This is a genomic window from Jiangella muralis (assembly GCF_001270745.1).
In the GTDB taxonomy this organism is placed as follows: Bacteria; Actinomycetota; Actinomycetes; order Jiangellales; family Jiangellaceae; genus Jiangella; species Jiangella muralis.
Genome location: NZ_LFXL01000025.1, coordinates 1 through 112788, shown reverse-complemented (window position 1 = coordinate 112788; position 112788 = coordinate 1). Strand labels below are relative to the sequence as shown.

109 protein-coding genes and 2 pseudogenes (1 of these 111 only partly in view) are annotated in these 112788 nt (G+C 72.9%); 59 read left to right on the top strand and 52 right to left on the bottom strand.

Features of this window, described 5'->3' with window-relative positions; genetic code table 11:
- On the top strand, nt 1–491 hold the 3' portion of the coding sequence (gene htpX / locus ACW62_RS20750; protein WP_053206027.1) for a zinc metalloprotease HtpX. Its footprint begins 409 nt before the window's first position; 491 of the gene's 900 nt are visible here — the last part of the coding sequence; its start codon lies off the left edge, out of view; its stop codon occupies nt 489–491.
- 7 nt (nt 492–498) lie between these two features.
- Entirely contained in the window at nt 499–1065 is a 567-nt protein-coding gene (gene pspAB / locus ACW62_RS20745) for a PspA-associated protein PspAB (protein WP_053206026.1), read from the top strand.
- Nucleotides 1066–1076: 11 nt separating this feature from the next.
- On the opposite strand, the gene ACW62_RS20740 is transcribed toward pspAB, so the two are convergent.
- The 4 genes from ACW62_RS20740 to nagA all read right to left on the bottom strand — a co-directional run bounded on the left by ACW62_RS20740 (nt 1077) and on the right by nagA (nt 5497).
- Nucleotides 1077–1856: a DUF899 family protein gene (locus ACW62_RS20740; protein WP_053206025.1), complete on the bottom strand. Its 780-nt coding sequence runs from the start codon at nt 1854–1856 to the stop codon at nt 1077–1079.
- A gap of 85 nt (nt 1857–1941) precedes the next feature.
- On the bottom strand, nt 1942–3126 hold the full coding sequence (gene nadA, locus ACW62_RS20735) for a quinolinate synthase NadA (RefSeq protein WP_053206024.1): 1185 nt from the start codon (nt 3124–3126) through the stop codon (nt 1942–1944).
- Nucleotides 3127–3251: 125 nt separating this feature from the next.
- On the bottom strand, nt 3252–4181 hold the full coding sequence (locus tag ACW62_RS20730; protein WP_053206023.1) for a GNAT family N-acetyltransferase: 930 nt from the start codon (nt 4179–4181) through the stop codon (nt 3252–3254).
- 32 nt (nt 4182–4213) lie between these two features.
- The gene (gene nagA, locus ACW62_RS20725; protein ID WP_053206022.1) at nt 4214–5497 is read right to left on the bottom strand and encodes an N-acetylglucosamine-6-phosphate deacetylase; all 1284 of its coding nucleotides are present in this window, start codon (nt 5495–5497) and stop codon (nt 4214–4216) included.
- Nucleotides 5498–5697: 200 nt separating this feature from the next.
- On the opposite strand from nagA, the gene ACW62_RS20720 reads away from it, so the two are divergent.
- Nucleotides 5698–6819, top strand: coding sequence for a glycerate kinase family protein (locus tag ACW62_RS20720; RefSeq protein WP_053206021.1), 1122 nt, complete (start codon nt 5698–5700; stop codon nt 6817–6819).
- 68 nt (nt 6820–6887) lie between these two features.
- Entirely contained in the window at nt 6888–7235 is a 348-nt protein-coding gene (locus ACW62_RS20715; RefSeq protein ID WP_053206020.1) for a HesB/IscA family protein, read from the top strand.
- 50 nt (nt 7236–7285) lie between these two features.
- Here the strand turns inward: ACW62_RS20715 and ACW62_RS20705 are convergent.
- Nucleotides 7286–8697 (bottom strand): annotated as a pseudogene (locus ACW62_RS20705) (aminotransferase class V-fold PLP-dependent enzyme).
- A gap of 173 nt (nt 8698–8870) precedes the next feature.
- Here ACW62_RS20705 and ctaC point away from each other — a divergent pair.
- The 4 genes from ctaC to ACW62_RS20685 all read left to right on the top strand — a co-directional run bounded on the left by ctaC (nt 8871) and on the right by ACW62_RS20685 (nt 12148).
- Nucleotides 8871–9692 carry an aa3-type cytochrome oxidase subunit II gene (ctaC, locus tag ACW62_RS20700; protein WP_157574882.1) on the top strand — a complete coding sequence of 274 codons (822 nt, stop codon included), beginning with the start codon at nt 8871–8873 and terminating at the stop codon, nt 9690–9692.
- On the top strand, nt 9689–11410 hold the full coding sequence (gene ctaD / locus ACW62_RS20695) for an aa3-type cytochrome oxidase subunit I (RefSeq protein WP_053206018.1): 1722 nt from the start codon (nt 9689–9691) through the stop codon (nt 11408–11410). The genes ctaC and ctaD overlap by 4 nt, the downstream gene beginning before the upstream one ends.
- A complete protein-coding gene (locus tag ACW62_RS20690) occupies nt 11407–11799 on the top strand; it encodes a cytochrome c oxidase subunit 4 (RefSeq protein ID WP_053206017.1) in 393 nt (130 codons plus the stop codon). Before ctaD ends, ACW62_RS20690 begins: the two co-directional genes overlap by 4 nt.
- 145 nt (nt 11800–11944) lie before the next feature.
- Nucleotides 11945–12148: a hypothetical protein gene (locus ACW62_RS20685; RefSeq protein WP_157574881.1), complete on the top strand. Its 204-nt coding sequence runs from the start codon at nt 11945–11947 to the stop codon at nt 12146–12148.
- 535 nt (nt 12149–12683) lie between these two features.
- On the opposite strand, the gene ACW62_RS20680 is transcribed toward ACW62_RS20685, so the two are convergent.
- Complete coding sequence (locus tag ACW62_RS20680) at nt 12684–13658, bottom strand: DMT family transporter (protein ID WP_169792101.1); 975 nt, start codon at nt 13656–13658, stop codon at nt 12684–12686.
- Between the two features lie 129 nt (nt 13659–13787).
- Between ACW62_RS20680 and ACW62_RS20675 the strand changes: the two genes are divergently transcribed.
- Both ACW62_RS20675 and ACW62_RS20670 read left to right on the top strand, forming a co-directional pair.
- A complete protein-coding gene (locus ACW62_RS20675) occupies nt 13788–14903 on the top strand; it encodes a DUF4192 domain-containing protein (protein ID WP_053206015.1) in 1116 nt (371 codons plus the stop codon).
- Between the two features lie 113 nt (nt 14904–15016).
- Complete coding sequence (locus ACW62_RS20670) at nt 15017–15511, top strand: SRPBCC family protein (protein ID WP_053206014.1); 495 nt, start codon at nt 15017–15019, stop codon at nt 15509–15511.
- A 291-nt stretch (nt 15512–15802) separates the two neighbouring features.
- Here ACW62_RS20670 and qcrB read toward each other — a convergent pair whose 3' ends face one another.
- From qcrB to ctaE, 4 genes are read right to left on the bottom strand one after another with little or no spacing between them, the layout of a single operon-like run.
- Nucleotides 15803–17446 carry a cytochrome bc1 complex cytochrome b subunit gene (gene qcrB, locus ACW62_RS20665; protein ID WP_053206013.1) on the bottom strand — a complete coding sequence of 548 codons (1644 nt, stop codon included), beginning with the start codon at nt 17444–17446 and terminating at the stop codon, nt 15803–15805.
- Nucleotides 17443–18528, bottom strand: coding sequence for a cytochrome bc1 complex Rieske iron-sulfur subunit (gene qcrA, locus ACW62_RS20660; protein ID WP_083459987.1), 1086 nt, complete (start codon nt 18526–18528; stop codon nt 17443–17445). Before qcrA ends, qcrB begins: the two co-directional genes overlap by 4 nt.
- On the bottom strand, nt 18525–19376 hold the full coding sequence (gene qcrC / locus ACW62_RS20655) for a cytochrome bc1 complex diheme cytochrome c subunit (protein ID WP_240477359.1): 852 nt from the start codon (nt 19374–19376) through the stop codon (nt 18525–18527). The genes qcrA and qcrC overlap by 4 nt, the downstream gene beginning before the upstream one ends.
- Nucleotides 19377–19387: 11 nt before the next feature.
- Nucleotides 19388–20035, bottom strand: a complete 648-nt coding sequence (gene ctaE, locus ACW62_RS20650) for an aa3-type cytochrome oxidase subunit III (RefSeq protein WP_083459986.1) — start codon at nt 20033–20035, stop codon at nt 19388–19390.
- A 208-nt stretch (nt 20036–20243) separates the two neighbouring features.
- Between ctaE and ACW62_RS20645 the strand changes: the two genes are divergently transcribed.
- Both ACW62_RS20645 and trpD read left to right on the top strand, forming a co-directional pair.
- Nucleotides 20244–20663: a hypothetical protein gene (locus ACW62_RS20645; RefSeq protein WP_053206011.1), complete on the top strand. Its 420-nt coding sequence runs from the start codon at nt 20244–20246 to the stop codon at nt 20661–20663.
- Complete coding sequence (trpD, locus tag ACW62_RS20640; RefSeq protein WP_053206010.1) at nt 20660–21697, top strand: anthranilate phosphoribosyltransferase; 1038 nt, start codon at nt 20660–20662, stop codon at nt 21695–21697. The genes ACW62_RS20645 and trpD overlap by 4 nt, the downstream gene beginning before the upstream one ends.
- A gap of 687 nt (nt 21698–22384) precedes the next feature.
- Here trpD and ACW62_RS20635 read toward each other — a convergent pair.
- Complete coding sequence (locus tag ACW62_RS20635) at nt 22385–22666, bottom strand: Lrp/AsnC family transcriptional regulator (RefSeq protein ID WP_053206009.1); 282 nt, start codon at nt 22664–22666, stop codon at nt 22385–22387.
- 45 nt (nt 22667–22711) lie between these two features.
- Nucleotides 22712–24454 (bottom strand): DEDD exonuclease domain-containing protein, encoded by a 1743-nt coding sequence (locus ACW62_RS20630; protein WP_053206008.1) that lies wholly within the window; start codon nt 24452–24454, stop codon nt 22712–22714.
- A 195-nt stretch (nt 24455–24649) separates the two neighbouring features.
- On the opposite strand from ACW62_RS20630, the gene ACW62_RS20625 reads away from it, so the two are divergent.
- The 4 genes from ACW62_RS20625 to ACW62_RS20610 all read left to right on the top strand — a co-directional run bounded on the left by ACW62_RS20625 (nt 24650) and on the right by ACW62_RS20610 (nt 27982).
- Nucleotides 24650–24886: a hypothetical protein gene (locus ACW62_RS20625; RefSeq protein ID WP_053206007.1), complete on the top strand. Its 237-nt coding sequence runs from the start codon at nt 24650–24652 to the stop codon at nt 24884–24886.
- On the top strand, nt 24883–26175 hold the full coding sequence (locus tag ACW62_RS20620; RefSeq protein WP_053206006.1) for an NYN domain-containing protein: 1293 nt from the start codon (nt 24883–24885) through the stop codon (nt 26173–26175). The genes ACW62_RS20625 and ACW62_RS20620 overlap by 4 nt, the downstream gene beginning before the upstream one ends.
- 453 nt (nt 26176–26628) lie before the next feature.
- Entirely contained in the window at nt 26629–26871 is a 243-nt protein-coding gene (locus ACW62_RS20615) for a hypothetical protein (RefSeq protein WP_053206005.1), read from the top strand.
- Between the two features lie 130 nt (nt 26872–27001).
- Entirely contained in the window at nt 27002–27982 is a 981-nt protein-coding gene (locus tag ACW62_RS20610; RefSeq protein ID WP_053206004.1) for a C40 family peptidase, read from the top strand.
- A gap of 180 nt (nt 27983–28162) precedes the next feature.
- On the opposite strand, the gene ACW62_RS36250 is transcribed toward ACW62_RS20610, so the two are convergent.
- The 6 genes from ACW62_RS36250 to ACW62_RS20585 all read right to left on the bottom strand — a co-directional run bounded on the left by ACW62_RS36250 (nt 28163) and on the right by ACW62_RS20585 (nt 35071).
- Entirely contained in the window at nt 28163–28297 is a 135-nt protein-coding gene (locus tag ACW62_RS36250) for a hypothetical protein (protein ID WP_276202960.1), read from the bottom strand.
- A gap of 209 nt (nt 28298–28506) precedes the next feature.
- Nucleotides 28507–29148 (bottom strand): response regulator transcription factor, encoded by a 642-nt coding sequence (locus ACW62_RS20605; protein WP_053206003.1) that lies wholly within the window; start codon nt 29146–29148, stop codon nt 28507–28509.
- An 11-nt stretch (nt 29149–29159) separates the two neighbouring features.
- Complete coding sequence (locus ACW62_RS20600; RefSeq protein ID WP_157574880.1) at nt 29160–30665, bottom strand: GAF domain-containing sensor histidine kinase; 1506 nt, start codon at nt 30663–30665, stop codon at nt 29160–29162.
- 305 nt (nt 30666–30970) lie between these two features.
- A complete protein-coding gene (locus ACW62_RS20595; protein ID WP_053206001.1) occupies nt 30971–32206 on the bottom strand; it encodes a serpin family protein in 1236 nt (411 codons plus the stop codon).
- A 9-nt stretch (nt 32207–32215) separates the two neighbouring features.
- Nucleotides 32216–33493 carry a serpin family protein gene (locus ACW62_RS20590; protein ID WP_053206000.1) on the bottom strand — a complete coding sequence of 426 codons (1278 nt, stop codon included), beginning with the start codon at nt 33491–33493 and terminating at the stop codon, nt 32216–32218.
- Nucleotides 33494–33514: 21 nt separating this feature from the next.
- Nucleotides 33515–35071 carry a cytochrome b gene (locus tag ACW62_RS20585; protein WP_053205999.1) on the bottom strand — a complete coding sequence of 519 codons (1557 nt, stop codon included), beginning with the start codon at nt 35069–35071 and terminating at the stop codon, nt 33515–33517.
- Nucleotides 35072–35219: 148 nt separating this feature from the next.
- On the opposite strand from ACW62_RS20585, the gene ACW62_RS20580 reads away from it, so the two are divergent.
- From ACW62_RS20580 to ACW62_RS20565, 4 genes are read left to right on the top strand one after another with little or no spacing between them, the layout of a single operon-like run.
- Nucleotides 35220–35603: a hypothetical protein gene (locus ACW62_RS20580; protein WP_053205998.1), complete on the top strand. Its 384-nt coding sequence runs from the start codon at nt 35220–35222 to the stop codon at nt 35601–35603.
- A gap of 41 nt (nt 35604–35644) precedes the next feature.
- Entirely contained in the window at nt 35645–36091 is a 447-nt protein-coding gene (locus ACW62_RS20575; protein WP_053205997.1) for an SRPBCC family protein, read from the top strand.
- Nucleotides 36088–37023: an ROK family glucokinase gene (locus tag ACW62_RS20570; protein ID WP_053205996.1), complete on the top strand. Its 936-nt coding sequence runs from the start codon at nt 36088–36090 to the stop codon at nt 37021–37023. Before ACW62_RS20575 ends, ACW62_RS20570 begins: the two co-directional genes overlap by 4 nt.
- Entirely contained in the window at nt 37020–37700 is a 681-nt protein-coding gene (locus tag ACW62_RS20565) for an endonuclease/exonuclease/phosphatase family protein (protein WP_053205995.1), read from the top strand. Before ACW62_RS20570 ends, ACW62_RS20565 begins: the two co-directional genes overlap by 4 nt.
- Here ACW62_RS20565 and ACW62_RS20560 read toward each other — a convergent pair.
- Nucleotides 37697–38188 carry a hypothetical protein gene (locus ACW62_RS20560; protein WP_053205994.1) on the bottom strand — a complete coding sequence of 164 codons (492 nt, stop codon included), beginning with the start codon at nt 38186–38188 and terminating at the stop codon, nt 37697–37699. The two genes, ACW62_RS20565 and ACW62_RS20560, sit on opposite strands and share 4 nt — an antisense overlap.
- Nucleotides 38185–38967: an alpha/beta hydrolase gene (locus ACW62_RS20555; protein WP_053205993.1), complete on the bottom strand. Its 783-nt coding sequence runs from the start codon at nt 38965–38967 to the stop codon at nt 38185–38187. The genes ACW62_RS20560 and ACW62_RS20555 overlap by 4 nt, the downstream gene beginning before the upstream one ends.
- Nucleotides 38968–39164: 197 nt before the next feature.
- Here ACW62_RS20555 and ACW62_RS20550 point away from each other — a divergent pair, with 197 nt between their 5' ends.
- Entirely contained in the window at nt 39165–39773 is a 609-nt protein-coding gene (locus ACW62_RS20550; protein ID WP_240477358.1) for a lysophospholipid acyltransferase family protein, read from the top strand.
- 11 nt (nt 39774–39784) lie between these two features.
- Here ACW62_RS20550 and ACW62_RS20545 read toward each other — a convergent pair whose 3' ends face one another.
- Nucleotides 39785–40951 (bottom strand): osmoprotectant NAGGN system M42 family peptidase, encoded by a 1167-nt coding sequence (locus ACW62_RS20545; RefSeq protein WP_053205992.1) that lies wholly within the window; start codon nt 40949–40951, stop codon nt 39785–39787.
- 38 nt (nt 40952–40989) lie between these two features.
- Here ACW62_RS20545 and ACW62_RS20540 point away from each other — a divergent pair, with 38 nt between their 5' ends.
- On the top strand, nt 40990–41313 hold the full coding sequence (locus tag ACW62_RS20540) for a hypothetical protein (RefSeq protein WP_053205991.1): 324 nt from the start codon (nt 40990–40992) through the stop codon (nt 41311–41313).
- Between the two features lie 113 nt (nt 41314–41426).
- On the opposite strand, the gene ngg is transcribed toward ACW62_RS20540, so the two are convergent.
- From ngg to ACW62_RS20525, 3 genes are all read right to left on the bottom strand, one after another.
- On the bottom strand, nt 41427–43184 hold the full coding sequence (gene ngg, locus ACW62_RS20535) for an N-acetylglutaminylglutamine synthetase (RefSeq protein ID WP_240477357.1): 1758 nt from the start codon (nt 43182–43184) through the stop codon (nt 41427–41429).
- A complete protein-coding gene (locus ACW62_RS20530) occupies nt 43181–44977 on the bottom strand; it encodes an N-acetylglutaminylglutamine amidotransferase (RefSeq protein WP_053205990.1) in 1797 nt (598 codons plus the stop codon). The genes ngg and ACW62_RS20530 overlap by 4 nt, the downstream gene beginning before the upstream one ends.
- A gap of 178 nt (nt 44978–45155) precedes the next feature.
- A complete protein-coding gene (locus ACW62_RS20525) occupies nt 45156–46514 on the bottom strand; it encodes a trypsin-like serine protease (protein ID WP_053205989.1) in 1359 nt (452 codons plus the stop codon).
- Nucleotides 46515–46894: 380 nt separating this feature from the next.
- Between ACW62_RS20525 and valS the strand changes: the two genes are divergently transcribed.
- Both valS and ACW62_RS20515 read left to right on the top strand, forming a co-directional pair.
- Nucleotides 46895–49456 carry a valine--tRNA ligase gene (gene valS / locus ACW62_RS20520; protein ID WP_205629497.1) on the top strand — a complete coding sequence of 854 codons (2562 nt, stop codon included), beginning with the start codon at nt 46895–46897 and terminating at the stop codon, nt 49454–49456.
- Between the two features lie 62 nt (nt 49457–49518).
- Nucleotides 49519–51597 carry a heavy metal translocating P-type ATPase gene (locus ACW62_RS20515; protein ID WP_053205988.1) on the top strand — a complete coding sequence of 693 codons (2079 nt, stop codon included), beginning with the start codon at nt 49519–49521 and terminating at the stop codon, nt 51595–51597.
- A 24-nt stretch (nt 51598–51621) separates the two neighbouring features.
- Here ACW62_RS20515 and ACW62_RS20510 read toward each other — a convergent pair whose 3' ends face one another.
- Nucleotides 51622–52140, bottom strand: a complete 519-nt coding sequence (locus ACW62_RS20510; RefSeq protein ID WP_205629496.1) for a CGNR zinc finger domain-containing protein — start codon at nt 52138–52140, stop codon at nt 51622–51624.
- Nucleotides 52141–52165: 25 nt separating this feature from the next.
- On the opposite strand from ACW62_RS20510, the gene ACW62_RS34220 reads away from it, so the two are divergent.
- Both ACW62_RS34220 and ACW62_RS20505 read left to right on the top strand, forming a co-directional pair.
- Entirely contained in the window at nt 52166–52360 is a 195-nt protein-coding gene (locus tag ACW62_RS34220) for a hypothetical protein (RefSeq protein WP_157574879.1), read from the top strand.
- Nucleotides 52351–52758 (top strand): VOC family protein, encoded by a 408-nt coding sequence (locus ACW62_RS20505; RefSeq protein WP_053205987.1) that lies wholly within the window; start codon nt 52351–52353, stop codon nt 52756–52758. The genes ACW62_RS34220 and ACW62_RS20505 overlap by 10 nt, the downstream gene beginning before the upstream one ends.
- On the opposite strand, the gene ACW62_RS20500 is transcribed toward ACW62_RS20505, so the two are convergent.
- Together ACW62_RS20500 and ACW62_RS20495 are read right to left on the bottom strand one after the other, a co-directional pair.
- The gene (locus ACW62_RS20500; protein WP_053205986.1) at nt 52755–53675 is read right to left on the bottom strand and encodes a serine hydrolase; all 921 of its coding nucleotides are present in this window, start codon (nt 53673–53675) and stop codon (nt 52755–52757) included. The two genes, ACW62_RS20505 and ACW62_RS20500, sit on opposite strands and share 4 nt — an antisense overlap.
- Nucleotides 53672–54562, bottom strand: a complete 891-nt coding sequence (locus ACW62_RS20495) for a LysR family transcriptional regulator (RefSeq protein ID WP_053205985.1) — start codon at nt 54560–54562, stop codon at nt 53672–53674. Before ACW62_RS20495 ends, ACW62_RS20500 begins: the two co-directional genes overlap by 4 nt.
- Nucleotides 54563–54673: 111 nt before the next feature.
- On the opposite strand from ACW62_RS20495, the gene bla reads away from it, so the two are divergent.
- Both bla and ACW62_RS20485 read left to right on the top strand, forming a co-directional pair.
- The gene (gene bla, locus ACW62_RS20490) at nt 54674–55561 is read left to right on the top strand and encodes a class A beta-lactamase (protein ID WP_053205984.1); all 888 of its coding nucleotides are present in this window, start codon (nt 54674–54676) and stop codon (nt 55559–55561) included.
- A gap of 207 nt (nt 55562–55768) precedes the next feature.
- Complete coding sequence (locus ACW62_RS20485; RefSeq protein ID WP_083459980.1) at nt 55769–57802, top strand: penicillin-binding transpeptidase domain-containing protein; 2034 nt, start codon at nt 55769–55771, stop codon at nt 57800–57802.
- Here the strand turns inward: ACW62_RS20485 and ACW62_RS20480 are convergent.
- Complete coding sequence (locus ACW62_RS20480) at nt 57791–59815, bottom strand: acyltransferase family protein (protein ID WP_338033140.1); 2025 nt, start codon at nt 59813–59815, stop codon at nt 57791–57793. The genes ACW62_RS20485 and ACW62_RS20480 overlap by 12 nt on opposite strands.
- A gap of 65 nt (nt 59816–59880) precedes the next feature.
- Nucleotides 59881–61095, bottom strand: coding sequence for a pyrophosphate--fructose-6-phosphate 1-phosphotransferase (locus tag ACW62_RS20475; protein WP_053205982.1), 1215 nt, complete (start codon nt 61093–61095; stop codon nt 59881–59883).
- Between the two features lie 132 nt (nt 61096–61227).
- Between ACW62_RS20475 and ACW62_RS20470 the strand changes: the two genes are divergently transcribed.
- Nucleotides 61228–62589, top strand: coding sequence for a class II 3-deoxy-7-phosphoheptulonate synthase (locus tag ACW62_RS20470; RefSeq protein ID WP_240477356.1), 1362 nt, complete (start codon nt 61228–61230; stop codon nt 62587–62589).
- Here the strand turns inward: ACW62_RS20470 and ACW62_RS20465 are convergent.
- Together ACW62_RS20465 and ACW62_RS20460 are read right to left on the bottom strand one after the other, a co-directional pair.
- Nucleotides 62586–63188, bottom strand: a complete 603-nt coding sequence (locus ACW62_RS20465) for a VOC family protein (protein WP_053205981.1) — start codon at nt 63186–63188, stop codon at nt 62586–62588. The two genes, ACW62_RS20470 and ACW62_RS20465, sit on opposite strands and share 4 nt — an antisense overlap.
- 34 nt (nt 63189–63222) lie before the next feature.
- A complete protein-coding gene (locus ACW62_RS20460; protein WP_053205980.1) occupies nt 63223–63564 on the bottom strand; it encodes a VOC family protein in 342 nt (113 codons plus the stop codon).
- A 136-nt stretch (nt 63565–63700) separates the two neighbouring features.
- Between ACW62_RS20460 and ACW62_RS20455 the strand changes: the two genes are divergently transcribed.
- A complete protein-coding gene (locus ACW62_RS20455) occupies nt 63701–66532 on the top strand; it encodes an ATP-binding protein (RefSeq protein ID WP_053206133.1) in 2832 nt (943 codons plus the stop codon).
- On the opposite strand, the gene ACW62_RS20450 is transcribed toward ACW62_RS20455, so the two are convergent.
- From ACW62_RS20450 to ACW62_RS20425, 6 genes are all read right to left on the bottom strand, one after another.
- Complete coding sequence (locus tag ACW62_RS20450; protein ID WP_053205979.1) at nt 66489–67013, bottom strand: NAD(P)H-dependent oxidoreductase; 525 nt, start codon at nt 67011–67013, stop codon at nt 66489–66491. The two genes, ACW62_RS20455 and ACW62_RS20450, sit on opposite strands and share 44 nt — an antisense overlap.
- Nucleotides 67010–68011, bottom strand: coding sequence for a sulfate/molybdate ABC transporter ATP-binding protein (locus ACW62_RS20445; protein ID WP_053205978.1), 1002 nt, complete (start codon nt 68009–68011; stop codon nt 67010–67012). Before ACW62_RS20445 ends, ACW62_RS20450 begins: the two co-directional genes overlap by 4 nt.
- Nucleotides 68008–68820, bottom strand: a complete 813-nt coding sequence (locus ACW62_RS20440; RefSeq protein WP_053205977.1) for a sulfate ABC transporter permease — start codon at nt 68818–68820, stop codon at nt 68008–68010. Before ACW62_RS20440 ends, ACW62_RS20445 begins: the two co-directional genes overlap by 4 nt.
- On the bottom strand, nt 68813–69598 hold the full coding sequence (gene cysT, locus ACW62_RS20435; protein WP_205629495.1) for a sulfate ABC transporter permease subunit CysT: 786 nt from the start codon (nt 69596–69598) through the stop codon (nt 68813–68815). Before cysT ends, ACW62_RS20440 begins: the two co-directional genes overlap by 8 nt.
- Nucleotides 69599–69603: 5 nt before the next feature.
- Complete coding sequence (locus ACW62_RS20430) at nt 69604–70617, bottom strand: sulfate ABC transporter substrate-binding protein (protein ID WP_205629494.1); 1014 nt, start codon at nt 70615–70617, stop codon at nt 69604–69606.
- A gap of 127 nt (nt 70618–70744) precedes the next feature.
- Nucleotides 70745–71071, bottom strand: a complete 327-nt coding sequence (locus tag ACW62_RS20425; RefSeq protein WP_053205974.1) for a winged helix-turn-helix domain-containing protein — start codon at nt 71069–71071, stop codon at nt 70745–70747.
- A 335-nt stretch (nt 71072–71406) separates the two neighbouring features.
- On the opposite strand from ACW62_RS20425, the gene ACW62_RS20420 reads away from it, so the two are divergent.
- Entirely contained in the window at nt 71407–72429 is a 1023-nt protein-coding gene (locus tag ACW62_RS20420) for a threonine aldolase family protein (protein WP_053206132.1), read from the top strand.
- Nucleotides 72430–72560: 131 nt separating this feature from the next.
- Complete coding sequence (locus ACW62_RS20415) at nt 72561–73463, top strand: sulfite exporter TauE/SafE family protein (protein ID WP_053205973.1); 903 nt, start codon at nt 72561–72563, stop codon at nt 73461–73463.
- 1 nt (nt 73464) lies between these two features.
- On the opposite strand, the gene aroF is transcribed toward ACW62_RS20415, so the two are convergent.
- The 3 genes from aroF to ACW62_RS20400 form a co-directional block, all read right to left on the bottom strand.
- Nucleotides 73465–74520 (bottom strand): 3-deoxy-7-phosphoheptulonate synthase, encoded by a 1056-nt coding sequence (gene aroF, locus ACW62_RS20410; RefSeq protein WP_053205972.1) that lies wholly within the window; start codon nt 74518–74520, stop codon nt 73465–73467.
- Between the two features lie 119 nt (nt 74521–74639).
- Nucleotides 74640–75512: a deoxyribonuclease IV gene (locus tag ACW62_RS20405; RefSeq protein ID WP_053205971.1), complete on the bottom strand. Its 873-nt coding sequence runs from the start codon at nt 75510–75512 to the stop codon at nt 74640–74642.
- A gap of 1 nt (nt 75513) precedes the next feature.
- Nucleotides 75514–77640, bottom strand: a complete 2127-nt coding sequence (locus tag ACW62_RS20400; protein ID WP_053205970.1) for a PASTA domain-containing protein — start codon at nt 77638–77640, stop codon at nt 75514–75516.
- Nucleotides 77641–77820: 180 nt separating this feature from the next.
- Here ACW62_RS20400 and ACW62_RS20395 point away from each other — a divergent pair, with 180 nt between their 5' ends.
- A complete protein-coding gene (locus ACW62_RS20395; protein ID WP_169792099.1) occupies nt 77821–78393 on the top strand; it encodes an SseB family protein in 573 nt (190 codons plus the stop codon).
- Nucleotides 78394–78465: 72 nt separating this feature from the next.
- Here the strand turns inward: ACW62_RS20395 and ACW62_RS20390 are convergent, their stop codons facing one another.
- Entirely contained in the window at nt 78466–78813 is a 348-nt protein-coding gene (locus tag ACW62_RS20390) for a DUF1844 domain-containing protein (protein ID WP_053205968.1), read from the bottom strand.
- 139 nt (nt 78814–78952) lie between these two features.
- On the opposite strand from ACW62_RS20390, the gene infC reads away from it, so the two are divergent.
- From infC to ACW62_RS20365, 5 genes are all read left to right on the top strand, one after another.
- Nucleotides 78953–79759, top strand: coding sequence for a translation initiation factor IF-3 (gene infC, locus ACW62_RS36380; protein WP_338033137.1), 807 nt, complete (start codon nt 78953–78955; stop codon nt 79757–79759).
- 18 nt (nt 79760–79777) lie between these two features.
- On the top strand, nt 79778–79972 hold the full coding sequence (gene rpmI / locus ACW62_RS20380; protein WP_053205967.1) for a 50S ribosomal protein L35: 195 nt from the start codon (nt 79778–79780) through the stop codon (nt 79970–79972).
- A 59-nt stretch (nt 79973–80031) separates the two neighbouring features.
- On the top strand, nt 80032–80412 hold the full coding sequence (gene rplT, locus ACW62_RS20375; RefSeq protein ID WP_053205966.1) for a 50S ribosomal protein L20: 381 nt from the start codon (nt 80032–80034) through the stop codon (nt 80410–80412).
- Between the two features lie 130 nt (nt 80413–80542).
- Nucleotides 80543–81352 (top strand): TrmH family RNA methyltransferase, encoded by an 810-nt coding sequence (locus ACW62_RS20370; protein ID WP_053205965.1) that lies wholly within the window; start codon nt 80543–80545, stop codon nt 81350–81352.
- 15 nt (nt 81353–81367) lie between these two features.
- Nucleotides 81368–81583 (top strand): type II toxin-antitoxin system VapB family antitoxin, encoded by a 216-nt coding sequence (locus tag ACW62_RS20365; protein ID WP_157574878.1) that lies wholly within the window; start codon nt 81368–81370, stop codon nt 81581–81583.
- A gap of 356 nt (nt 81584–81939) precedes the next feature.
- On the opposite strand, the gene ACW62_RS20360 is transcribed toward ACW62_RS20365, so the two are convergent.
- Nucleotides 81940–82773, bottom strand: a complete 834-nt coding sequence (locus ACW62_RS20360; protein ID WP_053205963.1) for a TIGR03619 family F420-dependent LLM class oxidoreductase — start codon at nt 82771–82773, stop codon at nt 81940–81942.
- Nucleotides 82774–82808: 35 nt separating this feature from the next.
- Here ACW62_RS20360 and ACW62_RS20355 point away from each other — a divergent pair, with 35 nt between their 5' ends.
- From ACW62_RS20355 to ACW62_RS20335, 5 genes are read left to right on the top strand one after another with little or no spacing between them, the layout of a single operon-like run.
- Complete coding sequence (locus ACW62_RS20355) at nt 82809–83309, top strand: PPOX class F420-dependent oxidoreductase (RefSeq protein WP_053205962.1); 501 nt, start codon at nt 82809–82811, stop codon at nt 83307–83309.
- On the top strand, nt 83309–83848 hold the full coding sequence (locus tag ACW62_RS20350) for an MOSC domain-containing protein (protein ID WP_053205961.1): 540 nt from the start codon (nt 83309–83311) through the stop codon (nt 83846–83848). The genes ACW62_RS20355 and ACW62_RS20350 overlap by 1 nt, the downstream gene beginning before the upstream one ends.
- A 55-nt stretch (nt 83849–83903) precedes the next feature.
- Nucleotides 83904–85013: a phenylalanine--tRNA ligase subunit alpha gene (pheS, locus tag ACW62_RS20345; protein ID WP_053205960.1), complete on the top strand. Its 1110-nt coding sequence runs from the start codon at nt 83904–83906 to the stop codon at nt 85011–85013.
- Nucleotides 85013–87505 (top strand): phenylalanine--tRNA ligase subunit beta, encoded by a 2493-nt coding sequence (gene pheT, locus ACW62_RS20340; RefSeq protein ID WP_053205959.1) that lies wholly within the window; start codon nt 85013–85015, stop codon nt 87503–87505. Before pheS ends, pheT begins: the two co-directional genes overlap by 1 nt.
- Entirely contained in the window at nt 87502–88320 is an 819-nt protein-coding gene (locus tag ACW62_RS20335; RefSeq protein ID WP_053205958.1) for an SDR family NAD(P)-dependent oxidoreductase, read from the top strand. Before pheT ends, ACW62_RS20335 begins: the two co-directional genes overlap by 4 nt.
- A gap of 54 nt (nt 88321–88374) precedes the next feature.
- Here the strand turns inward: ACW62_RS20335 and ACW62_RS20330 are convergent, their stop codons facing one another.
- Nucleotides 88375–89337, bottom strand: coding sequence for a phosphotransferase (locus ACW62_RS20330; protein ID WP_053205957.1), 963 nt, complete (start codon nt 89335–89337; stop codon nt 88375–88377).
- A gap of 99 nt (nt 89338–89436) precedes the next feature.
- Between ACW62_RS20330 and argC the strand changes: the two genes are divergently transcribed.
- The 8 genes and pseudogenes from argC to ACW62_RS20290 all read left to right on the top strand — a co-directional run bounded on the left by argC (nt 89437) and on the right by ACW62_RS20290 (nt 97124).
- A complete protein-coding gene (gene argC / locus ACW62_RS20325) occupies nt 89437–90477 on the top strand; it encodes an N-acetyl-gamma-glutamyl-phosphate reductase (protein WP_053205956.1) in 1041 nt (346 codons plus the stop codon).
- Complete coding sequence (argJ, locus tag ACW62_RS20320) at nt 90474–91631, top strand: bifunctional glutamate N-acetyltransferase/amino-acid acetyltransferase ArgJ (RefSeq protein ID WP_053205955.1); 1158 nt, start codon at nt 90474–90476, stop codon at nt 91629–91631. The genes argC and argJ overlap by 4 nt, the downstream gene beginning before the upstream one ends.
- The gene (gene argB, locus ACW62_RS20315) at nt 91628–92509 is read left to right on the top strand and encodes an acetylglutamate kinase (RefSeq protein ID WP_053205954.1); all 882 of its coding nucleotides are present in this window, start codon (nt 91628–91630) and stop codon (nt 92507–92509) included. The genes argJ and argB overlap by 4 nt, the downstream gene beginning before the upstream one ends.
- Complete coding sequence (locus tag ACW62_RS20310; protein WP_053205953.1) at nt 92506–93738, top strand: acetylornithine transaminase; 1233 nt, start codon at nt 92506–92508, stop codon at nt 93736–93738. Before argB ends, ACW62_RS20310 begins: the two co-directional genes overlap by 4 nt.
- Nucleotides 93735–94667, top strand: coding sequence for an ornithine carbamoyltransferase (gene argF, locus ACW62_RS20305; RefSeq protein WP_053205952.1), 933 nt, complete (start codon nt 93735–93737; stop codon nt 94665–94667). Before ACW62_RS20310 ends, argF begins: the two co-directional genes overlap by 4 nt.
- Complete coding sequence (locus ACW62_RS20300; RefSeq protein WP_053205951.1) at nt 94664–95185, top strand: arginine repressor; 522 nt, start codon at nt 94664–94666, stop codon at nt 95183–95185. The genes argF and ACW62_RS20300 overlap by 4 nt, the downstream gene beginning before the upstream one ends.
- Nucleotides 95182–96582 (top strand): argininosuccinate lyase, encoded by a 1401-nt coding sequence (argH, locus tag ACW62_RS20295; RefSeq protein WP_053205950.1) that lies wholly within the window; start codon nt 95182–95184, stop codon nt 96580–96582. Before ACW62_RS20300 ends, argH begins: the two co-directional genes overlap by 4 nt.
- A gap of 10 nt (nt 96583–96592) precedes the next feature.
- Nucleotides 96593–97124, top strand: a pseudogene (locus tag ACW62_RS20290) (O-acetyl-ADP-ribose deacetylase).
- 208 nt (nt 97125–97332) lie between these two features.
- Here the strand turns inward: ACW62_RS20290 and ACW62_RS20285 are convergent.
- Nucleotides 97333–97896 (bottom strand): class I SAM-dependent methyltransferase, encoded by a 564-nt coding sequence (locus ACW62_RS20285; protein WP_205629493.1) that lies wholly within the window; start codon nt 97894–97896, stop codon nt 97333–97335.
- Nucleotides 97886–98308: an MmcQ/YjbR family DNA-binding protein gene (locus tag ACW62_RS20280; protein ID WP_053205949.1), complete on the bottom strand. Its 423-nt coding sequence runs from the start codon at nt 98306–98308 to the stop codon at nt 97886–97888. Before ACW62_RS20280 ends, ACW62_RS20285 begins: the two co-directional genes overlap by 11 nt.
- A 282-nt stretch (nt 98309–98590) precedes the next feature.
- Here ACW62_RS20280 and ACW62_RS20275 point away from each other — a divergent pair, with 282 nt between their 5' ends.
- The gene (locus tag ACW62_RS20275) at nt 98591–98821 is read left to right on the top strand and encodes a hypothetical protein (protein ID WP_053205948.1); all 231 of its coding nucleotides are present in this window, start codon (nt 98591–98593) and stop codon (nt 98819–98821) included.
- Nucleotides 98822–98828: 7 nt separating this feature from the next.
- On the opposite strand, the gene ACW62_RS20270 is transcribed toward ACW62_RS20275, so the two are convergent.
- From ACW62_RS20270 to ACW62_RS20240, 7 genes are all read right to left on the bottom strand, one after another.
- On the bottom strand, nt 98829–100814 hold the full coding sequence (locus ACW62_RS20270; protein WP_053205947.1) for a hypothetical protein: 1986 nt from the start codon (nt 100812–100814) through the stop codon (nt 98829–98831).
- An 18-nt stretch (nt 100815–100832) separates the two neighbouring features.
- On the bottom strand, nt 100833–101918 hold the full coding sequence (locus tag ACW62_RS20265; protein WP_053205946.1) for a glycoside hydrolase family 130 protein: 1086 nt from the start codon (nt 101916–101918) through the stop codon (nt 100833–100835).
- 2 nt (nt 101919–101920) lie between these two features.
- Nucleotides 101921–102754 (bottom strand): carbohydrate ABC transporter permease, encoded by an 834-nt coding sequence (locus ACW62_RS20260; RefSeq protein ID WP_053205945.1) that lies wholly within the window; start codon nt 102752–102754, stop codon nt 101921–101923.
- Nucleotides 102751–103710, bottom strand: a complete 960-nt coding sequence (locus tag ACW62_RS20255; protein ID WP_053205944.1) for a carbohydrate ABC transporter permease — start codon at nt 103708–103710, stop codon at nt 102751–102753. The genes ACW62_RS20260 and ACW62_RS20255 overlap by 4 nt, the downstream gene beginning before the upstream one ends.
- A 13-nt stretch (nt 103711–103723) precedes the next feature.
- The gene (locus ACW62_RS20250; protein ID WP_053205943.1) at nt 103724–105025 is read right to left on the bottom strand and encodes an extracellular solute-binding protein; all 1302 of its coding nucleotides are present in this window, start codon (nt 105023–105025) and stop codon (nt 103724–103726) included.
- A 29-nt stretch (nt 105026–105054) separates the two neighbouring features.
- Complete coding sequence (locus ACW62_RS20245; RefSeq protein WP_053205942.1) at nt 105055–106098, bottom strand: LacI family DNA-binding transcriptional regulator; 1044 nt, start codon at nt 106096–106098, stop codon at nt 105055–105057.
- Nucleotides 106099–106212: 114 nt separating this feature from the next.
- Nucleotides 106213–106596 carry a VOC family protein gene (locus tag ACW62_RS20240; protein ID WP_053205941.1) on the bottom strand — a complete coding sequence of 128 codons (384 nt, stop codon included), beginning with the start codon at nt 106594–106596 and terminating at the stop codon, nt 106213–106215.
- 107 nt (nt 106597–106703) lie between these two features.
- Here ACW62_RS20240 and ACW62_RS20235 point away from each other — a divergent pair, with 107 nt between their 5' ends.
- The 7 genes from ACW62_RS20235 (at nt 106704) to tyrS (ending at nt 112341) form a co-directional block, all read left to right on the top strand.
- On the top strand, nt 106704–107564 hold the full coding sequence (locus tag ACW62_RS20235; RefSeq protein WP_157574877.1) for a hypothetical protein: 861 nt from the start codon (nt 106704–106706) through the stop codon (nt 107562–107564).
- A gap of 36 nt (nt 107565–107600) precedes the next feature.
- Nucleotides 107601–108629 carry a DNA polymerase IV gene (locus tag ACW62_RS20230; protein WP_053205939.1) on the top strand — a complete coding sequence of 343 codons (1029 nt, stop codon included), beginning with the start codon at nt 107601–107603 and terminating at the stop codon, nt 108627–108629.
- A gap of 104 nt (nt 108630–108733) precedes the next feature.
- Nucleotides 108734–109333: a sulfite oxidase-like oxidoreductase gene (locus ACW62_RS20225; RefSeq protein ID WP_053205938.1), complete on the top strand. Its 600-nt coding sequence runs from the start codon at nt 108734–108736 to the stop codon at nt 109331–109333.
- Entirely contained in the window at nt 109303–110067 is a 765-nt protein-coding gene (locus ACW62_RS20220) for a ferredoxin reductase (protein ID WP_053205937.1), read from the top strand. Before ACW62_RS20225 ends, ACW62_RS20220 begins: the two co-directional genes overlap by 31 nt.
- Before the next feature lies 1 nt (nt 110068).
- Nucleotides 110069–110338, top strand: coding sequence for a DUF6510 family protein (locus ACW62_RS20215; protein ID WP_053205936.1), 270 nt, complete (start codon nt 110069–110071; stop codon nt 110336–110338).
- Between the two features lie 22 nt (nt 110339–110360).
- Nucleotides 110361–110993, top strand: a complete 633-nt coding sequence (locus ACW62_RS20210) for a DNA-3-methyladenine glycosylase (RefSeq protein WP_053205935.1) — start codon at nt 110361–110363, stop codon at nt 110991–110993.
- 70 nt (nt 110994–111063) lie between these two features.
- The gene (tyrS, locus tag ACW62_RS20205; protein ID WP_053205934.1) at nt 111064–112341 is read left to right on the top strand and encodes a tyrosine--tRNA ligase; all 1278 of its coding nucleotides are present in this window, start codon (nt 111064–111066) and stop codon (nt 112339–112341) included.
- Nucleotides 112342–112788 lie beyond the last annotated feature (447 nt).

Genomic DNA, 112788 nt, shown 5'->3' with positions numbered 1-112788 from the left:
CCGTCCTCTCGCACGAGCTGTCGCACGTGGCGCACCGCGACGTCCTGGTCATGACCATCGCGTCGGTGGTGGGCGTGCTGGCCGGCTTCCTGACCCGCATGCTGCTGTGGTCCGGGTTGAGCCGGAACAATAACAACAACAACGCGGCCGTCATGGTGCTGGTCGTCACGGTCGTCGCGGCCGTGGTCTACGGCGTCAGCTTCCTGCTCACCCGGCTGCTCTCCCGCTACCGCGAGTTGGCCGCCGACCGCGCCGGCGCCATCCTCACCGGCCAGCCGTCGGCCCTGGCCAGTGCGCTGACCAAGATCTCCGGCGACATGGCCCGCATCCCGAAGAAGGACCTTCGCGCGGCCGAGCCGTACAACGCGTTCTTCTTCGTCCCGGCGCTCACCGGCAAGCTCGACATCGCCTCGCTCTTCGCCTCGCACCCGCCGCTGGACAAGCGGCTCGATCAGCTCAGCCGCATCTCCGTCGAGCTGGGCCGGGAGTGACACTTACGTGGGTTTCCTCGACGCCATCTTCGGGCGTTCCAAGCAGGTCCAGCCGAATCTCGACGCGCTGTTCGCGCTGCCCACGGCGGCGCTGACGCTGGAGGCGTCGGCCCAGCAGCATCCCACCGGGGTGGGCGCGGTGTGCTTCCGGCAGGCCGAGGGCGGCCCGTTCGCCCGGCTGAAGGCCGACATCACCACGCTGCTCGGCGGCGCCGAGCCGGAAGAGGTGCACGACGACTACGGCTACACCTGGCTGGTGGTGCGGCGCGAGCCGGCACAGATGCCGGAGCTGTGCACCGACCTCCACGCGGTGAACTCCACCCTCGAGGAGGCCGGGTTCGGCCCGTCGCTGCTGTGCACCACCATCGGCCTGCGCGACGACGACGGCCGCCGGGTCGCGCTGGTGTACCTCTACAAGCGCGGCACGTTCTACCCGTTCGCGCCGCTCGACGTGCAGCGGCAGGACCGCGACAACGCGCTGGAGCTGCAGGTGCGCGCGCTGGTCGGCGGCGACCTCCCGATCGAGCCCGACGTCAGCCGCTGGTTCCCGGTCTGGGGCGCCCCCGGCGTCTGACCCCGTCCCGCTCAGTGGTGGTGGCCGCGTCGCCCGAGTGTCTGCTCTGGAGTCGCGCCGGGACGGGTCCACTGCGGCACGGGCCGGCTGTCCGGACCCCAGCCTGCGGTGCCGTCGGCGTCGGAGCGCCAGTACCAGCACGCGTCGCGCCCTTCCGGCCGGCCCGAAGGGTGGTCCTCCCATGCCTCGCCGCGGCCGTAGGGCGTGAGGTCGAGGAGGCCGAACGTCGCGTTCGCCGTCTCGTTGCCGCGACCGGTCGTGGAATAGGTGAGGAACGTGCGGTCGCCGTCGCGCAGGAAGCACGTGACGTATCCCATCGGGCCGCCGACCGGCGCGGCGACGTCGCGCACGGAGTACCAGGGCTGCGAGTAGCCCATGAACTCGACGTAGGCGGCCACCTCGTCCCACCGGCCCGTGGTCAGGATGGCGAACGAGACACCGCGGGCGTTGAGGTATACCGCGTCCCTCAGGTTCCATGCCGCGTAGGTGCAGCCCTCGCACTGTCCCTGGTGCGGCGCGCCGTCCCACCACATGTGCTTGTAGACGACGAGTTCGTCGCGGCCCTGGAACAGCTCCAGGAACGGCACCGGGCCGTCGGGCCCGACGACCTCGGTCCTGCCGTCGAACTCCACCATCGGCAGCCGGCGGCGAGCAGCGGCGATGGCGTCACCCTCGCGGGTGTGCGCCTTCTCCCGCACCAGCAGCTCGTCGCGGGCGGCCTGCCAGGTGGCGTGGTCGGCCACGGGCGGGCGGCCGGGTCGGGTGGTCGCGGGGTCGGCGGGCGTGCTCATGGTGTCCTCCGTGAGTCGCGGACGGGTCACCGGTACCGACCCGCGACCCGGCCGGAACTCATCGCCGCGGCATCCGGGCCGGCCGTCAGTCCTTGACGGCGCCGCTGCCGGGTAGCGCGAGCATGCGGTCCAGCGCCACCCGCGCCCAGTGGGCGGTGTCGGCGTCGACCTCGATGCGGTTGACGACGCGGCCCTCGACCAGGTTCTCCAGCGCCCACACCAGGTGCGGGAGGTCGATGCGGTTCATGGTGGCGCAGAAGCAGACCGTCTTCTCCAGGAACACCACCGTCTTGTCGGGGTGCTCGTCGGCCAGCCGCTTGACCAGGTTCAGCTCGGTGCCGACGGCCCAGGCAGAGCCGGCCGGCGCGGCCGCGATGGTCTTGATGATGTACTCCGTCGACCCGACGTGGTCGGCGCCCACGACGACCTCGTACTGGCATTCGGGGTGCACGAGCACGTTGACGCCGGGGATGCGGGCGCGGACGTCGGCCACGGACTCGGCGGTGAACCGGCCGTGCACCGAGCAGTGCCCCTTCCAGAGCAGCATCTTCGCCGCGCGCAGCTCCTCGTCGGTGACGCCGAAGCCCGGCTTGTGCGGGTCGATGACCACGCAGTCGTCCAGCGACAGCCCCAGCTGCAGGACGGCGGTGTTGCGGCCGAGGTGCTGGTCGGGCAGGAACAGCACCTTCTCGCCCTGTTCGAACGCCCAGTCCAGTGCCTGCTTGGCGTTGCTGGACGTGCAGACGGCGCCGCCGTTGCGGCCGCAGAACGACTTGATGTCGGCGGAGGAGTTCATGTACGTGACCGGGACTGTCATGTCGGCCACGCCGGCCTCGGCCAGCCGCGCCCACGCGTCCTCGACCTGCAGGATGCGGGCCATGTCGGCCATGGAGCAGCCGGCCGCGAGGTCGGGCAGGACCACTTGCTGGTCGCCGCCGGTCAGGATATCGGCCGACTCGGCCATGAAATGCACGCCGCAGAAGACGATGAACTCGGCCTCGGGGCGGGCAGCGGCGTCGCGGGCCAGCTTGAAGGAGTCGCCGGTGACGTCGGCGAACTGGATGACCTCGTCGCGCTGGTAGTGGTGCCCGAGCACGAAGACGCGGTCGCCCAACGCGGCCTTCGCCGCCCGGGCCCGCTCGACGAGGCCGGGGTCGCTGGCCGCGGGGAGGTCGCCGGGACACTCCACGCCGCGTTCGCTCTGCGGGTCGGCGCCGCGGCCCAAGAGGAGCAGCGGGACGGGTGTCGACGGAGTCTGAGTGACGGTCACAGCTGGTCAGCCCCTTATCCAGCGGTCATTACGACCGCGCGTCGCCTCGGCACTGATACAACGCGCGCCGTACCGACAATCGTCCCACTTTCTCCCGTCGCGCTGCCCGCGAAGCGCGGGCCCGCTCAGCCGAACGCGGTGGACGGGACGTACGGCGCGGGCGGTCGCAGGTGCCGTAACGCCAGGTAGGCGTCGTGGTCGAGGCGCAGACCAGCGGCGAGTCCGACGTCGACGGCCCACTCCTGGTCGGATGTGAGATTCCGCACGTCGACGGCTGAGCCGGGCGCCGTCGCGGCCAGCGCTGCCCACAACAGCCGCTGCGCCACCGCGCGGTTCGTCGCCGCCAGCCGCTCGACGCCCCGGTCCGTGAGGAACACGTAGCCGCTGCCGGTCAGCAGGTCGCACACCAGCAACCGGCTGCTGGCCAGCACGAACGCGTGGTCCGGACGGTGGGTGGCGCCGCGCACCCGGCGGTCGACGGAGTCGACGAGGTCGAGGTCGGCCGCGGTGCCGCCGCGGACGCCGTCGACGGCGGGCAGCGTGGACCGGTCGACGACGCCGGAGAGCCGCATGGTCGGGTGCAGCGTGAACCCGGCCCGGCGGTAGCGCCGCAGCGCCTGCGGGTCGGGGCGCGACGTCAGCAGGCCGCGCAGGCAGCCGGCCCCGTAGCCGACGGCGGCGTCGAGCAGCGCGGCGCCGATGCCGCGGCGCTGGTGATCGGGGTGGACCGCGTACGCCGACAGCACCCACAGCAGGTCGCGGCGCAGCGCGACGGCCACGCCGACTACCGAGCCGGCTGCGCCGGGGGTGCCTTGGCCGGCGGCATCGGCCGTGCCGGAGCCGGCTCCGCCGGGGGTGCCCTGGCCGGCGGCATCGGCCGGGCCCGTGCCGTCCGTGTCCGCCACCCAGCAGCCGCCCGGGTCGGTCGTCAGCAGGTGCCGGATCCGGTCGCACCAGCGCCGCCGCCCCGGGTCGGTGCGTTCCGCGCCGTACGCGAGCGCCGTCAGTCGCTCCGCCGCGTCGACGTCCTCGGGGCGCATCGGCCGGATCCGCATGGCCCCACACCACCAGGTCCGCCGCGGCCGCGCTACCCCTGGCCCATCTCCTCGCGGTCGAAGATGATCTCACCGCGGACGTAGGTCGTGCGGACCCGCAGGTCGGCGTCCAGGACGACGATGTCGGCCACGCGGCCGGGGGTCAGCCGGCCACGGTCGGCCAGCCCGAGCGACTCCGCGGGCACGGCCGAGGCCATCCGCAGCGCGTCGGAGAGGGAGATGCCGCCGTCGCGGACGACGGTGCGGACGGAGTCGCTCAGCCGGGTGACGCTGCCCGCGACCGCGCCGTCCGGCGTCCGCACCGCCGTCTCGGCCACCTCGACCTCGGTGCGGTCCCAGCGCCGGTGCCGCCCCAGCGGCAGGCCGGCGACCTCGCACCCGTCGCTGACCAGCATGAGCCGCTCCCAGCCGGCGACGTCGAGGGCGAAGTGGAGCATCTCCGGCGCTACGTGGACGCCGTCGCCGATCAGCTCGCACCGCACCCGCGGGTCGGTGAGCAGCGCCGGCACCGGGCCGGGGTCGCGGTGGTGGATCGGCGGCAGCGCGTTGTACAGGTGCGCGGCGCGGTCCAGCCCGCGCCCGATGGCGGCCTTGGCCTGCTGAAAGGAGGCGGCGGAATGGCCCAGCGACGGGTGCACGCCGGCGTCGGCCAGCCGGGCGACGGTGTCCATGCCGTCGGGCAGCTCCGGCGCCAGCGTCACCACCTGGACGGCGCCGTCGCCGGCCTCCAGCAGCGCGTCGACCGCCTCCGGCGACGGCAGCCGCAGGTGCTCGCGCTGGTGCGCGCCGCGGTGTGCGCCGGCGAGGAACGGCCCCTCGACGTGGATGCCGAGCAGCTCGACGCCCAGCCCGCCGGCCAGCCGGCCGCGCAGCGTGGCCAGCCCGGCCAGCGTCTGATGCAGCTGGGAGGTCTCGACGCTGGTCGTGGTGGCCAGGCAGGCGGTGACGCCGCCGGCGGCGAGCCAGCGCGAGATGCGGGTCCCGGACTCGGCGTCCGCCGTCATGAAGCTCTTGCCCAGGCCGCCGTGGACATGGGTGTCGACGAAGCCCGGCGCGACGATGTGCCCGGTGACGTCGTGGACGATGTCGACCCGGACCGCGTCGGTGGGCTCGGTGCCGGCGGGCACCTCGCCGGCGGCGATGGTCTGGACGACGCCGTTGCCGAACACCACGGTGCCCGGCGCCAGCCGGCCGTCGGACCACAGGAGGGTGCCGCCGGTCAGCGCGGTGCGCACCGGCTTCTTCGGCCGCGCGGACCGCTGCTCGCGTTCGGGCAGGTCGCCCGGCCAGGACCCGCCGCCAGCCGAGGCCGTCACGGCGCACCTCTGGGCCGCCCGGCAACGCCGGCGGCGACCTCGTTGTCTGCCTCAGACTCCACCAGCGCGAACCCGCTTCCCATAGCCGCTGGTCATGTCACTTGCCCGGACGATACCCGACATAGTCGCCCGCCTAACCAACGGGACCCCGCGGATCCGGCCGACCGGGCCGGAGGCCTGGTACGGCATGCTTCTGGGTCATGCGGATCCTGGTTGCACCGGACAAGTTCGCCGGAACACTCACCGCCGTCGAGGCCGCCGACGCCATCGCCGAGGGCTGGCGGCGCTACGCACCCGGCGACGAGGTCGTCACGGTCCCGATGGCCGACGGCGGGCCCGGCTTCGTCGACGTCCTGCACTCCAGCCTGGGCGGCGAACTGCTCGCCGCCACCGTCAGCGGGCCGCTCGGCGAGCCCGTCCCGGCGACGTTCCTGCTGGCCGGCGACGTCGCGTACATCGAGTCGGCGCAGGCCTGCGGGCTGGCGCTGCTGCCGCTGGGCGACGACGGGCGCACACCGGTCCCGGGCGTCGCGGCGCGGGCGTCCACGTACGGCGTCGGCGAGCTGATCGCGCACGCCGTCGATGCCGGGGCGCGCCGCGTGGTCGTCGGCCTGGGCGGCTCGGGGACGAACGACGGCGGCGCCGGCCTGCTCGCGGCGCTGGGCGCGGAGTCGACGCCGTCCGGCGCGCTGCGCGGCGGGCCCGACGCGCTGGCCGGGCTGACGGCGCTGGACCTCGCCCCGGCGACGGCCCGGCTGGCCGGCGTCGAGCTGGTGGCGGCGTCAGACGTCGACAACCCGCTGCTGGGGCTGCGCGGCGCCACCAACGTGTTCGGCCCGCAGAAGGGCCTCGTCTCAGATGCCGACCGGCTGGCCGCCGACGCCGCGCTGACGACGTTCGCCGACCTCGCCGACCGGCGGGTCGCGGACCACCGGGGCGCGGGCGCGGCGGGCGGGCTGGGGTACGGGCTGCTGCTGCTCGGCGGGGTCCGCGAGCCGGGCTTCGACACCGTCGCACACGCCGTCGGGCTGCCCGAGCTGATCGCCGGCGTCGATCTCGTCATCACGGGGGAGGGGAAGCTGGACTGGCAGTCGATGAGCGGCAAGGTCGTGTCCGGGCTGGCCGCGCTGGCCGGGCCGGCGCTGCGTCCGTGCCTCGCCGTCGCCGGCGCCGTGCAGGTCGGCAACCGCGAGTTGCGGGTCAACGGCATCGAGGCCGCGTACGCGATGGTCGACATCGTCGGCGCCGACGAGTCGTTCGGCCGGCCGCGGGAGAGCCTGGCCGCCGTCGCCGAGCGGGTCGCGAGGACCTGGAGCCGGTGAAGGAATGTCCTTCCGCCGGGTCGCGTTGTAGCGTGGAGACGTAGTCGACCTCCGAGCGGGAGAACGAGATGACGGTTCAGGATCAGGTCACCGACGGTGTCGTGCTGACGGACGGCGCGGCCTCCAAGGTGAAGGCGCTGCTCGACCAGGAGGGCCGCGACGACCTGGCGCTGCGCATCGCGGTTCAGCCCGGTGGCTGTTCGGGCCTGCGCTACCAGCTGTTCTTCGACGAGCGGTCGCTCGATGGCGACGTCGTCAAGGGCTTCAGCGGCGTCAACGTCGTGGTCGACCGCATGAGCGCCCCCTACCTCGGCGGCGCCACCATCGACTTCGTCGACAGCATCGAGAAGCAGGGGTTCACCATCGACAACCCCAACGCCGGCGGCTCCTGCGCCTGCGGCGACTCCTTCCACTGATCGACGCCTGAGCCCCCGCCGTCACGTCACAGCGGGGGCTTTCGCGTGCGTCAGCGCAGGCGGCGGACGGTGTAGGCGGCGCCGTCGGCGCCGTCGGCGCCCACGTACTCGTGCGCCCGCATGCGGCACCACGCCGGCACGTCCGAGGCCGCCGCGGGGTCGTCGGCCAGCACCGTCACCGTCTGCCCCACCTCCACGTCGCCGATGCGCCGGGCCAGCTCGATGATCGGCAGCGGGCAGCGCATCCCGCGGCAGTCGAGCACCAGTGTCGCGTCCGTCACAGTGCCTCCAGGCCGGATCGGAGCCGGGTGACGACGTCCACCACCGCGGCGAGAAAGCGGTCGACGTCGGCGCGGGTGGCGTCGCGGGTCAGCGAGACCCGCACGTTGCCGTGCGTCAGCGCGCCCATCGCCGCCAGCACATGGCTCGGCCGCAGCGTGCTGGACGTGCACGACGACCCGCTGGAGATCGCGAACCCGGCCCGGTCCAGCTCGCTGACCAGCGCCTCGCCGTCGAGGTAGAGGCAGGAGAAGGTCACCAGGTGCGGCAGCCGTAGCGTCGGGTGGCCGACCACCTCGACGTCGGCCAGGAGTTCCGGGATGCGCGCCCGCAGGTGCTCGACCAGCGCGTTCTGCCGGGCCGCGACGGCCTCGGCCTCCTCCCAGCGGGCCCGCAGCGCCGCCGCGGCCGCCAGCGCGCCGGGCACGTTCTCGAACCCCGGCGCCCGGCCGCCGCCGCGCTCGTCGTCGGGCAGTGGCGAGCGCCACCGCACGTTCCGGCGCACCGCGAGGACGCCGACGCCGGCCGGCCCGCCCCACTTGTGCGCGCTGGCCGTCAGCACCGACCAGTTCCGCGGGAGTGCGACCCGGCCCACCGCCTGCGCGGCGTCGACCAGCAGCGGGACGCCCCGCTCGGCGCAGTGCCCGCCCACCTCGTCGACCGGCTGGACGGTGCCGACCTCGTGGTTGGCGGCCTGCAGGCAGGCCAGTGCGGTGTCGTCGCCGACGGCGCCGGCGAACGCGTCGGCGTCGACCAGGCCGTCGTGGTCGACGCCCACCTCCGTCGTCGTGGTGCCCTCGTGTTTCGCCAGGTGAGCGGCCGACTGCAGCACGGCGGAGTGCTCGACGGCGGACACCGCGACCACCCGCGGGCCGCCACCCTGACGCCGTCGGGCCAGCACCGTCCCCAGCACGCCCAGCTGCACCGCCTGCGTCCCGCTGGCCGTGAACGTCACCTCGTCCGGCCGCGCGCCGACCACCGCGGCGACGATCTCGCGGGCGTTGTCCAGCAGCAGCCGGGACCGCCGGGCCGCGCCGTACAAGCGGGCCGGATCGGCCCAGCCCTCCTCCGCGGCGGCCAGCAGGACCTCGCGGGCCGCGGGGTGCAAGGGCTCGGTCGAGGCCGCGTCGAAGTACCCCGCCGGGGCGGCGCCGGAGCGCTCCGACACGCCGCGCGTGCTCATCGTGTACCTCCCGGAATGATGGCGAAGGGCTACCGCTAGGGTTGGGCGCGACAGGTGAAGTTTGCTCTCGCCACGGTGCCGGTTGCCAATCCGCCCGCCCTGGCGAGCGGGTCGAAAGAGAAGGGCGCCTCGTGAGTCAGTCTGGCAGGGTCCGACCGGCGCGTCGCCGGGCCGTGACCGCCGCCGTTCTCCTCCTCGGCACGATCCTCGTGCTGGGTGGTTGCTCGGCACAGCAGCGCGACGAATGGTCGCGGCTGGCGCTCCCCGAGGGTGCCACCAAGGAGACGCCGCTGATCGGCAACCTGTGGATCGGTGCCTGGATCGCGGCGTTCGCGGTCGGCGCCCTGGTCTGGGGCCTGATCATCTGGGCGGTCATCGCCTACCGCCGCCGCGGCGACGAACTGCCGAAGCAGACACGGTTCAACATCCCGATCGAGTTCCTCTACACGGTCGCGCCGCTGTTCGTGCTGGTCCCGCTCTTCTACTTCACGGCCGACCACCAGGAACAGCTCACCGACACGTCGCAGGAGCCCGACCTCGTCGTCAACGTCATCGGCCAGCAGTGGTCGTGGACGTTCAACTACATGGACGACGACGTCCACGACGTCGGCACCATCAACGACCGGCCCACGCTGTACCTGCCGGTCAACCAGACCGTCCGCTTCGACCTCGAGTCGCCGGACGTCATCCACTCGTTCTGGATCCCGGCGTTCTACATGAAGATGGACGTCATCCCGGGCCACCCGAACGCGTTCCAGGTGACGCCCGACCGCGAGGGCTCCTACGCGGGCCGCTGCGCCGAGCTCTGCGGCGCATACCACCAGTCCATGCTGTTCAACGTCGAGGTCGTCTCCGAGCAGGAGTACCAGGACCACATCGAGCAGCTGCGCGAGACCGGCCAGGAGGGCATCATCGAGCCGCCGATCCGCGGGGCCTACGACGACAAGGTGCTGGACGACAAGAACGCGGGCACCCCGGGAGGTGGCCACGAGTGACGACGTATCTGGAGCGCACCGCCGCCGCCGGCGCCGTGGCCCGGCCGAAGCGCAAGGGCAACGTGGTCGTGCGGTGGATCACGTCCACCGACCACAAGATCATCGGGTACATGTACCTGATCGCGTCGTTCGGGTTCTTCCTGTTCGGCGGCGTGCTGGCGTTGCTCATCCGGGCCGAGCTGTACTCGCCCGGGCGTCAGGTGGTCAGCGACCAGCTGTACAACCAGCTGTTCACCATGCACGGCACGATCATGCTGCTGCTGTTCGCGACACCGCTGTTCATCGGCTTCGGCAACATCATCGTGCCGTTGCAGATCGGCGCGCCGGACGTCGCGTTCCCGCGGCTGAACATGTTCAGCTTCTACCTGTTCGTGTTCGGCGGGCTGATCGTCTGCGCCGGCTTCATCACCCCGGGCGGTGCGGCCGACTTCGGCTGGTTCGCCTACGCGCCGTTGCACAACACCATCTACAGTCCGAACGTCGGTGGTGACCTCTGGGTCGCCGGACTGGCGATGAGCGGTTTCGGCACCATCTTCGGCGCCGTCAACTTCATCACCACCATCGTGTGCATGCGCGCGCCGGGAATGACGATGTTCCGAATGCCGATCTTCACCTGGAACATCCTCATCACCAGCATCCTGGTGCTGATCGCGTTCCCGCTGCTCGCGGCCGCACTGTTCGCCATGCTCGCCGACCGCATCCTCGGCACCCACGTCTTCGATCCCACCGCGGGTGGCGCCGTCCTGTGGCAACACCTGTTCTGGTTCTTCGGCCATCCCGAGGTCTACATCATCGCGTTGCCGTTCTTCGGCATCATCACCGAAGTCATACCGGTGTTCAGCCGAAAACCCTTGTTCGGCTACAAGGGCCTGGTCTTCGCGACGCTGTCCATCGCCGGTCTGTCCATCGCGGTGTGGGCGCACCACATGTACGTCACGGGGGCGGTCAACCTCCCCTTCTTCGCGGCGATGACCATGCTCATCGCCATCCCGACCGGGTTGAAGTTCTTCGCCTGGATCGGGACCATGTGGCGCGGGTCCATCACGTTCGAGACACCCATGCTGTTCGCTCTCGGGTTCCTCGTGACGTTCCTGTTCGGCGGGCTGACCGGTGTCATCCTGGCGTCGCCGCCGCTCGACTTCCAGGTGTCCGACAGCTACTTCGTGGTGGCGCACTTCCATTACGTGGTGTTCGGCACGGTCGTGTTCGCGATGTTCTCCGGGTTCTATTTCTGGTGGCCCAAGTTCACCGGCCGCATGCTGAACGAACGCCTCGGCAAGATCCATTTCTGGCTGTTGTTCATCGGCTTCCACGGCACGTTCATGGTGCAGCACTGGCTGGGCGTCGAGGGCTTCCCGCGTCGCTACTCTAACTACGCGCCCGAGGACGGTTTCACGTTCCTCAACCAGTTCTCGTCGGTGTTCGCGTTCGTGCTGGCCGCGTCGACGCTGCCGTTCCTGTGGAACGTCTGGCAGACCCGGCTCGCGCCCAAGGTCGAGGTCGACGACCCGTGGGGCTTCGGCAACTCGCTGGAGTGGGCCACCTCCTGCCCGCCGCCGCGGCACAACTTCACGTCGCTGCCGCGGGTGCGCAGCGAGCGGCCCGCGTTCGACCTCAAGTACCCCGAGGTCGCCGGCCTGGCCGAGAAGAAGCCGGTGCATGCCGGACCGCTCACCCAGGTACTCGGCCCGCCTGATGTGCAGGAGGACAACAAGTGAAGATCGAAGGCCTGATCTTCGCCATCGTGACGGTCTTCTTCGCGATGGTCACCCCGATCTACTGGTTCATGTCCAAGGACCCGACCGGCACCACGGCGCTCGTCCTCACGTTCGGCCTCGGCGCCATGGTGGCGTTCTACTTCCTGCTGCTGTCGCGGCGCATCGACCCCCGTCCCGAGGACCGCGACGGCGAGGTCGAGGAGCTGGCCGGCGAGTACGGCTTCTACAGCCCGCACTCGTGGTGGCCGCTGGCCGCCGCCGGCGCCGTGTCGATGGTGTTCCTCGGGCTGGTGTTCGCCTGGTTCATCTTCATCATCGGTGTCGCGCTGTCCGCCATGGCCGCCATCGGCTGGGTGTTCGAGTACTACCGGGGCGAATTCGCCCACTGAGCTCCGCTCTTCGGCGCCGCCTGCGGGTCCCTGGTGGACTCGCGGGCGGCGCTGTGTCGTGCGGTGGCTTCGACGGGGCGCTTGTGTTGGTGTAGACCTGATGGTGGAGGTTCGCCCGCCCGACATCCTCTCGGAGGTGGTCGTGATGTCGACTCGCCCCCTCACCACCCAGCTTCGCCGCGTCGACGACGCCTTGCGCACCCTCGTCGACGAACGCGACCACAGCGACGACCCCGCGGACGCCCTACGCGCGGCCGAATCCATCGACCACTGGCTCGACGAACGCCTCGCCCTCATGAAGACCCGCGACGACGGGTCCGGCCTCGCCACCACCGACCACGGCCGCTGACCCCACACGTTCGAGTTGCCTGGCCGACTCCTGCGCCCGCGCCGCGCCTGCCCGCCGTCGCGCACTCCCTCGGCCCGGCCCTGACCCGTCCTGCGCGCACCCTCGCGCCGCGCCCGCCGCGAACCCCACCCCGCGCCGCCCGCCGCTATGCACCCGCGCCCCACAACCGTCGAGCCCCCGCCCGGCGCGCACCCCGGGCCGCACGCCGTCCCGCGCCACACCGTCCCTCGCGCCGCCCGCCGCTAGGCACCCGCGCCCCACAGTCGTCGAGCCCCTGCCCGGCGCGCGCCCTCGGGCCGCACGCCGTCCCGCGCCACACCGTCACGCACCCCGCCCAGCTCCGACCCGCTATCGCGCACCCTCGCGGCCAGCACGGGACGACCGGCGCCGACTCAGCCCATCGTCCACGGCTGCGAACGGCGGCTACCGGCCAGCTGTCCTAACACGGCCGATCGGCGCTGCCCACCCAGCGCTCGGCACGCAACCTCGGTCGGTCCAACGGCCGGCGCAGCGTGGTTCGCGACCCGAAGCCGGTTCAGGGCTCCGCGACCGGCCGCGCGATGTCGTCGCACGTCACGTCGAGCGCCTCCCGAGACCTCGCCCCGTCGCCCGCCGTCCGATCCGTGGCCACGGCCGCCGGCACCACCGCCGGCTCCGGCTCCTTGTCCCTCGACGTCGCCAACACCGAGCCGATCAGGATCAGCCCGAACCCGACCCCCGTGAACACCGTGATCCGCTCGTCCAGCACCGCCACGCCGAGCAGGAGCGCCACCGCCGGATTCACGTACGTGATGACCGTCGCCCGGCTCGGCCCTACCTCCGCGACCAGCGCGAAGAACACCAGGAACGCCGCCACCGTGCACACGGCGCCGAGGCCGGCGACGCTGAGCCAGACCTCGCCCGACAGCGGCTCGCCCGGCCACTGCGCCAGCCCGAGCGGCAGGTACAGCACCGCCGACGCCGTCAGCGAGGCCGCCATCACGCCGAGGCCGGGCAGCTGCGACAGCCAGCGCGACAGGATGATCGGCCCGACGGCGTAGCAGACCGCGGTACCGGCGACCGCGAGCACCGGCGCCGGGCTGCTCGCCTCGACATCGAAGCCGACGAGGGCGGCGACGCCGGCGAAGCCCACCAGCAGGCCGGCCTGCCGTCGCCGGCCCGGCCGCTCCGTCCCCATCGCCCACACCAGTACGGCGCCGACCAGCGGCACCGCGGCGACGAGCAGGCCGGTCAGCGAGCTGGACAACTCCTGCTCGGCGTACCCGAGCAGATACCACGGGATACAGATCTCGATCAGCGTGAACGCCAGCAGCATCCGCCAGTGGGGGAGCAGCGGGCGCAGGTACCCGCGCCGTGCCGCCAGTGGCAGCAGCAGCGCCGCGCCGATCGCCGTCCGCGCCAGCACGATCGAGGCCGGCGACAACTCGTCGACGGCGACCTTGATGAGCATGTAGGGGATGCCCCAGATGATCCCCAGCGCGACGAAGAGCATCCACCCTCGACGGGACACACCGGCCTCCTCGACCATTGCGCGCCCCACCGGAACGCGTTGTCCACAGTGAATCTTCGCGGCGGCAGTTATCCACATTCGAGCGATCGGCGGTTGAGCCGAAGAGCTTCGCGGAGGAATGTCGCCTCCATGAAGATACGCGAACCCCACAACAGCACTGTCACGGCGGGCAACGCTGGCGAGCTCCTGGCCGCGGTCCCGCACCTCATCGGCTTCCACCCGCAGTCCAGCCTCGTGGCGATCCATGTCGACCTGGAACAGCAGCGCACCGGCACACTGCTGCGCTTCGACCTGCCCGACGGCGACCACGAGGACTTCGCGGCGGAGGTGGCCAGGCGCATCGAACACGGGCAGCCCGACGCCGTCCTCCTCGTCTGCTACGGCGACGGCGGACCGCCGGGCACCAGGGCGGCACCGGGGCATCCGCCGGACGGCGTGTCGCAGGGCGCGCTGCCGCATCAGGTTGTGATGGAACGCGTGCTGGCCGTGCTGGCCGGCGGCCCGGTGGCGGTCCTGGGGACGGCGTACGTCGACGGCGGGAGGTGGTGGACGTATGACTGCGACCATCCGGGCTGCTGTCCTGCTGAAGGCGTGCCGTTGCCTGATCCCGGCGTCGGCGCGGCAGCGGGCGTCGAGGCTCTGATGGCGCTGGCCGGGCGGCGGACGCTGGCATCGCGGCGTGAGCTGGAAGACGCCGTGCGCGGGCCGTTCGGCGCGGACGAGAAGGCCATGGTCCGGGTCTTCGAACGGATCGACCGCGAGTTGGCGACAGAGGCGCTGACCGACGGCGTCGAGGCGGTGCGGGGCCGAACACTGGTGCTCGCGCGGCTGCTGCTGGCGCGGTCGGCCGAGGGCGGGCCAGCGCCATCCGACGACGACGTGGCGCGGCTGAGCCTCGGCGCGGCGGACCTCCTCGTGCGCGATCGGTTCCTTGCGTTCGAGGGCGCCGATCCGGCCGCCTGGCTGGGCCTCCTGACCGCACTGGCCCGGCGCGCCCCCGACTCCCGCGCGGCGCCCATCTGCAGTGTCGTCGCGTGGGTCGCCTACCAGCAGGGCGACGGCGCGCTGGCGAACGTCGCGCTCGACCGGGTGCAGCTCATCGATCCCCAGCACACCATGGCCCAACTGCTGCGCGACTGCCTCGAGGGTCAGGTGAGCCCCGGCCACATCGCTGCCCTGACCCGCGAGGCCGTCGAGGCCACGGATCGGGCGCGGAAGGAGGTGAGCGGAGCTGGGGCCGCCTAGAGTCGGAACGTGGGACCACGGCGCTACGTGTTCGTCACCAGGTGGTGGGTGGGCGCGGCGCTTGACGAGACGTGTACGTTCCTGACGTCGCCCGGGCAGCGCTGGGTGGACTGGTGGCCCTCCATCCAGACGGCCGACGTGCGGCGAACGGACGGGCTCGTGGGCAGCACCGCGCGTGCACCTGGCGCAGCCCGGCCGGGTATCGGCTGAGGTTCGCGCTGACGCTGACCGGGGACGAACCGGGCCGTCTGGTCGTCCTCGCCGCCGACGGTGACCTGGCCGACACCAGCACGGTGCGGTTCGCCGCCGTGCCCGGCGGCACCCGCCTGGACATCGAGCTGCGCGTCGCCACGACCCGTGCCTGGACGAACGTCGCCGGTCCGCTGCTCGGCCCGCTGTTCCGCTACGGCCACAGTGCCATCATGCGCCGCGGTGAACGCGGTCTGCGGCGGGTGCTCGACAGCTCCGTGGCGGACCCGGGGTTGCCGGGGGAGCGCGGCGGTCCGTCCGGCTCTGCGGCGGGCGCCAGGTTGTCGAGTCGGGCTGTCGATCGCTCAGCGACGGATGCCGAGCCGCCCGGGGAGCACAGCGGCGGTCCGTCCGGCTGACCATTGTGCCGCCGCCACGTCGGCAACGGGCCGCCGACAGGGCATGCCCGCGCGCCGCCGGGCACGCCCGCGCCGGAAACAGGCCGAGCCGGGCATGCGCAGTGCCCAGAAGGCGTGGCGCCAGGAACACGCGGCGGCGGAGGCACGCTGTGCCGGGACCACGTGGCCCTGGGCGTGTGCGGCGCGGCGTCGGGCTTGCGCCGTGCCGACAAGGACGTCCGGCGAACGCAGAACGCCCGGGCCGTCCGTCGTGGACGACCCGGGCGCTCCGTGGACCTTGAAATGGAACTACTACTGCTGACCGCTGGGCAGTTCGTCGCGGGCAGAGTCGGAGCCGCCGTGGCCATCGTGGTGGGCGGCCTCGAGTTCTTGCACCGTCGGCTTCTGCACGACGTCGCCGAAGTAGAAGCGGGAGAGGCGGGCCTGCGCACGCTTGGCGCGGTAGTTCGGGTTCGGGATGCCGTTGGCGTCCGTCGCCGGGCCGGGGTCGGACGGCAGTTGCCGCTCGTGCCACGTCAGCTGGTACGCCTGAGCCTGCGACAGCGGCGCGTGCAGCTCCGAGAACTCGCCGTCGGGGCTGACCATGACGATGCCGGTCTCGCGGCCGTGCATCACCTTGTCGCGGTCGCGGCGTTGCAAACCCATGCAGATCCGCTTCGTCATGATGAACGCCAGTGGTGGCAGCACGAAGATGCCGATGCGGATGAACCAGGTGATCCAGTTGACCGGGATCTCCAGGATCGTCGCGAAGAAGTCATTGCCACCGGCGATCCACAGCAGGACGTAGAAGACGATGAACGCGACACCGATACCCGTCCGCACCGGCACGTTGCGCGGCCGGTCCAGCAGGTGGTGCTCCCGGGTGTCGCCGGTCGCCTTCTGCTCGAGCCACGGGTACAGCGCGAGCGGCGTCAGGATGATGCCGGGCAGCAGGATCGCCGGGATGAGCACGCTCATGCTCACCGGGTGGTCGAAGATGTAGAACTCCCACGCAGGCATCACCCGCAGGGCGCCATCGAGGAACCCGACGTACCAGTCGGGCTGGGTGCCGGCCGACACGACTGATGGATCGTACGGGCCCCACAGCCAGACCGGGTTGATCTGGATCGTCGCCGCCAGCAGGACGATGACGCCCATGACGATGAACTGGAAGCCACCGGCCTTGGCCACGTAGATGGGGAAGAACGGTGCGCCGGCGACGTTGTTGTTCGTCTTGCCGGGGCCGCCCCAGTGGGTGTGCTTCTGGTACCAGAGGATCATCAGGTGCGCGGTGACCAGCGCGATGATCAGCCCTGGAACCAGCAGGATGTGTACCGGGTAGAGCCGCGCGATGATGTCGTCGCCCGGATACTCGCCACCGAACAGGAACGACGACATGTAGGTGCCGACGATCGGGATGGCGAGCATGCCGCCCTCGATGATCCGCAGGCCGGTGCCCGACAGCAGGTCGTCGGGGAGCGAGTAGCCGGTGAAGCCGGCCGCCACGGCCAGGACCAGCAGCACCACGCCGATCAGCCAGTTGATCTCGCGCGGCTTGCGGAACGCGCCGGTGAAGAACACCCGCAGCATGTGGGCCGACATGGCGGCCACGAAGATCAGCGCGCCCCAGTGGTGTACCTGGCGCATCAGCAGGCCGCCGCGCACCTCGAATGAGATCTCCAGCGTCGACGAGTACGCCTCGGACATGCCGACGCCGCGCATCGGGAGGTAGGCGCCCTCGTACACGACGTGCGCCATCGTCGGCTTGAACCAGAGCGTCAGGAACACGCCGGACAGCAGGATCATGATGAAGCTGAACAGCGCGATCTCCCCGAGCAGAAACGACCAGTGGTCGGGGAAGACCTTGCGGATGTTGCGCTTCAGCCAGTTGGACGCGGTGATCCGCTGGTCGACGAAGTCGACGACTTTTCCGGCACTGTTGACGATGGCGCTCATCGCGTGCGCTCCCAGTAGCTCGGCCCGACGGGCTCGGTGAAGTCGCTCTGTGCGATCAGGTAGCCCTCCGAGTCTACGGCGATCGGCAACTGCGGGAGGCTCCGCGCTGCCGGGCCGAAGATCACCTTGCCGTTGTCCGAGAGGTCGAACGTGGACTGGTGACACGGGCAGAGCATGTGGTGGGTCGTCTGCTCGTAGAGGCTGATCGGGCAGCCGACGTGCGTGCAGATCTTGGAGTACGCGAGGATGCCGTCGACGCCCCAGTTCTCGCGGCCGGGCTCGACGTGGATGTCCTCCGGCAGCATGCGCACCAGCATGACCGGCGACTTCGCCCGCTCGTTGATGCGCTCGGGCCCGTGCTCGGGCAGGGCCTCGAACGTCGCCGGCATGGCGTTGACCAGCTGGCCGATCTCGAGGTCCGCGGCCCGGATGGGCATGAACGTGACGTCGGTGAGGACGCGCACGCCCTCGGCCCAGATGGTGTGCTCCTTGCGCTGGGCCGGCGTCCCGCCGGTGTTGGGGCCGAGGTCGCGCAGCATGATCACCGCGGGCAGCGGCAGCAGCGCCAGCGCGCCCAGCAGCGAGTTGCGGATCAGCTTGCGCCGGCCGAAGCCGGTCTCCTCGGTGCCGGTGTCGAAGTCGGCGATGGTGGCGGCGCGAGTCTCGTCGTCGCTGCGCAGCTCGTGCCGCTGGTGCACGACCTCGGGGGACGTCATCAGCGACCGCGCCCACTGGACGGCCCCGGCGCCGAGGAGGAACAGCGCCAGGCCCAGCGTGAGCCCGAGCGTGAGGTTCGACACCTGCACGTCGCCGATGTTCACGCCGTTCTCGGGGTTGTCAGGGTGGATCCCGACGACCACGTAGAAGACGATGAACGCGACGGTCAGCAGCGAGGCCAGCGTGAACATGCCGGCGACCTGTCGCTCGGCGCGCCGCTCGGCCTTGTCGTCGACGTCGGTGAGCCGCAGCTCGTCGTGGTGGAGTCCGGGGTCGGCGATCGGGTCGGCCGGCACCACGGCGTGCTCGCCGTGGGGAACGACCGCGTGCTCGTCACCGTTGGGGTTCACGTTGTGCGTGCTCATGCCTTCGACGACCTCGTCACGATCCAGGTGGCCATGCCGATCAGCAGGCCGATACCGACCAGCCACGCCCAGAGACCCTCGGCGACCGGCCCGGCCCGGCCGATGGCGAGGCCACCGGGGTCTGGCTCGTTCTGCACGCTGTCGAGGAACGCGATGATGTCGCGCTTGTCCTCGGGGGTGACCGTCGCATCGTTGAACACCGGCATCGCCTGCGGGCCGGTGAGCATGGCTTCGTAGATGTGCCTCGGCTCGACGCCGGTGAGGTTCGGCGCGAACTGGCCCATCGTCAGCGCACCACCCTGACCCGTCGTGTTGTGGCACTGGGAGCAGTTGGTGCGGAACAGCTCGCCGCCGCGCGCGACGTCGCCCTGGGACGCGTCGAGGTACTCCTCGTCGGGCTCGGCGGGGCCGGGAGCCAGCGAGGCGACGAACGCGGAGAGCGCGTCGATCTGGTCCTGCGAGTACGAGACCGGCTTGCGGACGGCCTGTGCGGACGGCGCGGCCAGCGGCATGCGGCCGGTGCCGACCTGGAAGTCGACCGAGGCGGCGCCGACGCCGATCAGCGACGGGCCGAGGACGTCGCCGTTGGCGTTGATCTGGCCCTCGCCGTTCAGGCCGTGGCAGGACGAGCAGCCGATGGCGAACAGCTGCCGGCCTTCCTCGATCTGCGTGGACGAGGCGGCCTGGACGTTCTGCGACGTCGACGGTGCCAGCGCGGCGTACGCGCCGCCGGCGGTGAACAAGACGGCCACCAGCACGGCGATCGCGGCGAGCGGGTGCCGCCGCCGGGTGGACAGCAGCCGCCCGATCCGCGAGACGCGGGGCCGGCCGGACAACGATCTGGGCACGTCTCTCCTCGTCACTTGACCACGTAGATGGTGAGGAACAGGGCGATCCAGACGACGTCGACGAAGTGCCAGTAGTACGACACGACGATCGTGCTGGTGGCCTGCTCGTGGGTGAACCGGCGCGTCATGAAGGTGCGGCCCAGCAGGAACAGGAACGCGACGAGGCCGAGCGTGACGTGGATGCCGTGGAACCCGGTGGCGAGGTAGAAGATGGAGCCGTACGGGTCGCTGGACAACGTCAGGCCCTCGTGCAGCGCCAGCTCGGCGTACTCGAACACCTGGCCGCCGATGAAGAAGGCGCCCATGAGGAACGTCAGCACGAACCACTCGCGCATGCCCCACTTGCCGACCTGCCACAGGCCGCCCAGGCGGCCCACTTGGCCGCGCTCGGCCCGCAGCACGCCCAACTGGCAGGTGACCGAAGACAGCACCAGAACGGTGGTGTTCACCAGCGAGAAGGGGACGTTGAGCAGCTCGGACTGCTGTTCCCAGAGGGCAGGGGCGTTGGACCGGAGCGTGAAGTAGATCGCGAACAAGGCCGCGAAGAACATCAGCTCACTGGACAGCCACACGATGACCCCGACAGCGACGAGACTCGGTCGCTCGGGTTGCCTCGTGTGGGCAGCGTCGACGGCGGTTGCAGAAGCCACGCCCGTCATTATGTCGGTCGCACTTCGCGAGCACGACAGGACCCCGGGGTTGAGAGTTCCCGGCGTGTCCCATCCATCCTGCGCGGTCGCGGAAAGTTAAGCAAGCCTTACCTGAGTGACCGGACGGCGAGACGGTCCTCGCCGTCCGGCGGGCGCGCACCGGTACCATCGTCTCGACCAGCCAGCCAGCCGAGAGATCCCAGCGAGGACCCGCAGGATGAGCAGCACCGAGCCGACCACGACGATCCTCGTCTACAGCGACGATCGCACCACGCGCGAGCAGGTGCGGCTGGCCATCGGCCGGCGTCCGGCCGCGGACCTGCCGAAGGTGGAGTTCGTCGAGGTCGCCACGCCAGCCGTCGCCATCCGGACGCTCGACGCCGGCGGCATCGACATCGCCGTGCTCGACGGCGAGGCGGTCCCGGCCGGCGGCATGGGCCTGGCCCGCACCATCAAGGAGGAGATCTACAACGCTCCGCCCGTGCTGGTGCTGATCGGCCGCCCGCAGGACGCCTGGCTGGCGACGTGGTCGCGGGCCGAGGCGGTCGTGTCGCACCCGCTCGACCCCATTGCCGTCGCGTCCGCCGTGGCCGGCCTCATGCGGCGCCGCACGTCCGGCGTCACCGCCACCTCATGAGCGAGGCGCAGCAGACCTGGCCCGCCGTTCTCACGGCGCTGGTCGCGGGCGACGACCTCTCCACCGAGTCGGCCGCCTGGGCGATGGGCGAGATCATGCGCGGCGAGGCGACGCCGGTGCAGATCGCCGGGTTCGCGGTCGCGCTGCGTGCCAAGGGCGAGACGGTCACCGAGCTCGAGGGCCTGGTCCAGGCCATGTACGAGGTCGCGACGCCGTTCCCGGACCCCGGTCCCGCACTGGACATCGTCGGCACCGGCGGCGACCGCGCGCACACCGTCAACATCTCGACCATGGCGGCCATCGCCGCGGCGGGGGCCGGCGCGCGCGTCGTCAAGCACGGCAACCGCGCGGCGTCGTCGCTGTGCGGGGCGGCCGACCTGCTGGAAGGGCTCGGTATCCGGCTGGACCTCCCGGTCGCGCGGGTGGCCGAGATCGCCGTCGAAGCCGGCATCACGTTCTGCTTCGCTCCGGCGTTCCACCCGTCCCTGCGGTACGCGTCGACGGCTCGCGCGGAGTTGGGCATCCAGACGACGTTCAACATGCTCGGCCCGATGGCCAACCCGGCCCGGCCCAGCGCCCAGGCGGTCGGCGTGGCCGACGCGCGGGTCGCGGGGCTGATCGCCGGGGTGCTGGCCGGACGCGGCACGTCCGCCCTGGTCTTCCGCGGCGACGACGGCCTCGACGAGCTGACCACCACGACGACGTCGCGAGTGTGGGTCGTGCGCGACGGCGACGTGTCGGAAGAGCGGTTCGACCCCACGTCGCTGGGCATCGCGCCGGTGCCGGCCGAGGCGCTGCGCGGCGGCGACGTCGCCTACAACCTCGGCGTGGCCCGGCGGTTCGTCGGCGGCGAGAAGGGCCCGGTGCGCGACGCGGTGCTGCTCAACGCCGCGGCGGGGCTGGCAGCGTACGACGCTCTCGACGCGTCGCTGACCGACCGGCTGGCGGCAGGGCTGGAGAAGGCCACGGCAGCCATCGACTCCGGCGCGGCCGAGCGAGTGCTGGACCGCTGGGTGGCGGCCGCCTCCGCCTGACGCCGGCTGCTTCTGGCGCTGGTGCCGGCCCGCTTCTGCTTGGCGGCCGCCGCTGTCGCTTGACGGGGGCTGCTTCCGCCCGACCGGGCTGCTGCCGCTTGACCGGGGCCGCTGCCGTCTGACGGAGGCCGCTTCTGCTGTTGCGGGTGGTCGACGTCTTCTACTCGCTGCCGTCGCTGTTCGTGCTTGGCGGCCGGCGCTGTCGCTTGACCGGGCCGGTGCTGCCGCTTGGCGCGGACGCTGTCGCTTGACGAGGGCCGCTTCCGCTTGGCGATAGCCGTTGCCGCTTGACGCCGGCCCGGTCCTGGCGTTGTTGAGCCGGTAACCACTGGTCAGCCGGGTTTCGCCGAGTCTGTCGGTACCCGCCCATAGGGTGGGCCCACCCGGGCCGGGCGGGTCATGCCTACCACGGCGCGAAACGGCGCGGGGCGTGCGCACGTCGGCTTGACACGTGGCCGACGCGCACGCCGACTCGGACGGGATGGACGCGCGCAGGCCGACCCGAATGGGGCGGATGCGCGCACGCCGACCAGGACGGGACGAACGCCCGCACGCCGACCCGGCCGGCTCGGACGGGGCGGACGCGCGCGCTCGCAGCGGCCGCTGCGGGAACCCGACCCACAGCCCGGCGGCCCCGGGCGGGTGCCGGCGACCCGAGCGGTCGCAGGGCGTGACAGGCGCTCTTCGTCAGTCCTCGGCGCCGAGGGCGAACGCGGCCTCGAGGTCGTGCTTGGAGTAGGTGCGGAAGGCGATGTGCGTCTCGGTGTTGAGCACGCCGTCGACCTTGTTGAGACGGTCGGCGACGACCTCGGCGATGGCGTCGTGGGTGCGCACCCGGACGAGGGCGACGAGGTCGATGTCGCCGGTGACCGAGTAGACCTCGCTGACGCCGTCGAGGGCGGCGATCTCCGTCGCGACCTCCGGGATGCGCGCGACGTCGGCCTGAATGAACACGATGGCGGTGATCACGTGATGTCTCCTCGGGGTGTATCCGGTACGGCGCCGACACTACCGCTAGCGCAGCGGCCGCAAGGGACGCCGGTCGGCGAACGGGCGGGCGGCGCGCTGATCGTCGTCGCGGGCGTCGGCGACGGCGGAGTAACCGGCCGCGCTGGGCCACGGCAGCGTCCAGACGCCGTCGACGCGGACCAGCCGGGTGCCGGGGGTCTCCAGCCAGCGCAGCACGCACTCGGTCTCTTCGGCGGTGGCGGCGGGCAGCGGCTCGGGCGCCGGCTGCACCGTCTCGGCCGTCGCGACGAGGGCCTCGACGGCCGGGCGTGGGTCGACGCCGGGTGGGGTGACCTCGGCGCCGGCCAGCCGTCCGTACCGGACGACGTGCAGTTCCCACCCGCCCAGCTCACGTCGCCGAGCCGCCACCAGCTGCGGCACCGATGCCAGCGACGCCATGCGCTGTGACCGCACGAGCGACCGCACGAGCGTGGCCAGCCGGTCGCGCCGGACAGCGGCCTCCTCGTAGCGTTCCTGGCCGGCGAGCGCCGTGATGCGGTCGAGCAGTTTGCGCACCAGCGGCCCGGGATCGCCGGTGAACGCGTGCCGCACCTGGTCGACGTGTACCGCGTACTCCGCCGCCGACTCCGCGCCCGTGCATGGCGCGCCGCAGCGGCCCATGTCGGCCAGGATGCACGCGGACGACGACGGCGACGCGGACAGCCGCTGCGTGCACTGGCGGATCGGGACCGCCTCGTGGATGGCCGTCATGGCCGCCTCGGCGATGCGCCGCGACCCGAACGGCCCGAGGTAGGCGGAGCCGTCGTCGCGGACCTGCCGGACCAGCGACAGGCGCGGGAACGCCTCGATGGTGAGTTTGAGCCAGCTGCCGCGTTCGGGGAACCGTGACCGCCGGTTGTACCGGGGCTTGCGCTCGGCGATGAGTCGCAGCTCGCGGACCTCGGCCTCCAGCGGCGTGGCGCACTGGATGCCGGTGACGCCGGTGGCGATGGAGACCATCTCGGTCATCCGCGACCGCGTCTCGGACGCCGTGAAGTAGGTGCGCACGCGGGTGCGCATGTCCTTGCTCTTGCCGACGTACAGGGTCTCGCCGTCGGGGGCGGTGAACAGGTAGACGCCGGGCGCGTGCGGCAGCTGCTCGGACAGGTGCCGCTTCTGCCGCTGCGCCACGGTGACCTTGCTCTGCCAGAGCGCCAGCTCCTCGACGGTGTGCACACCGACGTTGCCGAGCCGTTCGAGCAGGCCGTGCAGCACGTCGACCGTCGCCCGGGCGTCGGCCAGCGCCCGGTGGTTGGGCGTGGTGGAGGCGTGGAACAGCCGGGCCAGTGTGGACAGCTTGCAGTCGCGGGCCTCGTCGCGCGACAGCACCCGGCGGGCCAGCCGCGCGGTGTCGAGCACCTGGAACGTGGGCCAATGGGTGCCGGTGACCTCGCATGCGGCCTTCAGGAACCCGACGTCGAACGGCGCGTTGTGGGCGACGAGGACGCTGCCGCGGGCGAACTCGAGGAAGGCCGGCAGCGTCGACTGGATGGGCGGCGCACTGGCCACCATGTAGTCGGTGATGCCGGTGAGCACGGCGATGAACGGCGGGATGGACGACGCCGGGCGGACCAGCGTGTCGAACTCGCCCACGACCTCGCCGCCGCGGACCTTCACCGCCCCGATCTCGGTGATCTCGTTGCCGTCGGGTCCGCCGCCCGTGGTCTCGAGGTCGACCACGACGAACGTGGTGGAGACCAGCGGCATGCCGATCTCGTCGAGCGTGCCCTGGATGGCCACGGCCGTCATGTCGCACCCCTCTCGGTCGATCGGCCACCTGATGCGCACAGTAGGCACCGGCACTGACAATCTCCGGGCACGACCCGCGGTTCGCCGTCCTTTGTGGGACTCCAGCCGCGCCGGACCTCGCGGGCGGCGTCCACGCCGCGCACGGCCTACGCTGGGCGGGAACACGTCCGACGAACCGACGCCGAGGAGCAGCCCATGCCCGTTCCCCAGCCGTCCGAGACCACTCGGTGGCGCTGCGCGCAGTGCGGCAACCTGACCCGGTTCGACGTCGTGCGGTCCAGCCGCGTGCGCGAGTTCGTGCACGTCGACCTCGCCGGTGACCCGAAGGTCGAGGAGACCGACGTCCTCGCCGAGTCCGTCGAGCGGGTGGTCTGCCGGTGGTGCGGTGGTGAGGGAACGGTGGAGCTCGTCGCGCGTCCAGACTCAGCGTGAGCACACTGCCCGACGCGGTGCGGTCGCGGCTGGTCGCACTGGGGTCGGACGTGCTGGGCGCCCTGCCCGCGGGCGACGTCCCGGGGGTGCTGCGGCCGGTCGCGAAGTTCGCGGCGGCCAAACGGGCCCGCCTCGGCGGCAGCGCCATCGCGTCGGCCCTCGACACCGAGCCGGGGTTCCGCCGCCGTGTCCTCGACGCCGCGTCGGCCGCCGACCCGGCCCTCGTCAAGGCGCTGGAGTCGGGCGCGGCGCCGGCCGCCGCCGACCCCGTCGACGTCGCCGTCCTCGCCTACCTGCTGCGGCCGGACGGCTGGGAGGCCATGGTCGAGGCCGCCGCCGCCTCCGTCCGTCACGGCGACGACGCCGCCCGGCTCACCCGCGAGGCGGCCGCCGCCGAGCGACTGCGCGAACAGCTCGACGCGGCCCGCGCGACCACGCGGGAGCTGCGCACGACCATGCGGGCCGAGCTCGACCGCGTCAAGGCCGAGAACACCATGCTGCGGCGGCGCGTCCAGGAGACCCGCGAGCGGCTGAGCGAGGTCCGTCAGCAGGAGCACGACGAGCAGGAGCAGGCCGGCCGCGAGCTCTCCGACGCCCGCGCCGCCCTCCGCACGGCGGAGACCGAGGTCCGGCGACTGCGCACCCGCCTGGCCGACGCCGAGGCGGCCCTCGAGGCGGCCCGCCGCAGCGGCCGGGCCGAACGCAGCCTCGGCACCGCCCGGCTGGCACTGTTGCTGGACACCCTCGGCGACGCCGCGGCGGGCCTGCGCCGGGAACTGGCGCTACCCGCCTCCACGCTGGCCCCCGCCGACACCGTCGAGGCGGCGATCCCCGGCAGCCCGCTGGACGGCGGCGCGGTCGGCCGCGCCCGGGGGGCCGACGAGCCCGGCTACCTCGACGAACTGTTGTCCCTGCCGCGCGTCCACCTCGTCGTCGACGGCTACAACGTCACCAAGGCCGCGTGGCCGACGATGCCGCTGGACGCCCAGCGGTCGCGGCTCGCGCAGGGACTGGCGGCGGTGGCGGCACGGACGGGCGCCGAGGTCACGCTGGTCTTCGACGGTGCGGACGTGACGGTGCCGCCGCCGGTCGCGGGGGCCGGGATCCGGGTCCGGTTCAGCCCGGCCGGGCAGACGGCGGACGAGCTGATCCGGCGCCTGGTCCGGGCCGAGCCCCAGGGCCGCCCGGTGATCGTGGTCTCGTCCGACCGCGAGGTGGCCGACGGCGTCCGGCGCCCCGGCGTGCGCAGCGTCGAAGCGGTGGCGCTGATCGGGTTGCTTCGGCAGTGAGCCCGGCCACGCCCTCATGATCATCGGCGATCGACCACGTCATACTGGGGTCGATCGCCGATGATCATGAGGGCGGGGAGCCGGTCGCCGAACCCCGCCAGCAAGGGTGAGCGGCCAGCGGACCCGGAGCACAGCGAGCAGTGAAGCCCGGGCCCATTGTTCGGCTGGCCCCCTGACGCTGCTTGAACGCTCCCGACAATGGAGAGCAGCAGGGGGCTGGCCAACGCGGCAACCCGGCCAACGCGAGCCGGCCAACCAAGAAGCGGCGAACCGCTGCCCCGGCGAACCGCGACAGCCACAAGACCACATCAATCACTCTGGTAACACGGGTCCCACCAGCGCGGACTCCGGTCGCACTCCGGTTGTACACCGACTTTGTCGGACCCTGCCCCTAACGTTCTTGATCAGCGGGGAGAACGGCTCACCGCTGAAGGCGCGAGAGGGAGGGAAGTCATGCACATCGACTGCGACCGCTGCGAGATGCGGGGCCTGGCGTGTTCTGACTGCGTGGTCTCGGTGCTCCTGGGGCCCATCGACAACGAGTTGGGTGGTGAGGAGCGGCAGGCGCTCGGCGTCCTCGCGGAGGCGGGGCTGGTGCCGCCGCTGCGTCTGGTGGTGGCTGAGGGTGACACCGGGGCGAGAAATTCCGCCGAAACCCCCGCGAGGGATTTGCGGGAGGCACGTGAGGCTGGCTAGGCTCCCGGCCCAGGTGCCTGAATCCCGCCCCGAAGGAAGGACCAGAGTGCCTGAGCCAGGTGGTCCCCCCCGCCGTCCGCGCCGCGCGCTTGTCGTGCTGTGCACCGCCGCAGTCAGCGTCGCGGGGGGAATGACCCTCATCACCCAGAGCAACGCCGATCCGAAGCCGACGATCTCCGAGGTCAGGGAGCAGGTCGACAGCCTGTACCACCAGGCCGAGCAGGCGACGGAGCGGTACAACGCCGCCACCGACGAGCTCACCGAGGTGAAGCGCCGCATCGAGCGGGCGCAGGCGTCGGTCGAGCGGCAGCAGGCAGCGGTCGACGCCGTGCGAGCGCAGATCGGCGCGTACGCCGCGGCCACCTACCGGTCCGGCGGCATCGTCGACCCCACACTGCAGACGCTGCTGGCCGAGAGCCCCGAAGACTTCCTCGCGCAGTCGTCGGTCATGAACGCGTTCGCCGGCCAGCAGGCCGAGAGCCTGGCCAGCGCCGCCGACGTGAGCCGCAGCTACGAGACGGCCCGCCTCATGGCCGACGAAGAGCTGACCCGTCAGCAGGCCGTCGAGGCCACGCTGGAGTCGGAGCAGGCCACCGTCGAGAAGCTGCTGGCCGACGCGCAGGAGATCCTCGACCAGCTGGAGGCCGAGGAGCTGCAGCAGCTGGAAGAGGACCGCGAAGAGAACGCCGAGATCCCCGACCGCGGCGAGGACGACGAGACCGACGAGGACGAGGACACCCCGACCGACCCGCCGCCGGTGTCCGGCCGTGCGGGCGTCGTGGTCGAGTTCGGGTTGGCGCAGGTCGGCGAGCCGTACGAGTGGGGCGGCAACGGGCCGGGCAGCTGGGACTGCTCCGGCCTGACGTCCGCCGCCTGGGCCGAGGCCGGGGTGAGCCTGCCGCGCTCGTCCGGCTCCCAGATCAACGTCGGTACTCGCGTCTCGAAGAGTCAGCTCGAGCCCGGCGACCTCGTCTTCTACTACAGCCCCATCAGCCACGTCGGCATCTACATCGGCGGCGGCGAGATCGTGCACGCCACCCACCCGGGTGATGTCGTGAGCGTCGACGACGTCGACCTCATGCCGTTCGCGGGGGCCACGCGGCCGGGCTGACCGAAGACCCCAGACGCGAAGATCCCAAGACGCAGCGAGAGCCGGGCGCCCCACGGGTGTCCGGCTCGATTTCTGTTCAGGACCGGCCCAGCGGACCGGACGAGGCACCCGTGACGCCGTTGTCACGGGGCGCTCGCTCCACCGGTTGCTCTCGCGGTGCAACCGCTGATCGGTGCGACGTCAGCCGACGCTGATGGCGTGTGCCAACTGCCAGCTGATGAACCACGTGCCGGCCAGGATCACAGCGAACACGGCCAGCCGCATCAGAGCGCTCTCGATGCGCAGAGAACCCTGTTGCCGTAGTGCGTCACGCATGGTCGATCACCCCCGGACCTCTCAACCTCATACCGGCGGGTTTACACCGGCTTACATCAAGGATGAGGTCAGATGACTTCGGGGTCGATGGAGCGAGCGTCTACTTACGTATCGACCGAACGGGGGACACCCGTCACAGCCGGTGACCGTGCGTCACGGAGTGTCACAAGAACCGCCCCGATGTCACGGAAGCGCGTCCTGGTGTCACATTACCCCGGTTGCGCCTCTTCTCCATTGCTCAACAGCCCGGCCCGTACCGCGGCCATGATCGCCTGCGCCCGGTTGGACGCGTTGAGCTTGTCGTAGAGCTTCGAGACGTGGGTCTTCGTGGTCGACTCGCTGATGTAGAGCTTGCGGGCGATGCTCGACACGCCGAGGCCGTCGGCGAGGAGGTCGAGCACCTCGCGCTCGCGCCGGGTCAGCTGCGGCCCGGTGGGGTGCAGGCGGCGCTGCATGGCCTCGGCCAGGCCGTCGGCGACGAAGGCGGACGGGGTGGCGGCGGCGTGGCGGGCGGCGGCGACGACGTCGTCGCTGGGGGAGCTCTTCGGCACGAATGCCGAGGCGCCCGCGTCGAGGGCGCCGAACAGGTGATCGTCACCGGCGTACATGGTGAGGATGACCAGGCCGATGTCGCCGCGCGTCTCCCGGAGCTTCTGCGCCAGCTCCAGTCCGCTGCCGTCGGGAAGACGGATGTCGATGACCGCCACCGTGGGTTGGGTGGCCTCGGCGAGCTTCGCCGCCTCTGCGACGGTGGCGGCCTCGCCGACCACGGTGAATCCGGCGTCTCGCTCGAAGGCGCGGCGCAGACCTTGGCGGATGAGCTCGTGGTCGTCCACGAGCATGACCGACATGGGCACGGTTGTTACCCCTCTCCATGAACGTTGCCGAGGGATACGTCGACGACCGTACCGCTCTCGGGCCTGTCTTCGATGACGAGTGTGGCGCCCACTCGCCGGGCTCGCTCGGCCATGATTTCCAGACCGTAGCGGCCACGCGGCTGCTCCCGCATGCCCATGCCGTCATCGACCACGCGAATCTGCGCGTTGGGCGGGCTGACCGACACGGTCACCCACAGGTTCTTCGCCTTGGCGTGCTTGCGTACGTTCGTGATGGCCTCCTGGCCGATGCGCAGCAGTTCGGCCTCGACCTCCGGCCGCAGCCGGTCGTGCTCCTCCTGGTGCACGAGGTGGACCTTCAGCCCGGCCTGGGCGCCCACCTGGCGGGCGTAGGCCGACAGCGACGTTCCGAGGCCGCCGTCGTGGTCGAGGTCGCTGCGCAGGTCGAAGATCGAGTGCCGCAGGTTCGACAGGATGCGGGTGAGCTCCTGCCGCAGGGTGGTCGACAGCGACTTCGCGTCGGCGTCGGTGGTGCGTGCGATGAGGTCGTCGACGAGGTAGCCCAGCGAGGTCAGCTCCTGGGCGATGCCGTCGTGGATCTCGCGGGCCAGCCGGCGCCGCTCCTCGCGGGTGGCCAGTTCGCGCACCTCGTCGAAGAGCAGCGCGGTCTCCAGCCGCAGCGCGCCCTCGTCGGTGGACCCGACGAGCACCTGCAACTCGTCGGAGGAGACCTGGTCGGGCACGTCGGCGACGATGACGCCCATGGTGCGCGACCCGACCCGCAGCGGCAGCACGACGCGGTAGCCGCGGCGGCCGTTGGGGGTCCAGGCGGGTGTCTCGCTGCTCCACGCCTCGAGGACGACGGGGTCGCGCTCGGCGCCGAGCAGCCAGCCGTCGTCCTCGCCGCGGTGGGCGAGCGGGAACAGGTTGCCGCCCTCGCGCCGCACCAGCAGCGCGGCCCGGCGGACGGCGAGCGGTCCGGCGACGTTGTCGAGCAGGCCCTCCGCCAGGGTGCCCGGGTCGAGGCCGACGGAGAGCCGGCGCGACACCACCCGCAGTTCGGACAGCAGCCGGTACGCGGCGGCGTAGCGTCCGCCGTCGGCGACCTGGATGCTGTCGAGCCGCAGGACCCACGCCCCGATGGCGCCGGTGGCGAAGATGATGACGACCCAGACGGAGACGCTGCCGAACGTGGGCAGCTCGATCAGGTTGCCGCCGGCCAGCACGTTGCCGATGGCCAGGCCGATCGCGCCGGTGAGCGTCGTGATGGCGGTGCCCATGATGCTGCCGGCCAGCCCGGCCGCGAACGCCGGCACCAGCAGGTAGGGGAGGGCGAGGTAGGCCTCGGGCAGCCCGAGCCCGACGATGATCGACGCCAGCGCCATCTCCGCGGCCACCCGGACGCGGGTGCGCGGGAGGATGCGCTCGGAGATGGCCGCCGCCAGCGCGACGAGGGCCAGCGCGCCCAGCCACCACCAGTCGGTGACGACGCTGCGGGCCGACCCGGTCAGGGCGATGACGAGTGCGAGCATGCCTGGCCGCGCGACGGCCACGCCATGCCAATGCCGCTGGACTGAATCGGGTGCCCACACACTCACAGGCGGCAGTTTGCCGTAAAACTTCGATCCGCGAGTTCCGAATCGCGGCATGTGCCCGTAGTTCGAGATCGCAAAAACGTGATCCGGGCCACAGGACCGTCCGTTACTGGCAGTGACCGGTCGGAAACGGACTGTGACGCTGTGACGCCGTCTTCGCTTCGAGTCGCGCACCCGCCGGAAGTACGTTATAGGCCCGATTCGGGCAGTGCCATTCCGCCGTCGAAACGGACATCACGGCGTCAGCCGCGGGGGTCGGCGACGGCGCCGAGGAACAGGATCGTCCCGGTCTGGCTGTCGGAGATGGTGAACGCGAACGGACGGTCGACGCGGAAGGTCTCGCCGGCCGATTCCCTCATCACCCCGCCGGTGACGGCGGCCGCCTCGGTGCCGGCCTCGTCGACCCGGAGGTACGTCTTCTGCACGACGACGTCGAGGAACGGGTTCTCCGGCGACATCGGGGTGAAGTCACCGCCGCCGAACGCGCTGTCCATGCCGAGCGCACGGAGCGGGTCGTTGAGATCGGCCTTCCATTCCAGCTCGAACCGCGGCAGCGCCAGCTCGCTCACCTCCCGCACCTGCAGCGCGCCGACGGCAGCGGCCCACTCGGCCGCGTCGAGCGACGAGAGCAGCCGCGGGAGGTCCACGCCGTCGTCGGGCAGCAGGATCTCCATGGCGTACCGCTCGTCCTCGCCGTAGGTCAGCCGGAGCATCTGGTAGCCGTCGCGCTGGGCCACGGGCAGGGGCTGGTGGGTGAGGTGCATGAACGGCACCGTGGCAGTGGTCCCGTCGGTGAGCCGGAACCCGCCGTCGCGAGTGTCCGCGGGGTCGAACTGGGTGGTCCACGTGCCGAGGAAGTAGACGGCGTTCAACAGCACCAGGACGGCGTCGCCGTTGGGCAGCCCGAGGTCGGCGGCGATGCCGTCGATGCGGTCCTCGGTCTGGTCGCGGACCCACGCGTCGATCTCGTCGGCCGTCTCCTGCGACGCGAGGTCGGCATCGTCGACGGTGGCGCCGAAGGCGTCGCGGGCGAAGGCGAGGTAGTTATCCTCGAACGGGTACCCCTCGCGCGCCCACAGGGCGTTGGCGACCGACAGGGTGACGTCGTCGGTGTCGGCCAGCTCGCGCAGCAGCGCGCCGACCCGGACGTCGCGGGAGTCGTCGAGGTGCAGGACGGCGGCCATCTCCTCCGCCGTCTGGCCGCCGGCCCCGGCCAGCACCATGGCCAGCAGTGCGGCCGCCGACACCGGCGACGTGACGGTGTTCTGGGTGCCGTCGCCGACCTGGGCCAGCAGGTCGAAGCCGAACTGGTTGACCGACGTGCCGACGGCGGTCGCGTCGGCCGGGTCGAGGTCGGCGACCAGTCGCAGCGACGCGGGGTCGCCGGTGGGCTCCGGGTCCGGCGCCGCGGCGGTGCCACAGGCCGTGGCCAGCAGCCCGCCCGCCAGTACGCCGGCGATCAACCGGGTGTACGACATGGTGCCCCCTCAACCGCGTGGGTCGGTCACCGTCCCGAGGAAGACGATGGTGCCGGTCTGGCTGTCGGAGATGGTGAACGCGAACGGCCGGTCGGCGCGGAAGCTCTCGCCGGCCGAGCTGCGGGTGACGCCGCCGGTGACGGCCGCGGCCTCGGTGCCGGCCTCGTCGACCCGGATGTAGGTCTTGTGCACGACGGAGTCGAGCGTCTGCGGGTCCGCCGACATCGGCCGGAAGTCGGCGTCCTGGAAGGCCGGGCCCATGCCGAGCGCCGTCAGCGCGTCGCCGAGGTCGGCGTCCCACTCGAGCTCGAACTTCGGCACCGCGACGGTCTGCAGCTCCTGCGGCGCCAGCGCGCCGACGGCGGCGGACCACTCGGCGGCGTCGAGGGACGAGAGCAGCTGTGGCAGGCCGGCGGGGTCGTCGGGGAGCAGGATCTCCATGCCGTACCGGCCGTCGGCGCCGTACGGCAGCCGCAGCATCGAGTAGCCGTCGCGCTGGACGAACGGCAGCGTCTGCCCGCGCAGGAGCATCAGCGGCACGTCGGTGGTGCTGCCGTCGGGCAGCGTGAACGCCTGCGCCTGGGTGTCGGCGGGGTCGAACTGGGTGGTCCAGGTGCCGAGGAAGTAGACCGCGTTGACGAGCACCAGCGCCGCCGCGGGGTCGGGCAGGCCGAGGTCGGCGGCGATGCCGTCGATGCGGTTCTCGGTGGCGTCGCGCACCCACGCGTCGATCTCGTCGGCGGTGGCCTGTGACCCGAGGTCGGCTTCGTCGATGGTCGCGCCGAAGGAGTCGCGGACGAACGACAGGTAGTCGGCCTCGAACGGGACGCCCTGCTGCGCCCACAGCGCGTTGGCCGGCGCCAGCGTGACGTCGGTGGTATCGGCCAGCTGTCGCAGCAGCGCACCGACCCGGACGTCGCGAGGGTCGTCGAGGTGCAGCGTCGCCGCCATGGCGGAGGCGGTCTCGCCGCCGGCCCCGGCCAGCACCATGGCCAGCAGCGACGCCACCGATACGGGGGAGGTGACGGTGTTCTCGGTGCCGTCGCTCAGCTGACCGAGCAGGTCGAAGCCGAACTGGTTGACCGACGCGCCGACGGCGCCGGCGTCGGCCGGCGCGAGGTCGGCGACGACGTCGATGCGCGGCGCCGGCCCCGGGTCGGCGGTCGGCGCCCCGGTGGCCGGGGCGCCGGTGGACGTGCCGTCAGTCCCGTCGTCGGCCGCGGAACCGCAGCCGGCCAGCAGCAACGCGCCGGCGAGCACCGCGCCGGCCACGCGGGGCAGGGACATGAGCGCACCTCCGGGGACGAGTCAACCATGCTCCTTCACTTGGACGTCACCGGAGACGGGTCGGTTGCCGGGAAGATCGGCGAAGTAGAACCGCGACGCGAGCGCCCGGGGCCGTTCGGTGCGGTAGTGCGGGTTGGGGACGCCGTGTTCGTCGGAGGCCGCGACGGCCCCGGCCGGCACCAGCGCCTCGCGCGGCGCCCGCCGCTCCGCCTCCCGCGACGTCAGCGGCCGGTGCAGCTCGCTGAACCCGCCACCGGGGCTGACGACGACGATGCCGGTCGCATGCCCGTGCCGCAGCTCGTCCAGGTCGCGCAGCCGCAGCCCCAGGAGGATCCGTTTCGTCGCCCAGAACGCCAGCGGCGGCGCGACGACCACGGCCACCTGCAGGAACCGGACCAGCGGGCCGAGCGGGACGTGCAGCAGCGTGGCGACGACGTCGGTGGCGCCGGCGATCCACAGCACCACGTAGAACGTGACGAACGCGGCCACCAGTGCGGTGCGCACCGGCAGGTCGCGGGGCCGGTCGAGGACGTCGGGGTCGCGGCGGTCGCCGGTGGCCCACTGCTCGAACCACGGGTACAGCGCGAGCGTCCCCATCAGCACCCCCGGCAGCACCATGACGGGGAGGAGCACGCTCAGCGACAGCGTGTAGCCGAACACGTCCAGCTCCCACGGCGGCATCAGCCGCACGGCGCCGTCGAGGAACCCGAGGTACCACGGCGGACGGCTGCCGGCCGGAGCCGCCGCGGCGTCGAACGGCCCCCACAGCCAGACCGGGTTGACCTGCACGACCGCCGACATCGCGACGATCGCGCCGGAGACCATCAGCGCCAGCCCGCCCATGCGGACGGCGTACCGGCGCGGCGGGTCGCCGTCGGGCGGCGGCGCCGCGGCGCGCCACCGCCGGTACGCCAGCAGCGCCCAGGCGGCGCCCAGGCCCACGATCAGCACCGGCAGCACCCACACATGCACCGTGTTCAGCCGGCCGATGATCTGGTCGCCGGGGAACTCGTTCCCGAACAGCAGCCACGACATCCAGGTCCCCACGACCGGCGTGGCCAGCAGGTACCCCTCGGTGACCCGCAGGCCGGTGCCGGACTGCAGGTCGTCCGGCAGCGAGTGGCCGAGGTACGCCTCGGCGATGCTCAGCACCAGCAGCGCCAGCAGGACCAGCCAGATGAGGCGCCGGTAGCCGCGGAACGCGCCGGCCAGGAACACCCGCAGCAGGTGCGCCGACAGCGCCGCGATGAACACCAGCGACGCCCAGTGGTGCACCTGGCGCACCAGCAGCCCGCCCGGCACCTCCATCGAGATGCGCACCGTCGACGCGTACGCCTCGGACATGGTCACGCCGCGCAGCGGCGCGTAGTCGCCGGCGTAGACGACCGGCCGCATGGACGGCTCGAACCAGAACGCCAGCAGCACACCGGACACCAGCACCAGCAGGAAGCTGATCACCGCCAGCGGGACGAACAGGTCCGTCCACCGCCGCGGTCCGCGGATCCGGGCCGGTCGGCCAGGCCGGTCGGCCAGGCCCACCACCGCGGTGACCAGCCGGTGTCTCGTCAGGTCGGGCATGTCGCACTCCTCGCGATCGCTCCTACTACTAGGACCGGTGCGGGGCGCGGATTGTGACATGACCTGCATCACGTCCGTAGGGTGAGGGGCGGCCGCCGACCGCGAGGTCCAAGGCTGCGGCGAGCCCCACAAGGGAAAGGGAGATCGCATGAGCCCGGCGATCGATCTCATGGACGACACGTTCGTCGTCGCCGAGCGGGCCGAGCTGGCCGCGTACGTCCGCGACCCCGCCGTCGCCAGGGCCTGGTGGCCGCGGCTGACGCTCGCCGTCCAGCAGGACCGCGGCCTCGAGGGGCTCCGCTGGACGATCGGCGGCGAGCTGACCGGCAGCACCGAGCTGTGGCTGGAACGGCACGGCGACGGCGTCCTCGTGCACTGGTTCCTGCGCGCCGACCCCACGTCGCCGCGGGCCCGGCCGGACCGGCTGGCCCGCCGGTACACCGTCGCCTTCAAGACCCGCATCCACGAGCTGAAGGACCGGCTGGAGAACGGACGACCGGCCGGCGTGCCGCGGCTGCCTCCGGCTCGATAGTCTGCGATCTCCGCCGTCCGGCTGATGGGACACTTTCACACATGGCTGCGCAGACCACGTCGAGCATCGTCGTCGCCGCGACCCCGGCCGCGATCATGGCCGTGATCGCCGACCTCGAGGCGTACCCGGAATGGACCGCGTCGGTCCGCGAGGTCGAGGTGCTGACGGTCTACGAGGACACCGGGCGGCCGGGTGAGGCGAAGTTCGTCCTCGACGCCGGCCCGGTCAAGGACCGCTACACGCTGTCCTACGAGTGGGACGGCGACGACGAGGTCCGGTGGACGCTGGTCGAGGGCGGGCTGATCCGGGAACTGGACGGCTCGTACGCGCTGGCGGCCGTCGACGACGCGAGCACCGAGGTGACGTACCAGCTGACGGTCGACGTCTCGATCCCGATGCTCGGGCTGATGAAGCGCAAGGCGGAGAAGGTCATCATCGACACGGCTCTGAAAGAGCTGAAGAAGCGGGTCGAGGGAGTGGACGAGTGAGCCTCACCATCGGGGTCGATGTCGGCGGCACCAAGATCGCGGCCGGCGTCGTGGACGAGAAGGGCGTCATCGGCGCACGGGCACGGCGCGAGACGCCGTCGCACGACCCCGCGGCGATCGTTGAGACGATCATCGAGGTGACCAAGGAGCTGGCCGCCCAGCACGACGTCGACGCCGTCGGGGTCGGGTCGGCCGGGTTCGTCGACTCCGCCCGCTCCCGGGTGCTGTTCGCGCCGAATCTCGCCTGGCGCGACATCCCGGTCCGTGACCAGGTCGCCGGGGCGACCGGCCTGCCCACCGTCGTCGAGAACGACGCCAACGCGGCCGCCTGGGGCGAGTTCCGCTTCGGCGCCGCCGAGGACGTCGACGACATGATCCTGCTGACCATCGGCACCGGCGTCGGCGGCGGCGTGGTGCTCGACGGCAAGATCTACCGGGGTGCGCACGGCATCGCGGCCGAGCTCGGGCACATGCGGCTGGTGCCCGACGGCCATCTGTGCGGCTGCGGGCTGCGTGGCTGCATCGAGTCGTACGCCAGCGGCACCGCGCTGGTCCGCGAGGCGCGCGAGGCGGCCAGCCTGCCGTCGGCCGAGCGGCTGCTGGAGCGGGCCGGCGGCGACGTGCAGCGCATCACCGGGCCCATGGTCACCGAGCTGGCCCAGGCCGGCGACGAGCTGGCGATCGTGCTGATCGCCGAGGTGGGGCGCTGGCTGGGCGAGGCCATGGGCTCGTTCACCGCGGTCTTCGACCCGGCGACGTTCGTCATCGGCGGCGGCGTGTCCGCGGCCGGCGACCTCCTGCTCCGCCCGGCCGTCGACGCGCTGCGCAAGAACACCACCGGCGCCGGTCACCGGCCGGAGCCGGAGGTGCGGGTGGCGACGCTCGGCAACGACGCCGGCGTCATCGGCGCGGCCGACCTCGCCCGGGTGTGAGCGGCGTCGAGCTGCGGGTCGTCAGCTACAACGTCCGCGGGCTGCGTGGTGACGGCGCCGCCGTCGCGCGGGTGCTGCGGGAGCTGGACCCGGACGTCGTCTTCGTCCAGGAGCTGCCCCGGGTCGTGCTGTGGCGCGGGCGGGCGGCGTCGTTCGCCCGCCGGGCCGACCTGCTGTACGCGGCCGGCGGCGGCACGACCGGCGGGACGGCGCTGTTCACGGCCGCCCGGGTGGACCTGCGCGACGTGCAGGAGCACCGGCTGCGGCGCACGCCCGGCCTGACCCGTCGTGGTCTCGTGCTGGCCCGCCTGGAGAAGGACGGCATCGTGTTCGGGGCCGGCTCGCTGCACCTCGGTCTGGACGCCGGTGAGCGGGCGCGGCACCTGACCGACGTCACCGGCCTGGTCAACCGCCTCGACCTGCCGGTGACGGTGCTCGGCGGCGACCTCAACGAGCCGCCGGCCGCTCCGACGTGGACCCGGCTGGCCTCGCAGTACGCCGACGCGGGCGGGTCCGACCCGACGCCGACGTACTCGGTGGGGCGGCCGCGGCGGCGCATCGACGGCATCTTCGTCCGCGGCGCCGAGGTGACCTCCTACCGCGTCGTCGACACCCCGGACGTGCGCGCGGCCAGCGACCACTTTCCGGTCGTGGCGGAGCTGACGCTGCCGCGCTAGATGACGGCGCCGTCGTCGGGGTCGTTGGGATGGTGGCCGCGCATGCGGGCGACCAGCGTGACGAAGCCGGCGATGAACGCGACCACGGCGAGGAAGACCATCTCGTCGGACGGGCGCCAGGACATGATCGCGACGATGATCAGCGCGATCGGCGGGAAGATGACCGCGGCCCAGGCCAGCCGCTGGACGCGGTCGCCGCGGGGGATCGGGGCCGGCGGCGGCGGGACGAAGTGGTTGGCCGCCTCCTCGGCGGCGGCGTCGTCGATGCCGGGCGCGGGCGTCGCCGGATCGGGACCGGGGCCGCCCCGCCCGCCGGCCAGCGGGCCGAGCGTGACGGAGGCGTCGCGGAAGTCGCCGGCGCGCGGCTCGTCGAGGGGATCGTCCGGGCTCAGCTCCTCCGCCGCGGGCCAGGGCTGGTCGCCGTCGCTGGGGGAGGTGTGGAACGAGTCGATCAGCTCGGCCCAGGTCTGGTCGTCGTCTCGGCTCATCGCGGCAGGCCCCGGTTCCTCTTCGTGGTCACTCGTTCCACGAACGCCGCGGCGCCCGAGAAGATTTCCGGAGCGTCGTAGTCGAGGGTGGCGACGTGGTAGCTGCGGCGCAGGACGACCTCGGCGACGTCGGTGGACGACACGCCGGAGAGGATGACGGGTGCGCTGGTGGCGTCCACGACGTGGTCGTCGGCGCTGCGGTAGAGCAGCAGCGGCTGGGTGATCATGGCGAGGTCGCGGCGGACCAGCTGCCACAGCTTCGTCTGCGACCACAGCGCCTGCAGCGGGGTGCGGTCGTAGGCCCGCTCGTCCTGCCCGGGCATCGCGATGTCGCCGGACAGCCCCGCCGCCGACTGGCGCAGCAGCCGCAGCATCGGCAGCGCCAGCAGCCGCTTGTCGGCGCTGGTGACGACCGGGTTGACCAGCACCAGGCCCTGCACCAGCGGGCCGTGCTCCTGCGCCAGCCGCAGCGCCAGGCAGCCGCCCATCGACAGGCCGGCGACGACGACCTGTTCGCACCGCTCGGCGAGGTCGAGCAGCGACCGCTCGACCCGGCGGTACCAGTCGGGCCAGCCGGTGACGTTGAGGTCCTGCCAGGTGGTGCCGTGGCCGGGCAGCCGCGGTAGCTCGACGCTGTACCCGTGGCCGGCCAGCTGTTCGGCCCAGGGGCGCAGGGAGGCCGGCGAGCCGGTGAAGCCGTGGCAGAGCAGCACGCCGACGGGGCCGCCGTCGTGCCGGTACGGCTCGATCGAGTCGACCGCCTCGCCCTCAGAGAGCATCGCGTCCCTCCCTTTCCCCACCGGCGCTCGCACCAGCATCGTCGCATGCGCCCGATCGGTCCGCGCGGGCGAGGCCCGTCGTCCGCCGCACGCATTGGCGGTAGTGTTCCGACGTGTTCTATTGGCTGATGAAGAGCGTCTTGCTCGGGCCGATCCTGCGGTTGATCTATCGGCCCTGGGCTGAAGGTGTGGAGCACGTGCCCGCCGAGGGCGGCGCGATTCTCGCGGGCAACCACCTCACCGTCATCGACTCCTTCTTCATGCCGCTCGTTCTCGACCGTAAGGTCAGTTTCCTCGCCAAGAGCGACTATTTCACCCAACGCGGTGTCAAAGGGTGGTTGAAGCGCGTGTTCTTCGGTGGGACGGGCAACGTGCCGGTCGACCGCTCCGGCGGGCGGGCCAGCGAGGCGGCGCTGCACACGGCCGTCCAGATCCTCGAGAGCGGCGAGCTGCTCGGCATCTACCCCGAGGGCACCCGCTCACCCGACGGCAGACTCTATCGCGGCAAGACCGGCGTCGCCCGCATGGCGCTGGAGGCCCGCGTCCCCGTCGTCCCGGTGGCGATGATCGGGACGGCGGAGATGCAGCCGGCCGGGCGGATCATCCCCAAGCGGATGCGCCCGGGCATCAAGTTCGGCCCGCCGCTGGACTTCAGCCGCTACTACGGCATGGAGACCGACCGCCACGTGCTGCGGTCGGTCACCGACGAGATCATGTACGCGCTGATGGAGCTGTCCGGCCAGGAGTACGTCGACGTCTACGCGGCGACGGTGAAGGCGCGGGCCGCCGACGCGAAGGACGCCTGACGCCCGCCGGCTCAGTGCCGGCCGGGGTAGCGGTCGGGCTCGGGCTCGGCCGGCTGCACACTGTGGCTGGGGAAGTCGGCCAGCGCGCCGGTGGGGCGGTCGTCCCACTCGCTGAACGTCAGCGGGCTGGTGAGGTACGCCGTCAGCAGCTCGGCCGTGCGCCTGACGCCGTCGAGGTGGGTGCGCTCGTGGCCGTGACTGGAGTCGACGCCGAAGCCGATTAGCGCGGTGCGGCATTCCAGGCCGGACTCGATGGCGGGCGCGGCGTCGGAGCGGTAGAAGCGGTACACGTCGCGGCGGTACGGCAGCTCGTTGCTCTCGCACAGCCCGATCAGCCGCCGGGTCAGGTGGTAGTCGAACGGGCCGGTCGAGTCGAGCATGCCGATGTTGACGGTGTCCTCGCGCGACTCCTGCCCCGCGCTGACCACGGCGTTGTCGACGGCGACCAGCTCGGCCACGTACTCGTCGAGGCCGTGCGTGGCGCCCATGCCGACCTCCTCGCCGATGGTCACCAGCAGGTGCGCCGTGACCGGGCGGGTGCGGCCGTCGTCGATCAGCGCCTTGACGGCGGCCAGGCAGGCGGCGACGCCGGCCTTGTCGTCCAGGTGCCGCGCCTTCACGTAGCCGTTCGGGGTGATCTGCGGCGCGGCGTCGAGCGCCACGAAGTCGCCCACCGAGAGGCCGAGGTCGCGCACGTCCTGGCGGGTCTCGACCGGCTCGTCCAGCCGCACCTCGACCTGGTGCCAGCCGACGCCCTGGGTGTCGACGGCGTCGCCGAAGTTGTGCCCGCTGGACATCAGCGGCAGCACCGTGCCGGTGTGCAGGTTGCTGAGGTCGTCGGTGAAGACGGTGACGTGGGCGCCCTCGGCGAAGCGGGCGCTGTGCGTGCCGATCGGGACCACCTCGAGCCGGCCGTTCTCCTTGAGCCGCTTCACCATGCAGCCGATGGTGTCGGCGTGCACGACGATCGCCCGGCTCGCCCCGCCGACCGCGCCCTCACCGGGCAGGGTGGCCCGCAGCACGCCGCGGCGGGTCAGCCGGATGCGCACGCCCAGCTCGGTCAGGCGGTCGCCCACGACCTGCATGACGGCGTCGGTGCGGCCGGACGGGCTCGGCGTGCGCAGCAGCTCCAGCAGGACGTCGCGCAGGTACTCGTCGTCGACGGGCAGCGTCTTCATGGCTCTACCCTGACATGCCGGGCCGGTAGCCTGCCGGGGTGCCCGCGAACGACGTGACCCAGGTGGCCGACGACCACCTTCGCGACCTCGCCGAGCTCGATCCGTACGCCGCGCAGGCGCTGGGCCGCACCCCGTCGTCGCTGCTCCCGGACCTCTCGCCGGACGTGTTCGCCGGGCGGCTGGCCAGCGACGTCGCCCTGTACGAGGTGGGCTTCATCGCCGTGAGCTCGTCGCGCAGCACACCGGGGGAGGGCGCCGGCCGGGTGCGGATCAGCTCGGCGATGGTGGCGTCGTCCGGGCGGAGCCGGACGTGGATGCGCTCGGCCGCCTGGCCGAGCAGCGCGGTTCGGCCGGCGAAGTAGTTCGACGCCCTGCCCGCCGACCCGCCCCATGATCATCAACCTTTTGCGTCGTCATAGCAGCACAAAAGGTTGATGATCATGAAAGGCAGCCAGCGAAGTGAGCCCGGCCGGCCTCACTGCGGGACGGGTGGCGGCTGCCAGGCTCTCGGTGTCGTCCGGGTCGCGGGGAACAGCAGGTCGACGAAGCGGGCGGCGGTGGGTTGCGGCTCGTGGTTGGCCAGGCCGGGCCGCTCGTTCGCCTCGATCAGCACGTACTCCTCGTCCTCCGGGCTGGGCACGATCAGGTCCAGCCCGGTCACCGGGATGTCGATCGCTTCGCTGGCCGCCACCGCGGCCGCCGCGAGGGCGGGGTGCAGCGACGCCGTCACGTCGTGGATCGTCCCGCCCGTGTGCAGGTTGGCGGTGCGCCGCACCTTCAGCGCGGCACCGTCGGGCAGGACGTCGTCCATGTCGTAGCCCGCCGCAGCCACCGTCGACAGGGTCGTGTCGTCGACCGGCACTCGCGACTCGCCGCCGGTCGCGGCGGACCGGCGCCGGCTGTGCGCGTCGATCAGTTCGGCGACGGTGTGCCGGCCGGTGCCGTACACGGTGGCGGGACGGCGGACGGCGGCGGCGACGACCTCGTGGCCGATGACGACGATGCGCAGGTCATCGCCGTCGACGTACTCCTCGATGAGGACGTCGGGGCAGAAGGTCGCCGCCAGCGACACCGCGTCGGCCAGGGCGGCCGGCGACGTCACCCCGACGGTGATGCCGCGGCCCTGCTCGCCCCGCACCGGCTTGACCACGGCCTCGCCGACCTCGGTCAGGAACGCGGCGTCGGCCGCGGCGGAGGAGGCCGCGACGCCGCGCGGCACCGACAGCCCGGCCCGCTGGAAGATCCGCCGGGTCAGCTGCTTGTCGTCGCAGCGGCTCATCGCGACCGCCGTCGTCAGCTCGGACAGCGACTCGCGGGTGACGATGCGCCGCCCGCCGTGCGACAGCCGCAGCTCACCGCTCTCGGCGTCGGTGATCTCGACCAGGATGCCGCGCCGCCGCGCTTCGTCGGCGATGATCTTCGCGTACGGGTTCAGCTCGGTCTCGGTGGGGCCGGCCACGTACAGCGGCTCGTTGATCGGGTTCTTCCGCTTCACCGCGAACACCGGCACCCGGTGGAACCCGAGTCTCGTGTACAGCCTGATCGCCGGGTCGTTGTCGTGCAGGACGGAGAGGTCGAGGTGGTCGCGGCCGCGGCCGATGTACCGCTCGGCCAGCATCCGCACCAGCGCCTCACCGACGCCGGGGATGGTGCTCTGCGGGTCGACGGCGAGACTCCACAGGCTGGCGCCGTTGTCGGGGTCGTCGAACGCGCGGACGTGGTCGACGCCGGTGACGGTGCCGACGACGGCGCCGGTGCGCTCGTCCTGCGCCACCAGGTAGGTGAACGTCGGCGTGCGCTGGTTGCCCCACATCAGCCCGGTGTCACCGGTGACCATGCCGCGGGCCGCGTACAGCCGGTTGATCTCGTCGGCGTCGGCCAGCTCGCTCATCTTGCGGACGAACACGCCGGCGACGGGGTTGCGCCGCGGCCGGTAGCGGTGCAGCTCCAGCCGGTACGTCAGCGACGGGTCGATGAACAACTCGCCGGGCGCGTGCGACACCAGCACGTGCGGGTCGGCGACGTACATGGCGATGTCGCGGCGGCCCTCCTCCTCGGCCCGGAGCAGGTCGATGACGTCGCGCGGCTCCTCGAAGGTCTGCGCGAACACCAGCCGGCCCCACGCGAGGTCGACCAGGACGTCCCGCTTCATGTCCCGGACGAGATGCTCCGGCGCCTCCTTCCACGGCGTGCTCCACAGCGAGTGCTGGCCCCTTCGCCGGGGATCGGTCACCGGGTCACGCCCTCGCCGGGCAGCTGCGTCTGCAGCCAGAGTTCGAGCAGGCCCAGCTGCCACAGCCGGTTCCCGCGCAGGGGAGTGAGGTCGGCGTTCGGATCCTGGCGCAGCCGGTCGACGTACTCGGGCCGGAACAGGCCGCGGTCGCGGGCGGCGGCGGAGTGCAGGGCGTCCTCGACGAGTTCGAGGTACGGCCCCTGCAGGTACTTCAGCGCCGGCACCGGGAAGTAGCCCTTCGGCCGGTCGATCACCTCGTGCGGGATGACCCGGCGGGCGGCCTCCTTCAGCACGCCCTTGCCGTCCTGCGCCAGCTTCAGCTCCGGCGGGCACTGCGCGGCCAGCTCGACCAGCTCGTGGTCGAGGAACGGCACCCGCGCCTCCAGCCCCCACGCCATCGTCATGTTGTCGACCCGCTTGACCGGGTCGTCGGTCAGCATGATCTGGGTGTCCAGCCGCAGCGCCGCGTCGACGGCGGTCTCGGCGCCGTCGCGGGTGAAGTGCTCGCGGACGAAGTCGAGGCTGACGGCGCCGTCGGTGAGGTAGGCGGGCGCGACGACCTCGGCCATCGCGGGGTGGTCGCGGTCGAAGAACGCCTTCGCGTAGGTGGCGACGGCGTCGGCGCGGCCGACGCCGGCCAGCGGCGGGTACCAGTGGTAGCCGGCGAACACCTCGTCGGCGCCCTGCCCGGACTGCACCACCTTGACGTGCCGGCTGACCTCCTTGCTGAGCAGGTAGAAGGCGACGGCGTCGTGGCTGACCATCGGCTCGCTCATGGCGGCGATGGCGTCGCTCAACGACGGCAGCAGGTCGGCGCCGATCCGGATGCGGTGGTGGTCGGTGGCGAACTCGCGGGCGATGACGTCGGAGTACTTGAACTCGTCGCCCTCCTCGCCGCCGACCGCGTCGAACCCGATGCTGAACGTGTTGAGGCCGGTCTGGCCCTCCTGCGCGAGCAGCCCGACCACCAGGCTGGAGTCGAGCCCGCCGGAGAGCAGCACGCCGACCGGGACGTCGGCGACCAGCCGACGACGGACAGCGACACGGAGGCTTTCCAAGACGGCCTCTTCCCAGTCGGTGTCCGACCAGCCGGCCTTCGCGGGGTCGCGGGTGAAGGACGGATCCCAATAGACGCGTTCGCGGCTGGCGCCGTCCGGCTCGACGACGCGGACGGTGGCCGGTGGCAGCTTGCGGACGCCGGCGAGGATCGTGTGCGGCGCCGGGACGACGGCGTGCCAGGACAGGTAGTGGTGCAGCGCGACCGGGTCGATGGAGGTGTCGACGCCACCGGCCCGGACCAGCGCGGGCAGCGTGCTGGCGAAGCGCAGCCGCTCGGGCGTCTCGGCGAGGTACAGCGGCTTGATGCCGAGGCGGTCGCGGGCCAGCACCAGCCGGCCGGTGTCGCGCTCGTGGATCGCCAACGCGAACATGCCGATGAGGTGGTCGACGAAGTCCTCGCCCCAGCGGTGGTACGCCTTGCCGATGACCTCGGTGTCGGACGTGGAGAAGAACCGGTAGCCGTACCCGCTCAGCTCGTCGCGCAGCTCACGGTAGTTGTAGACGCAGCCGTTGAAGACGACGGCCAGGCCCAGTTCGGCGTCGACCATCGGCTGATGGCCGTGTGGGGAGAGGTCGATGATGGACAGCCGGCGATGGCCCAGCGCCAGCGACCCGTGCGCGTAGGCGCCGGAGTCGTCGGGCCCTCGGGCCACCATCGCGTCGCACATGAGACCGACCGAGGCGAGGTCGGCGGGGCGGTTGTCGAACCTGAATTCTCCGGTGAGACCGCACATGTGTTTCGAGCCTACCCACCCTTCCGGCGACCGTCGCGGCGAACCGGCGCCGCCGGCCCGCCTTCTGAGGATGGGTACCCGCAGTTCATGCCCCGAAACGCAGTTCGGCGGTGGCGCTCTCCGTGAGATGCGCCACCGCCGAACCGGTGGATCCGTGCTACTTACCCAGGGGCTCGGCTCAGACGTTCGAGCCGGTCACCCGGCGGCGGGCCGCGAAGGCCGCACCGGCGCCACCAGCGGCCAGCAGCAGAGCCAGGCCGACCATGGTGGTGGTGTCCGAACCGGTGTCGGGCAGCTCCTCGCCGTCGCCGTCGTCGTCACCCGGGTCCTCGGTGGGCGTCGAGGTCGGGGTCTCGCTCGGCTGCTCGGTCGGGGTCTCGGTCGGCGTCGGGGTGGGCTCCTCGGCCTCCTTCACCGTGACGGTGACGGTGGCGGGGATGCCATCGGTGTTGCCGTCGTTGGCGAGGTACAGGAAGGTGTCCTCACCGGTGAAGCCCTCGGCCGGGGTGTAGACCAGGTTGGTGAGGGTCTCGTCGTCGGTGGTCAGCGAGCCGGACTCGGCCTCGCTCACCTTGAACGTGACGTCGTCGCCCTCGGCGTCGTCGGCCGTCAGCGTGATCTCGACCGGCTCGCCGGCGGTGGTCTCGATCTGGACGTCGGCGACCTCGGCCGGCGTGTTCTCGCCGGAGGCGACCGCCGCGATGCTGTCGGTGACGGCGCTCAGCTGGGTGTAGACGCCGGGGATGCCGGGCTGGGCGCAACCCTCGCCCCAGCTCACGACGCCGACCTGGGTGTACTGGCCGTTGTCCTCGACGAGCAGCGGGCCACCGGAGTCGCCCTGGCAGGAGTCGACGCCACCCTGCTCGAGGTCACCGGCGCACAGCTCGACGTCCGGGCTGGTCTCGATGCCGATCGCGTCGTAGGCGGCGACACACTCGTCGTCGCTGACGCCCGGCACGTCGACCTCGAGCAGCACGTCGCTGGCCTCGCCGCCCTCGGACGTGGCGCCCCAGCCGATGACGCGGAAGGTCTCCGACGCGTCGAACGAGTCGTCACCGACGATGTCGACGGTGGTGGCGACCTCCTCGGGAACCGACTCGCTCAGCCGGACCAGCGCCCAGTCGTTCGGGATGCCGGAGATGTTGCCGGAGTACACGTACTCGGACGTGAAGGTCTGGATGTCGGGGCTGTTCAGGTCGACGGACCCGAAGTGCGCGACGATGCCGTCGGTCGGGCCGGTGCCGTTGACGCAGTGGGCTGCGGTCAGGACCAGGTCCGGCTCGATCAGCGAGCCGCCACAGGCGAACTGCTCGTCGATGACGAGGTAGGTGACGAACGGGTATTCGCCTTCGGGGGCGGGAGCGCCGCCGACGATCTTCGTCTCGAAGTCGGCGGGGGAGCTCTGGACGATGAGGGACTCCTGCGGAATCTCCTCGGCCGCGGCTGCGGTGCCGGCGGCGCTCATGACGGTGGCACCTGTGATCAGGGCAGCCGTCAGCGCGCCCGCAGCGCGGACGCGCGCGCGGAAGGTCTTCACACTGTCTCCAATTCAAAAATGAATGTCAGTTCAGCATCGAGCCCCCCGCCACCGCGCGTGCCCGCGGACGACAGGAGGGCCCGAAATGCTGGGAATGCTACACGAGGCGGCGACCCTCGGGAACCAACGGGGGGTGCATCGCGTCTAACGCGTTTCCGGCCCCCCGAACGTCCCTGCCGATCAGTGCCACGCAGGGCCGGAGCGCGCACCGTCGCCGCACGATCCGTGCAGGTCAGAGGCGTGTTCCGGGCCGGGTGGCCACCACGACCGACACGACCGGCAGGAGCAGGATGGCATGAATTGCCGCGATTCCGGGCGTGTCGCGCCGAACCGGCGCGGAAATTCCCCGATGGCACCCGAGTGCCGCTACTAGTCTCGACATGGTGAACGACACCTCCCGCACCGATCCCGTCATCCCCGACCGGCCCACCGTCGACGGGCTGGACGAGGTATGGGCGGCGCGCTGGGAGCGCGACGGCGTCTACCGGTTCGACCGCACGCGCTCCCGCGACGAGGTGTACTCCATCGACGCCCCGCCACCCACGGTGAGCGGCTCGCTGCACGTCGGGCACGTCTTCTCCTACACGCACACCGACGTCGTCGCGCGGTACCAGCGCATGCGCGGCAAGGCGGTCTTCTACCCGATGGGGTGGGACGACAACGGCCTGCCGACCGAGCGCCGGGTGCAGAACCACTTCGGCGTGCGCTGCGACCCGTCGCTGCCGTACGTCCCGGACTTCGAGCCGCCGGCCGACGGCGCCGGCCGCGCGGCGAGGGACCAGCTGCCGGTGTCGCGGCGCAACTTCATCGAGTTGTGCGAGCGGCTGACGGCCGACGACGAGCGTGCGTTCGAGGAGCTGTGGCGACGGCTCGGGCTGTCGGTCGACTGGTCGTACGGCTACCAGACCATCGACGCCGCGGCCAGGCGGGCGTCGCAGCGGGCGTTCCTGCGCAACCTCGCCCGCGACGAGGCCTACCTGGCCGAGGCGCCCACACTCTGGGATGTCACGTTCCGCACGGCGGTCGCGCAGGCCGAGCTGGAGGACCGCGAGCGTCCCGGCGCCTACCACGACCTCGCCTTCGCCAGGGCCGGCGGCGAGCCGCTGCTGATCGCGACGACCCGCCCCGAACTGCTGCCGGCCTGCGTCGCCGTCGTCGTGCACCCCGACGACGAGCGGTACGCCGCGCTGGTCGGTACGACCGTCCGCACGCCGCTGTTCGGCGTCGACGTCCCCGTGGTGGCGCACCGGCTGGCCGACCCGGAGAAGGGCACCGGCGCGGCGATGATCTGCACGTTCGGCGATACCACCGACGTCACCTGGTGGCGCGAGCTGGCCCTGCCCACCCGGCCCGTCGTCGGCCGCGACGGCCGCCTGCTGCGCGACGTCCCGCCCTGGCTGGACGACTCGGCCGGGCGCGTGGCGTACGAGCAACTGGCCGGCGCGACGACGCACACCGCGCGGCAGCGGGTGGCCGAGCTGCTGCGCGCGGACGGCGGCCTCGTCGGCGAGCCGCGGCCGATCACGCACCCGGTGAAGTTCTACGAGAAGGGCGACCGGCCGCTCGAGATCGTCACCACCCGGCAGTGGTACCTGCGCAACGGCGGCCGCGACGACGATCTGCGTGCGACGCTGCTGGCGCGCGGGCGCGAGCTGCGGTGGCACCCCGAGCACATGCGGGTGCGGTACGAGAACTGGGTCGGCGGGCTCAACGGCGACTGGCTGGTCAGCCGGCAGCGGTTCTTCGGCGTGCCGTTCCCGCTCTGGTATCCGCTCGACGACAGCGGCGAGCCGGTGTACGACGCGCCGATCGTGCCGGACGAGGCCGACCTGCCGGTGGACCCGTCCTCCGACGCCCCGCCCGGGTACGCCGAGGAGCGGCGCGGCGTGCCCGGCGGCTTCGCCGGCGAGCCCGACGTCATGGACACCTGGGCGACGTCGTCGCTGACGCCGCAGATCGCCGGCGGCTGGGGGAGCGACGACGACCTGTTCGCGCGGGTGTTCCCGATGGATCTGCGGCCGCAGGCGCACGAGATCATCCGCACCTGGCTGTTCGCCAGCGTCGTCCGGGCCCAGCTGGAGAACGGCGTGCTGCCGTGGCGGCACGCGGCCATCTCCGGCTGGATCATCGACCCCGACCGCAAGAAGATGTCGAAGTCGGCCGGCAACGTCGTCACCCCGCTGGATCTGCTCGACCAGTACGGATCCGACGGCGTGCGCTACTGGGCCGCGAGCGGCCGGCCCGGCGCCGACACCGCGTTCGACCCCGGCCAGATGAAGATCGGCCGCCGGCTGGCGATGAAGCTCCTCAACGTCAGCCGGTTCGTGCTGGGTCTCGGCCCGGTGGCCGACGACGCCGAGGTCACCGCGCCGCTGGATCGCGCCGTCCTGGCCGCGCTCGACGACACCGTCGCGGCCGCGACCCGCGCCCTCGACGACTACGACCACACCCGCGCGCTCGAGGTCACCGAGCGGTTCTTCTGGGACTTCTGCGACGACTACGTCGAGCTGGTGAAGGCGCGCGCCTACGGCGACTCCGGCGACGACGCGGGCGCGGCGTCGGCCCGCGCGGCGCTGCGGCGGGCGCTGACGGCGCAGTTGCGGCTGTTCGCGCCGTTCCTGCCGTTCGTCACCGAGGAGGTCTGGTCGTGGTGGCGCGACGGCTCGGTGCACCTGGCGCCGTGGCCGTCGGTGGCCGGTGTGGACGGCGACGCGGAGCTGTTCGCGACGGCGTCGGCGCTGATCGGGGCGGTGCGCAAGGCGAAGTCCGAGGCGCGGCTGTCGTTGCGGACGGACGTGCCGCGAGCGGTCGCGCGGGTGCGCCCGGGTGACGTCGAGGCGGCCGGTGCGCTGCTCGGCGACGTGCGCGCGGCCGGCCGGATCGCCGTCCTCGAGGTCGAGCCCGACCCCGGCGCCGACGCGGTCATCGTCACGTTCACCTGAGTAGGAATACCCCTAGGGGGTATTGTGTTCCATGGTCCGAGGCAACGAGAGGTGACGTGACCATGGAACAGCACGAGCACGCCGTCGCGACGGAGCATCGCAGCGCTCACGATCACGCCGGCCACGCGAGTGCGCCCGCGGGGCACTCCGGACACGACAAGCACGCCGGGCACGGCGACGGCAGCATGTTCCGGGACAAGTTCTGGGTGAGCCTGGTCCTGGCCGTCCCCGTGGTCGGCTTCAGCACGATGTTCGCCGACCTGGTCGGGTACGAGGTGCCCGGCTGGGCGACGTGGATCCCGCCGGTCGTCGGCACGTTCCTGTTCTTCTACGGCGGCTGGCCGTTCCTCGCCGGCGCCAAGGCGGAACTGGCCGACCGGCTGCCCGGCATGATGACGCTGATCTCGCTGGCCATCACCGTCGCGTTCGTCGCGAGCGGGCTGACCACGCTGGAGATCGGCAGCCTCGACCTCGACTTCTGGTGGGAGCTGGCGCTGCTGATCGTCGTCATGCTGCTCGGCCACTGGCTGGAGATGCGCGCGCTCGGGCAGGCGTCGGGTGCGCTGCAGGCGCTGGCCGAGCTGCTGCCCGACACCGCCGAACGGGTGGCCGCGGACGGGACGGTGGCCGAGGTGCCGCTGGCCGAGCTGGCCGTCGGCGACGTCGTCCTGGTCCGCTCCGGCGGCCGGGTGCCCGCCGACGGCGTCGTCGCCGAGGGCACCGCGGAGGTCGACGAGTCCACCGTCACCGGCGAGTCCAAGACCGTCACCCGCGGGCCGGGCGACCGCGTCGTCGCTGGCACCGTCGCCACCGACACCGCCATCCGCATCGAGGTCAACGCCGTCGGCGACGACACCGCGCTGGCCGGCATCCAGCGCCTGGTGGCCGACGCGCAGGCGTCCAGCTCGCGGGCGCAGGCGCTGGCCGACCGCGCCGCCGCGTGGCTGTTCTGGTTCGCCCTCGGCGTCGGCGCCCTGACGTTCGTCGTGTGGGCGCTACTGGGCGAGGCGTCGGACGCGGTCGAACGGACCGTGACGGTGCTGGTCATCGCCTGCCCCCACGCCCTCGGGCTGGCCATCCCGCTGGTGATCGCGATCTCCACGGCGATGTCGGCCCGGGCCGGGATCCTGGTCAAGGACCGGCTGGCGCTGGAGCGCATGCGCCAGGTCGACGCCGTCCTGTTCGACAAGACCGGCACGCTGACGATGGGCCGCCCGGCGGTCTCCGGCGTCGCGGCCGCCGGTCCGGTGTCCGAGGACGAGTTGCTGGCGCTGGCCGCCGCGGCCGAGCGCGACTCCGAGCACCCGCTGGCCAGGGCCGTCGTGACGGCGGCGTCCGAGCGCGGCGACATTCCGGCGGCGACCGAGTTCCGCTCGCTGACCGGCAAGGGCGTCCGCGCGGTCGTCGACGGCGCGCAGGTCGCGGTCGGCGGGCCCGGCCTGCTGCGCGACCTGGAGCTGACGGTGCCCGAGGCCGTCGCCCCGTCCGTCGACGAGTGGGCCGCCGCCGGCTCGACCGTCCTCTACGTCGTCCGCGACGGCGAGGTGCTCGGCGCGCTGGCGCTGGCCGACGAGATCCGGCCGGAGTCGCGCGAGGCGGTCGCCCTGCTGCGCTCGGAGAACGTGCACACGGTGATGATCACCGGCGACGCCCGCAACGTGGCGGAGTCGGTGGCGGCGAAGGTCGGCATCGACGAGGTGTTCGCCGAGGTGCTGCCGGAGGACAAGGACGCCGCGGTGACGTCGCTGCAGCAGCGCGGCCTGTCGGTCGCCATGGTCGGCGACGGCGTCAACGACGCGCCCGCGCTGGCCCGCGCCGACGTGGGCGTGGCGATCGGCGCCGGGACGGACGTCGCGGTCGAGTCCGCCGGCGTGGTCCTGGCCTCCGACGACCCGCGCGGCGTCGTCTCGGCCCGCCGGCTGTCGACGGCCAGCTACCGGAAGATGGTGCAGAACCTGGTATGGGCGACGGGGTACAACCTGGTGTCCGTGCCGCTCGCGGCCGGCGTGCTCGCGCCGATCGGGTTCGTGCTCCCGCCGGCGGCCGCCGCGGTCGCCATGACCGCGTCGACGGTCATCGTCGCGGCCAACGCTCAGCTGCTGCGGCGGCTGAACCTGCGCCCGGACCAGCTGGCCCGCTGACCCCGTCCCGCCCGCCACCCGAGATCAACTCGGGTGGCGGGTGCGGTGGCGGCGGACGGCCTGGCGGTTGGCGCAGCGGGGCGAGCAGTAGCGCTGCTGCCCGTTGCGGGTGACGTCGGCGAAGGCGACGGTGCAGTCGGGGGCGGCGCAGCGGCCCAGCCGGTGCAGCCCGCGCTGGGTCAGGAACCACGCCAGCCCGAACGCCGTGATCGCCGCGAACTGCCGTTCCGGCGGCACGTCGTCGGGGCGGAAGTGCACGTGCGGCGGTCCGTTGTGCAGGCTGATCCGCGGGTGCGCGGTGCCGCGGGCGAGCAGCCGGTTCAGCGCCTCGATGCGCTCACCGGACGTCGGCGCGTCGACGACGCCGGCCAGCGCCGTCCGCCAGCGCCGCAGCCCGGTCACGTCGGACTCGTCCGGCGGGCATTCCAGCAGCAGGTCGTGATCGGCCGCCAGCCGGGCGACGTCGGCGGGGGAGTCGAGGCGGGCGTTCACCACGGCGGCGGCGAGCTGCGCGCCCTCGTCGCTGTAATGGTTGAAATGCACAATGTCATTACAGCACGGTGGAGTCATGAGCGAGCGACTCGTGGAAGTGATCCGCGGCTGCGGCCGGTGCGGCGCCGCCGTCCGGCCGGACCGCGTGACGTCCTGGCACCGGACCGGCGACGGCTTCGTCGGCTATGCCCGCTGCGGCTGCGGCGGCCTGGTCGTGGTGCGTCCGGGAGAATGGCCGGATCGCCTGGCAAAGGAGGATCCATGGGTTTGAGCAGTTACCGAATGAACGCGATGATCGCGGTGACCGACATGATCCGGGCGACGGAGTTCTACGAAGGAAAGCTGGGGCTCTCGGCGGCACGGACCGACGCCGACGGCAGCAAGGTCTATGGCTCGGGCGGCCACGAGTCGCTGGTCGTCTACCCGTCGCCCGACCACGCCGGCAGCTCGACCGCGACCCTGGCGACCTGGTACGTCGACGACGTCGAGCGGATGGTCGACCAGCTGACCGCGAACGGCGTGACCTTCGAGCAGTACGACGGCGTGCTCGAGAGCGGCTTCGACTACGGGACGGACGAGAAGGGGATCTCGCCCCGCGCCGGCGGCGGCAAGGTCGCCTGGTTCAAGGATCCCGACGGCAACCTCTTCGCGATCGAGGGCGACCGCTAGACCCTCAGCACGTCGACGGCGGCGCGGGCGGCCCGGCCGATCGCGCGGTCGGCCTCGGGCTGTGACCGGGCGGCGACGGTCGACGCGGTGAGGGCGGCGACGGCGACGCGGTCGCCGGTCGACGTGGTGACCATGCCGGCCTCGTGCCGCAGGTTGAGGAACGTGCCGGTCTTGCTGCTGACCGTGACGGCGTCCGCGGCCAGCTCGGCGCCGATCCGCTGGCGCACCTGGTGGCCCAGCAGCTCGCGCAGCCGCGCCGTCGCCGCCGGGACGCTGACGTCGTCGGTCCAGATCCGCTCGACCAGCGCCACCAGCCCGGCCGCCGTCCCGCTGGTCGCCGCCGCGACGTCCAGCGTCGGCAACACGTGCCCGCCGCCGTCGGTGGTCGCGCGCACCGCCAGCTCCAGCGCCAGCATGGGGTCGTCCGGTGCGACCGCCGCCGCGGCCTCGTACAGCCGCCGCATCGGGTGCCGCACGACGATGCCGTCGCACCCCCAGTCCTGCAGCGTCGCCGTGACCCGCTCCGGCGGCACCAGCGCGAAGACGGCGTCGGCGGCGGCGTTGTCGCTCACCGAGAGCATGAGCAGCAGCAGGTCCTCCAACGCGACGCGGCTCGGGTGCCGGAACAGCGCCGCGCCGGTCGGGCCGGGCGTCATGGCGCCGGGGACGAGGTCGACGGGGTGCGCGGGGTCCAGCTCGCCGGCGGCGATGAGGTCGAGCACCACCAGCGCCAGCGGCAGCTTGCTCACCGACGCCAGCGCGTACGGCGCGTGCACGTCGAACCCGAGGTCCTCGCCGGTGTCGACGTTGCGGGCGTAGAGGGCGCCGCGCAGTCCGGTGGCGGCCCAGTCGGCGCGGATGTCGTGCGCCGTGCGCACCGCCTCGCCGGAGAACCCGAACGCGTCGGATGTCGTCATCGCGGCTCCTCCGGGTCGGCGACCAGCCCGGCCGCCCGGGCCAGCGCCGGCAGGACGGCGCCGACCAGCTCGCGGGGCACCTGCGCCCGGCCGGCGACGGCGTACGTGCGGCGCACCGCGACGTCGCCGAGCGGGCGCCAGCGCAACCGGTGCGCCGCGGCCCAGGCGGGCGTGCACAGGATCGCGTCGCCGTACTCGAGCGCGCAGGTCAGCGCCTCGGTGCCGGACGTGCCGACGCGCAGCTGGCCGTCCAGCAACCCGGCCAGCCGGGCGGCGCGGCGCACCGGGTCGCGCACCCACGGCACGTCGTCCTCGGCGGACAGGTGCAGCGCCCGCGGCCGCCCGTCGTCGCCGCCGGAGCGGCGCAGCTGGTCCAGGTGCAGCCGCCGCCCGCGCAGGTCGTCGGTCGCGGTGGCGGCGCCGAGGTCGGCGCCGGTCTCCTCCTCGTCAGGAGGGCACGGCAGCAGCGCGACGTCGAGCCGGCCGCGGCGGACGAGCGCGGCCCGCTCGGCGGCCAGCTGCTCGGTGAAGGTCAGCGTGACGCCGGCCGCGGCGGCCAGGCGGCGGGCGGCCACCAGCGCTCGCGGGTCCGGCCCGGCCGGGATGCCCGCGCTCAGTCCCGCGGCGCGGGCCGTGGCGGCCAGCTCGCGGAAGTGCCCGGCCCGGGCGATGAGGTCGGCCGCGTGGGGGAGCAGGGTGCGGCCGGCGTCGGTCAGCTCGACCTGCCGGGACGTGCGGTGCAGCAGGGTCGTGCCGAGATCGCGTTCCAGCGCGGCGACTCGCCGGCTGACGACCGGCTGCGGGGCGCCGCAGACGTCGGCGCCGCGGGTGAAGCTGCGCGCCTCGGCCACTGCGACGAACGCCTCGAGGTGCCGCAACAGGTCCACGGGCAGCCACCATACCCATTCGGCATGGATCGGTGGCGGTTGCGTCTTGGACATCGCCGCGGCCGCCTTGCGACGGTGGCGGCGTTGGCCGTACCGCCCGAGGAGGAACCGATGACCCGTCCGCTCAGCCGCCGCACCGTTCTGCGGGCCGGCCTGGCCGTCCCGCTGGCCGCGTCGGCCGGCCTGCTCGGCACCGGCAGCGCCGGTGCGTCCGGCTCCGGTCTGGACCCGGCGGTCCGCGAGCTGGAGCGCGCCTACGACGTCACGCTCGGCGTCAGCGCCACGAACCTCGCGACCGGCGCCCGGCTCGCGCACCGGCCCGGCGACCGGTTCCCGATCCTGTCGGTGTTCAAGTCGATCGCCGCGGCCGCCGTCCTGCGCGACCTCGACGTGTCCCGGCTGGAGCACCGCGTCTGGTACCCGCCGGCCGACATCGTGCCGAACTCGCTGATCACGGCCGAGCACGTCGACACCGGCATGACCGTCGCGGAGCTGTGTGACGCCGCGATCCGCTACAGCGACAACGCCGCCGGGAACCTGCTGCTGCGCGAGCTCGGCGGGCCGCGCGGGCTGACCGCGTTCGCCCGGTCGATCGGCGACGACGCGACCCGGCTGGACCGCTGGGAGATCGAGCTGAACTCGGCCGAGCCGGGCGATGTCCGCGACACTTCGACGCCGGCGGCACTGGCCCGCACGTTCGCCGGCCTGCTCGTCGGCGACCTGCTGCGATCCGGCGACCGGCGGCGGCTGCGCGACTGGATGCTGGCGAACACGACGTCCGGTCCGCGCTTCCGCGACGTGCTGCCGGACGGCTGGCGGCTGGCCGACAAGACCGGCGCCGGCGACTACGGCAGCAACAACGACGCCGGGGTGGCGTGGAACCCGGCCGGCCAGCCGATCGTCATGGTTGCGATGAGCCGCCGCGCGGAACGTGACGCCCCGCGCGTCGACGCCGCCCTGGCCGACGTGGCCCGGCTGGTGGTGCGGCGGCTCGGCTGATGGTCGTTCGGCACGCTGGAGCTCTGCCGTCGGATGTGACTGCAGACCTCCATCGCGATGGGGGTCTGCAGTCGGATGTGACGGCAGACCTCCAGCGGCGGGAACGGCCTTCGGTGAGCGCGGGGCGAACGTGCATTGGCGCTATGGTGTGTCGCCCGGGAGACACACCCTCGGGTGTGTCGGACGACGGGGCAGGAACGGGGAGCGATGATCGGGACGAACAGGGCGTTCGCGCTGGTGGCCGGGGGCGTGTTGGTGGCGACGGCGGCGGGGTGCAGCGGCGACGACCCGCCCGACGCCACACCGGTCGCCGAGGCGTTGGCCGGCGCGCTCGTCAACGGTGACTTCACCGATGTCCCGCTCGGCAACACCACCCCCGAGGCCGCTGCGGCCGCCGTCGAGGCGATCAAAGCGGGCATGGGCGACCTGATGTACCGGATCGGGTTCGACGAGATCACCGAGGTCGACGAGAACACCCGTGAGGTGACGATCGACATCGCCTGGGACTTCGACCGGCTCAGCGCGCCAGGCAAGGCGCCGACGGGGTCCGCGCCTCCCACGGAAGCGGCCACCACCCCGGCCGAGACGCCCGCCGACGGCTCGCCGGATCAGTTCGACTGGACGTATCAGACCACCGCGACCCTGCGCGTCGCCGAGGACACCGAGGCAGGCTGGACCGTCGACTGGTCGCCGGCCATCCTGCACCCGCAGCTCACCGAGGGCGCCACCCTCGACCTGTCCCGGAGCCAGGCCCAGCGCGCGGACATCCTGGGCGCGGGCGGCGAGGTCGTCGTCACTGAGCGCCCGGTCTACCGGGTCGGCATCGACAAGACCCAGGTCGACGCCGCGCTGGCGCCCGCTTCCGCGGCGTCGCTGGCCGAGTTGGCGGGCGTCGACCCGGCCGGCTTCACCGAGCGTGTGCAGAACGCGGGGGAGCGTGCGTTCGTCGAGGCCATCACGCTGCGCGAGGGCGACGCCGCACCGCTGCTGGACCAGATCGCGGCCATCGAGGGCGCCGCCGCCATCGAGGACACCCGTGCGCTGGCCCCGACCCGCGACTTCGCCCGGCCGATCCTCGGCACCGTCGGTGAGGCGACGGCCGAGCAGGTCGAGGCCTCCGACCGCATCGAGGCCGGCGACATCGTGGGGCTGTCCGGGCTCCAGGAGCAGTACGACGCGCAGCTCGGCGGCACGCCCGGGATCGTCGTCGAGCTGGTGCCGCCGGAGCCGTCCGCCGATGCCACGACCGACCCCAGCGCGTCCCCGTCGGCCGAGGCCGAGGAGCCCGCGCCGGCCGAGCCGGAGGTGCTGTTCGAGCGCGAGCCGGTGGCCGGCACCCCGCTGGCGACGACGCTCGACATCGACCTGCAGACCCGCGCCGAGAGCATCCTCGCCGACGTCGGCCCGGCCAGCGCCATCGTCGCGATCCAGCCGTCCACCGGCGCCGTCGTGGCCGCCGCCAGCGGGCCGGGCGGCGAGGGCTACTCGACGGCGACGGTCGGGCAGTACGCGCCCGGCTCGACCTTCAAGGTGGTGACGTCGCTGGCGCTGCTGCGCGCCGGGCTGACCGCCGAGTCGACCGTGCCGTGCACCCCGACGGTCACCGTCGACGGCCGCGCGTTCGAGAACTACGACGACTACCCGTCCGGCGCCATCGGCGACATCACCCTGCGCCAGGCCGTCGCGAACTCCTGCAACACGGCCTTCATCAGCCAGAACGGCGTCGCCGACCAGGCCGCGCTGGCGCAGGCCGCGGCGTCGCTGGGGCTCGGCGCCGAGTACCAGGCCGGCGCGCCGGCCTTCCTCGGCGCCGTCCCGGCCGAGGCCGACGGCACCGCGCACGCCGCGTCGATGATCGGCCAGGGCGAGGTGCTGGCGTCGCCGCTGGCCATGGCGACGGTGGCCGCCTCGGTCGCCGCCGGGCACACCGTGGCGCCGACGCTGGTCGACCCGGCCGCCGCGGCGCCCGAGAGCACGCTGACTGCCGACGAGGCGGCCGTCCTGCAGGACCTCATGCGCGCCGTGGTCGAGGACGGCAGCGGCGCCTTCCTCGGCGACGTCCCCGGCGACCCCGTCGGCGCGAAGACCGGCACCGCGGAGTACGACGCCGACGGTGAGATCCGCCTGCATGCCTGGATGATCGCCACCCAGGGCGACCTCGCCGTCGCGGCGTTCGTCGAGGACGGCGAGTCCGGCTCGCGCACCGCCGGCCCGCTGCTGGAGGCATTCCTAGGCGGCTGACCGGCGGACCGGGGCGAGGTACGGGCGCAGCTGCGGGTCCAGGTGCGATGTGAGGCTGCGCGCGTACGTCGCGGTGAGGTGGTGGTCGTCGCGCCAGACCACCACGTTGCCGATGACCGCGGGGCACTCGTCGGTCGGGCAGATGGCCCGGTTGAGGTCGACGACGTCGACGTTGCCCAGCTGACCGGCGGCGACCCGCTGTTCGTCGCCGGCCTTCTCGACGGCGTCGGCGCGCGGCTGGGCGCACTCGGTGAGGCGGTCCGGCTTCGCGCTGACGCATTCGGCCGGGTCCTGCTCGAGCCACGGCGTGTTCTCCAGCACGACCAGCTCCACCCCGGCGTCGCGCACCGCCTGCCAGCTGTCGCGCAGCCCGTCGGCCAGCCGGTCGGCGCTGGCGTCGTCGTCCAGCTCGCGGCCGTCCTCCCACACCCGGTAGGAGTTGCTGCCCGACGTCACCACGAGGTCCGGCCGGTCCGGCCCGGTCAGGCGGTCCAGCAGCGCCTCGTTCCAGTCTCGGCAGGACGTGTACGGCGCGCCGGCCGCCGTCGTGACCTCGACGGAGAAGAACCCGCAGGACGACTTCGTGTAGGTCTCGATCCGCCAGCCGTACCGCTCGCCCAGCACGTCCAGCGCGGGCTGCCATTGCGCCGCGTGCGAGTCGCCGGCCAGCGCGATGACGCGGCCGGCGTCGAGGTCGCCATACGCGCAACTGGCGAGGTCGGCGTCCTCGGCGTTCTGCTGGCAGCCATCGGGATAGATGTCCGGGTTGTCCTCGGGGACGTCGATCGGGTCCGGCGTCATCGCGGGCACCTGGTCGACGGGGACGCCGTCGGGGTCGCCGGCCGGGTCGGGTGCGAGGACGGCGGCGCCGGGCGCGGCGTCGGCGGTCGCGTACTCCGGGACCGCCTTGACGGTGACCAGCGCGGCCAGCAGCGCCGTCGCCGTCGCCGCCACCCCGACGGCGAACGCCCGCCGCGGCCGGACGGCGAGCACACGGGCGTGATGGATCGGCGCCTCGACCAGCCGGTGCGTGAGCCAGGCCGGCACGAACGCGGCCAGCACCACCAGCGTGCCCTGCTGCGGCGACAGCGCGCCCCACACCGCGCCGGCGGTCAGCAGCAGCGGCCAGTGCCACAGGTACAGCGAGTACGACAGCCCGCCCACCCACCGCATCGGTGCGCTCCCGAGAACACGCCCCGGCACCGTACGCACGCTCGCCACGCCCGCCGCGATCACCGCTGCCGTCCCGAGCACCGGCACCAGCGCCGCCACGCCCGGGAACGCCGTCGCCGCGTCGTAGCTCAGCGCCGCCCAGCCGACGGCCGCGAGCCCGCCGCCGGCCAGCGCGCCGGACGCCCACGCCGGCAGCCGCTCCAGCCGCCGCGCGCCGATCGCCACCGCCGCACCTGCCGCCAGCTCCCACGCCCGCGTCGTCGACACGAAGTACGCCGCGCCGGGCGCCGCCGCCGTCAGGTGCACCGACCACGCGAACGACGGGACCGCGACCACCGCGAGCCCGGCCAGCAGCGTCCGCCGCACCGATCCGCCGCGGCGGCGCCGCCGCCACCACACCAGCGCGATGATCAGCAGTGGCCAGACGACGTAGAACTGCTCCTCGACGGCCAGCGACCAGAAGTGCTGCACGGGGCTGGGCGCGTCGCCCGCGGCCAGGTAGTCGACCGAGTTCGCGGCCAGGCCCCAGTTCACCACGTACGTCGCCGACGCCGCGATGTCGCCGGCCACCGACGGCCAGCGCAGCGGCGGCAGCAGCAGGATCGTCAGCCCGGCCGTCGCGGCCAGCACGACCGCCGTCGCGGGGAGCAGCCGGCGGATCCGGCGGGCGTAGAAGCGGCCCAGCCGCAGCCGCCCGGTCGATTCGACCTCGCGCAGGATCAGCCCGGTGATGAGGAACCCGGAGATGACGAAGAACACGTCCACGCCGACGAACCCGCCGCTGACCAGCGGCAGGCCCGCGTGGTAGGCGAGCACGAGCAGCACCGCGACGGCGCGCAGGCCCTCGACGTCCGGCCGGAACCGAGGACGTGCCTCGGCTCCGGCTGTCGCCGTCGCGGGGGAAGTCAGGCCGGCTGCCCGATCGCCCCGATCAGGTCGGCGAACCAGGGCGTGGACGGATCGAACTCCTTGCCGCCCTTGATGCGGTCGAACTCGATGGCGCGCAGCCGGCCGCCGCGCTCCTCGTCGTGCCCGATCAGCCCGCCCTCGTGCCGCAGCGCGCACTCGACGGCGAGGTCGGTGCAGCTCTTGATCAGCCGCAGGTCGTCGGAGTTGGCCGCGGCGGACCGGCTGAAGTAGCCGCTCTTCTGCACCATGACCTTCTCGGCGCCGACGCGGGCGGCGAACTGCTTCGCGAACCAGGCGCCGGGGTTGATCTTGTCGATCTTGACGTGGCCGAACGGGTCGCGCGGGACCTCCTCGCCGGCCGCCTCGAGCTCGCCGACGATGGCGTCGACACCGGCGCCCTCGGACAGGAAGATGTTGACGCAGCCCAGCTCGTCCATCAGCGAGCGCAGCCGGCCGGCCTCGGCGTCGAGGTCGAGCTTCTGCTCCGGCAGGTACACGGCGTGGACGTCCCAGCGGCGCGGGTCGACGCCCAGCTCGGGCGCCCACTCCTGCGCGGCCAGCCACTTGCGGTAGACGCGCGCCGTCGCCGCCGTCAGCCAGCCGCAGTGCCGGCCCATGACCTCGTGCACGATCAGCATGCGCGGGTTGGACGAATGCTCGGCGATGATGTTGCGGGCGTAGATCGAGCCCTGCTCGGCGGCCGTCCAGGCGCCCAGGCTCTGCCGCACCGGCACGATGTCGTTGTCGACGGTCTTCGGCAGCCCGACGACGGTCAGCTCGTAGTCGTTGGTCGCGAGGTAAGCGGCGAGGTCGGCGGCCGTGGTGTTGGTGTCGTCGCCGCCGATGGTGTGCAGCACGTCGACGCCGTCGCGGGTGAGCTGCTCGGCGGCCACGTGCAGCGGGTCCTGGCCCTCCTGGACCAGCCCGCGCTTGACGCAGTCGGCGACGTTGGTGAGCTTGACCCGGCTGTTGCCGATGGGGGAGCCGCCGAACCGGTGCAGCCGCGACGCCGTGGCCCGCATCTCGGGCGAGACGGTGATGGAGCGGCCGGTCAGCAGGCCCGCGTAGCCGTCGAGGTAGGCGATGACCTCGACCTCGGGCGCGATCTCGGTGTACCGCTCGATCAGGCCGCCGACGGCCGACGACAGGCACGGGGCCAGGCCGCCGGCCGTGAGCATCGCGACCTTGCGCACCGGTGTGCTCTCGGGCATGTGAGGTGACCTTCTGTCGGGAGGGACGGATCGCCTGACACCCTACATTCGGCGCGCGCGCCGTTACGGCGGGCTGTCCGGGGTGTGGGCGTCCGCGGCCGCCGGAACACGCCGCGGCCTACCCTGTAACACGTGAACTCTCCGGAGGACCTTGCGCTGTACACCGAGCTGACGGAGGCCGTCGGCGCGCTGCCGGCCGGCCAGCAGCCCGAGTGGCCCGACCCCGCCGCCGTCCAGGACGCCGTCGCGCAGCTGCGCGCCATGCCGCCGCTGGTGTTCGCCGGCGAGTGCGACGTGCTGCGCGAGCGGCTGGCCGCCGTCTCCCGCGGTGAAGCGTTCGTCCTGCAGGGCGGCGACTGCGCCGAGACGTTCGCCGGGGTCAGCGCCGACAACGTGCGCAACAAGCTGAAGACGCTGCTGCAGATGGCGGTCGTGCTCACCTACGCCGCCAGCGTCCCGGTCGTGAAGATCGCCCGGCTGGCCGGCCAGTACGCCAAGCCGCGGTCGAAGTCCACCGAGACCCGCAACGGCGTCACGCTGCCCGCCTTCCGCGGCGACATCGTCAACGACTTCGAGTTCACGCCCGACGCCCGCGAGCCCGACCCGCACCGCATGGTCCGGGCGTACCACGCGTCGGCGGCCACGCTGAACCTCACCCGCGGCTTCGTCGGCGGCGGGTTCGCCGACCTGCACCAGGTGCACGCCTGGAACACCGACTTCGTCCGCACGTCGCCGGCCGGGCAGCGCTACGAGCGGCTGGCCGGGCGGCTGGAGCAGGCGCTGTCGTTCATGCGGGCCATCGAGATCGACGCCGACCAGCTGCGCACCGTCGAGCTGTACTCCAGCCACGAGGCGCTGCTGCTCGACTACGAGCTGGCGCTGACCCGCGTCGACTCCCGCACCGGCGCGCCGTACGACGTGTCCGGGCACTACGTGTGGATCGGCGAGCGGACCCGCCAGCTCGACGGCGCTCACCTGGAGTTCGCGGCCCGCATCCGCAACCCCATCGGCGTCAAGGTCGGGCCGACGACGACGCCCGACGACCTGCTCGCGCTGGCCAACAAGCTGGACCCCGAACGCGAGCCCGGCCGTCTGACCTTCGTCACCCGCATGGGCGCCGGGAAGATCCGCGACGCGCTGCCGGCGCTGGTCCAGAAGGCGACCGCCGACGGCCTGGTCGCGTCCTGGATCTGCGACCCGATGCACGGCAACACCTACGAGGCGGCCAGCGGCCACAAGACCCGCCGCTTCGACGACGTCGTCGACGAGGTACGCGGCTTCTTCGAGGTGCACCGGGCGCTGGGCACCCACCCCGGCGGCATCCACGTCGAGCTGACCGGCGACGACGTCACCGAGTGCGTCGGCGGCGGCGACCCCATCGCCGAGGACGGCCTGGGCAGCCGCTACGAGACCGTCTGTGACCCGCGGCTGAACCGCACCCAGTCGCTGGAACTGGCCTTCCTCGTCGCCGAGCTGCTCGAGTCCCCGAACTAGCTCTGTTCCCAGACGAACCCGTCCGGGTCGGTGAACGCGCCGTCCGCGCCGGCGATGACGACGCCGTGCGCTCCGGAGCCGTCCGGGTCGACGCCGGCGACCTTGGCGAGGGACTTGCGCCGGTTGAGGGTCAGCGTGACGGCGCCGGTGTCGAACTCGACGTACTTCCGGCCGAAGCTCTTCGCGACGGTGAGGCCGCGGTCCGCGTAGAACTGCTTGCTCGCGGCCACGTCGTCGACGCCCAGTTGGAGGACGAGGTCGTCGACCTGCCTGGTGGCCGGGCCGGTGTCCTTCTTCGACGTCGACGCGAACGTCACGATCGTCCCGTCCGGGGGCGCGACGACTCCGCCGTAGCCCCACAGTGACTTCGAGGCCGGTTTCAGCACGGTGGCGCCGGCCTCGACGGCGGCGGCGACGAGCGCGTCGACGGTGCTCGGCTGGGACGCGACGAGCGACAGCGTAAAGCCGCTGAAGCCGGTCGCCGGCGCGCCCGCGGGCCGCACCCGGACCCGCTCGCCCAGGCCGAGAACGTCGGTGTAGAAGCCGGCGGCGGCCGCGGGGTCGGCCACCTCGAGGGTGAGGTGATCGATGGTGGTCATGATGGGGTTCCCTTCGGTTGCGGGGTTCGGGTGATCAGCGCTGGAGGAAGCCGAGCAGGTTGCCACTCGGGTCCTCGACGACGGCGGCCAGCTGCCCGGCGCCGACGTCCTTGACGTCCTGACGGGTGCGCCAGCCCGCCTCGACGGCTCGGCGCAGGGCCGCGGCGGCGTCGCCCACGTGGCAGTAGCCGACGGGGCCGGTCATGCCGTGGCCGTGACCGTTCGGGTCCAGCCCGATCTCCTGGTCGCCGACCCGGAACCCGACGTAGTAGGGCTCGTCGGCGTAGGGCCGCACGCCCAGGACGCTGCCGTAGAGCGCCCGCGCCCGGCCCAGGTCGCGGACCGGGACGATGATGGTCTTGATGCCGTGGCTCACGGCGGCCTCCTCGGTGGAACGTACCTGCTGAACCAGCCTCTCGCCGTGCCCGGCGCGCCCGCATCCGTGCCGAGCACGGGTCGTGTCACGTAGCTCGTACGGAATACTGGGCGAGGTGTCGAAGCGGGCGACCACCATGGCGATCTCGGCTCGCGAGGCCGAGGTCCTGGCCCTGGTCGGCGACCACCGCAGCAACGCCGAGATCGCCGCGCAGCTGGTCATCTCGGTGCGCACGGTCGAGACCCACGTGTCGTCGCTGCTGCGCAAGCTCGGGGCGCCCGATCGTCGCGCACTCGCGGGAATCGCGGCCGAGGCCGCCCACACCGAACGCACCAGCCAGGCGCTGGCCGGGCTCCCGGCGCCGCTGAACCCGTTCATCGGCCGGGCCGGGGAACGCCGTGAGCTGCGCGCGGCCGTCGGCGCGCATCGTCAGGTCAGCGCCGTCGGCCCGGGCGGTGTCGGCAAGACCCGGCTGGCGCTGGCCGTCGCCGCCGACCTGGCCGGCGACTTCGCCGACGGCGTGTGGTTCGTCGACCTCGTGCCGGTCACCGACCCCTCGATGGTCGGGTCCGCGGTGGCGGCCGCGCTCGGCGTCGGCGAGCAGCAGGGCCGCGGCATCGACGACTCGGTGACGGCCGCCCTGGCCGACCGGCGCGCCCTGCTGGTGCTGGACAACTGCGAGCACCTGCCCGGCGGCGTGGCCCCGTTCGTCGAGCGGCTACTGGCGCGCTGCCCGTCGGTGCACGTGCTGACCACCAGCCGGGCCCGGCTGTCGGTGCCGTTCGAACGGGTCTACTCGGTGCCGCCGCTGTCCCTGGACGGTGACTCCGACGCCGTCGCCCTGTTCGCCGACCGTGCCGCGGCCGTCGGCTGGACCGTCGAGGCGGCCGACCTGGACCAGGTCGCCGACGTGTGCCGCAAGCTGGACGGGGTGGCCCTGGCCATCGAGCTGGCCGCCGCCCGCCTGCCCGCGCTGGGCTTCGACGGGCTGGTCGCGGGGCTCTCCGACCACCTGCGGCTCCTGGTCGGCGGCTACCGGGCCGACGACCGCCACCGCTCGGTGCGGGCCGTCCTGGACTGGAGCCAGGCGCTGCTGGCCGAGCGCGACCTGGCGCTGCTGCGCCGGGTCTCGGTGTTCGTCTCGCCGTTCACCGCCGCGGACGCCGAGACGGTGGCCGGGTTCGCTCCGCCGGCGCCCGGCGAGGTCGTCGACGGGCTGGCCCGGCTCGCCGACCAGCACCTGCTGAGCGTCGCGGCGGCGGCCGGAGTCACCCGCTACCGGGCGGCCGAGACCATCCGGCAGTACGGCGCCGAACGGCTCGCCGCGGCCGGCGAGGACGACGCGACCCGGGCCCGGCAGCTGGGCTGGTGCCTGACGATGGCCGCCGAGTTGGGCGATCCGTCGCCCAGTAGCGGCGCCTGGCGGGCCGGGTTCGACGCGGTCGCCGACGACCTGCGCGCCGCGCTCGGCTGGGCGGCCGGCCGGCCCGGACACCGCGCCGACGCCCACCGGCTCGCGCTGGCGCTGGCGGGCCTGACGTTCACCCGCAACCTGGCCGGCGAGTCTCAGCAGCGCTACGAACAGGCGGCCGCCCTCGCCGACGACCCGGCGGCGGCGGCCACCGCGTTGCGGCGGGCCGCCAACGTCGCCGCGTGCCGCATGCGCGGCGCAGACGCCTACCGGCTCTGGCAGGCCGCCGCCGACGCCGCCCTGCGGGCCGGCGACCACGCCGGCGCCGCCCACGACCTCGCCACGGCGGTCACTACCTACGTCCGCAAGGCCGGGACGTTCGCCGAGCCGCCGCCGCGCGACGAGCCGGCCGGCCTGCTGGCCCGGGTGCGCGAACTGGCCGGCGCCGACCCGGCGGCCCGGGCGGCGGTGGCGCTGGCCGACTGCGTCGCCCTCGGCTACGCGTTCTTCGCCGGCCCCGACGGTCCCGCCGGGCCGGCCGGTCCGGCGACGTCGGCGGCGGAGCTGACCGCCCGCGCCGAGCAGGCCGTCGAACTGGCCGCCCGGCTCGACGACCCGCTGGCGGAGTGCGCCGCCCTCCAGGCGCTGACCGCGGCGCGGCGGCGGGCCGGCGACACCTTCGCCGCCGCTGCCACCGCGCGCCGCCGCGTCGACCTGCTCGACACCGTGCCGCTCACCCCGGACAGCGCCGACGAGCTGATCGACGCCCTGTTCATCGCCACGGCGGCCGGCATCGGCGTCGGTGACCTGCCGGCCGCGCGACGGTGGGGGCGGCGGCTGCGCGACCTGCCGCCGTTGGCCGAGGTCGGGCATCTCGCCACCTCACAGCTGATCGTGGCCGACGCGCTCGCGGGCCACGCCACCGACGTCATCGCCGCCAGCGGCCGGTTCGTCGACTCCTGGACCCAGGCGGGCCGCCCGCCGTCCCGCGGCTTCGGACCGGTCGCCGCGGCGGTCGCGATGGTCCATGGCCTGCGCGGTGACGACGCCGCCCGGGCCGACTGGCTCGCGATCCTCGACCAGCTGGGCGTCGGCCCTGCCGACCGGGCCGGCTACAGCCCCACCCTCGACGCCATCGCGCTGCTGCACCAGGGACGGGCGGCCGAGGCTCTGAACGGACTCGACGACGGCGACGACGGGCCGGCGCCGTGGCGCACCGGGATCCTGCTGCACTGGCACGTCGCGCTGGCAGCCGAGGCCGCCGTCCTGGCCGATCACCCCGGCGCGGCCGGACGGCTCGCGGCCGCCCGGCCGGTCGTCGACGGCAACCCCGTCGCCGGCGCCATCGTCGAGCGTGCGTTCGCGCTGCTCGACGACGACCGCGACCGCCTGCTCTCGACGGCCGCCGCGTTCGAGGACGCCGGCTGCCCCTACCAGCGAGCCAGGACGCTGCTGCTGGCCGGCGCCGACGCGTCCGGCGCCGACGCGCTCGCCGGCCTCGGACTCGCCGCCGTCAGGCCGCCGCGGCCGCGGCCAGCGCGCCCGCCGTCGCGGTGAGGACGGGGCCGTGGTCGGTGGCCCAGCGCCCGGCCAGCGCCAGCAGGTCGGGCAGTTCCCGCTCCTCCACCACGAACGACGGCACCGGCAGGCTGGCGCCCAGCTCGGCGAGGACGGGGCGCAGCTGCAGGTCGGCGACGAACCGGTGGGTGGGCGCCGCGGCCACCGTCACCGGCACGGCGACCGTTCCGCGCAGCGCGCCGCCGGGCAGCCGGTCGAGGAACGCTTTGAGCAGCCCGGTGTAGCTGGCCTTGTACGTCGGCGTGGCCACGACCAGCACCGACGCCTCCGCCGCGGCGGCCAGCGCCTGCTCGCCGTCGGGGGAGAGCGGGCCGAGCCACTGCCCGCCGAACCCGGCGAGGTCGTGCACCGGCCCCTCCGCGACGCCGGAGCGCGCGGCCACGGCCGCCGTCAGCGCCGTCGCCACGCCCAGCGTGCGCGACCCCGGCCGCGGATTGCCGACCACTGTCACGATGCTCATCTTGCGGGAACCTCCAGACCCGATCGAACGACAGAACCCGGCACCGCGACGACGGGAGCGCCGGGCACCACCCGCACGGACACCGTCGCCCCGACGCCGACGCCCAGACGCAGGAACTCCGTCCGGGTCAGCGTGGCCAGCACGACCTGCTCGCCGGTGCTGACCTCGACCCGCACCTCGAACCCGACCCGCACCACCCGCGCGACCCGCCCGGCCACGGCGTCCGGGTCGTCCGCGCCCGGCGACAGCGCGACGTCGTGCGGACGGACCAGCAGGTCGCCCAGCTGCGTCACCGGGCCGAGGAAGCGCATGACGAAATCGTTGGCCGGCTCGTCGTAGAGCTGGTCCGGAGTGCCGATCTGCTCCACCCGGCCCTCGTTGACCACGACGATCTCGTCCGCCACCTCCAGCGCCTCTTCCTGGTCGTGCGTGACGAAGACCGTGGTGACGTGCACCTCGTCGTGCAGCCGGCGCAGCCATTCGCGCAGCTCCTTGCGGACCTTCGCGTCCAGCGCGCCGAACGGCTCGTCCAGCAGCAGCACCTTCGGCTCGACGGCGAGCGCGCGGGCCAGCGCCATCCGCTGCCGCTGGCCGCCGGACAGCTGCGCCGGCAGCCGCTCGGCGAACTGCTCCAGGTGCACCAGCGCGAGCAGCTCGTCCACCCGGCGGCGGATCTCGTCCTTCGGACGCTTGCGGATCTCCAGCCCGAACGCGATGTTGCGCCGCACGGTGAGGTGCTTGAACGCGGCGTAGTGCTGGAAGACGAAGCCGACGCCGCGCTTGCGGGCGGGCAGCGCGGTGGCGTCCAGGCCCTCGATACCGACGGTGCCGGCGTCGGCGTACTCCAGCCCGGCGATGATCCGCAGCAGCGTCGACTTGCCGCCGCCCGACGGGCCGAGCAGCGCGGTGAGCTGCCCGGACGGGATGCTGACGGACACGTCCTGGAGCGCGACGAAGTCGCCGAAGCGCTTGGACACGCCGGTGACCTCGATGCTCATCGGGGTCCCTCCTTCGGCCGGATGATCGAGACGACGACGATGCAGGCGACGGCGACCAGCGCGAGCAGGAACGCGGTGGCGTAGGCGCCGCCCTGGTCGAAGTTCAGGTACTTCTCCTCGACGACGAGGGTCGCGGTGCGGGTCTCGCCGAGGACGTTGCCGGAGACGACCTTGACGGCGCCGAACTCGCCCAGCGACCGCGCCAGGCTGAGCACCACGCCGTAGGTGACGCCCCAGCGGATGGCCGGCAGCGTGATGCGGCGAAACGTCTGTGCCGCCGTCGCGCCGAGGCTCTGTGCCGCCTGCTCCTGCTCGGTGCCGATCTCCTCCAGGACGGGCACGACCTCGCGGATGACCAGCGGCAGCGCGACGAACGTCGTCGCCAGGATGATGCCGGGCGTCGAGAAGATCACCTGCAGGCCGGCGGACTCCAGCGCCGGGCCGAACCAGCCGGACCGCCCGCCGTAGACCAGCACCAGCGCCAGCCCGACCACGATCGGCGACACCGACAGCGGCACGTCCAGCAGCGCGTTCAGCAGCCGCTTCCCGGGGAACGCGTAGCGCACGACGAGCAGCGAGATGCCGACCCCGAACACCGTGTTCAGCACGACCGAGACGACCGCGACGACGACGGTGAGCCGCAGCGCGTGCACGACGTCCGGGTCGTCGACGATGCCGCGCAGGCCGTCGAGGCCGTCGGCGATGGTGTGCTGCGCGACCAGCCACAGCGGCCACGCGACCAGCAGCACCAGGTACGCCGTCACGATCGCGCGGGCCACCCACCGGCCGGGCCCGCGGCCCCTACCCACGGCGGCCCACCCGACGCTGGATGACGTCGAGCGCCACGATCACCGCGAACGAGATCGCCAGCAGCACCGTCGCCACCGCCGCCGCGTTGCCCAGGTTGTCGTTCTCGATGCTGCTGAGGATGCGCACCGACGTCACCTCCGTCCGCAGCGGCAGGTTGCCCGACAGCAGCACCAGCGAGCCGTACTCGCTGACGCCGCGGGCGAACGAGAGCGCCGCGCCGGCCGCGATCGCCGGGGCCAGCGCCGGCAGGATGATCCGGCGGAACGTCGCGAGCCGCGACGCGCCCAGCGACGCCGCCGCCTCCTCGACCTCCCGGTCCAGCTCGGCCAGCACCGGCTGCACCGTCCGGACGACGAACGGCAGCGTCACGAACAGGAAGGCCAGGAACACCGCGGCCCGGGTGTTGGCGACGTCGAGGCCGAGCGGGCTGTCCGGCCCGTACAGCGACAGCAGCACCAGCCCGGCGACGATCGTCGGCAGCGCGAACGGCACGTCGATCAGTACCTCGAGCGCCCGCTGCCCGGGGAACCGGTCGCGCACCAGGACCCACGCGATCAGCGTCCCCATCACCACGTTCACGACGGTGACCAGCAGCGCCGTCCCGACCGTGAGCCGGATCGCGGCCGCCGTCTGCTCGTTCGTCACCGCCTGCCAGAACCCGTCCCACCCGCCGGCTGCGGCCGTCGCGACGACCGCCGCCAGCGGGATCAGCACCAGCAGGCTGAACCAGAGCAGGGCGACGCCCAGCCCCAGCCCGGACCCGCGGGTGAGCCGCACTGAGCTCACTGCGCCTTTCCGGACTCGGCGATGATCCCGGTGATGATGCCGCCGTCCTCGGCGAAGAACTTGTCCGACAGCGCGCTCCAGCTCTCGAAGTCGTTCTCGACGGTGAGCAGGTGCGCTGGCGCCGGGAACGGGTCGTCCGGGTCCAGCGCGCCCTCGACGCCGCTGGTGTCGACGCCGTCGATGACCGGCCGGAAGCCCTTCAGCGCGAACTGGCGCTGGCCGTCCTCGCTGAGCACGAAGTCGAGCCACTCCTGCGCCTTCGGGTCGGCGTCGCTGAGCACCGCGCCCGGGTTCTCGATGAGGATCGTGGTCTCGGGCAGCACCCAGTCCAGCTCCTCGCCGTTCTGGGTGGCGAGGATCGCCTCGTTCTCGTAGGCCAGCAGCACGTCGCCGGTGCCGCCGAGGAAACTGGTGGTGGCGTCGCGGCCGCTGTTGGGCAGCGCGACGACGTTGGCGAACAGCTGGCGGACGAACTCCTCGGCCTCGGCGTCGGTGCCGCCGTTCGCCGCGACGTGGCCCCAGGCGGCCAGCGCGTTCCAGCGGGCCGCGCCGGACGACGCCGGGTTCGGCGTGACGATCTCGATGCCCGGCTTGACGATGTCGTCCCAGTCCTGGATGTTCTCCGGGTTGCCGGGCCGGACCGCCAGCACGACCACCGACGACGACACCACGCCCTTCGTCGGGCCGTCGTCCCAGGTCTCGTCCACCAGGCCGGCGTCCACCAGCCGGGTGACGTCGCTGCTGACGGAGAAGTGGACGTAGTCGGCCTCGAGCCCGGACTCGACCGCCCGGCTCTGGTCGCCGGACGCGCCGTAGGAGCTGCGGAAGCGCACGCCGGCGCCCTCGTCGGTCTGGCTCCACTCCTCGGCGATCGCGACGTTGGCCGCCTCGGGGACCGCGAAGCCCACGATCGACAGCGTCGTCTCCTCGCCGCCGCCGGACGCGGCGCCGGCGTCGTCGCCCCCGCAGGCCGCCAGCGCCAGGCCGCCGACCAGGACGAACGTGGTCACTGCTGCTCTGGTACGGGTGTACATGAGTGTGGTGCCCCCTCGGATCGGATGGATCATAGTAATCACGGTGGATTAGTAGACAATAGGATGAGTCTCGTATGTCGAGCGAGATTCGCTCAGATAGTGGTCAGTCCAGTCGGTAGCCGTGGCCGCGGAGCGTGCGGATCCGCCGCCCGTGCCGGCCCAGCTTCACCCGCAACCGCCTGATGTGAACGTCGACGGTGCGGCTGCCGGCCTGCGTGCCCAGCGGCCAGACCTGGCCGAGCAGCTCGGGCCGGGTGATGGCGCGGCGCTGGTTCTCGATCAGGTACGCGAGCAGCTCGAACTCGCGGAACGTCAGCGCAACGGCCCACCCGTCGACCACGGCGATCCGGGCGGCGTGGTCGAGGTGGAACCCCGGCTGCGCGAGGGCGATCGGCGCCTCGCCGGTGTCGGCGGGATGCGACAGGGACATGGGTGACTCCCGGGGGATGGGGCGAACGACGTGCGGGGGTGCGGGAGTCAGTGACAGAGCTGGCTGGCGACGCGCATCAGATCGACGGCGCGTCGCTGGGTGAGCAGCAGCCTGGGCACGTCACCCAATTTCCTACGAGCCTTGTGGGAAAGCAACCGGCCATCCGCATCGTGGGAACCGGGGCCGCGCGTCCCCGAGCATGACATCCACCATGATCATCCAACCTTTGAGGTGCTATGGCAGCCGAAAAGGTGGATGATCATGGCCGGCTCGGCAGCACCCGGCCCATCGGCACGTCTGCCGCCCATGCGCCGAGTCGACCTAGAGTGTGGGGCGTGATCGACCTGCGCAGCGACACCGTCACCCGGCCCACCGCCGCCATGCTGGCCGCGATGTCGACCGCCGACACCGGCGACGACGTCTACGGAGAGGACCCGACCGTGCGCGCGCTCGAGGAGCGGGTCGCCGGGCTGCTCGGCCACGAGGCCGGCCTGTTCACCGTCAGCGGGTCACTGGCGAACGTGCTGGGGGTGCGGTCGCTGGTCGCGCCGGGGCAGGAGTTGCTGTGCGAGGAGCGGGCGCACGTCGTCCGCGCCGAGTTGGGCGCCCACGCCGTCACGCAGGGCGTCACGACGCGCACCTGGTCCGACCCCCGCGGCCACGTCGACCTCGCCGCCGTCCGCCGCCTCATGACCCCCGACGCCGGACCGTACCTGGTGTCGACGGCGGCGGTCGCGGTCGAGAACACGCACAACTTCGCCGGCGGCACGGTGCAGCCGCTGGACTCGCTGCGGGCGCTGCGCGAGCTGGTGTCGCCGGTCGGCGTGCGACTGCACCTCGACGGCGCCCGGCTCTGGAACGCGCACGTCGCGACCGGCGTGCCGCTGGCCGACTACGGCCGCCTCTTCGACACCGTCGCGGTCTGCCTGTCCAAGGGCCTGGGCGCGCCGGTGGGCTCGGTGCTGGTGGGCCCGGCCGCGGCGATCGCGGAGGCGCGGGTGTGGCGCAAGCGGCTCGGCGCCGGCTGGCGGCAGGCCGGCGTGCTCGCGGCCGCGGGCAGTTACGCCCTCGACCACCACGTCGACCGCCTCGCCGACGACCACGCGAACGCCCGCCTCATCGCCGAGGCGGTGGCCGACGTCGATCCGGCGGCCGTGGACCCTTCGGCGGTCGAGACCAACGTTGTCATCCTCGACGTGGGGGAGCGTGCGGCCGGCCTGGTGGCGGCGGCCGCGGAGGCGGGCGTGTTGACGGGCACCGTCGGCCCCGGGCTCGTGCGGCTCATCACCCACCTCGACGTCAGCGCCGAGGACGCCAAGCGAGCGGCCGGCGTGCTGGCCGGCCTGCTCCGCACCTGACGGTCACGCCTCCTGGCCGCACTCGCCGCCGTCCGCAGTGCGAGACGTTGGCGTCCATCTGTTGACCACAATCCCGACCTAGGCAACTATTCCTATAGTTCTGACGGGTTAAGTGGTTGGGAGGCGGCCGGGTGCGTACCCTCGTCCTGCTGGGCTTGGTCGGTTTCGCCGCCCAGCTCGTCGACGGCAGCCTCGGCATGGCGTACGGCGTCACCTCCAGCACGCTGCTGCTCGCCGTGACGGCGAACCCCGCGGCCGCGTCGGCCACCGTCCACCTGGCCGAGATCGGCACCACGCTGGTCTCCGGCATGTCGCACTGGCGGTTCGGCAACGTCGACTGGAAGGTCGTCGCGAAGATCGGGGTGCCGGGCGCGGCCGGCGCGTTCGCCGGCGCGACGTTCCTGTCGAGCCTGTCCACCGACGCCGCCGCGCCGGTGATGTCGCTGATCCTGCTGGCGCTCGGCGTCTACCTGCTGGTGCGGTTCACGCTGCGCGGCCTGCCCGTCCGCCGCGACCCGAAGCCGCTCGGCCGCCGGTTCCTCACGCCGCTCGGGCTGGTCGCCGGGTTCGTCGACTCGACCGGCGGCGGTGGCTGGGGCCCGGTCGGCACCCCGGCGATCCTGGCCAGCGGCCGCATGGAGCCGCGGAAGGTGATCGGCTCGATCGACACCAGCGAGTTCCTCGTCGCGGTCGCGGCGAGCGTGGGCTTCCTGATCGGCCTCGGCACCGAGAACATCGACTTCGCGTGGGTCGGCGTGCTGCTGGCCGGCGGCGTGCTCGCCGCGCCGATCGCGGCATGGCTGGTGCGCATCGTCCCGCCGCGGGTGCTCGGCTCGGCCGTCGGCGGCATGATCGTGCTGACGAACGGCCGCACCATCCTGCGCAGCGACTGGGTCGACGCGCCGGGCGGGGTGCGCGCCGTCGTGTACGTGGTGGTCGTGCTGGTGTGGGCGGCCGCGCTGGCCTACTCGATCCGCGCGCACCGCCGGCAGCAGGCGGCCACGCCCGAACCGGAACTCGCCCGGGTCGGCTGACTCACATCACCGCGGGGGAGGGCTCGCCCAGCACGCGGCCCGAGGCGGGGACGAGCCGCCGCAGCGTCGACGCCAGCTCGCGGACGTCGGCGCCGGCCAGCGACTGCGGGCCGTCGCACAGCGCCGCCTCTGGATCGGGGTGGACGTCGACGAGGATGCCGTCGGCGCCGACCGCGATGGCCGCCCGTGACAGCGGCAGCACGAGGTCGCGCCGCGCGGCCGAGTGGGACGGGTCGACGATGACCGGCAGGTGTGAGAGCCGCTGCACGATCGGGATGGCCGCGATGTCGAGCGTCGTCGCCGTGGCGGTCTCGAACGTGCGGATGCCGCGCTCGCACAGCACGATGTCGAGGTTGCCGCGCTGGGCGACGTACTCGGCGGCCATGAGCCACTCGTCGACGGTGGCCTGGATGCCGCGCTTGAGCAGCACCGGCTTGCCGGCCCGGCCGACCGCCTGCAGCAGCGCGGTGTTCTGCATGTTGCGCGCGCCGACCTGCAGCATGTCGGCGTACCCGCTGACGAGATCGACGTCGGCGGGGTCGATCACCTCGGTGACGACGGGCAGGCCGGTGACCTCGCGGACCTCGGCCAGGATGTGCAGGCCGACCCTGCCCAGGCCCTGGAACTCCCGTGGCGCGGCGCGCGGCTTGAACGCGCCGCCGCGCAGCATGGTGGCGCCGGCCGCCTTGGCCATCTCGGCCGCCTCGAGCGTCTGCTCCAGCGACTCGACAGCACACGGGCCGGCGATCAGCGTGAAGGTGTCGGGGCCGATCAGGACCGGACGCGCACCGGTGCCGCTACCCACGACGACGGTGCCGCGGGCCGGCTGGTGGTCGACGCTGACCAGCTTGTACGGCGTGGAGATGGCGATGACGTCGGCCACGCCGGGCAGGCTGCGCAGGTTGAGGGCGCGGAAGTCGTCGACGTCGCCGACGAGGCCGATGATGGTGCGCCGGACACCGCGGCTGACGAACGCCTCGCCGCCCGTGGTGCGGACCCGTGCCACGACGGCGTCGACCTGTTCCGGCGTCGCTTCGGGCGACATCACGACCACCATGACGCGACCTCCCGCCTCGTCCCCAGCCTCGAAACTAGGGCACCGAAAGCCTAGTTCGACAGGGTTGTCCGGGGAGTAAGACAGTTGGTCACAATCAGGTCACTTGACCTCTCATGTTGCTATTTCTGGGAACTCGGTTGTAATTCCTTCAGCATCGAAAGATCTTCGGCATAAGCCGGTGGGCCGCCCGGCGTCTCCAGCACGACCGGCAATCCGGCGACCGATTTGTGGTGCAGCAGTTCGCCGAAGGCGGCGGCGCCGATGTGTCCCTTGCCGATGCGCTGGTGCCGGTCGCGGAACGAGCCGCAGCCGTCCATCGAGTCGTTCGCGTGGACGGCCGCCAGCCGGTCCGCGCCGGCGACGTCGGCGAACCGGTCCAGCATCGCCGTCATGCCGCCCGGCGCCGCGAGGTCGTGACCGGCCGCGTACAGGTGACAGGTGTCGAGGCACACGCGCGCCCGCGGATGGTGGTCGAGCGCGCCGAGGTACGGCTCGAGGTCGTCGATGGTCGCGCACAGCGACTGGCCCTGGCCGGCGGTCGGCTCCAGCAGCAGCTCCGGCCCGCCGGGGGCGCCGTCGAGCTCGTCCAGCAGCGGCAGCAGCAGCTCGCGGACTTGCCGCAACGCGTCGTCGCGGCTTCCCGCCGTCACGCAGGAGCCGGTGTGGACGACGACGCCGGCGGCGCCGACCTGGCGGGCCCGGCGCAGCGAGTGCGCCAGCGCGGCGGCCGAGCGGCGCGCGGTCTCGGGCACCGGGCTGCCGAGGTTGACCAGGTACGCGGCGTGCACCAGGACCGTCAGGCCGTGCTCGGCCGCGGCGGCGCGGAAGGCGTCGTCGGTGGCCGGGTCGCCGGGCGTCGCCGCCCAGCCGCGCGGGTTGCCGAGGAACACCTGTACCGACGACGCGCCCATGCCGGCGGCCCGCTCGGGCACGGTGGCCGGCTTCCCGGCGGCAGGGAGGTGGGTGCCCAGGAGGGCGAGTGCGCCGGCCATGTCAGAAGTAGATGATGCGGACGGTCGAGCCGCGCGGCGCCGGCGTGCCGGCGGCGGGTTCCTGGTTCTGGACGCGGTCGCCGCGGCCGCTGCTGCCGAACTCCGGGAAGAGATCGACGGCCTCGGGCACGAAGCCCGCTTCGCGGAGGATTTCCTCGGCCTTTTCCACTCTTTCGCCACGCACATTCGGAACTTCGATCAATTCCGGTCCGGATGAGACGACGATCGTGATCTCGTCGTTACGGAAACCGCTACCGGTGGCGGGATCCTGGGAGATCACCAGACCGGCCTCGACGTCCTCGGAACTCTGTTCCTGCCTGTCGACGGTGAAACCGGCCTCGGCGAGCGCGGCCTGCGCCTCGTCGGCGGAACGGCCGGTGAAGTTCTCGATCTCCAGCGGCTGCGGCCCGCGGCTGACGGTGACGGCGACCTCGGTGTCGCGGCGCACCTGCTCGCCCGGCTCGACGCTCTGGGTCAGGATGAGCCCGGCCTCCACCTCGTCGTGGTAGACCTCGTCCTCGACGCGGATGATCATCGACAGCGGCGCCGCCAGCTCATTCGCCTGGTCGACGGTCTGCCCGACCAGCTCCGGGACCTCGTAGCGTTCCGGGCCGAGTGACAGCACGTAGCTGATCTCGGCGCCGCCGAGCAGCCGTTCGCCGGGCGCCGGATCGGTGCTCACGATCTGGCCGGCCTCGACCGACTCGGAGTACTGCTCACCGCCGTTGACCGCGTTGAACCCGGAATCGTCGGCGCGCGCCTCGGCCTGCTCGGCGGTGAGGCCGAGCAGCGACGGCGTCGACTCCCACCGTCCGGACCCGTACCACCACGCCGCCGTCGCGACGCCGATGGCCAGCAGCAGCACGAACAGGAACAGGTAGAGGCCGCGGCGGCCGCGGGTCTGCTCGGTGCGGCGGTGGCTGCTGGTGCGGGCACGCGCCTCGGCCTGCCGGGCGGCCCGCGAGCCGGCCGGCGGCGCCGCGCCGGCGCCGGCGTCGGTGTCGTCCTCGGTGAACCGGATCGACAGCGGCGCGTCGATGCGGCGGGTCGAGCCCGGCTGGCTGTCCTCGCCGGCCCAGCGGTCGTCGGCCGGTGCGGCGTCGCCGGCCTCGTCGCCGGTCTCGTCTTCGTCCGGCGCGGTCCGCTCGTCCGGCTCGACCCGTCCGACCTGACCGGCCAGCACGGTGCCGGCCAGCGCCTCGTCGAGGGTGACGCCCGCGGAGTCGCGCGGCTCGGCGTGCACGGCGGTGAGCTCGGGGTCGTCGTCCGGCTCGGGTAGCGGGATGCCGGCGATGGCCGCGCGGGTGGACCGGATGGCGTTGAGGAACGCCCCGGCGTCGGCGTAGCGCTCCATCGGCTCGCGCGCCGTGGCCGTCAGCACGAGGTCGTCGACGGCGGGCGGCAGCGGCACCGCCTCGGACGGCGGCGGGACGTCGTCGTCGATGTGGCTGCGGACCACCACGAAGTCCGTCGGCCCCTCGTGCGGCGTCTTCCCGGTGAGCACCTCGTAGAGCATGATGCCGGCCGAGTAGACGTCCGAGCGCGGTGTGGCCCGCTCGCCGAGCGCCTGCTCGGGGGAGATGTAACTGACGGTGCCCAGCAGGCCGCGGGTGGTCTTCGACGAGCTGCTGTTGGCCCGGGCCAGCCCGAAGTCGGCGACCTTCACCCGTCCGTCGTTGCCGACCAGCACGTTCTCGGGCTTGACGTCGCGGTGCACGATGCCGGCCCGGTGCGCCGCGGCCAGCGCCGACAGCACCGATTCGGCCACCTCGAGCGCGAGGTCGGCGCCCAGCCGCCCCCGCTCGTGCAGGACGTCGCGCAGCGTGCGGCCGTTGATGTACTCCATGGCCAGGTACACGGCGCCGGAGTCCTCGCCCTGGTCGAACACGTTGACGACGTTGGGGTCGGACAGCTGCGCGACGGCACGCGCCTCGTCGATGAACCGGGCCACGAAGTCGTCGTCGGCGGCCAGCTCGGCGTGCATGATCTTCAGCGCGACGGCGCGGTCGAGACGGGTGTCGGTGGCCTTGTAGACCGTTGCCATCCCGCCGCGCGCCAGAAGCGCCTCGATCCGGTAGCGTCCGTCGAGAAGACGGCCCACCGGTGCGTCGGAGACGGAGAGGTCCACGGGGGGAGTGTACGTTCACCGAAGGACCTGAGCCGATCGACACGGTCCGCCGATGAGCCCCGCCCGATACGTCGCCGCTCGTGAGCGTCCGTCCGGTATGTCGCTATTGGGGGCATTGCTGCGGACCAATACCGCCAATCGGATGGCGCCGGGCGCGTCGGCGGGCTATGGTCGCCGCCCGTGACCGCTGTGCCCCGACGCCGCGTGCCGTCCACGCCCTTCGGCGATGACGACGGCGCGGCCGACCCCCGCATCGTGGCCGCACTGGCCGCGTACGAGCGGGGCGAGGGCGGCTCGGCCGACGTGCTCGCGGCGCTGGCGGCCGGCCGGCTGCTGATCCCGGTGGTCGCGGTCGCCGAGTCGGTCGACGCCACCGGCGCGGAGAAGGAGACCGCCATGGCGACGGTCCTCACCACCGGCCGCGACGGCCGCCGAGGGCTGCTCGCCTTCACCTGCGTCGAGTCGCTGCACCGCTGGAACCCCGCGGCCCGCCCGTCCCCGGTGCCGACCCGCAGCGCCGCCGAGGCCGCCCTCGCCGACGGCGCCGAAGCCCTCGTCATCGACCTCGCCGGCCCCGTCATGTTCGCCGTCGACGCAGCCGACCTGCGTTCCCTCGCCTCCGGCTGGCGTCCGCTCGGCCCCTGGCCCGGCGTCGGCCGAGCCGACCCCACGGTGGCTGACGACGGCGGCGCCGTTCGCGGCGGCGTCTGGCGTCGCGTCCGCCGCCGGGTCCGGCGCGCCCTGATGGGCTGACCCCGTTCGCCCCATGATCATCAAAGAAAAGCGGCGCCAGGACCCCCTGAAACTTTGATGATCATCGGAGCGCTACGAGTACACCGGCCCGGTGTACTTCTCCCCGGGCCCTTCGCCGACGGCATCGGGCATGGGCGACGTCTCGCGGAACGCCAGCTGCAGCGTCTTCAAGCCGTCCCGCAACGGCCCCGCGTGGTGCGTCCCCAGCGACGGGGCGGCGGCGGTGATGAGGCCGGCGAGCGCCTCGATCAGTGACCGCGCCTCGTCGAGATCGCGGTGCTCCGGGAGATCCTCGGCCAGTCCGAGATGGACGGCGGCGGCGCTCATGAGGTGGACGGCGGCCGTGGAGATGACCTCGACGGCGGGGACGTCGGCGATGTCGCGACCGGCCTGGGAAGCGATGTGATCTGGCGTGCTCATTCATGGTAGGCTCTCACACCGACCGGACCGTCTGACTCGAACCCTCGAGTGGGGCGGCCAGCAAGCGGAGTCCGCTCCCACCCGCAACGATCGCACAGATCGTCGGGTTCCCTGGTCAGGGCGTCCGTTGGACGCCCTTGTGGTCGTGGTTCAGGAATGGGCCGCGACGCCGATGGGTTTGGCCTCTGCGATGTACGTTCGCGGAGGCCATTCGTGTTTCCGCGGCGTGGTCGAGGCATCACCCCGTCGAATTCAGGAGGAAGGCATCAGCGCAGAGCCCCGCATCAACGACCGGATCCGCGTGTCGGAGGTCCGGCTCGTCGGCCCCAACGGTGAGCAGGTCGGCATCGTCCGCATCGAGGACGCGCTCCGGCTTGCGGCGGAGGCCGATCTCGACCTGGTCGAGGTCGCGCCCGGCGCCCGGCCGCCGGTGGCCAAGCTCATGGACTACGGCAAGTTCAAGTACGAGTCCGCCATGAAGGAGCGCGCGGCTCGCCGGAACCAGTCGCACGTCCTGATCAAGGAGCAGAAGCTCCGCCCCAAGATCGACAAGCACGACTACGAGACCAAGAAGCGCGCGGTCGAACGCTTCCTTGCCGAGGGTGACAAGGTCAAGGTCACCATCATGTTCCGTGGCCGCGAGCAGTCGCGCCCGGAGCTCGGCTTCCGGCTGCTGCAGAAGCTGGCCGAGGACGTCACCGAGCTCGGTTTCGTCGAGTCGTCGCCGAAGCAGGACGGCCGCAACATGATCATGGTGTTGGGGCCGCACCGGAAGAAGGCCGACGCCAAGGCCGAGAAGGAAGCGGCGAAGGTCGAGCGGCAGGCGCAGCGGGACGCCGACGACGAGGCCGAGAGGGTCGAGCGCGCGGCGAGCCGGGCGGCGGCCGAGGCCGAGAAGGCCGACCGGCCCGAGGTCGTTCGTCCCACCCCCGACAACGAAGACTGACGAGGAGTACACGGCGCCATGCCGAAGAACAAGACGCACAGCGGCTCGAGCAAGCGGTTCCGCATCACCGGGAGCGGGAAGGTGCTGCGCCAGAAGGCGAACCGCCGCCACTACCTGGAGCACAAGCCGTCCACGCTGACGCGGAAGCTCGCCGGCACCACTGAGGTGGCCAAGGCCGACCAGGGCCGCATCAAGAAGCTGCTCGGCAAGTAAGCGGCGACCGTCCAGTTCACCCCTTCGGCCGGTGTGGCCGAACTCAGCAAGGAGTACCAGTGGCACGCGTGAAGCGGGCGGCCAACGCCCACAAGAAGCGCCGTCAGACCCTCGAGCGGGCCAGCGGCTACCGGGGTCAGCGCTCCCGGATGTACCGGAAGGCGAAGGAGCAGGTCACCCACTCGCTCGTCTACGCCTACCGCGACCGCAAGCAGCGCAAGGGCGACTTCCGGCAGCTGTGGATCACCCGCATCAACGCGGCGTCCCGCGCCGAGGGCCTGACGTACAACCGCTTCATCCAGGGCCTGCGGCTGGCCGAGGTCGACGTCGACCGCAAGATGCTCGCCGACCTCGCCGTCAACGACCCGGGCGCGTTCAAGGCACTGGTCGAGGTCGCGCGCGCCGCGCTGCCCGCCGACCGCAACGCGCCGGCGGCCTGAGCGTCGATCGTTCGCCGAGACCGGGCCTGCATCGGCAGGCCCGGTCTTCGTCTGTTCCGGTGATGATGTGCTCTGGCGGTCGCAGGGTGACCGCCAGGGATCATGATCACCGGAAGGATCCTGGAGACCCATGCTGACCGAACGGTCCGGCCGGGTGCGTGAGGCGCACAAGTTGCTGCGCCGGCCCGCCCGCGAGAAGGCAGGGCTGTTCCTCGCCGAGGGCCCGCAGGCGGTCCGTGAGGCGGTCGCGGCCGGGCCGGGCCGGGTGGTGGAGCTGTTCGTGACGGCGGACGCCGCGGCCCGGTGGTCGCCGATCGTGGCGGCCGCCGACGACGCCGGCATCCCGGTGTCCATGGCCGACGACGCCGCGCTGGCCGCGCTGTCGGAGACCGTGACGCCGCAGGGGCTGGTCGCGGTGTGCCGGTCGCTGACGGTGGACCTGTCGGAAGCGCTGGCGGGGCAGCCGCGGCTGGTCGCCGTCCTCGCCGAGGCCCGCGACCCGGGCAACGCCGGCACGGTCGTCCGCTGCGCCGACGCGGCCGGAGCGGACGCCGTCGTGTTCACCCACGGCTCGGCCGACCCGCAGGGCGGCAAGGCCGTGCGGGCGTCGGCCGGCAGCGTCTTCCACCTGCCGGTGGTGTCCGGCGTGCCCGCGGCCGACGCGGTGGCAGGGCTGCGCGAGCGCGGGCTGACGGTGCTGGCGGCCGACGGCGGCGGCGACCTCGACCTCGACGGCGCCGAGGACGACGGCCTGCTGGCCGGCCCGGTGGCGTGGCTGTTCGGCAACGAGGCATGGGGCCTGCCCGACGACGTCGCCGCACTGGCCGACCACGTCGTCCGGGTCCCGATCTACGGCCGCGCCGAGAGCCTCAACCTCGCCACCGCCGCCGCCGTCTGCCTCTACGGCTCCGCCCGGGCGCGCCGCCGCGGCACGCGGTAGGTGCATGCTGGCCGCATGACACGCACAACCATCGAGCTCGACGACGAACTCGTCGGCGAGGTCATGCGGCGATACGGGGTGACGACGAGACGTGCGGCGGTCGATCTCGCGCTGCGCCGCCTGGTCGGCGTGCCGCTGACGAAGGACGTCCTGCTGGGGCTGCCGGGCGTGGGCTGGGGCGCCGATCTGGACGAGCTGCGGTCGGCTGACGTTGTCGGTGCCCGCCCATAGGGTGGGCCCCACCCGGGCCCGGGGAGGGGTCTACCTACCGCTCGGAAAAGCACGTGGCGAGCGGCCGACGAACGGCCCCGGCCGCGTCGCCCGGTGGGCGGCCGTCCTGGTCCGGGCGCGGCCGCGGTCGGCCGACGTTGTCGGTGCCCGCCCATAGGGTGGGCCCCACCCGGGCCCGGGGAGGGGTCTACGTACCGCTCGGAAAAGCACGTGGCGAGCGGCCGGCGAACGGCCCCGGCCGCGTCGCCGATCGACGGCTCCCGGCCGGCCGACGAACGAACGGCCCTCGGCGGGTCGTCGACTGAACGACCCCCCGCTGGTGGCAGGCCTCGCGTGGGCGAGGCCGGCGGCGGCCGTCACGCGAAGGCGGCCGCGAACTCCTCCATCCGCTCGCCGAAGCCGTCCTCGTCACCGAACCAGATGGCGACGGAGTCGGCGCCGGCGGCGGTGAGCGCGTGCACCGACTTCACCGCGGCGGCCAGCTCGTCCTGTCCGCCGGCCCACTCGATGCGGGTGCCCGCGCGCAGCGGCTGCCCGGCCAGCGGGCCGGTCTCGCGCAGCGAGCGCAGCACCGCCAGCCGCGACGCGAACCCGTCGGCGTCGAGCGCGAACGCGTGCCACTCGTCGGCCAGCGCCGCTGCTCGGCGCAGCGCCGCGTCCGTGGTGCCGCCGACGGCGATCGGCAGCGGCGTCAGCGGCCGCGGCTCGAACACGCCCGCGTAGCCGAACCGCTCGTCGTCGTACGAGGTGGCGCCGGAGAACAGGGTCCGGATCAGGCGCAACGCGTCTTCGACGTAGCGGCCGCGGCCCGCGTAGTCGGCGCGGGCGGCGTCGAACTCCGACCGCACCCACCCGGCCCCGACGGCGAGCGTCAGCCGCCCGCCGGACAGCCGGTGCACCGTCGCGGCCTGCTTGGCGACGAGGAACGGCTCGCGCAGCGGCAGCACCAGCACCGACATCCCCAGCCCGATGCGCTCCGTCGCCGCCGCGAGGAACGCCAGCGTCGTCAGCGGCTCGTAGACGCCGCCGTAGGCCGGGCCGTACGGCTCGGGCGGCAGCAGGTGGTCGGGCAGCAGGACGGCGCCGTAGCCGAGCTGCTCGGCGCGGACCGCGAGTTCGGTCAGCTGGGACGGCTCCATGGCGGGCGACTCGTTGGGCAGGACGACCCGCAGTTCGGTGTCGGGGAGCATGCGCCGAGACTACGCAATCCTCTTAAGGTGGCCCCATGCCGAACATCGCCACGAACACCACCGTCGATCTCGCCGGGCTGCTCGAGTTCGTCCGGCCGCGCCACCACGGCGTCGTCATCACCACCCGTGCCGACGGCGGCCCGCAGGCGTCGCCGGTCACCTGCGGCGTCGACGACTCCGGGCGCATCGTCGTCTCCACCTACCCCGACCGCGCCAAGGCGGCCAACGTCCGGAGCCGGCCGCGCGCCAGCATCGTCGTGCTCTCCGACGACTTCGGCGGCGCGTGGGTGCAGGTCGACGGGCCGGCCGAGATCATCGACCTGCCCGATTCCGTCGAGCCGCTGGTCGAGTACTACCGCAACGTCGCCGGCGAGCACGAGGACTGGGACGGCTACCGCGAGGCCATGCACCGGCAGGGCAAGTCGCTGCTGCGCATCACGCCGCAGCGGTGGGGGCCCATCGCGACCGGCGGCTTCCCGCCGCACCTCGTCCCGGACGAGGAGCAGGACGGCCACGGTCACGGCCACGGGCACTGATGGGGCAGATCACCGCGGTCAGCTCCAGTCCCACCCACAGCTTCGGCAAGCCGAACCGGCCGGCGATCACGCTGCTGGCCGGGCTCGGCGTCGACGGCGACGCGCACTCCGGGACGACGGTCAAGCACCGGTCCCGCGTGCGGCGCGATCCCAGCCAGCCGAACCTGCGCCAGGTGCACCTCATCCACGCCGAACTGCACGACGAGCTCACCGCCGCCGGGTTCGCCGTCGGCCCTGGCCAGCTGGGCGAGAACGTCACCACCCGCGGCGTCGACCTCCTCGGGTTGGCGACGGGTACCCGGCTGCGGCTGGGCGCGGAGGCCGTCATCGAGGTCACCGGGCTGCGCAACCCCTGCTACCAGATCGACGACTTCCAGCCGGGCGTACTGAAGGAGGTCGTCGGCCGCGACGCGGACGGTGAGATCGTCCGCCGGGCCGGGGTGATGGCGATCGTGCTGGTCGGCGGCGAGGTCCGCCCGGGTGACCCGATCGCCGTCGAGACCCCGCCGGAGCCGCACCGGCCGCTGGCCCCCGTCTGACCCGGTGCCGCGTAGACTCGCGGGGTTGCGAGCCCCGCGTGAGTAGACGAGGAACATGTCCGCGCCCAACAGCGACTACGACCCAGTCCAGGTGACCCCGCTCGACGCCGATCAGGTGGCGGCGATGGTGTCCGACGCCCTCGCCGCGTTCGCCGCCGCCCGCGACCTCGACGCGCTGAAGGAGGCCCGGCTCGCGCACACCGGCGACCGGTCCCCGCTGGCGCTGGCCAACCGCGAGATCGGCGCGCTGCCGCCGCAGGCGCGCAAGGAGGCCGGCCAGCGGGTCGGCACCGCGCGCCGCGACGTCGCGACGGCGCTGGCCGAACGCCAGGCGGTGCTCGAGGCCGAGCGTGACGAGCGCGTCCTCGTCGAGGAGGCCGTCGACGTCACGCTGCCGTGGGACCGCGCGCCGCGGGGCGCCCGGCACCCGCTCACCACCATCCAGGAGCGGGTCGCCGACGTCTTCGTCGCGATGGGCTGGGAGGTCGCCGAGGGCCCCGAGGTCGAGGCCGAGTGGCTGAACTTCGACGCGCTCAACATCGGCCCGGACCACCCGGCGCGCACCATGCAGGACACCTTCTTCGTCGAGTCCGAGGACTCCGGGCTGGTGCTGCGCACCCACACGTCGCCGGTGCAGGCGCGGTCGATGCTCAGCCGCACGCCGCCGATCTACGTCATCTGCCCCGGCCGCACGTTCCGCACCGACGAGCTCGACGCCACCCACACGCCGGTGTTCAGCCAGGTCGAGGGCCTGGCCATCGACGAGGGGCTGACCATGGCGCACCTCAAGGGCACCCTCGACCACTTCGCGTCGTCGATGTTCGGCGACGGCATCACCACCCGGCTGCGCCCGTCGTACTTCCCGTTCACCGAGCCCAGCGCCGAGATGGACCTCCAGTGCTTCGTCTGCCGCGGCGCGTCCGTCGGCGACCCCGACCACCCGTGCCGCACCTGCGGGTCCGAGGGCTGGATCGAGTGGGGCGGCTGCGGCATGGTCAACCCGCGGGTCCTGGTGGCCTGCGGCATCGACCCCGAGCGGTACACCGGCTTCGCGTTCGGCATGGGCCTGGAGCGCACGCTGATGTTCCGGCACGGCGTCGAGGACATGCACGACATGGTCGAGGGCGATGTCCGGTTCGCCGCGGCCTTCGGGATGGAGATCTGATGCGCGTCCCACTGAGCTGGCTGCGCGACTACGCGGCGCTGCCCGACGGCGTCAGCGCGCGCGACGTCGCGGCCCGGCTGATCCGGGCCGGACTCGAGGTCGAGACGGTCCACGAGGCCGGCGCGGACGTCAGCGGCCCGCTGGTCGTCGGCCGGGTGCTCGAGTTCGCCGACGAGCCGCAGAAGAACGGCAAGACCATCCGCTGGTGCTCGGTCGACGTCGGCGAGGCCGAGCCGCGCGGCATCGTGTGCGGCGCGCACAACTTCGCCGCCGGCGACCTCGTCGTCGTGTCGCTGCCCGGCGCGGTGCTGCCCGGCGGGTTCGCGATCTCCGCGCGCAAGACGTACGGCAACGTGTCCGACGGCATGATCTGCTCGGCCCGCGAGCTGGGCCTGGGCGACGACCACGACGGCATCATCGTGCTGCAGCCGGACGAGGCGGCGCCGGGGGCCGACGCCGTCGAGCTGCTGCACCTGCGCGACGACGTCCTCGACATCGCGGTCACGCCCGACCGCGGCTACTGCCTGTCCGTGCGCGGCGTCGCCCGCGAGGCGGCGACGGCGTACGGGGTGCCGTTCACCGACCCCGGCGTGCGGGACGACGTCGACACCACCGGCGCCGACGGCTACCCGGTGCGGGTCGAGGACGCCGCGCGGTGTCCCGTCTTCGCGGCCCGCACGGTCACCGGCTTCGACCCGGCGGCGCCGAGCCCGCGGTGGCTGCAGCGACGGGTCCAGCTGGCCGGCATGCGGCCCATCTCGCTGGCCGTCGACATCACCAACGTCGTCATGCTCGAGCTGGGCCAGCCGATCCACGGCTACGACCGCGACGCGCTGCGCGGCCCGATCGTCGTCCGGCGGGCGGTCGCGGGGGAGAAGCTGACGACGCTCGACGGCGCCGTCCGCGCGCTCGACCCCGACGACCTGCTGATCACCGACGACTCCGGGCCGATCGGCCTGGCCGGCGTCATGGGCGGCGGGTCGACCGAACTGAGCGACGCCACCACGACCATCGTGGTCGAGGCGGCGCACTTCGAGGCCACCGGCATCGCCCGCACGGCGCGCCGGCACAAGCTGCCCAGCGAGGCGTCCAAGCGGTTCGAGCGCGGCGTCGACCCCGCCCTGCCCGCGGTCGCGGCGCAGCGGGTGGTCGACCTGCTGGTCGCGCTCGGCGGGGCCACGCAGGAGCCGGGCCTGACGGTGGCGGGCGCGGTTCCGGCGCCGGCCCCGATCGAGATCCCGGCCGGCCTGCCCGCGCGCGTCGTCGGCATCGACTACCCGGCGGACGAGGTGACGTCGCTGCTCACGGCCGTGGGCGCCGCGGTGGCGCCGGCCGGGGACGAGCGCATCGCCGTCACCCCGCCGACTTGGCGGCCCGACCTCACCGACCCGTACGACCTCGTCGAGGAGGTGGCCCGGCTGCACGGCTACGACGCGGTGCCGTCGGTGCTGCCGGTCGCCCCGGCCGGGCGCGGCATCACGCCGTCGCAGCGGCTGCGCCGCCGGGTCGAGCGGGCCGTCGCCGCGGCCGGCTACGTCGAGGCGCCGTCGTACCCGTTCGTGGGCGCGGCCGACTTCGACGCCCTCGGCTTCCCGGCCGACGACGCCCGCCGGGTCGCGTTGCGGCTGGCCAACCCGCTCTCCGAGGAGCAGCCGCTGCTGCGCACGACGCTGCTGCCCGGCCTGCTCACGACGCTGCGGCGCAACGTCGGCCGTGGCGCGACGGACGTCGCCGTGTTCGAGGCCGGGCTGGTGTTCCGGCCGGAGCCGGGCGCGCTGCCGGTGCCGCCGCGGCTGCCGGTCGACCGCCGGCCCACCGACGCCGAGCTGGCCGACCTGCTGGCCGCGGTGCCGTCGCAGCCGCGCCGCATCGCCGTCGCGCTGGCCGGTGAGCGCGAACCGGCCGGCTGGTGGGGCGCCGGTCGCCCCGCGGTCTGGGCCGACGCCGTCGAGGCCGCGCGGGTCGTCGCCCGGTCGGCCGGCGTGACCCTGCGGGTCGAGAAGGACGAGCACGCGCCCTGGCATCCGGGCCGCTGCGCCGCCCTGTACGTGGGCGACACCCTGGTCGGGCACGCCGGCGAGCTGCACCCGCGGGTCGTCGCGGCGCTCGGCCTGCCTGCGCGCACGAGCGCGATGGAGCTCGAGCTGGACCGGTTCTTCCCGGACGGCGTGGGCGACGAGCCGGTGCGCGCGCCGTCCGTGCCGACGTTCCCCGTCGCCACCCAGGACGTCGCGCTGGTCGTCGACCTCGCGGTCCCGGCCGCCGACGTCGAGGACGCGCTGCGCTCCGGCGCCGGCGAGCTGCTCGAGTCGGTGCGGCTGTTCGACGTGTTCACCGGCGCGCAGCTCGGCGACGGCAAGAAGTCGCTGGCCTACGCGCTGCGGTTCCGCGCGCCCGACCGCACGCTCACCGTCGACGAGACCACCGCCGCCCGCGACGCCGCCGTGGCCGCGGCCGCCGAGCGCACCGGCGCGGTCCTGCGCGGCGCATGACGGCGGACGGAGTGCCCCCGGCCCGGACGGCGCTGGTCACCGGCGCCGGCCGGGGCATCGGCCGGGCGGTCGCGACCGGGCTGGCGGAGCGCGGCTGGTCCGTCGGGTTGCTGGCCCGCGATGCCGCCGCGCTGAACGAGGTGGCGGCGCTGTGCCGGACGGCCGGCGGCACCGCGATCCCCGTCGCGGCCGATGTCGCCGACCCGGAAGCCGTCGCGGCGGCTGTGGGCGCCGTCGAGACCGAGCTGGGCGCCGTCGGGCTGCTGGTCAACAACGCCGGCGCGATCGAGCCGGTCGAGGAGCCGTTCCTCGACACCGACCCCGCCGACACCTGGCGCGTCATCGAGGTCAACCTGCGTGGCCCGCTGCTGGTCACGCACGCCGTCCTGCCCGGCATGCTGGCGGCGGGCGGCGGCCGGGTCGTCAACATCAGCAGCGGCATGGCCTACCGGGCGACCTCCGCCTACACCGGCTACGCCATCTCGAAGGGCGCGCTGGCCCGGTTCACCGCGCAGCTGGCCGCTCAGTACGGCGCGGCCGGGGTGCGTGCCTTCGACCTCGCGCCCGGCACCGTCCGCACGGTGATGTCGACGTCGATGCCGGTGCACGCGGGGTTCACCGGCTGGACACCGCCGGAGCGCGCCGTCGAGCTGGTCGCCGCGATCGGCGAGGGCACGCTCGACGAGCTGACCGGCCGGTTCTTCCGGGCCGGCACCGACACTCCCGAGTCGCTGCTGGCGCTGCGCGACGACATCCTGGCTCAGGACGCGCGGGTCCTCCGCCTCCCCACCGCCGGCCCGGACGACCCGCTCTGAGTCCCCGGAGATGGGTGCGGGATCAGTGCTGCTGGGGCGACCTGGATCCGTCACTCATCGCACCTCGCTGAGCGGTCGCTCCCAGCCGGTCCGCCGGCGCACCCAGGCCAAGGTCGTCGCGTGCTGGGCGAGCTGGAAGGCGCGCACCGTCGGCAGCCCGGGCGGCGGTGGTTGCCGGCCGTAGGCGCCGAAGAAGCCGGCGAACCCGGCCAGCACCGCCGTCACGTGCCACGGGTCGACGCCGTCGAGCAGCGGGTGACCGTCGAGGTAGGGCTCGGGGTCGTGGCCGTGGTACGCGGCGTTCAGCAACAGCAGCACCGAATCGAGCCACGCCGCGCCGCGGAACGCCCACGGCCAGTCCACGAACCAGACACCCGACGCGGACAGCAGTACGTTGTCGGCCCGAAGGTCGTAGTGGACCAGGGTGTCGCCGCCGACCACGTCCAACGAGGACGCGGCCAGGTCGGCCAGCCGGTCGAGGTGCCGCCGCTCCCACGGGTCGAGGTCGTCCGGCGGATCGGCCGCCAGCGACCGGTAGCCGAGCATCGGCTCGCGCATCTCGTCGTGGGCCAGCGGCGGCGACGGCACCGGGCACGGGGTCAGCGACCGCGACAGCTCCGTCACCGCGTCGACCACCAGCCGCAGTTCGTCCGGCCGCCAGGGCTCGTGCGGCATGCGGCCGTCGACCTCGTCGAAGACCAGCGCCACCCAGTCGCCGTCGTCGTAGGAACCGCGGAACCGCGGCGCCGGCACCTCCGGCGGCAGCGCCACCGCGACGTCGATCTCGCGCCGGTAGAGGTCCGGCGAGTCGGGGTTGAGCGGCGTGCCGACCGCCTTGACGAACGCCCGACCGCCGTCGGCGCAGCGCACGCGTGCGGCCAGCCCGGGGGAGAAGCCGCCGGCCTGGTTGTCGGCGGCGAGGACCCGCGAACCGAGCACCTCCTCGATGCCGGCCCGCACGGCGGCGGGCAGCGACTCCCAGGTGGCGCGGACTCCGGACGCGGTGACTTGTGGCATGCGACCATCCTCGCGAACTCCGGCGACCGGCCGCATCCGAATTCCGGCGTGACGGCCACCACGTTGCATGAATTTGCGAGACTCTGCATAATCATTCGCATGGGAGCGACTGTGGCAATCGCGGGAGCGAGCGGTTACGCGGGCGGCGAACTGCTGCGCCTGCTGCTCGCGCATCCCGAGTTCGGCGTGGGGACGGTGACGGCGCACTCCAAGGCGGGCGAGAAGCTGGGCGTGCACCACCCGCAGCTGATCGAGCTGGCCGACCGCACGCTGGAACCGACGACGGCCGAGGCGCTGGCCGGGCACGACGTGGTGATCCTGGCGCTGCCGCATGGCGCGTCGGCCGAGATCGCCGCGCAGCTGCCCGACGACGTCCTGGTGCTCGACTGCGGCGCCGACCATCGCCTCACCGACGCCGCCGCCTGGCAGAAGTTCTACGGCACCGAGCATGCCGGCAGCTGGCCCTACGGCCTGCCCGAGCTGGTGCACGCCGATGGCCACAAGCAGCGCGACGCGCTCCCGGGCGCGCGGCGCATCGCCGTCCCGGGCTGCAACGTCACCGCCGTCACGCTCGCACTGGCGCCCGGCCTGGCCGCCGGTGTCGTCGCGCCCGACGACATCGTCGCGGTCCTGGCCTGTGGCCCGTCCGGCGCCGGAAAGTCGCTGAAGCCGCACCTGCTGGCCAGCGAGATCCTCGGCGCGGCCACCCCGTACGCCGTCGGCGGCGGGCACCGGCACATCCCGGAGATCCAGCAGAACCTCCAGCTGGCGGGCGGTCAGCCGGTCACCCTCTCGTTTACGCCCACGCTGGTCCCGATGAGCCGCGGCATCCTCGCCACCGTGACGGCCAAACTGGTCGGCGACGGCGGCAGCGTGCGGGCCGCGTGGGAGGCGGCCTACGCCGACGAGCCGTTCGTGCACCTGCTGCCGGAGGGGCAGTGGCCCACCACGGCCGCCGTCCTGGGCGCGAACACCGCCCACGTTCAGGTGACGGTCGACGAGGCGGCCGGCCGGCTGGTCGCGGTCGCCGCCATCGACAACCTCACCAAGGGCACCGCGGGCGCGGCCGTCCAGTCCGCCAACCTCGCGCTCGGGCTGCCCGAGACACTCGGCCTGCCGACGACGGGGGTGGCGCCGTGAGCGTCACCGCGGCGGCCGGGTTCCGGGCCGCGGGCGTCGTCGCCGGGCTCAAGCCCAGCGGCAAGCCCGATGTCGCGCTCGTCGTCAACGACGGCCCACAGCACGCCGCGGCCGCCGTGTTCACGTCGAACCGGTGCAAGGCGAACCCGGTGCTGTGGAGCGAGCGGACCATCAGTGATGGGCAGCTGAGCGCCGTCGTCCTGAACTCCGGCGGCGCCAACTGCTACAACGGCCCCGAGGGGTTCCAGACGACGCACGCCAGCGCCGAGCTGGTGGCCGAGCTGACCGGCGGGCAGGCCTTCGACGTCGGCGTCTGCTCCACCGGGCTGATCGGCCAGCCGCTGGACCGGCCGATCCTGGAGAAGGGCATCCGGGCCGCCCACGCCGAGCTGTCGCCGGACGGCGGGCCCGCGGCGGCCGAGGCGATCATGACGACCGACACCGTCGCGAAGCAGGCGACGGCGGCGGGCGACGGGTGGGTCGTCGGCGGCATGGCCAAGGGCGCCGGCATGCTGGCGCCCGCGCTGGCCACCATGCTGGTCATCATCACCACCGACGCCGTCGCCGACGCGGCCACGCTCGACGCCGCGCTGCGGGCGGCCACGACGAGCACGTTCGACCGGCTCGACACCGACGGCTGCATGTCCACCAACGACACCGTCGCGCTGCTGGCCAGCGGCGCGTCCGGCGTCACGCCGTCCGCGCCGGACCTCACCGAGGCGGTGCGGGCCGTCTGCGCCGACCTCGCCGAGCAGCTCTGGCACGACGCCGAGGGTGCGCACCACGACATCGCCATCGAGGTCACCGGCGCCGCGAGCGAGGACGACGCCGTCGAGGTCGCCCGTGCCGTCGCCCGCAGCAACCTGTTCAAGGCCGCCGTCTTCGGCAACGACCCGAACTGGGGCCGGGTGCTGGCCGCCGTCGGCACCACCCGGGCCGCGTTCGAGCCGGAGCGCATCGACATCTCGATGAACGGGGTCAAGGTCTGCGTCGCCGGCGGCACCCGGTTCGGCGAGCCATCGACGTCGGTCGATCTGACCGGCCGCGACGTGCACGTGCTGGTCGAGCTGAACGCCGGACCGGCAACCGCGACGATCCTGACCAGCGACCTCACGCACGACTACGTGCACGAGAACTCGGCGTACTCCACATGACGGCGCTCGCGAACGGCGCGCTCGCCAAGGCCGGCGTCCTGGTCGAGGCGCTGCCCTGGCTGAAGCGGTTCCACGGCAAGATCGTCGTGGTGAAGTACGGCGGCAACGCGATGATCGACGACGACCTCAAGCGGGCCTTCGCCGACGACATCGTGTTCCTCCGGCTGGCCGGGCTGAAGCCGGTGGTCGTGCACGGCGGCGGGCCGCAGATCAGCGCCATGCTGGGCCGCCTCGGCATCGAGAGCGAGTTCCGCGGCGGCCTGCGGGTCACCACGCCCGAGGCGATGGACGTCGTCCGCATGGTGCTGGTCGGCCAGGTGAGCCGCGAGATCGTCGGGCTGATGAACGCGCACGGGCCGTTCGCGGTCGGGCTGTCCGGCGAGGACGCCGGCCTGTTCACGGCGGAACGTCAGGCCGCGATCATCGACGGCGAGCCCGTCGACATCGGGCTGGTCGGGGACGTGGCCGAGGTCGACGCCGGCGCGGTCCTCGATCTCATCGACGCGGGGCGCATCCCGGTCGTGTCGTCGGTCGCGCCCGACGCCGACGGTGTGGTGCACAACGTCAACGCCGACACCGCCGCGGCCGCGCTGGCGGTCGAGCTGGGCGCGGAGAAGCTGGTCGTGCTGACCGACGTAGAAGGGCTGTACCGGAACTATCCGGTGGACGACGACATCGTCCAGGAGATCACCGCCGGCGAGCTGACGACGCTACTGCCGTCGCTGTCGTCCGGCATGATCCCGAAGATGCAGGCGTGCCTGCGCGCGGTCGAGGGCGGGGTGCCGGAGGCGACGATCATCGACGGCCGGGTCCCCAACTCACTGTTGCTCGAGGTCTTTACCGACGAAGGTGTGGGAACGATGGTGACTCCGTCATGACGGAGCTGGAGCAGGTGCCCGGGCTGGACACGCCTGGGAACAACGATGCCTGGACCGCGCGCTACGGCCGGGCGCTGATGAACACGTTCGGCAGCCCGCAGCGGGTGCTGGTCCGCGGCGAGGGCTGCTACGTGTGGGACGCCGACGGCCGCCGCTACCTCGACCTCCTCGGCGGGCTCGCGGTGAACTCGCTCGGCCACGCGCACCCGCTGCTGGTGTCGGCCGTCACGGCGCAGCTCGCGACGCTCGGGCACGTGTCCAACTTCTTCGCCAGCGCGCCGCAGATCGCGCTGGCCGAGCGGCTGCTGGACCTGCTGGGCGCGCCCGGCCGGGTGTTCTTCGCCAACTCCGGCGCCGAGGCGAACGAGGCCGCGTTCAAGATCGCCCGGCGGACCGGCCGGCCGAACGTCGTCGCGACCGAGGGCGGGTTCCACGGCCGGACGATGGGCGCGCTGGCGCTGACCGGCAAGCCGGCCATCCGGCAGCCGTTCGAGCCGCTGCCGCCCGGCGTCACGTTCGTGCCGTACGGCGACGCCGAGGCGCTGGCCGCCGCGGTCGACGCCGACACCGCGGCGGTGTTCCTCGAGCCCGTGCAGGGGGAGGGCGGCGTCGTCCCGGCGCCGGCCGGGTACCTGGCGGCGGCGCGGGAGATCACCGAGCGGGCCGGGGCGCTGCTGGTCATCGACGAGATCCAGACCGGCATCGGCCGCTGCGGCGACTGGTTCGCGCACACCGCCGAGGGCATCGTGCCCGACGTCGTCACGGTCGCGAAGGGCCTCGGTGGCGGCTTCCCGATCGGCGCCTGCATCGGTCTCGGCCGGGCCGCCGACCTGCTCGGGCCCGGCGCACACGGCACCACGTTCGGCGGCAACCCGGTCGCGGCCGCCGCCGGGCTGGCCGTCCTGCACGCCGTCGAGCGCGACGGCCTGCTGGAGAACGTCCGCACCGTCGGCGCCCACCTGCGCGCCGAGGTGCTGGCGCTGGGCCACCCGCTGGTCCGTGGCGTGCGGGGACGCGGGCTGCTGCTGGGGATCGAACTGGCCGCACCGCTCGCCGCCGCGGTCGTCACGGCCGCACTCGGCGCGGGGTTCGTCGTCAACGCCGTCACGCCCGATACGATCCGGCTCGCGCCGCCACTGATCCTCGACATCGCGCAGGCCGACGAGTTCCTGGCGGCGCTGCCCGCGCTGCTCGACGCCGTCGGGACCGCCCCGAAGGAGACCCGATGACCAGGCACTTCCTCCGCGACGACGACCTGTCGCCGGCCGAGTACCTGCAGGTCCTCGACATGGCCGCCGAGCTCAAGGCGGACCGGTTCGCGTACCGGCCGCTGGAGGGCCCGCGCGCCGTCGCGGTGATCTTCGACAAGCACTCCACCCGCACCCGCGTCTCGTTCAGCGTCGGCATCGCCGAACTGGGCGGATACCCGCTGGTCATCGACGCGCAGACGTCGCAGCTGGGCCGGGGCGAGCCGATCGCCGACACCGCGCGGGTGCTGGACCGCCAGTGCGCCGCCATCGTCTGGCGCACGTTCGCGCAGCAGCGCCTCCACGACATGGCCGCGGCGTCCGCCGTCCCCGTCGTCAACGCGCTCACCGACGACTACCACCCGTGCCAGCTGCTGGCCGACCTGCAGACCGTCCGCGAGCGCAAGGGCACGCTGGCCGGGCTGACGCTGACCTACGCCGGCGACGGCGCCAACAACATGGCGCACTCGTACCTGCTGGCCGGCGCGCTGGTCGGCATGCACGTGCGGGTCGCGTCGCCGGCGGGCTACGCGCCGTCGGCGGCCGTGCTGGCGCGGGCGGGGGAGATCGCGGCGCGGACCGGCGGGTCGGTCGCGCACGTCACCGACCCCGCCGACGGCTTCGCCGGCGCCGACGTGCTGGCGACGGACACCTGGGTGTCGATGGGGCAGGAGTCGGAGGCGGGCGACCGCGAGGCGCCGTTCGTCCCGTTCGCGCTGACGGCGGACGCGGTGCGGGCCGCCGCGGCTGACCCCGTCGTGCTGCACTGCCTGCCCGCCTACCGGGGCAAGGAGATCGCCGCCGACGTCATCGACGGCCCGGCCAGCGCCGTGTGGGACGAGGCCGAGAACCGGCTGCACGCGCAGAAGGCGCTACTGACCTGGCTGCTCGCGCAGGAGGCGACGGCATGACGCAGCCGGCCACCCGCGCGGCCCGGCACGGCCGGATCGCCGAGATCCTGGGCCAGACGCCGGTCCGGTCACAGACGGAGCTGGCCGAGCGCTTGTCCGAGAGCGGCATCGAGGTCACCCAGGGGACGCTGTCGCGCGACCTCGACGAGCTCGGCGCGGTGAAGATCCGGGGCGCCAACGGCTGGCTGGTCTACGCGCTGCCCGGCGAGGGCGGCGACATGCGCCCGCGCGCGGCGGAAGAGGGCGCCGTCGACGCCCGGCTCATCCGCGTGTGCGAGGAGATCCTGGTGTCGGCGCGGTCGTCGGCCAACCTGGTGGTGCTGCGGACCCCGCCCGGGGCCGCGCAGTACCTCGCGTCCGCCATCGACCACGCGGCGCGCGCGGACATCCTGGGCACCATCGCCGGCGACGACACCGTCCTCGTCATCTCGGCCGATCCGGCCGGCGGCGAGCGCGTGGCCGCGTGGTTCCTGGCCCTCGCCGAGGGCACCGTGATTCGAGCTCCGGAGGACGAGTGAGCAGCAGTGCATTGTGGGGCGGCCGGTTCGAGGGCGGCCCGTCGGACGCGCTGGCGGCGCTGTCGAAGTCGACGCACTTCGACTGGCGGCTGGCGCCGCACGACATCGCCGGGTCGAAGGCGCACGCCGCGGTGCTGGAGCGGGCCGGGCTGCTGACGTCCGACGAGCTGGGCGCGATGCTGGCCGGGCTGGACCGGCTGGCCGCCGACGTCGCGTCCGGCGAGTTCATGCCGGCTCAGGCCGATGAGGACGTGCACACCGCGCTGGAGCGCGGCCTGATCGACCGCGTCGGTCCCGAGCTGGGCGGCAAGCTGCGGGCCGGGCGGTCGCGCAACGACCAGGTGGCGACGCTGTTCCGGATGTACCTGCGCGAGTCGGCGCGGACGGTGTCAGGGTTGCTGCTGGACCTGGTGGACGCGCTGGTGGCGCAGGCCGACGCGCAGTTCGGTGTGGCCATGCCGGGCCGGACGCACCTGCAGCACGCCCAGCCCGTCCTGCTGTCGCACCACCTGCTGGCGCACGCGTGGGCGCTGCTGCGCGACGTCGACCGGTTGCGCGACTGGGACCGGCGCACGGACTCGTCGCCGTACGGGTCGGGGGCGCTGGCCGGGTCGTCGCTGGGCCTGGACCCGTCGTTCGTCGCCGCCGAGCTGGGCTTCTCGGCGTCGGCCGAGAACTCCATCGACGGCACCGCGTCGCGCGACTTCGTGGCCGAGGCCGCGTTCGTCCTCGCCATGATCGGCGTCGACGTGTCCCGGATCGCCGAAGAGGTCATCCTGTGGGCGACCAAGGAGTTCTCCTTCGTCACCCTCGACGACGCCTGGTCGACCGGCTCGTCGATCATGCCGCAGAAGAAGAACCCGGACATCGCCGAGCTGGCCCGCGGCAAGGCCGGCCGGCTGGTCGGCAACCTCGCCGGGCTGCTGACGACGCTCAAGGCGCTGCCGCTCGCGTACAACCGCGACCTGCAGGAGGACAAGGAACCGGTGTTCGACTCCGTCGACACGCTGACCGTGCTGCTGCCCGCGTTCACCGGCATGGTGGCGACGCTGCGGTTCAACGCCGCGCGGCTGGAGGAGCTGGCGCCGCAGGGGTTCTCGCTGGCCACCGACGTGGCGGAGTGGCTGGTGCGCGAGGGCGTGCCGTTCCGGTCGGCGCACGAGATCGCGGGGGCGTGCGTGCGAGTGTGCGAGTCGCGCGGTCTGGAGCTGTGGGACCTGACCGACGCCGACCTGGCCGAGATCTCGCCGTCCCTGACGCCGTCGGTGCGGGCCGTGCTGTCGGTGCCGGGGTCGCTGGCGTCGCGGTCGGCGCGCGGCGGGACGGCGCCGGACCGGGTGCGCGAGCAGCTGGACGCCGTCCGTTCCGCGGTGGCGGCCGGCCGGGCCTGGGGCTAGGTTCGGCGGCATGGCCCGGGTCGAGGTGGTTCAGGGCGACATCACCCGCCAGGACGTCGACGCGATCGTCAACGCGGCCAAATCGTCGCTGCGTGGCGGTGGCGGGGTCGACGGCGCCATTCATCGGGCCGCGGGGCCGCGGTTGAAGGAGGCCGGGGCGGCGCTGGCGCCCTGCCCGCCGGGTTCCGCCGTCGCGACGCCCGCCTTCGACCTCGACCCGCCCATCCGCCACGTCATCCACACCGTCGGGCCGGTCTGGCGCGGGGGATCGGCCGGCGAGGCGTCGCTGCTGGCGTCCTGCTACCGGAGTGCGCTGTCGGTGGCCGATTCGCTGGGCGCCCGGTCGGTGGCGTTCCCGGCCATCTCGACCGGCGTCTTCGGCTACCCGCCCGACCAGGCCGCCCAGCATCGCCGTCGACACCGTCCGCTCCGTGTCCACCGAGGTGGAGCTGATCCGGCTGGTCGCCTTCGACCGCCCGGCGTACGACCTGCTCACCGCCGCCTGGACGGCTGACCCCCGGCGCCGCGCCACCCCAAGTTGATCTTGGAGAAACGGCGGTATTGATCGGACATTTCCCCCGGCAGCTCCGCAAGTTACTCCAAGATCAACTTGGGACGGGTGGCGAGCAGCGAGAAGGCGTTCGGGAGCCGCCCGCGCCAGGCGGCCGCGTCGACCGCCGTCCGGGCGCCAGAACGGGTCGGGGTACTCGGCGAGGTGACGCACCTCCAGCCCGGCCGCGACGACCGCCGTCACGATCTCGCCGAGCGTCGCCTGCCGCTCCACCGCGCCGCGGGCCGGGAACGTGTCGTTGACGTGCTGACGCTCGAAGTGCCGCGGTCCGGCCGGATCCGCGGCTCGTCGGCGTCCCAGGTCCACAGCCGCACCGCCGGGTGCGCCTCGTAGCCGAACAGCGACCCGCCCGGACGCAGCAGCCGTGCCACGTCGCAGGCCCAGGCGTGCAGGTCGGGCAGCCAGATCAGCGCGCCCTTGCCGGTGTAGACGAGGTCGGCGCAGCCGTCGCGCAGGGGAGCGCCGGGCAGCTCGCCGACGACGTACCGGCACGGCAGCCCCAGCTCGACGACCCGCCGCTGGGAAGCCGCCACCGCGACCGCGCTGAAGTCCACCCCGACGACCGAGCGCGCGCCGGCCCGCACCAGCGCCGGGTCGTCGAGGCCGTGACCGCTCTGCAGGTGCACGACCTCCGGCGCCGCCGCCAGCACCGGCCCGAGCAGCTCGCGCTCGGCCAGCAGTTCGTCGTACTCGCGGACGTGCTTCAGGGACGCGTCGTCCCAGGCGGCGCGGTTACCGTCCATGGTCGCGCAGCCAGGCGGCGGCCCGGGTCTTCGAGGCGCGCGCCAGCCACGCGTCCTGGACCTGCTCGGCCAGCTCGGCGCGGGTCAGCTCGCCCAGCCGGCCGGCCCGCACCAGCACCGACCGGTGCCCGGCGAAGTGCGGTGTCGTGAAGTACGGCGTGCGCGGGTCCTGGACCAGCGCCTCCTTCTCCGCCTCGGACTCCACCCACAGCACGATGACGTCGTCGTACCGCTCGCCGGTCTCCGGGTCGACGGCGTCCGGCCGCGGGTTGCGGAAGAACACGAACGACCGGCCGCCCACCTGGTAGACGGGCTTGCGCTCGGTGCCCGGGTACACGGTGACGTGCGGCATCGCCAGCGCCAACGCGTGCACGTCCCCGGCCGTCGCCGGCCGGTCGCCGTCGTCCACCATGGGCCGCAGCCTAGTGCGAGGAGGATCCATGGCGGTGGGACGCGCGGCTGGGAACGACGGACTGGCGCGACCTGCGGATGGCGGCCGACGCGATCCGAGCCGAGACCGCCGGCTGACGCCCGCAACCCTTCGGTGCCATCGCGCGTAGTCCAGGGGTGAGCTCCCATGATCATCAATCTCTGGCGCCGTGATGGCAGCACGAAAGGTTGATGATCATGGGCGGCCGCAGCCGGGGTAGGGTGGAGATGCGGAGCAATTCAGGCTCCCGGCCGAGGAGCACCCATGGTCGGCTCGACGACAGTAGTCCTGCGGGTCAAGTTCATCGGCGGAGCGCAGATGGACGTCACCATCGACGAGGTCGACGTCGGCGAGGACGAGGTCGTCGACCGCGCCATCGCGGCGCTCTCGCAGGACTCCGGCGTGCTCCGCGCCCGGCACGGCGACCGGCTCGTGGTGGTGTTCGCCCGAGGTGTGGCCGCCGTCGAGATCGCGCCGCGGGGCGCCGTCCTCTGACTCCGCCTCAGCCCACGACCGCGAAGCCGCCCGGCCGCAGCGTGATCGTCGTCCGGCCGGTCAGCTCGCGCGTCGTCTGCAACCGGCCGGCGTCGTCGTACACCCGCACCGTCCCGGGCCCGTCGACGGCGACCCGCCGGGGCGTCGCCGCGGCCGAGTGCAGCAGTTCGGCCCGCGCGCCGCCGTCACCGGCCAGGGCGAGCCGGGACACGTCCGGCCGGACCAGCAGCGCGTCCAGCTCGACCGCGCCGCGCGACGCCGTCACGGAGACCGACGATGCGCCCGCGGGCACCGGCCGGCGCAGCGGCAGCGGCAGCAACGCGCCCGGGATCGCGGTCAGCCCCTGCGCTCCCACGCGGTGCTCCAGCGCGCCGATCGATCGTCCGGACGCCGTCCACACCGACCGCGCCGACCCGCCGAGCGGCAGCCACGACACCGGCTCGACCAGCCGCGGCAGGTCCGACGGGCCCAGGTCGAAGGTCGCGGTGTCGCCCGTGTCGAGCGCCAGCAGTGACCCGCTCCACAGCGACTCGCCGGTCCACGCGGCGTCCGGCGCCCGCACGGTCCCGGTCGTCGACGTCGCCGCCTCGGCCTCGACCAGCCGCAGCCCGTCCCGCGCCTCGACGTCCGTCAGCCCCGCGGCGCGGGCCCGCACCTCGGGGTGGGCGTCGAGCGCCAGCATCGACAGCTGCCCGTGGATCGTGCTCTCCGCGCCGCTGTTCCGGTTGATCGTCCCGTCGGCCGCGACGCCGTCGTACGTCACGCCGGTCGCGGGGTCGTACATCGGAGACCCGGCGGCGTTCGCGCCGAAGTACCACGCCGCCGTCAGCCCAGCCAGCTGGTCGAACCCGGGCCGGTCCGCCGCCGCGCCCACGGCCAGCAGCGACTGCAGCCGCGAGTCGACGCCGTAGGCGATCTGCACCCGTTCGGTCGGCGTCGGCATCCACCCGTTGTCCGCGCCGCCCGCCGTCAGCAGCGTCGGCACGAACCGGGCCGAGTCCAGGACGGCCGGGCGCAGCAGCGCGGGCGCGCCCAGCGCCGTCGAGGCCGCGGCCAGCGACGCCGGCATCTGCGACCCCCACGCGTGCCACATCGACCGCGACTGCGCCCACGGCAGGACGGCGCCGTACGGCCACGCGTCCGGGTCGCCGCCGCCCATCGCGGCGACGCCCTCGGCCAGCTTCCGCAGCGCGTCGGCCGCCGCGGCATCGGACGGTGCCGCCTCCACGTACGCCGCCAGCCCGAGCACCGCCTCGGCCGTCGCGTCCGCGCCGTCCACGATCAGCCACGACGGCACCCGCAGGCCATCGGCGACGGTGTACTCGCCGTACCGCGTCAGGACCTGCCGGTCGACCGCGTCGACGGCCAGCCGCAGCCGGTCCCGCAGGAAGCCGGCGAACGCCGGGTCGGCGGCCTCGAACGCCGCGTACCCCTCGCCGAACGCCCAGATCGTCCGCGCCAGCCAGTAGCTCGGCCCGGAGTCGGACGGGTCGGGCAGCTCGACCGGCTCGGCGCTCGGGTTCAGCGTCCCGTCGGGCTGGATCCACAGCACGACGTTGCCGGCGTCGGGCCCGCTGGCGGTCTGCAGGTAGGCGAGCGAGCGCAGCAGCTCGTAGGCGCTCTCGCGGCTGGCGGAAGACCCGGTCTGCTGCCAGTGCCGCAGGTAGACGACGGCCGCGCGGGACACGTCGTCGGCGTTGTACGCGCCCTGCGACCAGTGCCCGGTCGCGGGGTCCAGCCGTCCGCCGCCGATCCGCTCGAACGTCCCGCCCGCCCGCGCGTCGGCGTACGTCCAGGGGAAGGTCAGCTCCGGCTCCTCGGCCAGCCGGTACGTCGTGTGCCCTGGTTCGCCGGCAGGGGAGGCGTGGTCGAGCAGGAAGTCCAGGTGCGCGGTGTTCGCCAGCGTCTCGGCGGGCTCCGCCGCGGTCGCGGCCAGCCCGCCCGAGCCGAGTACCAGAGCGGCCAGCGCCGCCGTCCACGAGGTCCGCGTCATCGCGGCTCTCCTTCCAGGTCAGGTGCCGGTGAAGTGTCCAGTGCGATCCAGCCGGGCGACGCCGATCTTGCTGTCGGCCATGCCGTAGAAGACGTAGTGCGCGCCGCCGATCTCTTCGATCGCGGTGGGGAAGACGACGTTCGGCACGATGCCGCTGCGCTCGTCGTCGGTCTCGGGCGCCAGCAGCGGCTGCGGGGTCCGGGCCAGCACGACGGACGGGTCGCCGGCGTCGAGCAGCAGGGCGCCGGCGGCGTAGTTGACCTTCTGCTGCTGGTCGACGCCCGACGCGAGCACGCCGGTGACGCCGTGGTGCAGCAGCAGCCAGCCCTCGGGGACGCGCAGCGGCGCCGGCCCGCCGCCGATCTTCAGCTCCTCGAACGGGTGCTCCGGGCCGGCCAGGAACCGGTGCTCGCGCCAGTGCACGAGGTTCCGGACGTCGGCCAGCACCGACGCCAGCGGGACGTACGAGATCCAGACGCTGTGCCGCTCGTCCGTCACGCCGCGCGGCAGCACGACGCCCTGACCGGGGCGGATCTCGCCGAGGTCCCACATCGGCCGGTGCAGCACGGCGAGGCTCACGACCCCGGACGGCGACGTCACCGGCGTCGGGAAGAACACGGTGTCCTTGTTGTGAAACAGGTTGAGGTCGACGTCGAGGTCGTCGTCGTACGCGAACAGCGCCGGCCCGAGCCGCCGCCACGTCCGCAGGTCGTCCGACACCGCCAGCGCCGTGCGCGGCCCCAGCGGCCCGTACGCGACGTACGTCATGACGTGCAGCCCGAGCGCCGGGACGAACGTCACCCGCGGGTCCTCGACGCCGCTGTGCGACGCGCCGCGCTCCCAGGCCCGGTCCGGCTCCAGGACGACGCCCTCGCGCTCGACGCCGACCGGCACGCCGTCGTCGTCGATGACCACCCGGGCCAGGCCGACGCGCGAGACGTTGCCGGCCGCGACCAGCCGGGGGAGCAGGTAGAGGACGCCGTCCGGGTCGCGGCCGGACGCCGGGTTGAGCACCCCCTCGGCCTCGAGCGGGTTGCCGTCCTCGGGCGCCATGACGACCCCAAGCCGGGTCAGCGTGTACGGGACGGTGGTGGAGACGGGCATGCCTAGCCTTTCACGCCGGAATCGATGTTCGTGCTGGTGAAGTAGCGCTGGAAGACGATGAACAGGACGACGGCGGGTGCCGCCAGGACGACGGCGCCGGCCAGCACGGCGCCGAACGGGTTGGCCGCCGAGGCCGCCACGTTGCTGATGTAGTTGGCCAGCGACACTGCCAGCGGCTGCATCGACTGGTCCTTGGTGATGAGGAACGGCCACAGGAACTCGTTCCACGGCCCGATGAACGTGATCAGGACGACGGTCAGCAGCACCGGCCGGACCAGCGGCAACGCGACGTTCCACAGGGTGCGCAGATCGCCCGCGCCGTCCACGGCCGCGGCGTCGAACAGCTCGCGCGGCAGTTGCAGGAAGTAGGCGCGGAACACGATCACCGCGGTCGAGTTGATCGCGAACGGCAGGATCATCCCGAGGTAGCTGTCGGCCAGCCCGTAGTCGCGGGCGATCAACACGTACAGCGGGATCATCAGCAGCTGGAACGGCACCACCTGCACCAGCAGGGCCAGCGCGAACGTCGTCCCGCGGCCGCGCCACCGCAGCACCGCCAGCGCGTACCCGGCCAGCACGCCGAACACGACCGTCCCGAGGATCACCCCGCCGGTGAAGATGCCGGAGTTCACCAGCCCCTGCACCAGGTCGATGCGCCCGTCGATGTCGGCGTAGTTGTCCAGCGTCAGGTTCGACGGGTCCGGGAACGCGCCCGCCGGGGTGGGGTCGGGCGACTCCTGCAGCGAGCCGACGACCATGTAGTAGAAGGGGAAGAGGAAGGCCAGCGCGCCCGCGCCGAGCACGACGTAGCGCAGCACCGACGACCGGCGGCTCACGACTCACCACCTCCGACGAAGCGCCGCTGCAGCCACGCGACCAGCAGCACCAACAGGACGAGGATCACGCCGATGGCCGCGGCCACGCCGGGCGTGCCCTGCTCGATGCCGCGCTGGTACATGATCAGCACCGGCGACGCCGACGCGCCGTTCGGCCCGCCGCCGCCCGTCAGCAGGTACGGCTCGGTGAACAGGTTCGCGCCGATGATCGTCGACAGCAGCAGCACCAGCACTGTCGCCGGCCGCACCGCGGGCACCGTCACCGACCAGAACGTCCGCAGCCGGCCCGCCCCGTCCGTCGCCGCCGCCTCGTACAGCTCGCGCGGGACGTTCTGCAGCGCCGCCAGGTACAGCAGGATGTAGAAGCCCAGCTGCTTCCAGGTGACGAAGAACGCGATCGTCGGCATGGCCCAGAACGAGTTGATCAGCCACGGCGGATCCGGCGCCAACGGCCCCAGCACCTCGTTGACCAGCCCGTTCCCGCTGAACAGGAACAGCCAGACGCCCACGACCGCCACCGACGCCGTCACGTACGGGACGTAGAAGGCGACCCGCAGAAACACCCGGGCCCGGACCGCCTGGTTGAGCAGCGTCGCCAGCACCAGCGACAGCACCACCGTCAGCGGCACGTTGATGACCAGGAAGATCCCGATGTTGACGAACGAGCGGCGTACGTCCGGATCGGTCAGGACGTCGGTGTAGTTGTCCAGCCCGACGAACGGCCGGTCGACGTCGGCGCCGGGCGCGGCGAAGAGGTAGTCGTGGAACGACATCCACACCGCGAAGCCCAGCGGTACCGCGAACACGACCAGCACGTACGCCAGGTACGGCGCGCTGAACAGCAGGCCGGACGGGTTGCGGCCCAGCACGCGTGCGCGCTGTCGCCGTGCGTTCTTCTGGTGCCGGGCGGGCGGCGAGGTGCCGCCCGCCCGCGCGCCGGAGTCGACGACCGTCATGTCCGGCCGCCGGTCAGGACTGGCCGGCCAGGCCGTCGATCTCGTCGGCGGCGCCGTCCAGCGACTCCTGGAGGTCACCCTCGCCGAAGATCACCGACTGCGACCACGCGTCGCGCAGCGTCTGCCACACGGCGACGGAGTTCGGGATGTTCGGGACCTCGACCGTGCGGGCGGCCTGATCGCCGAACGCCTCGTAGGCCGGGTTGGCGGCGAAGTAGTCCGGGTAGGTGCCGGGGAGGTCCTGGCGCATCGGCATCTGGCCGGTCAGCTCCAGCAGCAGGCCGTCCTGCTCCTCGCTGGTGGCGAACTTCAGCACGTCCCACGCCGTCGCCTGGTTCTCGCACGCGGTGTAGAGGCCGATGTTCTTGGCGTCGCTGAACGTGTAGGTCTCCTCCGGGGCGGTGCCGGCGGACGTCGGGACGGGGACGGCGCCCCAGTCGATGTTCTCGCCGTACACGCTGATCGCCCACGGGCCGACGATCGCCATCGCCGCCTGGCCGTCGGCGAAGGAATCGCCCTGGTAGGTCTCACGGCTGGCCAGGCCCTCGTCGTACAGCGTCTTCCAGAACTCCGCGACGCTCTGCCCGGCGTCGTCGGCGAACGTCGCCGCGCCGTCCTCGACCAGCGGCGTGCCGCCCGTCTCGGCCGCGTAGAGCGGATAGAAGTCGAACCAGTTCTGGAAGAACTCGCTGGTCGGGGCCGGCCAGATCGCCTTCGGCGCGGCACCCGACTCCACCAGCGTGCGGGCGGTCTGGAGGAACTCGTCGTACGTGCCCAGCGGCGGGTTCTCCGGGTCGAGGCCGGCGGCGGTGAACATCGCCTTGTTGTAGAAGATCATCACCGGGTTCGACTTCCACGGCAGCTGGAAGTACTCGCCGCTCGCCGACTGGTACTGCTCGGCGACGTCGCCGCTGCGCTCCTCGACGTAGCTGGCGCCGTCGTCGAAGCTGGAAAGCGACACGAGGCCGCCCTGCCGCTCGAAGTCGGGGACCGCCACGGGCGCGGTGTTGAGGATCAGGCACGGCGCGTTGCCGGCCGTGATGGCGGCGCCGATGACCTCTTCGCTGCTCGCGCCGGCCGGGATCTCCTGCGCCTCGATCTGCTCGTCCGGGTGTTCGGCGTTCCAGGCCTCCACCATCTGCTCGCCCCACGCGACCTCGGCCTCGTTGTTCGAGTACCAGATGGTGATGTCGCCGCGTTCGCCGTCAGCGCCGCCGCCGGTGGCCGCGTCGTCGTCATCGCCGCCGCAGGCCGCGACGGTGAGCAGGCCGGCCGCGGTCAGCGCCGCGGCGGCGACTCGGGTGCGTCGTTGCACGGTCGTCTCCTTCTGTCGTACGGACGGGGTCAGCGCTCCGCCCGGGGGATGGGTTCGGGGCTCGCCGCGGTCGACTCACGAGGGATGAACCGCGCCGGCGGCAGCTCGGTGTCGCCGGGCTCCTCGCCGGCGATCTCCTGCAGCAGCACCCGCGCGGCGACGGCGCCCCAGCTGACGGCGTCGGTCGCCACGGTGCTGAGCGCGGGGAAGATGTGTTCGGCCACATCGCTGCCGTCGAAGCCGGTGATCGAGAGCTCCTCGGGCACCCGCAGCCCGGACCGCTGCGCCACGCCGAGCCCGGCGATCGCCATCGGGTCGTTCGCATAGACGATGGCGGTCGGGTCCTCCTGGCGGGCGAGCAGGTCGCGGGTCGCGCGGGCGCCGTCCGCCGCCCGGAAGTCCGTCTCGACGATCATCGTCGCCCGGAGGCCCGCGCGGGCCATCGCGTCCTCGAACGCCTTCCGGCGGCGGCTGCCGTGCAGCATGCGGGCCGGCCCGGCGACGTGCGCGATGCTGCGGTGGCCGAGCCCGACCAGGTGGTCGACGGCGGCCTCGATGCCGGCCCGGTCGTCCATCGACACCGCCGGAAACGGCGACGCCCCCTCCGGCCGGCCCAGTGTGACGGCGGGGACGCCCAACTCGTCGGCGAGTGCGATACGGGCGTCGTCGTGCCGCAGGTCGGTGATGAAGATGCCGTCCACCCTGCGGTCCTCGACCAGCTTCCGGTAGGCGGCCAGCTCGGCCTCTTCGTCCGGGACGACGCTCAGCACCAGCGCCTGGCCCGCCGGCGCCAGTTCCCGCTCCACGCCCGCGATGAACGACGGATAGAACGGGTCGCCGGTGATGATCTCCGGATCCCGCGTGATGACCAGGCCCAGCGCGAATGCCCGGTTCACCGAGAGCGCGCGGGCCCGCAGGCTCGGCTGCCAGCCCAGGTCGCGGGCCGCCGCGAGGATCCGCTCCCGCGTCTGCGGCGACACACCCGGCCGGTCGTTCAACGCGAACGACACCAGCCCCTTGCTGACGCCCGCCCGCTCCGCGACGTCGGCGATGGTGGGTCGTTCGGTGGGCATCGGCGGGCGCCTCCGTCGGCGGTAGCTGCTCCTCTAAACCGGTTTAGGTTCGGAGCCTATACCGGTTTAGGTCGCGCCGCAAGACGTTCTCATGACGACCGGGCGCTCGAGGCGTCAGCCGGCGGCGGCCTGCCAGAGGCCGAGCACGTTACCCTCGCTGTCGCGGAAGTAGGCCGCGTACCCCATCCCCATGACCTCGGCCTTCGGCAGGACCACCGCGCCGCCCAGCCGCTGCACCGCCGTCAGCGCCGCGTCGACGTCGTCCACACCGATGGTCACGATCGGACCGGGCCGGTCGGCGTCGCGGGTGAACATGCCGCCGTTGATGGCGCCCGCTTCCTTGGGCCGTCCGGCCTCGTCGACCGGGGTGGTGGAGACGACGGTGTAGTCGACCTCCGGCATCGGCGTGACGTCCCAGCCGAAGGCGGTGCGGTAGAACTCGCGGGCCCGCTCGACGTCGTCGGCGGGGATCTCGAAGTGTACGACTTGTCCGGTCATGACGACCGCCCCCTCGAACTGCTCCTGGGTCGAGCGTAGCCCCGTCCCGCCGGGCCGGAGCTGACGTAGATTCGAAGCAGCCGACGGAGCACATGAAGGAGCCGACCATGGCGCACAGTCCCAGGACCATCCAGCCGGGCGACGTCCAGGACGAGCGGGTGGCCCGGCTGCCGCTGACCGCCGCCTACACCTGGGCCTACCTGCCCACCGTCTTCGACGACGAGGGCCGCGCGGTCGACAACGCCGCCGTCGTGAACGGCCGGCTGTGGGCGCTGCGGTTCGACGAGCACCCGACGGCCGCCATGGCCGACGATCTCGACGCGCTGGCGTTCGAGGGACTGATCTGCCGGTACGCGGTCGACGGCCAGGCGTATCTGCACGATCCGGCGTGGCGACGGCGGCAGCGGCTGGTCCGCCCGGTGAAGTCGGCGCTGCCGCGCTGCCCGGTCCACGACTCCGGCATCCGCGAGTTCGTCGGCGACACCATCACGTCGGTGCAGGACCAGGTCACCTCGATCATCGGCGGCGCGGCCGCCGACGCCGGCACGGCGAAGGTCCGCGACACCTTCGCCCGCATCGTCGAGGACGTCACCTTCCCCGTCGACCCTTCCAAGGCGACGGCGTACGGCCAGCGCATCCGCGACTTCCTCGGCGGGGCCCCCGCCCGCCACGACGACCACCTCGACGACGCGGAGCGGTTCCCGGTCGCCGGCACGTCCGGCGCCGCGCCCGAGCCGGCCGGTGAGGTCGAGTACGACGCCAGCGGCACGGCGGTCGCGAAGGAACGCGCCGCCGCCGACGCCGCCCCCGGCGAGACCGCCCCCGGCTCCGTCACGGACGAGCAGCCCGCGGCGGACGACGTCTGGCGCGCCGCCACCGACCACCCGGCTGAGCCGGCCGACCCCGCGGACCCGGCCGACCCGGCCGACCCGACGGACCCCACCGACCCGCAGGACCCCGGCCGCTGAATCCGCGCTGTCGGTGCGTCGGGCCAGAATGGTCACGTGCCCCGCTGGGTCCTGCACGTCGACCTCGACCAGTTCATCGCTGCCGTCGAGGTGCTGCGACGTCCCGAGCTGGCCGGCTTGCCGGTCGTCGTCGGCGGTGACGGCGACCCGTCCAAGCGCGGCGTCGTCGCCACCGCGTCGTACGAGGCCCGCGCGTTCGGCGTCCACTCGGGCCTGCCGCTGCGCACGGCGCTGAAACGCTGCCCCGACGCCGTCTTCCTGCCGGTCGACAAGCCCGCCTACGAGGCCGTCTCCGACGACGTCATGATGACGCTGCGCGAGTTCGGCACCGTCGAGGTGCTCGGCTGGGACGAGGCGTTCATCGACGCCGGAGCGGCGGGCGACGACGACCCCGAGGCCACCGCCCGCAGCATCCAGCGCCGGGTCCGCGAGGCCACCGACCTCGACTGCACCGTCGGCATCGGCGAGAACAAGCTGCAGGCCAAGCTGGCCACCGGGTTCGGCAAGCCGGCCGGCGTCGCCACGCTCACCTACGACTCCTGGTTCGACGTGCTGGGCGAGAGTTCGACGGACGCGCTGTGGGGCGTCGGCGCGAAGACGGCGAAGAAGCTCGCCGAGCTCGACATCCACACCGTCCGCGACCTCGCCACCACCCACCCCGACACCGTCGCGAAACGGTTCGGGCCCACCATCGGACCGTGGCTGGTCCGCGTGGCCCGCGGCGTCGCGTCGGCGCGGGTCAGCGGCGAGGCGTGGCTGGCCAGGTCACACGGCAAGGAGTTCACCTACCAGCACGACCTCGAGCACTGGGACGAGGTCGTCCGCGAGGTCACGCGGCTGGCGCACGAGGTCGCCGGCGAGGTCGTCGCCGAGGGCCGCCCGGCCGTCCGCGTCGTCGTCAAGGTCCGGTACGCCCCGTTCTTCACCTCCACCCACGGCCACAAGCTGGCCGAGCCCACGAGCGACGCCGATGCGCTGGCCGCGGCCGCGCTGGTGGCGCTCGCCCGGTTCACCGACCGCCGCCCGGTCCGGCTCCTGGGCGTTCGGGCCGAGTTCGGCGCCTGACGAACCGACCTCCCGAATGCTCTGGACTCCGGACCTAGGTGAGAGGACCATGTGCCCAGGGTGGGAGGGCGCGTCCGCAGGCGCGAGGGAAACGGGGTGGAACGATGGGGATCGTGTCTCCGGGGTTCCGGAGGAGAAGGCACGACGCTGACGTCCAGCTGCCGCCGGGGCAGTACCTGACCGAGGACTTCCCGGTGCTGTCCGCCGGTCCGACGCCGAACATCTCGCTGGACCGGTGGGAGTTCACCATCGCCAGCGAGACCGGCCAGGAGTACCGGTGGACGTGGGACGAACTGCTCGAGCTGCCGGCCGAGGAACCGACGGTCGACATCCACTGCGTCACGAAGTGGTCCAAGCTGGCGACCACGTGGCGCGGGGTGTCGCTGGACCTGCTGATGGAGGACGTCGACACGACGGCCGACTACGCATTGGCGCACTGCTACGGGGGCTACACGACGAATCTGCCGCTCGAGGACCTGCTCGACGGCCGGGCGTGGGTGGTCTACGAGTTCGACGGCTCCGAGCTGGCGCCGCAGCACGGCGGGCCGGCCCGGCTGCTGGTGCCGCACCTGTACTTCTGGAAGTCGGCGAAGTGGGTGCGCGGCCTGCAGCTGATGGAGTTCGACGAGCCGGGGTTCTGGGAGGGCGTCGGCTACCACAACTACGGTGACCCGTGGCGCGAGCAGCGTTACGCGGGCGATTGAACGCCCGCCTCGAGTGGCGCGTCGCAACCCTCGTCGGCATCCGCAGCGAGACCGCGACCGCCCGGACGCTGCTGCTCGACGTCCCCGGCTGGCCCGGTCACGTGCCCGGGCAGCACGTCGACGTCCGGCTGACGGACGAGGACGGCTACAGCACCCAGCGCAGCTACTCGCTGGCCGCGCCGGCCGACGGTGACCGCGTCGAGCTCACCATTCAACGGGTGAATGGCGGTGAGGTGTCGGAGTACCTGACGGACACGTTCGCCGTCGGCGATCCGGTCGAGTTGCGCGGCCCGGTCGGCGGCTGGTTCGTCTGGCATCCGTCGCGGACGGTGCCGGCGCTGCTGGTGGCGGGCGGGTCGGGCATCGTCCCGCTGATGGCGATGGTCCGGGCCCGGCGTGAGGCGCGCAGCCGGGCGCCGTTCCGGCTCATCCACTCCGTCCGCTCGCCGTCCGACCAGTTCTACGCGTCCGAGCTGCGCCGCGCCGCCCGCGACGACGGCGGGCTCGACATCGTCACGCTCTTCACCCGGTCGGCGCCGGCCGGGTCCGTGCGGCCGCCGCGCCGCGTCGGCCCCGCCGACCTGGAGCTGTACGGCTGGCCGCCGCAGTTCGAGCCGACGTGCTTCGTCTGCGGCCCGACCGGGTTCGTCGAGAAGGTGGCGAACACGCTGGTCGGCCTGGGCCACGATCCGCGCCGCATCCGCACCGAGCGATTCGGCCCGACAGGAGACTGACATGACTGACGACTACCAGGACGGCAACGCCCTGGCCGGCCCGCTCGCCGAGCTGTTCGCCGTCGACGTCACCGCCGCCACCGGACGCTGTGTGAGCTGCGGCGACACCCGCCGGGTCGCGGACCTACGGGTCTACGGCCACGCGCAGGGCTGGGTGGCGCGCTGCCCGAGCTGCGAGCACGTCATCCTGCGGCTGGTCCGGGCGCCCGACGCGGCGTGGCTGGACCTCCAGGGGACGACGAGCCTGCGCGTCCCGCTGCCGCCGGTCTGACGCCGTCGTCGATACTGGCGCGGTGGAGACGGCGACGATCGACCGCGCGTTCCTGGCCCGTCCAGGCCTCGACGTGGCACCTGACCTGCTCGGCAGCGTGCTGCGGCACACGACGCCAGAGGGGACGGTGGCGGTGCGGCTGACCGAGGTCGAGGCGTACCAGGGCGCCGACGATCCCGGCTCGCACGCGTTCCGCGGCCGCACCCCGCGCAACGCCGTCATGTTCGGGCCGGCCGGCCACCTCTACGTCTACTTCACCTACGGCATGCACTTCTGCGCGAACGTGGTGTGCGACGTCGACGGGACGGCGACGGCGGTGCTGCTGCGGGCCGGCGAGGTGATCGAGGGCGCCGCGCTGGCCGCGTCCCGGCGGCTGTCCGCGCGGACGGCACGCGAGTACGCCCGCGGCCCGGCCCGTCTGACGTCCGCCCTGGGCCTCGGCCGCCCCGACAACGGCGTCGACCTGTGCGCTCCCGGCTCGCCGACGCAGCTGCTCCCGGGCCCGCCGGTCGACGGCGGCCGGGTGCGGACCGGACCGCGGGTCGGCGTCAGCGGCGACGGCGGCGACGGCGTCGCGTTCCCGTGGCGGTTCTGGCTGGACGGAGAGCCGACGGTGTCGCCGTACCGGCCGCACGTGCCCAAGCGCCGTAAGTGATTCGCGCCGCGCTCAAGCGGTGCGGGATCATGGGGTGTCCATTCCGAATCGAGCAGATCGAGGACCGACCGTGACCGACATCCTGGACGAGCTGCACTGGCGCGGGCTCATCGCGCTGTCCACCGACGAGCAGGAGTTGCGCTCCGCTCTGGCAGCCGGTCCGGTCACCTATTACTGCGGGTTCGATCCCACGGCGCCGAGCCTGCACATCGGCAACCTGGTGCAGATCCTCACCATGCGACGCCTCCAGCTGGCCGGCAACGACCCGTTGGCGCTGGTCGGCGGCGCGACGGGACTGATCGGCGATCCCAAGATGACCGGTGAGCGCACGCTGAACGACCGCGACACCGTCGGCGGCTGGGTCGAGCGCATCCGCAAGCAGATCGAGCCGCTGCTCGACTTCGACGGGCCGCATCCGGCGCGCATGGTGAACAACCTCGACTGGACGGCTCCGCTGTCGGCCATCGACTTCCTGCGCGACGTCGGCAAGCACTTCAGGCTCAGCCGCATGTTGTCCAAAGAGTCGGTCAGCGCCCGGCTCAACAGCGACCAGGGCATCAGCTTCACCGAGTTCAGCTACCAGATCCTGCAGGGCATGGACTACCTCGAGTTGTACCGCCGGTACGGCTGCGTCCTGCAGACCGGCGGCAGCGACCAGTGGGGCAACCTCACCAGCGGCGCCGACCTCATCCACCGCGTCGAGCGGCAGTCGGTGCACGTCCTGGCCACCCCGCTCATCACCAAGGCCGACGGCACGAAATTCGGCAAGACCGAGTCCGGCACCGTCTGGCTCGATCCCGAGATGACCAGCCCGTACGCGTTCTTCCAGTTCTGGGTCAACGCCGACGACCGCGACGTCGTCGGCTACCTCAAGGTGTTCAGCTTCCGGTCCCAGGAAGAGATCGCCGAACTGGAACGCGAGGTGACGGAGAAACCGGCGGCCCGCTCGGCACAGCGCGCGCTGGCGTCCGACCTCACGTCGATGCTGCACGGGGCCGACGAGACCGCCAAGGTCATCGCCGCGTCGAAGGCGCTGTTCGGCATGGGGGCGCTCGACGAGCTCGACGCCGGCACGCTCAAGGCCGCGCTCGACGAAGCCGGCGCGCGTCCGCTGGAGACGGGGGAGGAGCTGCCCTCGTACGTCGACCTGTTCGTCCAGTCGGGGCTCGTCGAGTCGCGATCCGCGGCCCGCAGAGCCATCTCCGACGGCGGCGCGTACGTCAACAACGTCCGGCTCGACCCCGGCCTGGCGCCGGAAGATCGTCCCGGTCGCGATGATCTTCTGCACGGCCGCTTCCTCGTGCTCCGTCGCGGGAAGCGCACGGTCGGTGGCGTCGAGCTCGCTTGACGGCTCTGACCTGGGCAAACGCGCATGAGACGGCCGTCACAACGATTCGCCGGGTCAGGATTTGACTCCCGCTCCCCGGGACCGTAAGTTTCTCTTCGGCTCAAGGGGAGCGGGACGCCGGGAACGGCGGCCGGCCTGCAGAGTCACCACCACTTCAGCTCACTGAGCAGACCCTTGTCTGGGTCCGGTCAGCGCCGGGTGGCGGAACTGCGAAACGGTTTGTCTCGACGGGCCGGACGCAGTAGAGTGAAGGAACTGCTTCGGGCAGGGGTTCTGGTTCCAGAACCGTCCACCAGGCCAACCGCCTGGTGTTGACCGAAGAAGATCCACATTCGGATCACCAGCGTCTCACGCTGATGCCCTAGCGGGGTGTCTTGTGGGTGCGCCCGATTTTTGAGAACTCAACAGTGTGCCTGATGATGTTTGGTTGATGCCAAGTTTGTTTAT

Bases quoted from the DNA above. Each gene is read 5' to 3' on its own strand.
- ACW62_RS20685 (WP_157574881.1), top strand. From the start codon at position 11,945: ATGTCGACTCGCCCCCTCACCACCCAGCTTCGCCGCGTCGACGACGCC.
- ACW62_RS20465 (WP_053205981.1), bottom strand. From the start codon at position 63,188: ATGACCACCATCGATCACCTCACCCTCGAGGTGGCCGACCCCGCGGCC.
- ACW62_RS20585 (WP_053205999.1), bottom strand. From the start codon at position 35,071: ATGCCCGACCTGACGAGACACCGGCTGGTCACCGCGGTGGTGGGCCTG.
- ACW62_RS20580 (WP_053205998.1), top strand. From the start codon at position 35,220: ATGAGCCCGGCGATCGATCTCATGGACGACACGTTCGTCGTCGCCGAG.
- qcrB (WP_053206013.1), bottom strand. From the start codon at position 17,446: ATGAGCGCCATCGTCAACAGTGCCGGAAAAGTCGTCGACTTCGTCGAC.
- ACW62_RS20335 (WP_053205958.1), top strand. From the start codon at position 87,502: ATGACGGCGGACGGAGTGCCCCCGGCCCGGACGGCGCTGGTCACCGGC.
- ACW62_RS20630 (WP_053206008.1), bottom strand. From the start codon at position 24,454: ATGACGGCCGTGGCCATCCAGGGCACGCTCGACGAGATCGGCATGCCG.
- argC (WP_053205956.1), top strand. From the start codon at position 89,437: ATGGGAGCGACTGTGGCAATCGCGGGAGCGAGCGGTTACGCGGGCGGC.
- argB (WP_053205954.1), top strand. From the start codon at position 91,628: ATGACGGCGCTCGCGAACGGCGCGCTCGCCAAGGCCGGCGTCCTGGTC.
- ACW62_RS20500 (WP_053205986.1), bottom strand. From the start codon at position 53,675: ATGACGACATCCGACGCGTTCGGGTTCTCCGGCGAGGCGGTGCGCACG.
- ACW62_RS20590 (WP_053206000.1), bottom strand. From the start codon at position 33,493: ATGTCCCTGCCCCGCGTGGCCGGCGCGGTGCTCGCCGGCGCGTTGCTG.
- ACW62_RS20505 (WP_053205987.1), top strand. From the start codon at position 52,351: ATGGGTTTGAGCAGTTACCGAATGAACGCGATGATCGCGGTGACCGAC.
- ACW62_RS20625 (WP_053206007.1), top strand. From the start codon at position 24,650: ATGCCCGTTCCCCAGCCGTCCGAGACCACTCGGTGGCGCTGCGCGCAG.
- ACW62_RS20455 (WP_053206133.1), top strand. From the start codon at position 63,701: ATGGCGATCTCGGCTCGCGAGGCCGAGGTCCTGGCCCTGGTCGGCGAC.
- ACW62_RS20265 (WP_053205946.1), bottom strand. From the start codon at position 101,918: ATGCCCGTCTCCACCACCGTCCCGTACACGCTGACCCGGCTTGGGGTC.
- valS (WP_205629497.1), top strand. From the start codon at position 46,895: ATGGTGAACGACACCTCCCGCACCGATCCCGTCATCCCCGACCGGCCC.
- ACW62_RS20285 (WP_205629493.1), bottom strand. From the start codon at position 97,896: ATGGACGGTAACCGCGCCGCCTGGGACGACGCGTCCCTGAAGCACGTC.
- ACW62_RS20255 (WP_053205944.1), bottom strand. From the start codon at position 103,710: ATGACGGTCGTCGACTCCGGCGCGCGGGCGGGCGGCACCTCGCCGCCC.
- ACW62_RS20475 (WP_053205982.1), bottom strand. From the start codon at position 61,095: ATGCCCGAGAGCACACCGGTGCGCAAGGTCGCGATGCTCACGGCCGGC.
- ACW62_RS20355 (WP_053205962.1), top strand. From the start codon at position 82,809: ATGCCGAACATCGCCACGAACACCACCGTCGATCTCGCCGGGCTGCTC.
- ACW62_RS20330 (WP_053205957.1), bottom strand. From the start codon at position 89,337: ATGCCACAAGTCACCGCGTCCGGAGTCCGCGCCACCTGGGAGTCGCTG.
- ACW62_RS20615 (WP_053206005.1), top strand. From the start codon at position 26,629: ATGCACATCGACTGCGACCGCTGCGAGATGCGGGGCCTGGCGTGTTCT.
- pheT (WP_053205959.1), top strand. From the start codon at position 85,013: ATGCGCGTCCCACTGAGCTGGCTGCGCGACTACGCGGCGCTGCCCGAC.
- rpmI (WP_053205967.1), top strand. From the start codon at position 79,778: ATGCCGAAGAACAAGACGCACAGCGGCTCGAGCAAGCGGTTCCGCATC.
- ACW62_RS20280 (WP_053205949.1), bottom strand. From the start codon at position 98,308: ATGGTGGACGACGGCGACCGGCCGGCGACGGCCGGGGACGTGCACGCG.
- ACW62_RS20675 (WP_053206015.1), top strand. From the start codon at position 13,788: ATGAAGATACGCGAACCCCACAACAGCACTGTCACGGCGGGCAACGCT.
- ACW62_RS20245 (WP_053205942.1), bottom strand. From the start codon at position 106,098: ATGCCCACCGAACGACCCACCATCGCCGACGTCGCGGAGCGGGCGGGC.
- ACW62_RS20530 (WP_053205990.1), bottom strand. From the start codon at position 44,977: ATGTGCGGTCTCACCGGAGAATTCAGGTTCGACAACCGCCCCGCCGAC.
- ACW62_RS20545 (WP_053205992.1), bottom strand. From the start codon at position 40,951: ATGAAGACGCTGCCCGTCGACGACGAGTACCTGCGCGACGTCCTGCTG.
- ACW62_RS20225 (WP_053205938.1), top strand. From the start codon at position 108,734: ATGGGGATCGTGTCTCCGGGGTTCCGGAGGAGAAGGCACGACGCTGAC.
- ACW62_RS20515 (WP_053205988.1), top strand. From the start codon at position 49,519: ATGGAACAGCACGAGCACGCCGTCGCGACGGAGCATCGCAGCGCTCAC.
- ACW62_RS20595 (WP_053206001.1), bottom strand. From the start codon at position 32,206: ATGTCGTACACCCGGTTGATCGCCGGCGTACTGGCGGGCGGGCTGCTG.
- ACW62_RS20445 (WP_053205978.1), bottom strand. From the start codon at position 68,011: ATGAGCATCGAGGTCACCGGCGTGTCCAAGCGCTTCGGCGACTTCGTC.
- ACW62_RS20235 (WP_157574877.1), top strand. From the start codon at position 106,704: ATGGCGCACAGTCCCAGGACCATCCAGCCGGGCGACGTCCAGGACGAG.
- ACW62_RS20360 (WP_053205963.1), bottom strand. From the start codon at position 82,773: ATGCTCCCCGACACCGAACTGCGGGTCGTCCTGCCCAACGAGTCGCCC.
- ACW62_RS20240 (WP_053205941.1), bottom strand. From the start codon at position 106,596: ATGACCGGACAAGTCGTACACTTCGAGATCCCCGCCGACGACGTCGAG.
- ACW62_RS20215 (WP_053205936.1), top strand. From the start codon at position 110,069: ATGACTGACGACTACCAGGACGGCAACGCCCTGGCCGGCCCGCTCGCC.
- ACW62_RS20730 (WP_053206023.1), bottom strand. From the start codon at position 4,181: ATGCGGATCCGGCCGATGCGCCCCGAGGACGTCGACGCGGCGGAGCGA.
- ACW62_RS20575 (WP_053205997.1), top strand. From the start codon at position 35,645: ATGGCTGCGCAGACCACGTCGAGCATCGTCGTCGCCGCGACCCCGGCC.
- ACW62_RS20365 (WP_157574878.1), top strand. From the start codon at position 81,368: ATGACACGCACAACCATCGAGCTCGACGACGAACTCGTCGGCGAGGTC.
- ACW62_RS20720 (WP_053206021.1), top strand. From the start codon at position 5,698: ATGCGGATCCTGGTTGCACCGGACAAGTTCGCCGGAACACTCACCGCC.
- trpD (WP_053206010.1), top strand. From the start codon at position 20,660: ATGAGCGAGGCGCAGCAGACCTGGCCCGCCGTTCTCACGGCGCTGGTC.
- ACW62_RS20275 (WP_053205948.1), top strand. From the start codon at position 98,591: ATGGTCGGCTCGACGACAGTAGTCCTGCGGGTCAAGTTCATCGGCGGA.
- ACW62_RS20270 (WP_053205947.1), bottom strand. From the start codon at position 100,814: ATGACGCGGACCTCGTGGACGGCGGCGCTGGCCGCTCTGGTACTCGGC.
- ACW62_RS20485 (WP_083459980.1), top strand. From the start codon at position 55,769: ATGATCGGGACGAACAGGGCGTTCGCGCTGGTGGCCGGGGGCGTGTTG.
- ACW62_RS20390 (WP_053205968.1), bottom strand. From the start codon at position 78,813: ATGAGCACGCCAGATCACATCGCTTCCCAGGCCGGTCGCGACATCGCC.
- ACW62_RS36250 (WP_276202960.1), bottom strand. From the start codon at position 28,297: ATGCGTGACGCACTACGGCAACAGGGTTCTCTGCGCATCGAGAGCGCT.
- ACW62_RS20715 (WP_053206020.1), top strand. From the start codon at position 6,888: ATGACGGTTCAGGATCAGGTCACCGACGGTGTCGTGCTGACGGACGGC.
- ACW62_RS20405 (WP_053205971.1), bottom strand. From the start codon at position 75,512: ATGGCCGGCGCACTCGCCCTCCTGGGCACCCACCTCCCTGCCGCCGGG.
- ACW62_RS20310 (WP_053205953.1), top strand. From the start codon at position 92,506: ATGACGGAGCTGGAGCAGGTGCCCGGGCTGGACACGCCTGGGAACAAC.
- argF (WP_053205952.1), top strand. From the start codon at position 93,735: ATGACCAGGCACTTCCTCCGCGACGACGACCTGTCGCCGGCCGAGTAC.
- ACW62_RS20610 (WP_053206004.1), top strand. From the start codon at position 27,002: ATGACCCTCATCACCCAGAGCAACGCCGATCCGAAGCCGACGATCTCC.
- ACW62_RS20425 (WP_053205974.1), bottom strand. From the start codon at position 71,071: ATGTCCCTGTCGCATCCCGCCGACACCGGCGAGGCGCCGATCGCCCTC.
- ACW62_RS20645 (WP_053206011.1), top strand. From the start codon at position 20,244: ATGAGCAGCACCGAGCCGACCACGACGATCCTCGTCTACAGCGACGAT.
- ACW62_RS20300 (WP_053205951.1), top strand. From the start codon at position 94,664: ATGACGCAGCCGGCCACCCGCGCGGCCCGGCACGGCCGGATCGCCGAG.
- bla (WP_053205984.1), top strand. From the start codon at position 54,674: ATGACCCGTCCGCTCAGCCGCCGCACCGTTCTGCGGGCCGGCCTGGCC.
- ACW62_RS20605 (WP_053206003.1), bottom strand. From the start codon at position 29,148: ATGTCGGTCATGCTCGTGGACGACCACGAGCTCATCCGCCAAGGTCTG.
- aroF (WP_053205972.1), bottom strand. From the start codon at position 74,520: ATGGTGGTCGTGATGTCGCCCGAAGCGACGCCGGAACAGGTCGACGCC.
- ACW62_RS20450 (WP_053205979.1), bottom strand. From the start codon at position 67,013: ATGAGCATCGTGACAGTGGTCGGCAATCCGCGGCCGGGGTCGCGCACG.
- ACW62_RS20350 (WP_053205961.1), top strand. From the start codon at position 83,309: ATGGGGCAGATCACCGCGGTCAGCTCCAGTCCCACCCACAGCTTCGGC.
- ACW62_RS20370 (WP_053205965.1), top strand. From the start codon at position 80,543: ATGCTGACCGAACGGTCCGGCCGGGTGCGTGAGGCGCACAAGTTGCTG.
- ctaE (WP_083459986.1), bottom strand. From the start codon at position 20,035: ATGACGGGCGTGGCTTCTGCAACCGCCGTCGACGCTGCCCACACGAGG.
- ACW62_RS20560 (WP_053205994.1), bottom strand. From the start codon at position 38,188: ATGAGCCGAGACGACGACCAGACCTGGGCCGAGCTGATCGACTCGTTC.
- qcrA (WP_083459987.1), bottom strand. From the start codon at position 18,528: ATGAGCACGCACAACGTGAACCCCAACGGTGACGAGCACGCGGTCGTT.
- ACW62_RS20740 (WP_053206025.1), bottom strand. From the start codon at position 1,856: ATGAGCACGCCCGCCGACCCCGCGACCACCCGACCCGGCCGCCCGCCC.
- ACW62_RS20555 (WP_053205993.1), bottom strand. From the start codon at position 38,967: ATGCTCTCTGAGGGCGAGGCGGTCGACTCGATCGAGCCGTACCGGCAC.
- ACW62_RS34220 (WP_157574879.1), top strand. From the start codon at position 52,166: ATGAGCGAGCGACTCGTGGAAGTGATCCGCGGCTGCGGCCGGTGCGGC.
- ACW62_RS20600 (WP_157574880.1), bottom strand. From the start codon at position 30,665: ATGCTCGCACTCGTCATCGCCCTGACCGGGTCGGCCCGCAGCGTCGTC.
- pheS (WP_053205960.1), top strand. From the start codon at position 83,904: ATGTCCGCGCCCAACAGCGACTACGACCCAGTCCAGGTGACCCCGCTC.